The following is a 115343-nucleotide window of genomic DNA, read 5'->3' on the forward strand; positions in this document are numbered from 1 at the left end:
CCCCAATCTTGATCATCACTTCTACACTCCAAATCTTTATCTAGTATAGAAATGATTATCTGTTATTATTGGGGAATTTGAAACCGTTGTTATTAGGGATTTTAGCACCGTTGCTTACATGGTTTATACATTCAAGAAACCTAGGTGTGGAAAGGCACTAATGCACACCTCTTTTCCTGATAGTTCTTTTATTAGTTTTTGTTAGAAGTAAAGAATGTATAACTTTTCGACAATACTACAGCCCTTGATGATGTGGTATTGTACTTGTATGGAGACGAATATTTTTACGATGAATTTTCTTTGATGAACATCAACATTGGGAAGCCTTTAAGAACAAATATGGAGCTAAGATCCGGCCAGTCGTGCAAAAGAAAGTGGAGAAGTTTCGAGATTGTGGAAATTTTAAAAAGGGTTTTAAGCTTTTAGTACATGAATAGATACACTCAACATACTGTAATACGAATTGAGGTGACCGAGTGGAGCGTACAGAGGACTTGATTGAGTTATGTTTATTAATGGGGAAGATCATGCAACAAAATGGAGCGGAAACCTATCGTGTGGAAGATACGATGACGCGGATTGCCCAATCTTTCGGACGGGATGAATCCCAAAGTTATGTAACACCTACTGGGATTATGTTTACGATTAGCCCTGGTGCCCATGCAAAATTAGTAAGAGTTTCGGCACGAGAGACAAATCTCGAGAAAGTGAACCTTGCGAATAATGTCTCCAGAAAGATTGCAAGTGGGGAAATGTCTACTCACGTAGCGTATAAAGAGCTCAGAAAGATTGAAACCAGTCCTACAGACTATTCCATGCTCATGCAAATCATCTCTGCCACGTTAGCGAGTGGTTTCTTTACTATCATGTTTCAGGGGAGCTGGTACGATTTCCTGCCAGCCTGCTTAGCAGGAGGACTGGGGTTTATTGCATTGATTAACTTTATTCGATTATTTGAAATTAAATTCGTTGCTGAATTCGTTGCTTCGTTGTTGATCGGTTTTACAGCCTTCTCCCTTTTTTCATTCGGTATTGGGAAGGAAGTTGATAAGATCGTTGTCGGTTCAATCATGCCGTTGGTCCCTGGTCTGCTCATCACCAACGCTGTAAGAGATTTGATGGCAGGTCATCTTATCTCAGGACTCGCCAAGGGGGCGGAGGCTTTTTTAACGGCTTTTGCAATTGGGGCAGGTATTGCTGTTATGTTTGCACTATTTTAGAGATCGTGAGGAATGACTATGTGGATTGAATATGCCATAGCAAGCTTTTTTGCATCAGCTGCCTTTGGAATCATCTATCAGGCGCCAAGAAATACGCTCGTCAAATGTGGTCTCGTCGGCATGGTTGGTTGGATGATTTACGCATTCTTAGTATGGAAAGAAGTCGACAGTGTCCCGGCTACACTCACCGCCTCCTTTGTTATTGCCCTGGTCAGCCAGACGCTGGCAAGGATATACAAAACGCCTATGATTATATTTAGCGTACCAGGGATTATTCCTCTCGTACCAGGAAGTCTCGCTTATGACGCGATGCGGAACTTTGTACAAAATGACTACAGCGCCGCTATCTCTATTGCAGCGAAAGCTTTTATGATATCCGGTGCCATTGCATTTGGGCTGGTGTTCTCGGAAGTGCTTAACCAGATTATAAAAAAGGTGAAACAGACAAAAGCGCAAGTGAGGTAATGGGTGACTCTCACTTGCGCTTTTGTTTGTCTTTATAATCCACATGGATTATGACTGGATACAGTTCAGAAAGTATTTAAAGTTATTGTATTTTATAAATTAACTTTGCGATGGAAACCATAGTATAATTAGGATTTGTAGGTCTTATTATTGTCCTATTAAATAGCAGAGTGAATGGGCGGCATGATGTAATCATTCCCCCTTCCTAGTAAGGAGATGGCGAGCATTTGCTCGCCATCTTTTTTTATTTAAAAGCTCAGGAGTATGAAACAGACCTGACGTGCAGCGTTTTATATATAGTATACTCTCAGCTCTTCTTGGTCAGGAAAGTTGACTATCGGTACATAACTTGTCTGGATCGTTGGTTTGTCAGAGAAATATAGAAAAACTGACACGAGCCTTTCACAACCTATTTATGTTGTCTGATTAAGGTATAGGAACCTATCAATTTATTATGTGAAAAGTTTCTGACCTTCACTACGGGAATACTATAGCGACCTGGGGGTCAGGCACTTTCATAAATAGAAAAGGAAATGTGGTAGACGCTGTACGTTGGAATAAAATTCTCTATCCATTTTTTGTTTAAATTGTAAAAAGAAAGGGGAAAAATTTCTGAGAATCAGCTAAGAGGTGGTGGGGTGTTTTTATGAAAAAAAGAACGGAAATACCAACAATTGCAATTATCGGTCTGCTGGCCTTAACGATTATTTTCGGATGGTTTCGGTACGGCTATGGCCTTTTGTTCAGTGAATTTAAAAAAGAATTCGGTCTTTCTACATCCTTGTTAGGGACGATCTCGAGTCTTACGTTCGTCACCTTTTTGATAGGGGCGGTGACGGTTGTCCTCTTTGTGGTTAAGTTCGGGCCACGGTATGTCATTTTGACAGGAATTATGACCGTTTCAACGGGTTTGTTGATTGCATCTCTAACTGGTAGCTGGATTGTCTTTGCCGCAGCTTGTTTACTTGCTGGATTAAGCCCTGGGCTGACATGGTCTTCTTTTTCTCAAAGTGTTCACGAGAATCTGCCGGAAAGCATTCAGAAGAGGTCGCTGGCAATCATCAGTACTGGATCTACGATAGGATTAATCCTCATCTCCCTAATTTACATGTTCGTTGATGGAAATTGGAGATTGATTTGGGGAGGTGGAGCTGTGGTTGGGTACCTCATTTATTGGTGGGCGTATAAGGAGGTACCTTTTCAAAAACAGGCTCCTAGTACGACGCGACTCAGGATTACTGACCTGAAGCCTTTACTTACGAATGATAAGAAGCCGTTCTATGTTGCGGCGTTCCTATTCGGATTCACCGAATCGACATATTGGACATATTCGGCGGACTTTGTGCAGACTAATTTCTCAATCACTAATTCGAATGCGATTTTCTTCTTAATAACAGGTATAGGAGGCCTGGCAGGGTTGCTGGGTGGAGAATTAATCAGTAGGTGGGGGATGAGATTGACTTTTACCTTCACGATTGTTCTTTATTCCTTGAGCATGTCTGTCTTGTTCTTTTCTCAAGCGTGGCTGCTTGTATGTTTCTCAGGATTGACATTTGGTATCTCTTTCATGCTGTATGCAGCGTATTTACCGATTTGGAGTGCGAAAGTCTTCCCTAAATTCCCGGCCGAAGGGTTCGGCATCTGTATCATCGTGTTGAACATCGGGGCGATTCTCGGCCCGGCGGTATTTGGTTGGATTTTGAATTACTCCGCTTATAGTTTAATCTTTTTATTGTTAGGAATTTTCGGCTTGTTGAAAATGTTAGCCTTGCCTGTCTTGGAGGAAGAGTTTTAAGAAGTTGAGAGTGTGAACAGGATTTGGATATGGAAAGGTGTTGTTCTTAAGATTTTTTCACCGATTCATATTTTAATAAAAGCTGTTATCAACTATGATAAAGTATGGAGAAATCTTTCTAAAAAACTAGAAGGTTTAAGGCATTTGCCTTAAACCTTCTAGTTTTTATAGCGGATAAGGAGGTTAACATTGACACACTTAATATTGGATGTAGATGATACACTATATGATCAATTAATACCTTTTGAACGAGCGTACCGAGAACTCTTTAATCATTTGGATGTGCCGGTTGATCAATTGTTTATTAAAAGCAGGTACTATAGTGAAGAGGTTTTCGATTTAGTGAGCGAAGGCAAAATGGATAAACACGAGATGCATATTTACCGAATCAGCAAAGCCTTTGCTTTCTTTGGTGTTGAAATTTCTCGAGAAGAAGCTGTAGAGTTTCAATCCTATTATGCACAAAATCAAAGAGAAATAGAGTTGGATCCCGAGATGGAAGAACTACTCAACGAAGCCAAAGCTCAAGGAATAGTGCTGGGCATCATCACAAATGGGCCGGGGGAGCATCAAGCGAATAAAATTAAGCAATTGCAAGTGAAAGATTGGATAGACGAGAACAATATTTTTATATCTGGAAAACTAGGTATCGCTAAGCCGAGCATTGATATTTTTCGGGTTGTCGAGGAACAGATGGGGATTGAGCCCGGGAATTCCTACTATATTGGAGACTCGTATCAAAATGATGTGATAGGTGCTAAAAGGGCTGGGTGGAATTCGGTTTGGGTAAATAGGAGAAAGCATCCCATACCTTCAGATATGGAGTACTTACCGGATTATATAATAGAAGGTCATTCGAGTCCAAAGTCTGTGTTAAGTCGAATCCTGTCTGATAGATAGGTTTATAAAGTGTCCATAAAGTGAAAACGTTGGCTTCCCCTAAAGGCAGGAGGCCAACGTTTTAGTTTCTTTACTTCCTTCTTCCATTCACCAAGCTCTATGAAAGTGCCTGACCCCGCATCGGTAAAGAGGTGACAAGCATTTGCTCGTCATCTTTTCCTTTGCTTTCTATATGTTCGTGACCTGACTCCTATAGGCACTTTCTCTATTTATCTAATCACTACATAAGGCCTCATCATCTCATAGTCTTCATGCTCTAAAATGTGGCAGTGCCACACGAACAATCCAGGGTAGGGTCCGAATGGAATGATGATCCGCGTTATTTCTCCTGGGTTAGCCCTGACCGTATCCTTCCATCCTCTTTCGTTTAACGTTGGAGGGACACGTGGTCCTGTAGGAACGATCCGCCCTTCTTTTTCAAAAAGGTCACGGTCGAAGGGTTGACGGTCGAGAATTTGGAAGCGGACTAGATGAAGATGGATCGGATGCGTCGCTTGTGTCTCATTAATCAGATTCCATATTTCGGTTTGACCCAGCCTTGGTGTCTCAGAAACGGGATCCGACCACAACCGGTCATCTAACAAGTGGATGCTGCGATCGTAAGAATCTTTTCGCATGTTGAGGCGTAAAGTCCGGGTTTGCTGATAATGTGTAAGTTTAGCGACTGGTGCCAGATGAGCTGGTATGGAACTATCGTCAGGACAGGTAAGAGATTGGACCACACGGAATTGCATGACAGTCCCCGTTGTCTCAGGATCCGGTTTTTCTCCTTGTGTTTCGAACTCGTTACGAAGGACGATTGATTCACCGTAACAAGTAGAAAAATCGACGATCACATCTGCTCTTTCTGCTGGTGCTAGTATAAGAGATTGGACGCGGATCGGGATTTCTAACAACCCTTGATCTGATCCGACTTGGATGAAAGGTGCTCCGTTGGAAAGGGAAAAACGGTAGAAGCGGGTGTTCGATCCGTTCAGGATGCGGAACCGGTATCTTCTTGGCTCTACATTAAAGTACGGCCAAACTTTTCCATTCACCAAGATCGTATCCCCGAAGAATTCTGGTACAACGGAAGGGCGGGGAGCTGTTAACGGTTTGTCTGGTTCAGATGGATAGAGAAGACGGCCATCTACATGAAACGACCGATCCTGGACGATTAACGGGATGTCGAAGACTCCGTTTGGCAGGTTCAAGCGAGCCTCTTCCTGGTCATGGATGATGTACATGCCGGCAAGTCCGGCGTAAATATTAAGACGCGTGATGCCCATGGCATGGTCGTGATACCACAAGTTGGTCGAGGGCTGGTGATTGGGGTAAGTGTACAGTCTATTGGTAAAATGAGGTCCTGTTTTTTGAAAATCACGGGTAAACCACGCCTCTGGATAGCCGTCACTTGTATCTGGCGTCACCCCACCATGGAGGTGTACCACGGTCCGTACTTCCGGGTTGTTTTTCTCGGCACCGTGAACGGTTGTATCAATGGGAAGGATATGTCGGTCAGGGAGTTCATTTTTCCATAATACATGGATCGGCTGGTGTCTCAGCACTTGAAAAGTCGGACCAGGATACTGCCCATTATAGCCCCAGACTCTCGTTGGAGGGAGGTCTCGATGCAGCTTTTGAATGGTTTCCTGCATCGTAACTTCATAGAATGGTACATTCTGAATATAACTCGTCGGGCGAATGGTCTTCATGATGGGAAGTGGGTCCGTAAACTTCTTCAGCATACCTATCTCTCCTCTTGAACATTAGGACTTAATTTATCTTATTTACAGGGGAGGGGGGTTACGCTTTTTTTCATTGTTCAATTCACATATGGAAGATTAATCTCTTTAATTAACGATTAGTAAGCAAAACAAAAATTGAACACCAAGTGGGGTATAATGACATCACTGAAGTATATGCATAGATAATTATTTTCATAGTTTATTTTAAGAGCGGTACCTCCGAGAAGAGGTACCGCTCTTCTTTGAATAATTAACTTAAACGACGTTTTGTTTCCATACGGTCCGTGGTATGGGTATATAAAAGATGAAAGGGTGATTTAAGATGAATGGCATGATGAATGGTAGCGGTATGGGAGGCGGATTCTTCGGTTTTGGACTAGTCATTTTAATTGTTGTGGTGGCGATTATCTCAATAGTCGTATGGATGATGAAGCCAAATAAAAACGAAAGGTCATCACAGCAGGATTCTATAGAAAGGTTGAATCACCGGTTGGCAAATGGGGATATTTCCGAAGAAGAATATGACCGATTAAAAAAGAAAATAGAACATTGAACAGTCTGGAGGAGTGAAACGAATGAATAGAAAGATTATTGGATCAATCCTTATAGCTGCCTTATTAGGTGTTGGAGTGTGGATGTTTTTCCAGTCTCCATTTTCAAGCTCTACTCAGCAAGCTTTACCAGCCGGGGTTCAACAAGATGGAATAAGCATCACGAATCTGGAGAAACCAAAAGCTGGGGACAGACCTGTTAAAACATTTGATCTTACGGCTAAAGAAATGACATGGAAAATAAATGAAAGTAAAGAAGTAGAAGCGTGGACGTATAATGGAAAGGTTCCGGGTGAGGCCATTCATGTCACTGAAGGGGATTATGTGAAGGTGCGATTAAAAAATGAACTGGATGTCCCTGTGACGATTCACTGGCATGGAATGATTTTACCTAACCAAATGGATGGTGTTCCAGGTTTAACTCAAGATGCTGTTCAGCCCGGCGATACGTTTACTTATGAATTTATAGCTAACGACGCAGGTACCTATTGGTATCATTCACATCAACATAGCTCAAAGCAAGTAGATAAAGGGCTGTATGGCCCATTCATAATTGAAGAAAAAGAAAAGAAATTTGAGAAAGATCAAACGTATATACTGGATGAGTGGGCCGTGAACCAAGAAAAGCAAAGCCTGGCAAATATGGGCGGCATGATGATGGGCTCAATGTCAGGAGACGGAGAAGCTGACACAAAACAGATGTACGATACACTGACGGTGAATGGTAAATCGGGCTCATCCATTCAGCCGTTAGAGTTGGAGGTAGGAGAAACCACACGTTTGCGCTTTGTTAATGCAGGTTATCGACAGCATCGATTAGTTTTTCCAAAAGGTTCAATGAAGATATTAGCTACGGATGCGGAAGATGTGAAACAAGTTGGAGAATCAATAAATACATTAGAAATTGCTCCAGGTGAACGTATTGATGTGGCCTTTACAAAGGAAAAGAAAGGTCAAGAGGTTATTGGAGAAGATCCTCAATTGCAAAATGCCAATCAAATGAAAATTCCAGTTGTTTCTAAACAAAAAGAGAGCAATTCTGATATTAATGATTTGAATGTAGCGAATGCAACCTCCGTAGGAAGCAGCACATCTAAAGGAAGTGAACAATTATTATTCGATAAGGTGCCGGAAACCGATGTTTCTTACCAAATGGATTTGAGCATGGGAATGAATATGGGAGAAGGAATGGTCTTTCAAATTAATGAAGAAGTATTCCCTGGATACCCCTATGATTCCTGTGAAAGAAGGGGACATCGTTAAAGTGGAGATCAGTAACTCTGGTATGCTGAACCACCCGATGCATTTACATGGCCATCGTTTTCAAGTGCAATCAAAAAATGGGGAACCTTATGATGCGCCGATCGTCAAAGACTTGATTCATGTGAAGCCTGGTGAAACATATACGGTTTACTTTAAAGCTGAAAACAAGGGGGAGTGGCTGTTCCACTGTCATGATAATAATCATGCTGATCGTGGAATGGTGACTATCGTTGATTATGAAGGTGTTTATTCCCCATTTGAGTTAGGTGGAAAGAATAATAACCAGCCTTAAAGCAAAAATAAAGACGCTCCAAAAAGGGAGCGTCTTTATTTTTTGTTGGGGAAGAGGGTGAGTCTTTTCATAATCGAAGACATGAGTCGTTCTTGTTGAATAACGATTAAACCAGCCGCTTCAATATTATCCATCGTTTTCCTGTTTATGTTTGCTCCTATCATCTTCAGACCAATAGGGTTTAAAAAATCCATGATCTTCCCTATCCCTTCCACATCACTCCTCATATGTTCAAGCATAATAATTTGTCCGGTAGGTTTTGTAACCCTTTTGATTTGTTTTAAACCTTGAATAGGATCTGGGACGGAGCAAAAAACTCAAGTGGATACTACTGTATCAAATGTATCATCGTTAAATTCAAGATTTTGGGCGTCCATTTCCAATAATTTATAGTGACTGGGAAGTATCTCAGCTTTTTTCTTAGCTTTTTGGAGCATTTTAAGACTGAAGTCGATGCCGGTTACGTTAACATTAGAGTTGTAATACTTCAGGTTAGCCCCGGTTCCAACACCAACTTCCAGTGTTTGGCCAAATGCTTCTTGAATGAGATTCTTTCTCCACTGATCACGTATCATGTAATCCATAAGGTCAAACACACTGGAAATTCGATTATAACGTTGTTTGATTCTTTCGGTTTGATTCTTGTCCATGAAAGTGCCCCCACTTAATGAAAAGTCAGGTTTACATTTCTTCTTTGATTCCTTTGCGGACAAGCAGCCAGTTAGCTGGATAACTTGTAAGGAAACCAAGGATCATGGCAATCTGCATCATGAACCAATACGTAATTTCATTCGGTTTGGGTGGTTCTGTGAACAATACGTAGTGGACGATAGCCATCCATCCAAACATTCCAATTTCAAAGGCAATTAAAGAAAATGAATCTGCTTTAACCGCTGCTTTAATAGAACCCATTACTCCCTTACTTTTATCCATTGGGTAAATCGCGTAAAATTGAAAGATAATTCCAAAGATATACGCTAAGATAAATTCAACCGTGTAGTGAGCAAATAAGGTTGAACCGGCAATCGTTAATCCAGTCAAAGCTACAATAGGAACCCCTACGGCGTCTCCAAGAGTACAGCCTGCGGAACAGTGGCTGGTGGAAACGAATACTTTTGCCGGGCGACCGCGGTTATCTTCGGTATCCAGGTTCTTTGCCTTTAACCGGCCCCACTTAAAGTATGTCCAAAGAGCGAAGGGGCCGAAAAACCAACCGTTGATTGGCCATACAACATTCATAACCTTCATCATTTGTGGGTGCCTGATGATATCAACTATGATGATAAGAGAAGAAAGAAGGCCAATCGCAAGTGCAATCCATGAAACAGCTACTAACATAAAAAATCACCTCTCCAATTATTACGGTACAGACTCAATACCCGGTAATGGTATTTGAATAAACGTAGATTTTTTCTGACTAATCGTTGAACCGAAAAAGTTGACTCACAATACCATATAGGGGTATATTGAAAATGAATAGGGGGAATGGAAGTATGGCAGATGAATACTTTCCTGAAACGAGTAATAAAAAGCCTGTTAAACCTAGAACTGTCCAGGAAAAAGAAGCGGTTATGAACCGGTTGAAAAGAATAGAAGGCCAAGTAAGAGGGATACAGAAAATGGTGGAAGATGATCGGTATTGTGTCGATATCCTTATACAAATTTCAGCAATAGATAAAGCTTTAAATAAAGTAGGTCATTCATTACTTGAACGTCACACTCATCACTGCGTAGCGGATGCTATTAAAAATGGTGACGGCGAGAAAGCCATTGATGAATTAATGAAGGTAGTCCAGCAATTCTCCAAATAGGAGGGGTGTTTCTATGAGTGAGCAAAAAGATATGAATATAGGAATTACCGGGATGACGTGCTCTGCCTGTTCAACACGTATTGAGAAAGTATTGAACAAAATGGATGGCGTTGAGGCGAATGTGAATTTAACGATGGAAAAAGCGAGTATCCATTACGATGAGGAGCGCATTCAACCTTCTGATATTACAGCAAAGATTGAAAAGCTGGGCTATGGTGTTCAGAAGGAACAGGTAGAGCTGGACATTCATGGAATGACGTGCTCGGCTTGTTCTGCGCGTATTCAGAAGGTATTGAACAAAATGGATGGTGTTGATCAAGCCACGATTAACCTGGCTACTGAGGCAGGTTTTGTTGAATACGAGCCAAATCGGGTATCCGTGGATGATATCATCGCCAAAGTGAAGAAACTTGGCTATGATGCGGTGATTAAACAAGATCACGAGGAGCAGAAAGATTATAAGGAAGAAGAAATCAAGAAGAAGAAGCGCCAATTATGGTTCTCTGCTATTCTTTCCTTTCCATTGCTGTATACGATGATCGCTCATTTACCATGGGAGATTGGATTACCAGTTCCTGATATTCTAATGAATCCTTGGTTTCAATTTCTTCTTGCCACTCCCGTTCAGTTTTATATTGGTGCCAGGTTCTATATAGGAGCGTACCGGTCTTTAAGGAATAAAAGTGCGAATATGGATGTACTCGTTGCATTAGGGACATCTGCTGCTTATTTTTATAGTTTGGTTGAGGCTGTCCGCTGGCAGATCAATCCGCAGATAATGCCTGAGCTTTATTTCGAAACAAGTGCAGTTCTCATTACTTTGATTCTTGTAGGGAAACTATTTGAATCCCTTGCAAAAGGGCGGACGACAGCAGCCTTAACAAAGCTTTTGAACCTTCAAGCGAAAGAGGCAACGATTCTCAAAGAGGGAGAAGAACAAAAGATTCCGGTCGATCAGGTAGAAGTCGGGGACATTTTGGTAGTTAAGCCAGGAGAAAAGATACCCGTGGATGGAAGTTTAGTTCGAGGGTCATCGTCTGTAGATGAGTCTATGATTACTGGGGAGTCCATTCCGGTGGAGAAAAATGAGGGCGACGCTGTCATTGGATCGACTATCAATAAAAACGGTACGGTTCAAATGAAAGCTGAGCGGGTAGGAAAAGACACGGCGCTTGCCGGCATCGTCAAAATTGTCGAGGAAGCTCAAGGCTCAAAAGCCCCTATTCAAAGAACAGCAGACATTATATCCGGGATTTTTGTTCCAATTGTCGTGGGAATCGCTGTTCTTACGTTTATCATTTGGTATGCCTTTATCAATCCTGGGGAGCTGCCCGCAGCCCTTGAAGCTGCGATTGCTGTACTCGTCATTGCCTGCCCATGTGCACTGGGTCTTGCCACTCCTACATCCATCATGGTCGGAACCGGCAAAGGTGCCGAACAGGGGATTCTTTTTAAAGGTGGAGAATACTTAGAAGGAACCCAGAGTATTACCACTGTGCTATTAGATAAGACAGGGACAGTAACGAAAGGAAAGCCTGAGGTTACAGATGTTGTTGCTTTTTCAGACGATGAAGAAGAGTGGCTGGCAGATCTAATTGCTGCAGAGAAAGCGTCGGAACACCCCCTGGCCGAGGCTATAGTCACCTACGGGAAAGAACAGAACGCCGCACTTAAGGAAGCGGATCATTTTGAAGCTATACCTGGTTATGGTATTTATGCAGAGGTGGAAGGCAGACAAGTCTTTGTGGGGACTAGGAAATTGATGGAACGTGAAGGTTTTTCTTATCAAACGTATGAAGAGGCGTTTTCAAAGTTGGAGCATGAGGGAAAAACCGTTATGTTTATAGCTGTCGAGCAGGAAATTAAGGGGTATATTGCGGTCGCTGACACCGTTAAAGCTACCTCTAAGCAGGCTGTTTCCGACCTGAAAAAATTAGGGATTCAAGTATTTATGGTTACAGGAGATAACGAGCGTACGGCTAAAGCGATTGCTGAACAAGTTGGGATTGACGGTGTTTTTGCCGAAGTCTTACCAGAAGAAAAAGCAGAGAAAGTAAAAGAACTACAAAAGCAGGGGCAGAAAGTTGCGATGGTCGGCGATGGAATCAATGATGCTCCTTCTCTAGCTACGGCTGACATTGGGATTGCCATTGGGACTGGGACGGATGTTGCTATTGAAACAGCAGACATTACGCTGATCGGTGGAGATCTTGAACATCTGAGCAAAGCCATCCAACTAAGTCGAAAGACAATGAAGAATATCCGCCAAAACTTGTTTTGGGCACTCGCCTACAATACTGCCGGAATCCCGGTAGCTGCAATTGGATTGTTAGCCCCATGGGTGGCTGGTGCAGCTATGGCATTTAGTTCTGTAAGTGTTGTCAGCAATTCCCTTCGGTTGAAACGGGTGAAAATATAAAGAAACGAGAAAGGATGAAACGATATGCAAACATCGATTAAGGTTGAAGGAATGACGTGCGGACATTGTGAAAAAGCGGTTAAAGGTGCTCTAAAGGAGATCGATGGAGTACAAGAGGTTCACGTAAACTTGGAGACAGGGAATGTCGATATTTCTGCAGATGAGAAAGTCAGCGAACAAGAAATGGCTGAAGCTATCGAAGAACAGGGATATGATGTCGTTTCATAAATTGCATTAAAAAACTAAAAGCCTGAAGCTGCGACAAAGGTTGTACCTTCAGGCTTTTTTATATTTAGATGTAGGTTTAAGAAATAACAAAATGCTTCCTGCTTTCTCAAATATTTTTTGAGGATTCGATGAGATTCTTAAAGGAGTGTAGGGTATGAAAGTGAAATTCATGTTAATAGCAATGGCTGCTCTTGCCACTATGGCGGGGTGCAGTGGTCAATCAGAAGGAACGGAAAGTAACTCAAAGGATACAGGAGAGGAATCATTACAGGCAGTTACAGAGTCATTCAATGGTTCGTTAGAGCATGTTCATGGGATAGGATATATCGATGAAGAGACGATTGCATATGCTGCGCATTCAGGGATCAAGCTTTACCAGGATGGGGAGTGGCTGGAATCTACCTATCACAAAAATGACTATATGGGCTTTAATGTAGTAGATAACGGCTTTTATACATCCGGTCATCCGGGCGGTGAAAGCGATCTGCCTAATCCAATAGGACTTCAAAAAGGAGAGATCACAGAAGAAAGATTGTCAGCTCTTGCTTTTGAAGGGGAAAGTGATTTCCATGTGATGGGTGTAGGAGCAAGGAATCATACGGTTTATGTATTGAACGAGCACCCTAATTCTGAGATGGAAAAGGGCCTTTATAAAACCACCAATGACGGCAAGGATTGGGAGGAAATTGCAGCAGAGAACTTAGGGGGGAAAATTTATCAAGTGGCTGTGCACCCGGATGACGAGAATGTCTTGGCAGCAGCAGGTTCGAAAGGGATTTACTTAAGTGAAGACGGAGGAGAAACCTTCACGATGATTTCTGAGCAGGGACAAGGAAGCGGTTTGTACTTCACCAAGGATCGATTATATTACGGTCTTTATACAGGAGAGCCCTCGTTGAATGTGTATAATTGGAAGGATCAATCAAAAGAAGAGATAAAGCTCCCTGAGTTAAAGGATGATGCTGTCCTGTATTTCTCCAAGAACCCGGATGCGGGTGATGAACTTGTCTTATTCACAATAAAGGGAAGCAGCTATGTAACTTCAGACTCTGGAGAAACATGGGAGCAAATTATCGACCAAGGTAAAATTAAATAAAAAAGTTTGAGCAACAGTCAGCCTGTTGATATGGGATCCTTTATTTCTCCCATAGAAGATTTTTACGTAGGGGAATCTTTGATTGTAATAAAAAAAGGTCTGCCATTTCAATTCCTGGACAAATCATACCAAGGTACTCTATGGATGATAACCTAATAAAGAGAAAATGTAATATTTTTTCCATTTATGTTTAATTATACCGGTATAGGGTTACCATACCTATGTATTTAAATTTAAAAGGAGGAGATTAGTTATGTCCCATGAACAGTACCAGTCTGCTATTCAATCTCTACATGAGTGTATGGAGGCTTGTAATCACTGCTATGATGCCTGTCTGCAAGAAGAAGACATCAAAATGATGGCTCAATGCATTCGTCTGGATAGAGAATGTGCAGATATTTGTGCTTATCTTGAACAGTCCTTAGTTAGAGGAACTCCTTTTGCAGCGGAACTGGCTGGTGTTTGTGCTCAAATTTGTGAAGCTTGTGGAAATGAATGCAAGAAACATGATCATGACCATTGTCAAAAGTGTGCAGATGCATGTTTCAAGTGCGCGGATGCATGTAAGAGCATTGCATAAGATACTTACGAATAGAGGAATAACTAGGACTAGCACTTGTGCTGGTCTTTTTTTCTTGAGAAATTGGTGTTTATATATACCCCTACGAGGTAAAGGTATTATATAAAAAGATTTTACTTATAAAAAAGATTGGAGGATTTACAGTGATAGATGACCACCATAATCATGAAAAACAAAATGAAGGCCATGATGAACATGGAAATAAGGAACATGACCATGAACACCATGGGCATGAAGGTGACGACCATCATGGTCATGAGGGGCACGATCATGGGGCGATGGTTGAGAATTTTAAGAAGAGGTTTTATATATCTTTAATCGTAACCTTACCTATATTGATTTTGTCTCCAATGATTCAGGATTTTATTGGTCTGGATATATCTTTTCCTTATGACCAATATGTTTTATTTGGCTTGGCAACTTTTGTGTTTTTCTATGGTGGCTGGCCTTTTATTACAGGGGCAATAGATGAATTGAAACAAAAGAATCCTGGCATGATGACTCTGATAGGGCTGGCGATTGTTGTGGCTTATGTATATAGTTCTCTCGTGGTTTTTGGATGGTCAGGCAGGAATTTCTTTTGGGAGCTTGCGACATTAATCGATATTATGTTGCTGGGCCACTGGATTGAAATGAAGTCTGTTATGGGAGCTTCAAATGCTTTACAGGAATTAGTCAAACTAATGCCCAATGAAGCTCATCGATTAACAGAAAATGGGGAAACAGAAGATGTCCCATTAAGTGAACTTCAATCGGAGGACCTTGTTCTCGTAAAACCGGGTGAGAAGATCCCGGTAGATGGAGAAATTACAGATGGTAAGTCTGCTATTGATGAATCAATGCTTACTGGAGAATCTGTACCTGTAGAAAAAGAAGCGGAAGATGAGGTTATCGGTGGATCAATAAACAAAGAAGGCAGCCTTACGATTCAAGTGAAAAAAACTGGGGATGATACGTATTTATCTCAAGTCATTGAGTTAGTACAAGAAGCTCAGAACTCAAAATCCAGAGCTCAGGACTTCGCCAATCGCGCAGCGAAGTGGCTCTTTTATTTAGCGCTGGGGGCAGGTATAGCGACATTTATCATTTGGATAGCTTTAGGGTATTCTTTTGATGTAGCTTTAGAACGTATGGTAACCGTTATGGTAATAACCTGCCCGCATGCTCTAGGTCTTGCAGCACCACTGGTAGTGGCCGTTTCTACTTCGTTGTCAGCTAAGCAGGGGCTTTTAATAAGAAATCGAACTCAATTCGAAAATGCAAGAAATATAGACGCCGTCATATTTGATAAGACAGGTACGTTAACCAAAGGTGAATTTGGTGTCACGAATATCATTTCGAATGAATATGAGGAAAATGATGTGTTGTATTGGGCAGCAAGTGTCGAGCAAAACTCTGAACACCCTCTAGCTAGGGGGATACTCGAAAAAGCCCGGGAACAAGAGATATCCCTTGGGAAGGTAGAGGATTTTGAATCCATAACTGGTAAAGGATTAAGAGGGTCTGTTGACGGAAGAGAAGTAAAAGTCATGAGTCCTGGTTACATGAAAGATGAAGGGTATTCGTATGATACAGATTCCCTCAATGAATTATCGGAAGAAGGCAAAACAGTGGTCTTTGTTTTGCTGGATGACCAATTCATTGGTATGGCCGCGCTGGCAGATATGGTACGGGACTCTGCAAAAGAAGCGATAGCAGAACTAAAATCAAACAACATTCATTCCGTCATGCTTACGGGAGATAACCAAAAAGTGGCGAACTGGGTCGCCAAACAGCTGGATATTGACGAAGTTTATGCTGAAGTTTTACCGGATTATAAAGCTGATAAAGTGAAGGAAGTTCAGTCCAAAGGAAGAAAAGTTGCAATGACTGGAGATGGAATTAATGATGCGCCAGCCTTGGCGACAGCAGATGTAGGCATAGCCATTGGAAGTGGGACGGATGTGGCCGTTGAAACGGCAGATATTGTCCTTGTAAAAAGTAATCCCAAAGACATTGTTTCCATTGTAAGCTTATCTAAAAATACGTATAAGAAGATGGTGCAGAACCTCTGGTGGGCAGCAGGTTACAACATTTTTGCAATCCCTTTAGCAGCAGGAGTTTTAGCTCCAATTGGCATTGTACTCAGCCCTGCAGTGGGAGCCGTTTTAATGAGTTTAAGTACAGTTGTTGTTGCCATTAATGCGAAACTGTTAAAGGCAGACTAATGAAGCGAGGCAAAGAAGATTCTTTGCCTCGTCTTTATGATGAATGATGATTGTGAGGGCCTTGGTCATATATAGGCTTATCGACAATCCAACTTCCACCTAATAAAAAACCAACCACCAACAAGAAAACAAGAAATGGTCTGAGTAACCATTTTTTTGATTGAATAGATTGCTCAGTACAAGAAGTGGCTGCGAACATTGGATACAAAATCAAAGAACACACAGCTATTGTAATAAATATCTTAATTAGAATAATGGATTCGGGAATTGAGATCATCTCTCCCAGCATTGCCCCCATCATCCCACCCATTAAACCGGCTGAAAGTCCCTCAATAAAGGAAACTATACCTAACTTCCAGTTGCAGATCCCTCCAATAAAAGCTCCTGATGATATTCCTAATATTGTAGAAAAGAATAAATCCCCTTGAAAAATTGAACCAAGCAATAATCCTGCTACAAGGCCACTACTTGTCCCAGAAACCATCGAGATGGCCATCCGCTGGCTGTGGTGAAGATTGGTCTGAAATCTTCCCGTCAATAGGGGGGAGAGTATTACAACGATTAGTAATGACAAAGCTGTAAAAATATAAAAATTGATCATCCCTATTCTCCTCTAACTCATGAGTCTCTTAATTAACTTTATGATGAATGGATTGGAATTATTTTTTTATAGCTGATAATTTATGGAACATCACTGTGAGTGCGTTGGAGTTAAAAAAGAAAATATTAATACAAGTGTGCTTTTTTTACAATTATCAGTTCTCTCTAGTCGCCACACTACAGAATCTTTTTGCGCTATGTAATACTTTCTAATTACCTTCCTAAGTATTTATTAGGAAAATATTCGGGGTTTTGTTATATAATTTTATAAGTATCTTAATTTCTAATATTGCAATCAAAGGAACCCACCTCTTGTGGTTAAGGATCAAATGAATACAAGTAAGCATCACTAAAATAAGAAGGTGAATGGCATGTTTGACCATTTATTTTTATCGTTTATCTGGCTGCTTATTGCTTATCATGTTGTTACTTTCATTGCTATCGGACACATGTACATTTTCCATAGGGTCTTCCATGTCCCTAACGCGAAAGAGGCAGGTACCACACCTATGAAATCGCCCGCCTATCAAAAAACACTTCCTTATCAAGCTTTATACAATGTTATTGTCTTTCCAATCTTTTTGTGGCTGTACGTTAGAGGAATCGAAACGGATAATCTGAAACAATTGATGTTTCATACCGTCATTCAATGGACCGCAATATCTATCATCCTGGATTATATCTTCTGGGTGCTGATTCCGCACAAATACAGATTTACACATCGGGAGTTCTATATCGGTTACCAACCATGGATCACGCTGATTTATCTGGCGATTTTCATCAGTCATTACATTGTAGGTGTTTTTCTCTGATAAAGGGGGTAGGGACATGAATCAAAGGAATCGCACGGATCGCGCGTTTTATGAGATGGTTGTCATCGCAGGATTAATGCTTTTATCTGTTCTTTTTGTACCATCCGCTCTGGGTCTTCTCTCTATTCTGCCTATCATTTATGTGTTTGTTGAACGCCGGGTGAGACATAGGACCAAAGAAAGTATCGGTTTCAAAAGAAAACGATTGTACCAGGATCTTTTATCTGTCCTGCCGACCTTTCTTCTCGTGAGCTTTGCGCTTCCTGTTGCCTATTTCTTTATCTTCACTTATTCCTCACCTGCCCTGCTTGAACACATCGAAAAGAGAGTGGATATACTGAGTGCCTTTAACGGTGCCTGGCCCTTGGCCATTCTGCTTTTTGCCCTTGGCGAGGAAATCGTTTTTCGTGGTCTGATTCAAGCGCGATTGAACTGGAAAATGCGTCCGGCATACGCGATTGTTCTTAGTTCCATCCTTTTCTCCGTCATGCATTTGACTGAAGGGAGTTCTGTTGTTGTAACTGTAGATTTAGCGACGATATTTTTGGACAGTATCCTTTTTGGCTGCTTATTTTTTCGAACGAACAATCTTTATATTTCATGGCTCGCTCATGCACTGGCCAACCTTACGGGCGCCTTTCTGCTTTTTTTCTTCCTATAAATTGAAATGCCCCTTTTCTTGTCGATGACCATTTAGGCATGGCAGGGGAGATGTCTATGTATATTTTGGTATCTCTAATAAACAAAAGAAGCCGGCCTCCCGCATAAAGGAGAGACCAACTTCTTTGTTTTTTTATATGTCTTTATTTTACCCACTCATCAATTACATCTTGATTCTCATCCACCCACTTCTGAGCGCCTTCAGCAGGATCTTCAGAGCCTTCTACATACTCAATAAGCTTACCGATTTGTTGATCGGTCATCTTCCAGTTTTTAAACCATTCGCTTACTTCTGGGTAATCTTCTCCAAAGCCTTCTCTGGTCGCATGGTGGATCTTTTCTACCCCGCCAAATGTTTTTTGCGGATCTTTCAAGAATTTTAAGTCATATTTCGAGAAGATCCAGTGCGGGCTCCAAAGCGGGGCTACGATTGGTTCTTCTTCTTCTACTGCATTACCGATTTCCGCCAGCATAGCAGATTCAGAGCTTGGAAGTAGTTCATATTCGAGATTATAGTCCTCAATTAACTGCTCTGTTACTTCCATCGTACCTGCACCAGGGTCAAAACCAACAATTTCACTGTTAAACAGTTCTTTGTTTTCATTTAAATCTTCTACGCTGTTAATATCTTCCAGGTAGGTTGGAACAACAAGTCCTACTTTTGCATTGTCATACCAGGTCGCATCAGAGAAATTAATGGTATCTTGATACTTCTCTAAATAAGCAGCATCTTGAACGGGCAGCCAGATCTCTAAGCTGGCATCCAGGTCGCTGCTTTCTAAAGCTTTCATCGTACTTCCCATGTTCAAATTATTTAACTTAACATTATAACCATTGTCTTCGAGGATGACTTTCCACATATTAGTGACAGCAATGTTTTCTGCCCAGTTAATTTGACCAATCTTTAACTCTTCTTTCTCAGTACCTTCTTGGTCACTACTTGATGCCCCGCTTGTGTTTCCACATGCTGTGAGGACAGCAATCATGAGAACCGCTAAAATGATACCCAGGTCTTTTTTCCACTTGTTCATGTTAAAAACTCCCCTTTGTTAGTATGTATATTATTTTAAATACATTCTTTATATTAAATGTATTAAATATTTTTTTAACGAAAAAGCAAAATGAAGTCCCTCTTTACAATGAAAGAGGGGAGGTAAGGTAGTCTGTAGCAGCTACAGACTACCTGATCACTTCTTTTTAATCTTGTTCATCTTTCGGTAAGAATTCAAATATCTCACCATTTCTTATACTTTCTACTAAGTCATTCAACCAGTGGTAGTATGTCTTGGATTCTTCTAACTGGTCATAGTACTTTTTTGCTGTCGCAACGATTTCTGGTGTGCTGGTGGAATCTTTGATCACATCTATGAAATCTTCTTGTGCTTCCTCAATGGCTTCCAGGTTCATGTTAACTTCCCGTTCCCACATCTGGCAGTAAAATGCCATAAAGGAACGGAAGAAATCTTTCTCAGCTACATACGTATGTTTTCTGGAGCCGCGTGTAAATGTCTTTTTCACCATTTTTATTTCCTGCAGCCTGCGGACGCTGGTGCTCATACTTGGCTTACTCATTTCGAGTTCCGAACGCATTTCATCCAGCGTCATCTGATCTTTAAAGTACATGGTCGCATATAAATTCGCAGCAGCGGGTGTTACCCCGTATGAATCCATCGTTTCTGCAATGGCGCCGATAACTTTATTCTTGGCTTCTTCTATCTTAGCGCGGGATCTTTCTGTAGATTCACTCATAAGGTCGCTCCTTCAATTAAAGTAAACCGTGTTAAAAATTTACTAAATCTTCTTCACAAACATCATGTTAACGTGTTCAGAAAAAATGTCAAATACCGAAGAGTTATTTTTCCCTCTAGTAACCGCTCATTCCTTTACTAATCCTAACCATTCCAGTACTATCCCATTCTTTTTATCTGGACAAATTCATTTTGACAGTCTTAAGGGGACATGTTAATGTTAAAAACGTTAAATAAATTTTTAATAAACTTAACTAACTTCACGAATGGAGTTGATAGATATGAATCTTAAACTACAACAATACATGAACGGCAAATGGGTAGACGCGAACTCAGGTAACACGCGTACGATTATTAATCCATATAATCAAGAAATCATCGCCACAGTTCCAGAAGGTGATGAATCTGATACAAAAGCAGCCATCGCTGCAGCAAGAGAAGCTTTTGATCACGGAGAATGGGCTTCTACTCCAGCTACAGAGCGTGGGGCTGTTGTAAGAAAAATAGCTGAATTGATAGAAAGAGATAAAGAAGAACTCGCGTACTTAGAATCATTAGATACTGGTAAAACGCTAGAAGAAAGCCGCGGAGACATGGATGATATCGCTGGTGTTTTCCGTTATTACGCAGAACTTGCAGATAAGGATGGCGGAGAGATGATTGATTCTCCAGTGCCGAATTCTATCAGTAAAGTGGTGCACGAACCGGTTGGGGTTTGCGGACAGATTACACCTTGGAATTATCCTTTACTTCAAGCGTCCTGGAAACTCGCTCCAGCACTGGTTACTGGAAATACGTTAATTATGAAGCCGAGCGAAATCACACCGCTTACGACTATTAAAGTATTTGAGCTGATGGAAGAAGCGGAAGTTCCTGCTGGTGTCGTTAACCTTGTTCTTGGTGCAGGTGCTACGGTTGGCGCAGAGCTTTCGACGAACGAAGATGTAGACCTTATTTCCTTCACTGGCGGCATTGCGACCGGTAAGAAGATTATGCAGTCAGCAAGCTCCAACGTGAAGAAGCTTGCTCTTGAGCTTGGCGGGAAGAATCCGAATGTGATCTTTGCTGATGCTGATTTTGACCTGGCTGTAGACCAAGCATTGAATGGAGTATTCTTCCACGCCGGACAAATCTGTTCAGCTGGTACAAGACTAATCGTGGAAGAAAGCATTCACGATGAATTTGTTCAAGCGCTGGTAGAGCGAGTGAAAAAATTCAAGCTTGGAAGCGGGTTTAATGAAGAGACACAGATGGGTCCACTGATTTCAGCTGAACATCTTGCGAAAGTAGAACAATATGTAGAAGCAGGGATCAAAGAAGGGGCTGCCTTAGCTGTTGGTGGCAGACGACCGGAGGATCCTGAACTGCAGAACGGATTCTTCTTCCTGCCGACGATCTTCACAGACTGCACAACAGATATGAGTGTTGTCCAGGATGAAGGGTTCGGTCCTGTAATTACGGTAGAGAAATTCAATACTGAAAAAGAAGCCGTAAAGCTTGCGAATGACTCCATTTATGGTCTTGCTGGTGGCGTTTTTACAAATGACATTGCAAAAGCGGAACGCTGTGCAGCGAAGATGCGCATGGGAACGGTTTGGATCAATGAATTCAACCTTTATTTCCCACACGCACCATGGGGTGGATTTAAGCAGTCTGGTATTGGCCGCGAACTTGGCCGTTTAGGGATGGAAGAGTATACAGAAACCAAACATATCTTCCAAAACCTTAAACCAGAGACAATCAACTGGTTTTAAGCAGCCATCATGGAGTCGTTAGAGAGGGAAGTTTAAACTCCCTCTAAAGTGAGAGCTGTGGAATCAACTTAGAAAACTCAATCACACCATTTCAATAAATGAAGAAAGATTTTGAGCAGACTATTTCTATTGCTTGGATCCCTTTCTTCCAATGGCAACATCGAAGGAGGAACAGATTATGATTGAATCATATGATTATGTAATCGTTGGGGGCGGAAGTGCAGGATCTGTGCTCGGAAACCGTCTAAGTGAAGATGGAAAAAAAAGTGTCCTGGTTTTAGAGGCGGGACGTAGTGACTATTCATGGGATTTACTCATTCAAATGCCGGCAGCGCTGCCGTTCCCTTCAGGTAAGGACCTTTATGACTGGCAGTATGAATCAGATCCTGAGCCTTATATGAATGGCCGCCGGATCGCTCATGCCCGCGGTAAAGTTCTTGGGGGTTCGAGCTCTATTAACGGTATGATCTATCAACGCGGAAACCCGAAAGATTATCAACGCTGGGGAGCCGACGAAGGAATGGACAGCTGGGACTGGAAGCACTGCCTTCCGTATTTCAAACGTCTTGAGAATGCGCTGGGATCACCGGATGATGAACTGCGCGGTCATGATGGTCCAATTAAATTGGAACGCGGCCCTGCCAAAAATCCTTTGTTCCAGGCCTTCTTTGATTCAGGTGTACAAGCGGGTTATAACAGAACCCCTGATGTAAACGGATTTCGTCAGGAAGGTTTTGGTCCGTTTGATAAGCATGTATACAAAGGGCAGCGTCTGTCCGCTTCCCGTGCTTATCTGCACCCGGTTATGGACCGTGAAAACCTAACAATTAAAACACGTGCCTTCGTTACAAGCATCGACTTCGATGGCACAAAAGCAAAAGGATTAACCTATAAGCGAAACGGAAAAATGCATCAAGTACAAGCAGGGGAAGTTATTCTCTCAGGCGGTGCCATCAATACGCCACAGCTGCTTCAACTATCTGGTGTTGGCGATGCGAAGCACCTTCGCTCCCTTGGCATTGATCCAGTTGTTGACCTTCCAGGTGTAGGGGAAAATCTTCAAGATCACCTTGAAGTCTATGTTCAACACGCGTGCCCGGTTCCGGTTTCTGAACAGCCGAACCTTAAGAAGTGGCGGATGCCTTGGATCGGCCTTCAGTGGATGTTTGGACGTACAGGTCCAGCAGCAACAAACCATTTTGAAGGTGGCGGATTTGTCCGTTCCAACGAAGATGTCGACTATCCAAACTTGATGTTCCACTTCCTCCCGGTAGCGGTTCGTTACGATGGGCAAGTAGCACCGACCGATCACGGATTCCAAGTCCACATCGGACCTATGTACTCCGATGCCCGCGGTTCCTTGAAGATTAAGTCTAAAGATCCGAAAGAGCACCCGAGCATGGTGTACAACTACCTTTCAACAGAACAAGACAAACGTGAGTGGGTGGAAGCGATTCGAATCACACGTGAAATCATGTCTCAACCTGCAATGAAACCTTACAATGCAGGGGAAATTTCACCTGGTCCTACGGTTCAAACAGAAGAAGAGATTTTGGATTGGGTAAGAGAAGATGCGGAGACAGCCCTTCACCCGTCCTGCACAGCGAAAATGGGACCTGAATCAGACCCAATGTCAGTCGTAGATCCTCACACGATGAAGGTTCACGGACTAGACAATGTACGAGTGGTCGATGCTTCTGCAATGCCGTATGTAACAAACGGAAACATTCATGCACCTGTATTAATGCTGGCAGAAAAAGCAGCGGATCTGATCCTTGGGCGTAAACCGCTGGATCCGATCGATGCGGATTACTACAAGCACGGTGTTCACCCGGCTGATGCAGGCACGGTTTCTGGAGCTAAACCCAAAGCAGTCACGAAATAACATGACTTATAGAAGAGCTCAATAATAATCGCTGACCTGTAACTCACGTATATAATTGTTACTTCAGGTATAGTGTTAAGGCACTAAACGAAAGAGACTACATCCTTGGCAGGGTGTAGTCTCTTTTTATTACACCAATAATGTATTTAATAGCCTTGTCTATAGGATTGGTAGAGTTATATAATGGAAGCAGATCTTGTACATAAAGGAGGGAAAGTCATGCATACGTTCACATTAGGCATCAACACCGAGAGCGAACATCTCCTTTTTTTGATGTCTATTTTTGGAATTTCAGTGGTCCATGGGACAAGTGTGTCCATTTTTAGCTGAAATTTCATAGATGTGAATGTACGTATGATTTCCTTAGAATAGCGAAAGCAGCCACACGGGAATGATCACGTGTGGTTTTTTATGTATAAGAGAGGACGAGGTTTAGTGATTAAATCAAAACGTAGTATTTATATGTTGTATATCTATATCTTTTTTGCCCAGTTGTTTTTTGACCGGGCTTTGTGGGTCATCTACCTTGGTGACAGAGATATGTCGCTTGGTCAAATTGGTTTATTGGAGGCCTTTCTCCACCTGGCCATTGTTCTATTTGAAGTTCCTACAGGGATGATTGCAGATTTGTATGGGAGAAAAGCGAGTCTGCTGTTCGGAAATGTATTTAGTCTCCTTTATGGGTGGTTTATGTTAATCAGTGACACATTCTCGATTTTTACACTCGCCTTTTTATCTATGGGACTGATGGTCACTTTGCATTCCGGCGCCGAGCAGGCGTTTGCTTATGATACATTGAAAAATGAAAACCGTGAGAAGGATTATACGAAGGTTATTGGAAGCATGACGGCTCTTGCGCTGTTGTCGTTAAGCCTGGCTAAATTCCTTGGTGGTTTTATGGCAGATATCAGCTGGGAATGGGTGTACGGATCAACGATCTTCACACACGTTCTCGCACTGATTCCTCTGTTTTTATTAAAGGAACCGGAACGTGAAAAGTCGGAAGACATTGGCGGACGATGGTATAACCAGTGGGTACACCAATTTAAATTAGGTTTAAATGTTTGGAGGAAGAACCCGGTCATTCATCAGCCTATTGTACTTTTTACTTTAGCTGGCGCAGTTATGGTCATTATCGTTTTTTATGGGCAGGAGTACTTTATTCAGTTAGGATATTCTTCTGTTGTTGTGGGAGCTGTTTTTACGGTTGAAGGTCTTCTGGGAGTTGTGATGGCGAAAATCGCCTATAAAGTCGAGGAGCGGTTTGAATTCTTTAACCTCTTGTACTATGGTTCAGGGCTTTTCGTTTTATTTTTCCTTTTATTTATCTTTGCCACTGAGTGGGCGATCCTGTTATCTTTCCTTTTCCTGGCCCAGCTGTTGAGTCTATTCGAGCCGATCTTCAGCTCATTTGTGCAGAACAGACTGAAAAGTAACGTCAGGTCCACTTTCTTTTCGCTGGTAGGTTTAATGGAAAGCTTTCTGATCATGATCACCTTCCCGTTATTCGGATTTGCGGTTGAGCGTACGGGTTTTACCAACGGGTTTACGGGTCTGCTCATTATCTTCGTTATGGCGGCGGGGGGATATCTACTGATTCAAAAGCTGATAAAGAGTTAATTTTAGGAGCTTCTCCCTTATGTGGGAAGCTCTTTTCTTACGTCCGTTTTACCCTGGGCTTACGGTAGTTTATAATGAGGGGCAAATAAGTAAAGACAGGAAGTGCCTATGAGTAAGCGAAAGAAACAAGGATATAAAAAATCGAAAAAGAACACAAACCGCTCTGAGAAGTCAGTTGTAAAACAGCCGCCTCAACATAGACCACCAAAAGGCAAGCCGCCCCGTGGTCAGAAAGCTGTAACCGCCGAGGTTACATGCACAGGCTTAACCGACGAAGGCAAAGGGGTTGCCGAGTGGAAGGGAAGACAGCTGGAAGTGCCTCTTCTTCTGCCTGGTGAAAAGGCTAAAGTGAGCGTCATTCAAAAAGGACGATTTTTGGACGCAGAATTGAAAGAAGTGATCCATTCTGCTGAGGAACGGGTGGATCCACCGTGTCCGTATTATTACGAGTGCGGAGGGTGTCAGCTCCAGCATATGAGTAATGAGGCGCAGACAGGTTTCAAGCAAAAGGCGATTGATACTCTGATGAAGCCCTTCGGAAAGCCGGAACCAATTTTCACTATGGATCATCCATATGATTACCGGAACAAGAGCCATACGACATTTGGTCTGAATCACAAGCGTCAGGTCATTGGTGGATTGTACGCTCAAAACACACATGAAATCATCCCGATGGATCGTTGTCTCATTCATGACCCGAAAGCAGACGAAATTGTGGAGTCCATCAAGGATTATATGAGGAACTCGAAAATGCAGCCATATAACGAAGACACCGGACGGGGGTTTTTGCGGCACGTACTGATTAAGGTCGGCAAAGTCAGCGGTGAAATCATGGTAGTGCTCGTGGCAGCCTCCTCTGAATTTAAGGGTAAAAACAATTTTGTGAAATCTTTAAGAAAAGCTCACCCTGATATTACGACCATGCTGTTAAATGTGAACAAACGGGATACAAGCGTCGTTCTCGGCGATCAGGAGCAGGTGATTTTCGGCAAGGGAACAATTACAGACACGTTGTGCGGTCTGGAATTTGAGATTTCTGCAAAGTCCTTTTATCAGATTAATCCGGTCCAGACGGAGAAGTTGTATGGAAAAGCGATTGAAATGGCCGGGCTGACAGGAAACGAAACCGTGATTGATGCCTACTGCGGGATTGGTACAATCGGTCTCGTTGCAAGCAAGAGTGCAGGAAAAGTCATTGGCGTAGAGGTAAATAAGGATGCGGTGCGTGATGCCATTCGCAATTCGAAGCGGAATGGTGTGAAGAATGCACGGTTCTACCAGGGTGACGCTGGAGAATTCATGGTGGACATGGCGGCACGTGGAGAGAAAGCGGATGTGGTGATTATGGATCCGCCGAGAAGTGGGAGCGACGAAGCGTTTTTATCAAGTGTCGTGAAGCTAAAACCGAAGCGGGTCGTGTACGTGTCCTGTAACCCTGAAACACAGGCGCGGGACTTAAAGTATCTGGTGAAGAATGGATATAAAGTTGATGGGATTCAGCCGGTGGATATGTTTCCGCAGACCTATCATGTCGAATCTGTAGCTAAGTTGGTGCTGGACGTATGAACAGTGTAAAAGCGCCTCATAACTTTTGCCTTAGAACACCTTTTTCAACATGTATCCGCTCGTGAAGCTTCCATGTGTGTGAGGGAGTAGAGTTTGCCTTCTCGCCTGGATCAAAATAAATCTAAAAAGCCTCTCAAAAGTTTCACTTATGAGAGGCTTTTTAGATTTATTTTATGGTGGACGTATGTTTTTATAGTAGTGCTATATTTTTTTGCCATCTCGATTGTTCCACTTAATCCCTCTTATTTGTTCTTCGTAAAATCATTGAAAAACTTCTCATTATACAGAACTTTAGGGTCATTCGGACGGTATTTTTTGGCCATATTATTATGCTCAATTGATTTTTGTACATTTCCTAACTCCCAATGACAAACGCAGAGCTGGAGGTGAGGGTACCAAGTAGAAAAAACCTCATGCTGAAATCCTCCAGTATCTTTTTTTATAGAGAATGCTAGATTATACCAGAAAACAGCGGTTTGATATGACCGATATGATAAAAAATGATCTCCAATCCGACAGCAAGGTTCAGGGCGTGGTGCATCATAACGGAGGGTTTTTAAGAGGGCTTCTATCTCTTTGTCTTTTTCTCCAAGCTTTTCGTGACAATCAGCTGAATATATACAGGCTGATATATTATCTTCCACCCACCCTTTCTTCCCTAAAAGAAATTCATTGTAATAATTGACTGCCTTATGATACTGCCCATGGTCCCTTAATTCATTAGCATAATAAAATAAATCTCTTGGAGTAAAATCCTCTCCATTCATCATTCGGCTTTCATAAATCCTTAGGTTTCTTCCAATAGTACTTGTTGATGTTTTTTTAGAATCTTTTTTATGTTCGATAGATATATCTGAGGATAAAATATTTCCTCTTACTTCAAGATATTCATGAACGGCACCTATCCATTTGAAATGATTGCTTCTTTTCACGATCCGGTTTCTTCTGTAATGAAAGGAAGTGTTGCCATATTCATCCCTTGAAACAATATATTTCATTGATACGGCATCGACCGAATCATCAAGGGAAACCTTGAGATTCTTGAATTTTTTTTGTTCATCAGGGTGTAAAATATCATCTGCGTCCAACCATAGGATAAAATCCATAGTAGCTTGACTGAATGAATAATTTCGAGCAGCTGAAAAGTCATCAATCCATTCAAAGTCGAGAATCTTTTCTGTAAACTTACTGGCAATTTTTTTGGTATTATCGGTCGATCCTGTGTCCACGATGATAATTTCATCACAAATTTCTTTAACACTCTTGAGGCACTCCGCTAATACTTCCTCTTCATTTTTTACAATCATGCAGAGACTGATGGTGGGCATTTAATATCCTCCCATAAAGTTTTTACATCACATCTTATGTACTGGGACAGAAATTTGAAACATCCTCATTTAGCTGTCTCTGTTAAATAATTTATACTGATTTCATGTAAGCGTTAATCCAGGAGACTAAAATCAGAGATACTCTTCTCCTTTTTACTTGGTTTCTTCTACTCTATGTGAAAAGCGAGCATAAAAAAGAAGGTTCCAAAAAGAAACCTTCTTTAAATAACAGCTCATTAATCTTCCTTGTCACCTACATTCATATCCTTTATGACCTGGAAGATTCCAACCTTTCCATCAGTGGTTCCAGGTTAGGGTCATTGATATAGTTTTCTATGGTGATAATTTCTTTATCGTTATGAGCGATTTTTGCTCGTTCTAATAGATCTTTATGCACCACAATGACATCGGAATCCTGAGGGGCATCTTCGATTCTATAGTGTTTTACTTCAATGCCTTCAATACCTTTCTTTTTCAATTTCTTTCTAAAGGTTGTGGCGCCTAATGCACTGCTTCCGGCACCGGCATCACAGGCAAAAGAAATTTTATCGATGCTTTTATCTTTCTTGCTGCTGGTGTAAATTTGTTTACCTTCCTGCTTCATAGATTTGGATTTCTCTATGGATTCAGAAAGCTCCTCATCTTCCTCTGAGTTTTTACCCATTTTCAGAATAAGTGCTGTAACAAAGAATGTTACAACAGCAGAAACCAGAACTCCGGCAAGGATGCCGACAAAACTTCCTTTAGGAGTCAAGCCAAGATAGGCAAAAATAGATCCTGGACTTGGACCTGCGACAAGTCCTGCATCAAACAGACTGAAAACAGCAATACCGGACATGCCACCGGCAATCATCCCCAGAATTGTAAGGGGTTTCATTAAAACGTAAGGGAAATACAGCTCATGAATTCCACCGAAGAAGTGGATGATTGATGCACCTGGTGCAGTTCGTCTAGCTGTTTTTCCACCGAAGAAAGTAAACGCCATCAATAGTCCAAGACCTGGTCCAGGGTTTGAAGCAACTGTAAAGTAAATGGATTTTCCTGTTTCAGCAGCCGCCTGCATACCTAGAGGGTAATAAATTCCCTGGTCAATCACATTGTTTAAGAATAATACCTTAGCAGGCTCGTTGATGAGAGACAGCAAAGGAAGTAACCCGGTAGCCACCAACGCCTCGATTGAAGCTGTTACAAAGTTATTGGCAGATTCGATAACGGGACCGATAAAATAGAAAGATAAGATCATTAACAAGAATCCCAATATTCCGAGAGAGAAATTATTGACGATCATTTCAAACCCTGCAGGAATTCTATTTTCCATGGCGTTGTCAAATTTCTTTATCACCCAGCCTCCCAGAGGACCAATAACCATTGCCCCTAAGAACATCGGGATATCTGAACCAACGATTAATCCAATAGCCCCGATTGCACCCATGACGGCTCCTCTTTGTCCGGCTACCATGCGTCCGCCTGTAATCGCTAATAGCAGGGGAAGCAAATATACAATAGCTGGTTCGACGATCTGGGCAAGTTCTTCATTGGGTATCCAGCCTGTAGGAATAAATAAAGCTGTCAACAGTCCCCAGGCGATAAAGGCTCCGATATTTGGTAATACCATGTTGGTTAGGAAGCCTCCAAAAGCCTGAACTTTCGCCCGTGTCGAAGGAGTGTTCTGATTCATCTCTACAACATTTGTTTCTCTAGCTGAATTTTCCATATAACCATCCCTTCTGATTATTCAGAGATATAAAAGTAAGACAGAATAGAGGGGAGGTAGAATAAAAATCTATTCTACCGTTTCAAGCAAATCTAAAATCTCCTGTTCACTCGTTGAGTTTTCAAGTTTTTCCTTTACTTCATCTTCAATAAGTACAGATGACAAGTCAGAAATTAAATCTAAATGTCCATCGCTGTCTTCAGCAGCCAGGACAAAAAGAATATTGACCTCTTTGTCTTCAGGGAATTGGACGGATTGTTCCAATTTCAACAAGGAAACATCTGTTTTTACGACGTTGTTTTCATTTTTTGCATGAGGCATGGCGATGCCTGGAACAATGACTATATAAGGACCATTCGTGTGTACATTGTTGATCATGGCATCAATATATTCAGGAGTGATCGATCCTTTATACAGCAAAGGGGAAGCCGCTTCCTTTATCGCATCCTCCCATGTGTTTACAGATTCTAAAAAACGTACATTTCCTTCTAAATGCTCGGCTAACATATCATCATCGCCTTTCATTCCTAGTTTTGTGAAGTTACCATTTTAAAGGTAAAATAATGATCATTTATCTTCGTTACAATTGCGGGCTCTTTGATTCGAGTGAAATGTTCAATCGCCTGTTCGATCCCATGTTCTTCAATATAATTTTGCAGCATGACAGCTTCTTCATCTTCGGGGTTGTGAAATAAAAAGCCTGCAGCAGCGGCAGCTGTTAGGTTATCGATCGGTAATCCTAATTCAAAAAGGGTCCGGATTGGTTTGATCAACCTTTCCTCGGAGCCAAGTTTTCGGATAGGCGCGCGGCCGACACGGAAGATATCATCACTGATATGCTCATTTTTGAAGCGGTCAATCGTCTTTTCTATAAACTCGCTCATTTCCTGAGTCTCAAAACTATAGGCATGAGTGAAGTAACGGGCAGATTCATGAAGAGTTGATCTTAAAAACTCTTCCATTTCTGCATTTCTCAATGCTCTTTGAATGGTTGGATACCCCTCTACAAATGCGAAGTAAGCTGTAGCCGCATGGCCCATATTCACCATATACAATTTCCGTTCAATATACGGTTTTAAATCCTCCACATAAGTGGCGTCTTGTATACGGGGCAGGTCCTCATTCTTCATTTCTGATCGATTAATCATCCATTCATAATAGGGTTCGACAAGAGAGATCTGCTCTCCATTTCTATCCTCTGACAGTGAAAGTCGATCAATAGCTGAATTCGGAAAGCCGGCAGATGAACGGATGGAATCCATTTCAGATTTAGTAAGAATACTCTCTATCTCACTTTTTAATTGGGATGAAGCATTGATTGAATTTTCGTTTGCAATGATATCGATTTTAGGCTTATCCAGATGAATTCTCTTTAACAGGCCTTCGGATAGAACGGGAGCAATCTTTGATAAATTATTTACACCTACAGATGTTGTGATGACGTCAGCCTCCACAATGGCGTTAAGCACATCTTCTTGTGAACGGCTGTGCAGAGCCCGCGCAGGAGAAATGGTTTCTAATGTGCGGTTTTCATCTAAGATTTCGAATCTATATTCCCCGCGCTGGTTTATGCTTTCGACCAGTTGAAGGTCGGCATCCACAAAGCAGACGTCAAATCCAGTTTTGTTGAGTAAATTCCCGATTAAGCCTCTTCCGATATTACCCGCACCAAAATGCAGCGCTTTCATATTTAGACCTCCTTTACGCACTTTTAATGAATACTTTTAGGACCCATTATTCTAGATTCGCATGATACTGCCATAGAGACTGGATTTCAATATCCTTTTTCTCAACCATCATCAGTGCAATCGTGTCACCTAGCAAAAGTAGACTTTGTTCGAATAGACTCTTCATTGGCTGTTCAGACTGGACGTCTTCAGAATTCTGATCTTTTGAACCGATCGGTATTCTAATGAATAGATCCGAGTATTGACTCATTGAGCTGTCCGGATTGGCGCCAATATGAGCAACCTTCGCATTATATTGTTTTGCTTTGTTTGCAATGATTAAAGGGAACTGCGTTTCACCGCTTCCTGACCCTACGATAAGTAAGTCCTTATCCGTTATGGCTGGTTCAGTGATTTGGCCGACTACGTAGGTGTCAACGCCAAGATGTGCTAATCTTTTCGCTATGGCCTGCAAAGATAAGAGAACTCTGCCAACCCCTACAAAAAATACTTTTTCTGCCTTGTTTATTTCTTCAATTAGTTCCTCAACATCGTTGCCTTCAATATTTGTTAAAGTAGCTGTAATTTCCTGCGCAATTTTTTTTGTAGCCTCATCGTAATTAACCATTGAATGCAGCCTCCTTATTCAATCCTTTAAGAATAGATTCTTCCATGATTTCTTTGTTATCTGCCAGACTATTGTTTGATTTAAATAAACTTGTACTACCAGCGACTAATATATCTGCACCGGCACTTACCAATTCTTCTATAGTATCTAAAGAGACACGCCCATCAACTTCAATTCTCGTATCCAATCCTTTAGATTTAATCAACTTCGATAAGTCATTTACTTTTTTCGTGGCATAAGACACTTGTTTTTCACCTTTATCTGTTGCAAAACCTGGGTTGATTAACATGAGCAGAACGGTATCGCACTGCGGCAGCACATAATCCAATACAGATAATGGAGTTGCCGGGTTAAGCGCAACACCTACTTTGGTGTCATGTTTCTTAATTAAATTGATGTAGCGGTCAATGTGTGAACTGGTCTCTAAATGGAACGTGATTTGTTCCACACCGATTCGCAGCATCTCTTGTATGAAAAACTCATTATCATTGGACATGATATGAACATCAAAATTCATATCTGTTATTTTTCTTAATTGCTCAATCGTTGAGATCCCTAAGGGCATGCTTGGACTAAAAGAACCGTCGATAATATCTATGTGTAATGTATCTAATCCAGCGTTTTCAATTTCTTTTACACTTTTCTCCAAGTTGCAGAGATCTGCACACATGATGGATGGGGCGATTGTAATTCTTTCTTGCATGTTTGTGCCTCCTTGTGTTGTTTTATTACCTTTTTTTTCATAATAATGCATGTTAATCATTGTGTAAAGCGTTTTCTTTATATTTTTTGCGCTTCTTTGCGTGTTTGTGTAGTTTTGATTATAATGGGGGTACATGTTAAGAAAACATAAGAGGAGTAATGTGTTTATGCTTAAACAAGAACGCCAGCAGAGAATTGTCGACATACTAAATGAAGAGCACAAAGTAATTGCAAGCGACTTAAGTAAGCGGCTGTCTGTTTCAGAAGATACAATTAGAAGAGACTTAAAAGAGCTGGATAATCAAGGTATCATTAAACGGGTGCATAGCGGGGCGCTGCGTGCAGGACCTCCAGTTGAAGACTTTTCAACGAGGCAGGGGATGGATAATGAGAATAAATCAAATCTGGCGACAAAGGCATTAAACCTTATTAAAGACGGTATGGTCGTTTTAATTGATGGGGGAACGACGAACTTACAATTGGTTCATCAACTGCCTTTGTCTCTAAAATGCACAGTGATTACAAACAGTCCCCCCATTGCTATGGCCCTTACGAATCATGAAGATGTGGAAGTAATTATGATAGGGGGCACTTTGTTTAAGCAGTCGATGGTTAACCTGGGAATCGACACATTTGAAGCGTTGGATAAAATGAGAGCCGATTTGTATATTATGGGGACCTATAAGATTGACCCTCAATTGGGAGTCAGTGTTCCAAGCTTGTCAGAAGCTTTAGTGAAACGAAAAATGACTTCTATATCTACCGAGATATTAGCTATGGTAACGGATGATAAGTTAGATACCATATCCAATCACATTGTCTGTCCGACAGATCAGTTGACCTATCTTATTACAGAACGGGTAAATGCTGATATAAAAAGTTTATACGAGCGACAAGGGATTACAGTAATTGATTAAAAAATCTTATCTTATACAAAAACGACCACCTCAATTGAGGTGGTCGTTTTTGTGGGTGGGTTATTGTTTCTCTTTTAAAAACTCTTCTACTATTTTATTAAACTTCTCACTATGCTCCCAAAACATGAGGTGGCCTCCAAGAGACTTTACTGATGCACCCGGGGTCAGCTTGTTCAGGTAAGGAACTGCGGTTTCTGCCCAATGCTCAGCGACAATAAAAAGAGTTGGGACAGATTCACTGCTTAAGTTTGCTTCGTTACGATAGTCAGAAAAGAGTCCGGAAGAAAACAAATTTGCGGCTATATAGTAAGGTGTCTTCAGGGACTGCTCTACAATCCACGTCAGTTCTGCTTCCTTCAGTTCCCGCTGGACCATGACTCCGGCTGCATAAGCGGAGATGAAATCCCGCTGGCCTTGCGGATGACGTAAATAGTTCGTATAGGCTGCAGCAAGGTCATCGAGAGGTCCTTCTACCCAATCCTGATCCTGCTTCACGGATAAAGACTTTGGAGGCATATCAATTAAAATAAGTGACTTGAGATCTTCGGTTCCGAATTGGCGGACGAATTCCCATACCGTTAAGCATCCGAATGACCAGCCGACAAGCGTTGGGTTTTCAACGTTTAGTGCTTTCAGTACTTGTTGTAGATCCGTACCATGGGTCACATAGTCATTGCCATGAACCGTCAGGGTGGATCGGCCATGACTTCTAGGGTCGATGACAATGGTGCGGTGAGTTTTTGAGAAATGGCGGACCTGTTCAGAGAAGACTTCAGTAGTAAATGTAAAGCCTGGAATAAATACAAGAGGGTCACCCTTTCCTGTATCCTGCACAAATAATTCGATCCCCGGTTCCACTTCAATATAAGATCCAGTCGTTTTCATGATCTGCCTCCTATTTTTTGTAAGATCCCAAGATTATTACCCGGGATCATCCTATTCAAAACAGCTTTATTCAATTAAGATAATTGTAAAAAATGAACCACCTCTATAGCCGGGGTGGCTTATTAGTCTGTTCTTCTTATTGGATAGGGGAAGATGGGTAATAACATTAATAATAGGATATTAATTCAAAAGGGGTTTCTGCGTTAACTTTCACCGTGTTTTCTGTTCTTTCTTCGTTTTTCATCCAAATATAGCTGATGATTTCGTCTTCCATTGTCACAAAGGTGACTTTATCATGTGTCAGTCTTTCCTGCGGGATAAACAGGCAGGTTAAATCGTTTACGCGGATGGAATAGACATCAGAGAATGTTCCTTTTTTTAGATCTCCTGTCTCTTTATCAATGAGCTCAACCCTGCCTCGGCCGTGAATGAGTAGTAGACAGTAGTCTTCGTCAAGCTGAAAGGTGTTGTTCGGTTGCCTATATTCGATTCCCAGTTTTTGAGCAATCATGGGTAAGCTGTTAAATAAAACCTCATTATGGCTTCCTTTCACCACATGCTTCTCTCCGTTTATAGCAAACACACTTGCTAAGGTTGCATTGCCGTCTCCAGCCTCTGTTTTTATCGCATTTATTACCTTTCCATCAATCCAGGCTTTTTTGGAGTGAGAGGGGATAACCTCAAAATACTTGATGGTTTCTTTTCCAATTCCGGCAATTAAGGTGAGGTTGATCTTTCGTTTGGATCGCTTGTTTTGTTTTTCATTCAGGTCATCTATGAGAGGATTTTTTGTATTCATTGATTCATAAGAAAGGAACGTATAACTATTAATAATGCTGCTTTTGTGTAACAAATAATCCCCATATGCTTTACCAGGCACGATATCATGAAGCCCGCTGAAATGTTCATGAATGGTTGTGATGTCATCTGTGCGATATAGTTTTGAAAGAATCCATAAATAAGCCTCCATGTAAAGACGTACCAAGTTGAACTTTTCGCCTGTATGAATAGGGAGGGATCCCCCGGTCCAATAGCTGAAATTAGGAGCGGAACCTGCATTTGGCGTACACATCATGATGACTTCATTCACATCCTTCTTATAGTAGGAGCTTTCTACATAAGCCCTGCTGACCAGCCCACCCATGCTGTGACAGATGATATTTACCTTCTTCTGCTTCGTGATTTTCTTTGCCTGTTGTATCGTTTCATATAAATAGTGCCTGGCAGAATGGTCAATCGGCTTCCGCCAATCGTAATAGGCAGTGAAAAGGTTCTCACCTTTAATTAATCCGAGTTCTCTTTCCAACAGATCAATAAATGGCTGATAAACAATGCCTGCAATCCCGAAATGCCAATCACCTGTTCCGGGAATAATGACATCACTCATAGAGCCGAATAATCCGGGTACAAAAACTACCGGGGGGTTCTCTTTTCTTAGCGGACGTTTAAACACCATTTATGCCTCCTTTAGAAAGGTACTGAGTGGAAAATATCAACATCCTGCCTACCTTAAAATGCACGGTTGTTTGTGAATGCCTGTGTTTTGATAATTATCGATTCCTATTACGGTCTTCCGGCTACTTCGAAAATGGACGGCTGCTGTGGGGTCTATTAGAAGAGGGTACATTCTTTGTTTTCTTACTTAACTATATGTTTCAGGAATGATTTTATTTGCAGGGTAATCGAGAGAAATTTCGTTTAATAGAATAGGGGTTTTTAGTAGAGGAGATCTGTTTAAACCGTTCATAACGGCCCACCCACAAATAAAACCTGCCCCTTAAGTGCATGTAATCACTCACGGGGCAGGTGATCTGAAAAAGGGATATTCTTTATAAGAAAAACAAAACAAACAGCTGCAGGTAAATCTGCACCATTACATAAAAGGCAAGGGCATATTTGTAGTTGAACAGCAGGCCGTTCTTAATAATGCTGAGCCTATTTACTGAACTTAAAATAATTGAAGGTAAAATAAGCGGCGACAGCATGATTGAAATAACGCTTCCTGATGTTATCCCGAGGACAACAATTTCTGGTGGATAGGGCAGCTCCACGCCTTGTAATATACCTGAAACGAGAACGATGACTGTGAGTGGCCCAAGTCCAATAAATCCTAAGATAATAACGACAAAAGGCAGGACCCATAAAAAGTTTAAAAATGGTACGGCATCGGTTACATAAAAAAGACCGTCGATAATGTATTCTCCATATCCCGACTGATTCACAGCATTAATTAAAAAGCCGGCTGCCAGCAGAATGGAGAACTGCTGGGCTTTACCCGGGATGCTTTTGGTTACGTACGTTCTGCCATTCTCTATAATGGCACTGCTTCTTCTACGAATGATGAAGTAGAAAATCACCCAGGCAACAATTACGATGGGGATTATATTCAATAGTTTTACATCTATGATGGCGTTGATAAGAAAAATGGAACCAAATAACGTAACGAATAAAAAGGCGAATTCCACTACGTCTCGATTTCCTTTTGTCTCCTGTTTCTTTTCTTCAGCAATTTTAGCGAGCTGCTCCTGGATGCCCTCTGTAAGGTCGATTCCGTAATGCCGCTCCTGGAAGTGCGAGAAGAGAACAGATAAGAAAATCCCGGCTAACGAGATGATAAACCCCTGAAGGATGGACAAGCCGAGCGATGCACCAAGCGCGTCGACGGCAAAAATGAAACTGGGAATGCTGACAACCCACATCGTCGTTAAGGAAAACGCACGAAGTAAGGCCGTTCCTTTATAATTCTCCCAAGCTTCTCCTTTTTGATTGCTTAAGAAGTCATTAATCATTCCGTAAACCATAGGGATCGAACCAAATAGTAAAAAGTAGGAGATAATCTGCGTAATTACCATCATCCCAAAATAAAATTTGCGGCTTGTATTGAGCAGTTTTTGGGCGAAATTGATGACTGATTTAATGTATGGCTTTTCTTCTAACACCCAGCTGATTGTCGGAACAATAAGCAAAAGAGCAATCAGTCCGCTCATCACTGTAAATCCAGATACGCTGCCTTCGATGAGCGAAGTGCCTGCTGAAAAGTGGACAATTAAGGCGATTATGAAAAGGAAGAGTGATACCCCTGCCTGTTTTAAGGGCAGAAAGAAATATCCAAGTAAAAAGGAAGCCAGCCCAAATAAAGAAAGCGTAGCTGATAGCACTTCTCCTCCTATGAAATAAACAATAAAATGCATGAGGACATATAAACTAATACATAAGGTATAGCCTATTTTGGCCAGTTGTACCATTGCTGATGCTCCAATCCTGGATCAATGTCTTGACCTTACACATCTTACCATAAGGAAGATCATTTATCTCAAGTCGTGCATGGGACCTTTCAGGACGCTTACTTTATTACTTATCAATCCTATGGCTGTTCTATAGCTCGGCCATAGGATTGAACATTGCGGGAACGTAGGACCGGGTACATGATTTAAAAAAGGATGCTGCGCAGCATCCTTTTTTAAATAGCATCTGTTTACACGCGATGTTGATTTTATATTCAGGTGGGCATGAACCCTTAACTAGAGCTGAGGACAGGCACCATGACCTTACTTATACAATCTGCGCAGCCCATGCAAATCCAAAATGCTGAATCCCACTTTTGAAAAAATCGGTAAAATAATAAAAGCTGCCACATCGACCATATCCTGGGTAAGTCCTACCCCGGAAGGACCGAGCAGCCATGCTGTCGGATAAAGAACCCAAAAGCATGTGAGGTAAGCGGCGCACCTTCGATAATGTACAGAGAGTTTATGGCCGAAGGTATCTGCTATCCGTCGTAATGGGAACCAAACGATGTACAAAATCAACAGGAGTGCGATAACCCCGAGAGTGTACCAAATATATTTAATAAAGCCTGTGGAAAAATCGGCGATTAAACCAGTCAGAATCATAAAAACATCCAAAGATACTAAAGTTACAAGCAATGTTTTGTTCTTTTTATCTACATAAATCATAGCTGTAAGGCCTAAAGCGAGTAATAAAAGCGGAGTGGTTACGACCCAATCAAGATACCTCGCAAAATAAACAGTGCGCTCAGATTGTTTAAGCACGCCCTGGCCGAAAGCGATCGCTAAATAGGCTGCACCTGACCATAATGGAATGGTAATGGCGAGGAAGTATTCATAGGTCGGCACCCCTTTTGGGCGTCGGCTTAAATAATAGAAATACAAAGCACCAGCCAGCATGATAAGAGAGTACAAGTAATGCAGAGTTGAAAAGTTTTCCACGAGCTGTCACCTCCGTTTTTTAGCTTCTACTAGTGTGTCCAAAAACTGGTAAATGTAAAAGGAGAGACGAGGTCATGGGCTGGAAAGAGTTATTGATATAGGTGCAATCCTGCATGTCATTGATTACTTCTCCTGTTTAAGAGGGGAGATATTTATATGTTCCTAATTGAGAGGGGTTTGCAGAGGTCTTCCCCAATAAAGAGGTCTGATCTCAATTGTGAACAATATTGTAATTTTTATGAAAAATAAAGAAAAAACAGGATGAAGGTGATAAACTATTAGATAAATCCTGTTGTTTTCTCATAAGGATATACAGATGTTTTGAAAGCGGTTTATTAAATTAGAAAAGGTTGATGAAAAGTGACCATGCAAGTAAAAGAGGCTTCTATTTTTGATCACACAGGCAGCAAGATTATAACGGAAGATCGTGAAATATCGGTGATCGCTAAAATGGAAGATCCAAAGATTGCTGTATTGGGGAACGTAGTTAGTGAGGCAGAGTGTAAAGAGCTTATTCGACTTTCTAAAGATCGGATGAACCGATCAAAAATTGGGTCGAAACACGAAGTGAGCGATATAAGAACAAGCAGCAGTACCTTCCTGCCGGAGGATGACATTACCACCAGAGTCGAAAGAAGAATCGCTCAAGTGATGAACGTCCCTGTAGAACATGGAGAAGGTCTTCACATCCTAAATTATAAACCAGGCCAGGAATATAAAGCCCACTACGATTATTTCCGATCCAAGGTGAAAGCAGCCAATAACCCCAGGATCAGCACGCTTGTCCTATATTTAAATGATGTAGAAGAGGGTGGGGAAACCTACTTTCCACATATGAACCTATCAATCTGCCCTCATCAAGGCATGGCTGTCTATTTTGAGTATTTTTATTCCGACCCGGTCGTTAATGAACGGACACTACATGGTGGTTCCCCTGTTATATCCGGGGAAAAGTGGGCAGCGACGATGTGGGTGCGTAGAAAACAGTATCGTTAAGAGGAAATAATAAAAGGTAGTAAGGCAAACCTGTTCATAGTAAATACATTCATAAAAAATAAAACACCCCGATCATCCATAACTGGGAGATTGGGGTGTAACTAAGATAAATAGGTGAAAGGCTGACGATAGATGCTGGATTGAGGTGAAGCATCACCTATCAATCCTTGTGCTTCTTATCTTCAGCTTTTTCTTTTTTCTTGTCCTTTTCATCTCGCTTTTTCTTCTTGTCTTTCTTCTTTTTATCCTCTTTCTGCTTTTTTCTTTCTTTCTTCTTTGATTTTTCAGCTTTTTCTTCTTCTTCCTTTTTCCGTTCTTCTTTCTTATCCTTATCCTTATCCAATTTAGCGGCCAATGGTAAGTCCAATGTCTTTTTTTTTAGTTGAGATGTGGACTTCGATAGGATCGCCGCAAATACTTTCGTCGCTGTCTTACTGCTGGAGGAGGACAAGTAATGCTCTTCATCTGTTTGGTCATAACCAAGCCATACAGCTCCTGTGAGTCCGGCGGTATATCCAACGAACCAATGGTCTTTTCCTCGATTTCCAGTAGAAAGAGGTACTTCCGTTGTGCCGGTTTTCCCTGCAACTTCAAACCCATTGACTTGTGCGCCTGTCCCGGTTCCTTCCTCAACCACACCTTTTAACATATAGGTGATTTTCTGAGCGGTTTCCGGCTCCATAACTTGAGTGGCATTGTCTTTCCACTCCCCTAAGATTTCTCCGTTAGAGTCTTCAATCTTAACAATGGAATGTGCTTCTACCATCTGCCCATTGTTTGGGAATGTGGAGTAAGCCTGTGCCATAGTGAGTGGAGAAGTCCCTTTTGTCATTCCGCCAAGGGCTATGCCGGGGTGATGATCTTCTTCTTCCAAGGGGATGTCGAAGCGTTCTAAAGCATCGATCCCATATTGAACGCCCATTTGATTTAGTAACCAGACGGCAGGGACATTATAGGAGTGAATAAGAGCTTCATACATCGTCGTCTGTCCGCGGTATTGATGGTCATAATTTTGAGGTTGATACCCATCAATATTGATCGGTTGATCTTTTAAAGGATCGAAAATATCATAGCCTTGTTCCAGAGCCGGAGTATATACGGCTAAAGGCTTCATAGTAGAACCTGGCTGACGTATTAATTGTGTGGCACGATTGAATCCCCGATAGGTATGCTCACCTCTGCCGCCAACAAGGGCATTAACTCCACCTGTAGAAGGGTTGATGAAAACACCGCCGCTTTGAACCATCTGATCCGGCTGGCTTTCTGGGAACATGCTGTCGTCTTTGAATACTTCTTCCATGGATTGTTGAATCGTCGGGTTTAACTCCGTATAAATTTTAAGACCACCAGATAAAACTTCATTTTCAGTTAAGTCATACTTGTTAATAGCTTCATCAATGACGTGATCTACATAATAAGGATAGTTCCCTTTATAGGTATCCTTCGAATCTGTACGATCAAGTACGACCCGCTCATTTTTCGCATGTTTGAACTCATCCTCGGTAATGTAGCCTTCCTCTACCATTAAAGAGAGGACCAGGTTTCTACGTTCAATTGATTGATCCATATTCTTAACAGGGGAAAGGACAGAAGGGGCTTTAATTAACCCTGCTAATAGGGCGGACTCATTTAAAGTCAATTCACTAACATCTTTCCCAAAGTAGGTTTTTGAAGCTTTTTGGATCCCCCAGGCACCTTCCCCGTAATAAATGTGATTTAAATAACGCTCTAGAATTTCATCTTTTGAATAGGATCGTTCGATTTTCTTAGTAATTGTCATTTCTCTAAACTTCCGCGATAGTGTCCGATCCTGTGTTAAAAATACATTTTTGGCCAGCTGTTGTGTAATGGTACTGCCACCGGCGACTACTTCACCACTTGCGATATTTTGAAACAAAGCACGGCCAATGCCGAAGTAGTTCAGTCCGTTATGCTTATAAAAATTCTGATCTTCTGTAGAAATTACAGCTTGTATCGTGTGATCTGGTATTTTCTCCAAACTCACTCCTTCGATCGATGACTGAGCTATTTTGGAGGCCATTTCACCATTTTGACCATAGATAATCGTTGGTTTAGGAGCTGGTGTTCTTAATTGACTGACGTCGCTTTTCCAAATCAATACGTTCATGATAAGAATCCCGGCGGAAGCCAGGAGAAGCCCCAACAATAATAATTTTTTTACCCAGCTATTATAGGAAACAGCATGCCGAAACCCCTGGGTTGAATTCTTCTGATGTCTTTTCTTGTTTCTTTTCACATTTCCCCGCCTCAATCTTCAAGTATAACTAGTGAAGTGTATATTGTTCTATAGGCTCAAGGATAAGTCAATACGACATTAGGTGGGCTTCTTCGTTAAGGACTTCTTGTTTATAGGAGACCTTTGCGTATATTTTAATATGTTATGCCTTACAAAAGTATAAGAAATAGAATAAGCTCTGGATTAATATCATAAATACTGGTAATTTAATAGATAAGGCATTCTCGTTATATCTACCTATTTCAAAAGAAATTCACTTCATACCATTTACTCAATTATTTAATTGTACCGGCCTTTATGTCTAGACATATAAAGGAGGAGAAGTATGGGGATATCTAATTCAACGAGAGCGTTCCAGCAGGAAAAGTGGGCTTCTGTTTTAATGAGCCTGGAAGATGATCAGTTTGTTGGTCGTCAAAAAGAATTAGAATTCTTTCGGGATTTTCTTTATGGAAATAAGAAGATATTACATTTCTATGGTACAGGAGGAATAGGGAAAACTTATTTGCTTCATGCTTTTCAGAGGGTAACAGAAGACATGAATGGCTTTGTTTACTTAATGGTCGATAGCGAAGATTTCGCGGGGAGTCCGGCTCATTTTGTTGAGCAGATTCTCTATGTACTGCACTCAAAATTGGATATCGATCTAATTGGAGATGCTTCTAATACAAGCCTCAATCAATGCATTCATGCCTTGGGAAAAGCCTCTCAGCAGTATCATCTTGTTCTGGCGATAGATACGTTTGAAAAAATGGGACCTTTGGAGCGTTGGTTCCGAGAATTCTTTCTTAGAAATCTGCCTCACTCCACCTCAGTCCTATTAGCAGGCCGTTACCCACTTACTTCAGGATGGATGGATTCTCCAGCGTGGAGATCCCTGTTGACTCAAAAGTTACTTAAAGGCTTTAATTACGAACAAACGCGTTCGTACCTATATAAGTCTGGAATTAGAAATGAATCAGCACTTCAAGAATATTGGCAGTTTACAATGGGGCATCCACTTACTGTTTATCTCTCTACCATGACAGGGAATCAAGACGGGGAAGAGGATCTACCAGAAGATAAACATCAAATTCTCTCGTACCTTACCACTAAATGGTTAAAGGAAGTAACGGATCCGCAGCTTCAAGAATTAGTAGAAGCCGCAGCCATCCAACGTCATTTCAACCAGGGAACATTGGCTTATGTCTTGAATCGGGACATTAGTACAACATTATTTACACAACTTACTTCTCTTTCATTTGTGAATCAGTCGACGAATGGATGGGGCATGCATGACCTTATCAGATCCGCCATCCTCGTGAATTTACAACAACGAACTCCTGACCACTATCAGTCTTTAAAACAGAGATGCGCCTCTTACTACCTTCATAAAATCAATACCAATCAGACGACAGCAAAAGATATTGCGGAATATTTTTACCATATTGGTGAAGATGTAATTCAATCCTCGTTTTTTCAAGGTCATTTGGATACAAAAAAATATATAGAACACGTGGGGCCACACAATTTTCATGAAGTGGAGGCGTATTTTGAAAAAAGAAGGAAGCAGACAGAAGAAAGCATTGCTCATTATTATCATCGCCAGTCAGACCAAACGTACAAATATTTTGTATCGGCAGAACACAATCAAAGAGAAAATGAACTGATTGACGCCGGTTATGTAGAAAAGCTTGGTTATAACGTGTGTAAACTAGTGAAAAATCATGATGGAGACACCATCGGAATTTCAATCATTGTCCCTATTCACTCGTTTACGTTGGAGCATTTAAAAAAAGAGCCCGTTTCCAGAGCTTATTTCAGTCAATTGACTGAAAAAGAGGAGAAAACGTACCGGGCTCCAAGAGATACTTGTTCTGGTTTTTTTATAAGGATGCTGGACTGCCTGGATGCTGAAGATTCCCACACAAGGTCTTTTTTATTGTACAACTTATTTCCTCTGCTTTTGTCTGGAGGGCGGATCATTACTTCCACCCCTATCCCTTTTTTTCGTAAATTGATCCTGGCCTTTGGATTTGAAGAGGTCCCTGAAGCTACTCATTATGACTTTGGAGCGAATCGTCCTTCTCCTACGTACCTTCTCGATGTAAGGGGCTCACGGTTAACGGAATACTTAAAACAATTTTCACCACAAGATGGATATATTCGTCGAGTGGCCGCCCGGCATGGACTGACGAAGCGTGAACAAGAAATTCTCCAATACATCCATGATGAGTACTCGAATAAAGCCATATCAAAAGAACTCTACATTACCGAAGTCACAGTTAAGAAGCACGTAAGCAAAATCTTAAAGAAATTTGATGTGAGAAATCGTACACAATTAATGAAGCGAATATCCGGGATTTCCTCTTAAATCAATTGGATTCAGGAAGTTTTATAATGGTGTATTTTCCTATGAGCGGAAGAGGTTTCATCTCGCCTTTTGAACTGTTGATCAATCCGATGATGAAAAGCGCTAATAACAGCAGGTTTCCTACCGGTAAAACAATCAACCAGCCAAGAATAGGGACAATTGTACCGATGGCATTGATGGCTATGGCGAGTAAAAGCAAAAGCAGCCCTTGATTTGCATGATACATGGCAAACTTAGATTCCTTTGCAATTAAAAGAGGGAGAAAGAAAATAATGTACGATAAGATTCCAACCACCTTATTCTGCTCGATGTCCGCGGATTTTTCTTTTTCTTTTACTTGTGAATCCATAGGAACACTCCTTGTAAGAATGATTTTTATTGAACCTAATGATACGGACTCCTGCTGATTGTTTAAATTATACCTAGGTATAGTCTTCAAAAAGATAGGAAGTCCAATTGTCCACTTGAAAAAACTATACCCGGGTATAGTTTTTTCCTTTTCGAACAGTTGATACGATTGATACGAAAGGGTACCCATAAGGCAACGAAACCACCTAAGGGAGGAAATGCTTTGAAGGGTTCAATAGGCAGGAAGTTATTCTTATACGTGATGGTTTTGCTCTGGATTTCGACAGGCTGCAGCAGCCAGGATGCCGGCAGCACAGAAAGTGAAAAAGAAACAGACGTTGAACAAGTGATTGAGGAAGAAAATCTTAAAGGAAAAAATGAGTCTGAAGTTAGTGAAAGCGCAGAACCTGGGGAAGAAAAGAGCACGATGGAAGAGGAATGGGATGTCAGTCAGTTACAGGTGATTCAGGGTTTTTCTGATATGGTCGATCATTTCTCCGTTCTTTCTTACTCCTTTGGTGTGAGTGGCGAAACAACCATCATTACTATGGAGTGGATGGGGGAAGAGCAGATAAATGGAAAGCAAACGGACCACGTCAAAATGAATATGAAAGATAGCGGAGAGCCTGGTGAAAATATTGAGTTGTGGATTAATCAAGATGGAGAAGCGGAACAGTTAATTTCAAATGGTGAGAAAATGGAAAACGAACTAGTGAAAGCACCAGGTCAATCATATGTTATGATGCTTCTCATGCCTTTCAACTTTATGGAGAGTAGAGACGTTACGAGTATATTAATGGAAGAACAATCGTTTCCTAATGTGGATGTTACGAAAAAGGGGGAAGGGCGGAAGAAGATCGGGGATGTGGAAGTAGAAACATACACTTATGACGTGGAGACCGAAGGGGAACCGTCTACTTGGGAGGTTGGCAATTTTGGAAACTTCCAACTATTAACGAGCTGGACGGTTCAAACGGATGGAGTGGAATCAACTTTCGAAGTGCTTGATTTAAAGCTGAGAGACTAACTATGCTGTATGGTCTGGATAAATATCATGGTTCCAGCACCTCCATGTGGCGCGCTTCCGCCACATGGAGGTGTTTTACTTATCTATATTTGGGGGTTTTAGAAGCAGGCTTACGTTCCTTTAGGTGTTTATATCTCTCTATGAATTCCCTCCCAAAACCCTTGCTTTCCTTTTCATCCCATAGTAATCTTGGGATTCAATGAAGGGAGTGGGGAGACCATGAAGAAAGTGGTCATCTTAGCCGAAAAACCCTCTCAGGCAAAAGCATATGCAGAGGCTTTTACGATTCAGGAAAAAACGAAAACTCACATACTATTAAAACCGGATGACACATTCCCAAATGGTGCGACCATTACGTGGGGAGTCGGACACCTGGTGGAATTAAAAGAACCTCATGACTATAAACCGGAGTGGAAGCGGTGGAAGCTTGATCAACTGCCGATTGTTCCTGAAAGGTTCCTTGAGAAAGTTTCAAAAGGAAAGTGGGAGCAGTTTCAGGCGGTGAAACGGCTGTTTCAGCAGGCGGATGTGATCGTGAATGCAGCCGATGTCGACCGGGAAGGTTCGAATATCTTTTACAGCATTTTGCGCTTAACCGGCGTAAAGGGAAAGCCGGTCCGGCGGTTATGGATTAATTCTCTTGAGAAAGATGAAGTGCGTAAAGGGTTTAAGCATTTACAAGATAACGAAAAAGACCTGCGTTTATTTGACGAAGCAAAAGCACGGCAGATTAGTGACTGGCTGGTAGGAATCAATGCCAGTCGTCTGTTTACACTTCTTTTGCAGAAGAAAGGTTTCTCAAGCCACCTGTCCATTGGTCGCGTACAGTCGCCGACAGTGTACTTGATTTATCAAAGGCATAAAGAAATTGAGAACTTTGTATCTGAACCTTTCTATCAAATCGAGGGACTGTTTCAATCAGAACAAGGCACGTATAAAGGATTAGCGAAGATAAAAGAAAAGGACAAATCTAAAGTGCAGACGCTTATGGACCAGTATGGGCTGAAGGAAAACGAAGCTCATAAAGGGGTGGTTCAGAAGGTCGACAAAAAGACAAGGTATCAAAAGTCACCAAAGCTGCACTCGCTGTCTACCTTGCAAAGTGTTGCGAACAGACGATGGAAATATACCCCATCGCAGGTGCTGAAGACGATGCAGAAACTTTATGAGAAGCGTCTCGTCACCTACCCTCGAACAGACTGTAACTTTATTACTGATAATGAATTTGCTTATTTAGTGAAGAATTTGAATGCTTATCAGGAAGCGATGAACGTCTCGTTCACACCAATATCATTGAAGCCTAATAAACGTTATGTCGATAGTCGTAAAGTTCAGGAACACTATGCCATCATTCCAACAAAATCGGTTCCCAGTCAAAAGAAACTGAGTGGCTTAAGCCGGGATGAACAAAATATTTATCGTGAGGTTCTGGCCACAACTCTGGCGATGTTCCATACGGACTACATTTATGAAGAGACGACGATTTTCACACACGTCCAGGACTTACCGTTTAAATCAACGGGAAAACGTGAGGTGAGCAGAGGCTGGAAAGAGCTGTTCCCGAAGCCGTCTAAGGCTGGTGGAGAGAAAGAACCTTTACTTCCCGATGTTCAAAAAGGGGAAGAGGTAGGAGCGAAGCTTCATATTAAAGAAAGCATGACACAGCCGCCAAAGCCATATACGGAAGGGCAGCTGATTAATATGATGAAGACATGCGGGAAGCTCATGGATGATGAAGAAGACGTGGAAATCTTGAAAGAGGTCGAAGGCCTCGGGACAGAGGCCACCCGTTCCAGTATTATTGAAACGATTAAAGCACAGAAATATATTGAAGTGAAAAAGAACAACGTGTCTGTGACCGATAAAGGCATTATGCTTTGTGAAGCTATTGAAGGTACGCTCTTATCAAGTCCCTCCCTTACGGCGAAATGGGAAGCGTATTTAAAGAAAATTGGAAATGGCGAAGGCTCTAAACAGGTGTTTCTCAAGCAGACCGGTCAATTTATTGAAAAGCTGATTCAAGAAACCCCGGGCTCGATTGAACAAGTCCACGTGAAAAGCACCGGCGAGAAGAAGAAGTGGAATGAACCGATTGCTAAATGTCCGGCTTGTGCTGCGGGGGAAATTATTGATCGATACAAGTTTTATGCGTGTTCTGCCTACAAAGACGGGTGCAGCGTAACATTTCCGAAAAGACTGGCCGGGAAGACGTTAACGCAGAATATGATTAAAACTTTGTGTGAAAAGAAGCGGACGAAGGTGCTGAAAGGATTTAAAGGAAAGAAAACGTTCAGTACCGCTTTAACACTGGATGAAGATTATAAAATTAAGTTCGATTTTAAAAAGAAAGCTTAAAGTGAAAATGTATGGTTTACATGAGTCCCCGGCCGGCGTGTTATAAAATGAGCACGACGGGTCCGGGTATTTTTAATATTATTACATCACACCCCCTTCTCTAAAAATGGTTAAAAAGAAGCTTACCTGCACAAAGGTGACACTCACAGGTGAACTTTCCTCAAGTACACTCTTTCCCTTCAATACATAGGATAATTCAAACAATAGGAAGGGATTTGAGAAAATGTACGTCAGGCCCTATGTTCAATATCCTTATTATGTAAATATGCCGATGTACGGCTATAGAAATCCTGCTGGTTACTGGCCTAATCTGAATCAGCAAAATGGATTTAATGATTATTACAGGATGATGGTAAAGGATTACGGATCCAATCCATTTGTTATAGATATTAATCAAGCGACGAAGCAGAACGATACGTATCGGACGGCTTTATGGACAGGATCAAACTTACAAGTTACCTTAATGAGTATTAATGTTGGCGAAGATATTGGTTTGGAAGTACATCCAGATGTCGATCAGTTTTTACGTATTGAACAGGGGCAGGGAATTGTTCAAATGGGAGAGAGTAAAAATAACTTAAATTTCGAAAGAGATGTATATGATGATTACGCCATCATGATACCTGCTGGAACATGGCATAATGTAACCAATACAGGAAATACACCGCTTAAGCTGTATTCGATCTACGCTCCTCCCAATCATCCATTCGGAACTGTTCATGTTACCAAAGCCGATGCAGTGACTGCCGAGGAAGGCGGCGGGAAGGGAAATGGAAACAACCTTGTTTTCGGTAAGACACCAGACGAATGGGTGCAGTACACGGAATTTCTGGTTAACGAAGGGTTGGAAGATGTGAAAAGAGGGATAAATGCGACGCATATCCTCCAAGAATTTATCCTGATGGGATTGCTTGTAGGGAAAGGATATACTCCTGAAAAGGCATATGAAACAGTAGAAGAATGGGAACGTACAGGGAAATCAAAACTCCTTCAACAAAGTAAAAATATGTAATGGTTTAAAACAAATGGTGAAGACTCTGTAGAAGTTAAGTGCCTGACCTACACCTATTCATCCGGTGGGACTCAGGCACTTTGGTTACTTTTCTATATAGAAGAAACAGGGAGTATCCTTCCTTTAATCAAAACATGTTACGATAGCTCTAGGAAAATAAAGGAGGAAACTCATAACCATGAGAAAGCTGTACTACATAGATCCATATAAAATGGAGTTTGAGTCCCAAGTAATGAGAGTAGATCAAGATGAACGTGGTTATTATGTCATTCTTAAAGAAACCGCGTTTTATCCCACGGGTGGCGGGCAGCCACACGATACAGGAACATTGAATGAAATCGAAGTGATTGATGTCGAAGAAGTAGACGGTGAAGTACGTCATTATACGGAAGAAAAGCTGGATTCCGACACAGAATATGTACAAGGAAGCATTAATCAAGATCGTCGGATCGATCATATGCAGCAGCACTGCGGCCAGCATATCATATCAGCTGTTTTTGACGACCAGTTCAATATTCCGACTACCAGCTTTCATTTAGGAAAAAAGACGGTAACGATTGATTTAAATGCAGAAGCACTCGATGACGACTTATTACAGCAAGTTGAACAGCAGGTGAACCAGATTATTCGAAGGAATCACCCTGTCGAAACAAAATGGATGTCGGTGGAAGAGGCGGCAGAGTATCCGCTTCGTAAACCGCTGGCTGTTAATGGTGAGGTACGCCTTGTGATCATTCCGAATGTTGATTACAACGGATGTGGAGGCACGCATCCTTCCTCTACAGGTGAAGTCATGGCTGTTAAGTTCCTGGGTTGGACAAAAAACAAGAAGCAAGTACGCTTAGAGTTCGCCTGCGGTTACCGGGTGTTGGATATGCTTGGACAGAAGCATCGAATACTAACCGAAATGAAACAGATCGTTCCTAAGCCAGAAGGGGAGCTGGTAGAGGAAGTGAACGAGCTGATCCGCTCCAGCAGGAAAAAAGATAAGAAAATGGCGGATCTTGAAGAACAACTCCTACAGTATGAGGCGCGTGATATCGTTTCTGAGTCACAGGATAATCGTGTCATTCAACGCATTTATGAAGGCCGTTCCATCAAAATGCTCCAATCGCTGGGTAAATCCATTATGGAGGAAGCACCTCATGCTTATCTCATTCTTATTAGTGAACAGAAAGATCAACTGCAGTTCGTACTCGCTCATGGATCAGACATTGATCGTAATATGAATGAAGTGGCTAAACAAGTCCTTCCTCTTATTGAAGGAAAAGGGGGCGGCAAACCGAACTTTGTCCAAGGGGGCGGCAAAAAAAACATCCATGCAGATGTTTTTGCTGATCGAGTAAAGAACGTCCTGTGAGTATTTCATAGGGCGTCAACCTTGTTAAAACAGCCTAATGGACGAGTCTGCCTGCTTGAGGAAGTCAAGGGCTGCCTATAGAATACAAACAGTAGAAGAAAGTGAGTGATCATGATGCATAGAATTGGTGTTTTAACGAGTGGAAAAGATGCACCGGGGATGAATGCAGCCATACGCTCAGTCGTACGGTCTGGCATCTATGAGGGCATTGAAGTGATTGGAATCAAGTACGGGTTCCATGGCCTATTAAATGAAACAATGGAGAAAATGGATGCCGCATCCGTTGGTTCTATTCTCCAAAAAGGAGGAACGATTCTTCAAGCCTACACATCTGAAGAAATTGTTACCGAAGCTGGACAGGAGAAAGCCATCGAAAATCTGCAGAAACATGGAATCGATTCCCTTGTTGTCATTGGAGGGAAAGAGGCCTTAAGAGTCACAGCATCCCTTGCGGAGAAGGGTTTGCCGTGTATCGGCATTCCTGCCACCATTGATAATGATATCCCGGGCGTGGATGAGGCGGTCGGTTTCGATACGGCTTTAAATACGGTTATGGATTACATCGATCGAATTCGCGATACTGCATCCTCCCATGAAAAATCATCAATTATTGAAGTTATGGGGAAAGATACTGGAAACCTGGCATTATCCTCTGGTCTTGCAGGGGGCGCTGAAAATATTTTAATTCCAGAAAAGAAAGAAGATATTGAGGACATCGTCGATAAGATGAAAAAGGGACCTTCGGGCGCTATGAGGTACAGCATGATTGTGGTAGCAGAAGGGAGTGTAAGTGGGAACGATCTCAACGTCAGACTTAAAGAAGAAGCAGGGATTGAATCTCGCCTAACCGTGTTGGGACATACACAGCGTGGCGGCGCTCCTACAGCAAGAGACCGTATTCTTGCCAGTCGTTTAGGTGCTTACGCGGTTGAGCTGCTGTTGAATGACGAGTCAGGGAAACTGGTGAAGGTTGAAAATCAACAGCCAGTCAGTCAGCCTTTCAATGAGCTTTTCTCACAAAAATCTCAAATTGATGAAAACCTGTACGACTTGTCTGGCAGACTTTCGATTTAAGAGCAAAGTACCTTTCATATAGAAGCACAAAGGGATCAGCTGAATGAAAAGCTGATCCTTTTTTGTTGTTGGAAACATCGTGGAAAGATTTACAGGTTAAAAATGATGGAAAAATCCCGCCGGATAAAGTTACGATGGTAGTAGAGTGTTTAATGGATATGGGAATAAATGAAAAAACTATGCGTTAGGGAGTTTACTCATGGAACAAGTAAAGCGAATACTGTTAATCGTAATTGGAAGTGTATCTTTAGGTCTCGGTGTGTTGGGAATTGTACTTCCTCTTATTCCGACGACACCTTTTCTACTGTTAACAGCTGCGTGTTACGTGCGAAGTTCTGATCGTTTGTATAACTGGCTGATGACAAATAAATGGTTTGGAACCTACATTCAAAATTATAAAGCAGGTCGGGGCATCCCGTTTAAAGCGAAAATATCGATGCTCGTTATGATCTGGGGATCTTTTTTATTTTCGGCGTTTTATATCGCCCCCAACTGGTTTATGAAATTCGGCTTTATCTTTGGCGGATGCTTTTTTACTGTGGTAATCTTTCTCTCCAAAACTTATAAACCTGATAAGGAAGAGGCATAATCCTGGCTTCAGGCGTTGTTAAACGTTGGTGCTGTTTTTTCATAGAATGTCATTTATGGATAAGGGAGCTTATATGAAATCGGTATCTAACTAATTCCAAATAAAAGGGTTCACTTGGAATTTTTCGGTTGAGTGAGGGATAACCTGTATCTAATCGTGTTATGATTAAGGGTAGAGTGTTTTGTTATAATGATATGTTCACACCTCGCGGACTGCTCTTTACATTCTGGCTGTGTGAACAGGTAATACCATTGGAGGATTAGAAATGGATAATAATGATATATTGATTCGATTAAGATATGCGCTTGATATTAAAGATCAAGATATGGTCAAAATCTTTGAACTGGGCGGCGTTGATCTGACTAAAGAAGAAGTACAAAAAGTGCTGACAAAATCAGAGGACAGTTATGATGAATATGACGATGAAGACTTCGAAGATGAGGAACATATTAAATGCACAAACAGCATGTTAGAGTCTTTCTTGAATGGCTTGATTACTTTCGAGCGGGGACCGCAGGAAACGAAACCCGGTCAGCCTGATAAACCTGACCGTTCCATCAAGAATTACTCAAGCGTAAATAACGTCATGTTAAAAAAGGTTAAAATAGCACTGAAGCTGAAGAACGAAGATGTCATTGATATTTTAGATGCAGCAGGTGTCACAATAACCAAAGGGGAATTAAGCGCGATCTTAAGAAAAGAAGGGCACAAAAATTATAAAGAGTGCGGAGATAAGTATGCGAGAAATTTCTTAAAGGGACTGACAATTAAATATAGAGGATAGTAAGGCCGATGCCTGACTTCCAATGCTCTTTTTGAGTGTTGAGGGTCAGGCTTTTTTTGGTTCATGACAGGAATGGGGATTTGGAACACATGGATTTCCAGGGATATATAGAAACCTATGGAAATAGACTTATTGAGAAAAGAAGGATATATACAAAAAGACCTGGTATTTGTAGCATAAGCACTTTTTTTGATGCAGAGAAACCAATAAATAGGAGGTTCTTTATGTCAGTTATCCTGGAAAACGCGACGGATGATGAACTGATCAGAGCCAATCAAAGGAATTTAATGGATTATTTCAAGTTAACAAGTGAGCACAGTGAAGACATTCATTACTACAAGGAGGAAGGTGTTGAAGGCCTTTATTGTCCGGAGTTACCAGCAGGTGTTGTAAACCGTATCATAAAAACAGAGGAAAGGAAGGACAACCTGGCTCAAATGATTAAACGGGGATGCCGATTTTACCAAGGTAAAAAGAGCGCCTTGTTTTGGGAGGTATGGCCATCCATCTCACCATCCAATATGGAGGATATATTGAAGGGGGAGGGCTTTCGTTATTCCTCTGATTATCCAGCTATGGCCATTCCACTTGATCAAGTTCAGCAGGAAGATTTGAATAATCTTAAGATTAAGGAAGTGGAATCAAAAGTGGAAGCGCGGTTGTTTGCAGATTTATTTCAGGAAATTTATCAACTGCCTGACATAGCTGGTAACAGTTTTTACGAGTTAGTAATCCATGCTGGTTTTAATGAAGACTTAGTATCTTATATTGGATATGAGTATGGAAAGCCTGTTTGTATTTCAGTGGTTTATTACAGCGCCGGAGTCGCCGGGATATATAATGTTGGGACCAGGTCTGATCACTGCAGAAAGGGTTATGGCAGGCTTATTACTGCTTATCCGCTTATGGATGCAAAAAAACGGGGCTATCAATATGCAGTTCTACAATCGTCTGATCAGGGAGAAAAGGTTTATCAGCGAATGGGATTCCGTGAGCAGTGCCGTGTTCTTCGTCTGGAAGGCGGAGGAAAGGCTTAGGCATAAAAAACTAATACTTAAGAATAATTAAAACCACCTTCATAGGTTTAGTACTGCACCTATGAAGGTGGTCTTTTATAAAAAGTCTTCACATTAACTTATGACTTGATGTTCTGTTTGGTATAACTGATGAATTGAGTTTCTATTAAAAATAATATACAACCGATCTCTTTTCTTAGGCCGTCGTTTGTGGGGTGAATTCTATAGCGAACCTAAAAGTAAACTCGTCAATTCATCTTCATGAACTTGACGGGTAATCCTATTATTTATATTCTACTAAACTTTTTGATTGGTTCTCGAAATTCCACGCATCGCGGCACATATCAATGACGTCACGTTTGGCTGTCCAGCCAAATTCTCTCTTGGCTTTTGACGCATCAGCATAGCAGATTGCAATATCTCCAGGCCTACGACTAACAAATTCATATGGAACTTTGATTCCATTAGCTTTTTCAAAAGCTTTCACTAGCTCCAGTACACTGGTTCCCCGGCCTGTTCCTAAGTTATAAACATGAGCTCCTTTTTGGATGTGGTCGATTGCTGAAACATGCCCTTCTGCTAGATCAACGACATGGATATAATCTCTTACTCCTGTAGCATCTTTAGTTGGATAGTCATTTCCGAAAATTTTTAATTTCTCAAGCTTTCCTTTAACAACTTGAGTAATATATGGCATTAGGTTATTGGGAACACCGTCAGGTTTTTCACCAATTAAACCACTCTCATGAGCGCCAACGGGATTAAAGTATCTAAGTAGAGCAACGGAAAGTTTGGGGTTTGCTCTTGAAAAATCAAGAAGAATCCTCTCACACATAGCTTTAGTTTCTCCGTAAGGATTGGTTGTTGGTAAAGGATTCATGGTTTCTACAAAAGGAACTTCATTGTCACCATAAACGGTTGCCGATGAACTGAAAACAAACCGATTTACATCATACTTTCTAGATGCTTTTGCAAGAACAAGTGTGCTGATAATGTTATTCCAATAGTAAGTTAAAGGGACTTCTAATGATTCTCCAACTGCTTTATAACCAGCGAAATGAATAACGCCATCTATTTGATGCTCGCTAAATATTTTGTTTACAGCTGATTGGTTAGTCACATCAACCTGATAAAGCGGTATTTCTTTACTAGTGATTTGTCTTAATAATTTTACCGTCGATTTTCTACTATTGTAAAAGTTATCAGCAATTATTACCTTATGTCCTTTATCAAGCAAAGATACGCATGTATGAGAGCCTATATATCCTGCCCCTCCGGTTACTAGAATGTTCATAAAAGAGATCCTCCCCGAATAAATAAGATTCTTCTCCTACCTATCCAATTCGTGAAATCAATTAAAATAAATGATTACCATTTATTTTGTTGAGATTTGAATTTTATTCAACCATCTAATTGCTTTTTGCAATCTCTTCCTTTCTTTAAATGGCATGGTTCCTTGTCCTAGGAATGCATGGAATTCTATATTTTGTAAATAGCGTATTAAAGTGACGGCAGTATATATGAAAGAAATGGCGGACCCGATAGCAAAGCTGATCCCGTAAGCCTTATAATTATATGGGAGCAACAATAGTGTTGTAGATCCGTTAACCGCGAAGAAAAAAAGTGTACAGTACATAGCTCCTTTTCTATTTTCAAAATAAAGAAGCATCAATAAAAAAATCATGAACATCACGGTAGAAAAAGCACCTAGAGTAGTGAACCTGAAGATAGATAAAATTCGTTGATTGATGCCCATTAAGTTAAATAAGTATCCAGACATAATGAGGATTAGAATAGTGAAAATGGCTTGAGATTTAATCAAGTTTTCTATGTCCTTACTCAATGTTTGGAACATCTTTTTTTTCTGATTATTGATTTCTGTTAATGTCCCTCCTTTATTTATATAGTCATAAAAAGAAAGGTATTGTTTGTAAAATTTTGTTTCTAACGATACTACAAATAGGACGATGGCAGGGATGATGGTCAGGAAGCTCCAAAACAATGCTGTATCATACTCTGGATGAATGAGGAAAGATTGTTCTATAACCCTGGATCCTGCACCGAACCAGATAATAAAGCTGGAAATCCAAATTCCTAAATTGTAAAATAAACCAACAATAAACATAGAGGGGTGGTGTCCAAAGTAAGAGAGATAGTTAAATTGATGGGTAATGGATGTTGTTGGGAACGTTTGGATAAGTGTATGAAAAAGAATAAAAAGGGTAATAACCATTCCCAAGGTAAAGCCGATCAGTAAGATCAAAGCGTAAGAGTTAGGATTATAGAAGTTCTCAAAAATAGGCGTGCTTGAAATGTAATTGAAGACAAAGGCTGAAACTCCACCCGCCAGATAGGCAGTACTTATGATTTTATAGTTCTTTGCAGCTGTTAAGAAAAGGGAAAGCACCCAGATTAGATTAATCGATCCAAACAATATGAATAAAGTCCCTTTAAATAGAAGTGATAAGGGAGAAATGATGCAAAACACGAACCACATCATAAAGCTAATGATGGTTATAGTTTTACTAACACCTAAGAAGGCAGGGAAAATATCCTCTCGCTCTTCTTTATAAATCAAATCAGCTACATACCTGGTGACAACAAATTGGTGGGTACCAAAACTAATTTGCGAGAAAATAAAGCAATAGGAAACAGCAAAGGTGAAAAGTTCTATTTGACCAGGGGTATATGACTGCATGTACCCAGCCAGCCAATGAATCAAAAAAATTGTAGTTGTGACAATCAGCCATGGCCCTGATGTAACAAGACAAGCAAAACTGTACGCTTGAATTTTTGACGAAAGGTAATCCTCTTCTAAAAGTTTCTTAAGGTGAAACCCTATCCCCGCCATACATAGCACTCCTTTCTTGGTACAAAGTGGAATAGTGTTGGATGACTTGTGTTAATTGATAAAATTCTTTCACACGTTTCTTTCCATTTGAGCCCATTTCCTTTCTTTTTGTAGGATGTTCATATAGCCATTTGCACTTAAGAGCCATGGCTTCTGGATTTACTGGAGGGATAACAAAACCAGCGTCCCCAAGTGAATCACCTATCCCTCCTTTAATTAATTCAGAACAAGCACCCACGTTGGTAGTCACCCAGGGAATTCCGGCGGCCATCCCTTCTAATATAGCTAAAGGCTGTCCTTCTGATATACTACTTAATACACAAACATCAAAGCGAGGTAGATACTCAAGAACATTTACTTCTCCTGATAGAAGAACTTCCTGCGTAAGGTTCAACGATTTTATCAACTCATCACATTCCTTTGCATACTTTGGATCCTCGCTTACAGGACCCATAATGGTTAGTTCAAAAGGAACTCCATATTTCTTTAAATAGTAAGCAGCGTGGATCATAGTCTTAATATCTTTGATAGGAACAACTCTAACGATTGCACCTATTTTAAACTTTTCGTTTACCTTGTTTAACATTGGGGCGTTTGTGAATTTTTCAAGTTCTATCCCATTTGGAATAACCCTTAATCTTTCCTTTGGCGCCCCTGACCTTTTTTGAAAGTTGCTATTGCTTTGAAATAATGTAATAATATCATCTGCCTGCTGGTAAGCCTGATTAGAAACATGATAGAAGAAATTAATCCATTTCTGTTTAAATTGACTCGGTATTCCCTTGGTTTGTATAATTTCTTCCTCTCGTTCACGAGCGTACATGCCATGTTCTGTTATGATGAAAGGAATGTTTTGTGTTTCTTTCATGTACGCTCCCACTTGTCCCGCGTACCCGGTAGAAATTGAATGAACTAAGTCAACATTCGGAAATTGGTTTTGAAGCAAGGTCAGGACAGGCATTAAAATAGATTGCCACATCATAAGGTAATCAATAAATGAATCTTGATTATCTTCTTGTTGATAATGGTCAACGACAAAGTTCCAAAAAGCAGAGCTTCTAAAAAACGTTTTAGCAGATCCGATTTTCCTTCGATCCGCAAATAGATGAAGTGCTTTATTGTATGGATCATTAAATTCACTCCAATGAAACAACTCTCTTTTTTCTTTGTCGGATAACTTAACCTTTTCATATAATTTAGGTTTTTGAAGACCGTTTAATGGAATATTTGTAATTCCTTTAACGTTAGCAGGAAGTTCATATTTATAAGTGTCTGAGCTGGATTTCCCTGCGGATATTGCTATGATTTCAAATTCTACATCAGGCATGTTTTTCATCAACATTTGTACCCAGCTAGAAACTCCCCCTTTTATATAGGGATAACTTCCTTCTGCTATAATGCCTATTCTCATTTTTTAACCCTCCATTTCAATGGTAATTTCTGCTTGAGGATCAGTTAAAGTGAGCACATAAACCGTTGATGAGTTTGTCAGTTTGTCTATACGTCCAAATTGGTATGAACCAACATTGATTTTTCTTCCTTCTTCTAGATGTATCAGTAAAATGGATGGATCTAGGATATTCTCCCCGGATATATTGATAGAACTGCTTGTATAAGTGATGTCAAAGGCAGAGTTCATGTAGATATCCATTTTTTTAGATGCTTGAGAAGCGGTTAGTGATTCCAGGTAAGGATAATGTTGAGTTGTTTTATCAAGCATATTAGAAAATCCCTCTTTCATTTCAGGCCATCCATTATTATCGGATCTGTCTGGGTCCAAAACATCATCAGGATGGATAAAGTGAGAGACAACTCCAAAGTTTGCAATTGTGTCATTCATTTCAAACTCCCTTACATTCCCGAAAGAATAATCACTGGTAACACGAGGGAAATGATGTAAGTCTGGATCTTCTTCGTCTATTCCAAATTCCTGAACGTAGTCTCCATGGGTGGCATTTCCTGAATACAAGGAGGAAATGGTTGTTAAATTCCCTAAATGATTGGTTAATGCTTTTTCGCCCGTTTTATTTAATATATTTGATGGAGGAACATAGGTAGCTATACTTTTATTAGGGAAGTAGTGTTTAAACATTTGTTTTGCTTTTACTATGGCATTTTCCATGGATTCTTGATCCGCCCAAGGATGGTAGCCCAGCGATGGGTTTGAAGGTTCTTGTTCTGTAACCAGAGATTGGTGATTGTATCCGTGCAGCCCGATTTCACCTCCAGTCTCCAATAATTCTCTCCCATAATAGGTCATTTCCTCACGATATTTTTTAACTAACTGATTAGAGGTCAATTTATTGTCATCTCTATACGTTCCAATAAACACCCCGGTATAATTTAAATCATACCTTCTAGAAAACTCCTTCATGTCTTCCCACCAAATTTCCTTGTAAAATTCTGAAATATCTAAGTTGTACTCTTTGGTAATAGAGGGATAAGATCCAGAAGGTACTGGCGATGGGAAGTCATCAATAAATATGACTTTTGCTGCTAATTGAGCACTGACAAAAGCAGGTGTTGATAAAGAAAGTGAATGAAGCAGTAAACCTCTTGTGGTCTTAACTTCCATAGCGGTTGTATTCCAATAAACCACCTTTCCTTCCTTAAAATTGTGTGTCCATAATAAAGGATGGTTTTCAGCGGTTACGTAAGTTTCTGTTTGTGAATTTAATTCAACATTAAGAACACTATTTTCAAACAACGAATCCTTTTCATCCGTGTTTGTATAACCCGGGAATATATCCTTCTCAAAATTCATTCCATAAACGCTGGACTTTTCAAAACCATAATTTTTTTTAATTCCTACTAAATCGTCCCATTTTTCATTTAAGAATCGATTAGGGATAAACAGTCTTCCTCCATTCTCGACAAACCATTGAACCTCTTCAAAAGGCCATTGTTTTGAATTCTCACCAGTTAGTACAAGCACACTGTAAGGAGAAGGGGGCAAATCCTTTATCTCTTCTGAAGAAATCGTTTGGTAATCTACTTTTGCATAATGAAGAGAATGGGTGATGTTGTTATATATTTTTTGTGATAAGTCACTTTCATCTCTGAAAATGTAGATATTCAGTCTTTCACCTTGCGGTTCACCTTCGCTTGTCATTGTATTAAATACTTGACTATAAGAGGTCGCTGGAGGAATTAAGTTGTTAATGTTCCCGATTCGACCATACTGTAATAGTCCTAAAATGAAAATGGTTAACAGAAATACTAGTCCAACTTTAAAGAGTGATTTTTTCACCATTATAGATTACCACCTATCCTTATAAGGATTTGACGATAGGAATTTGGAATACTTTCCTTTTTGACGTACTTATTTACCTTCATGATAAGCTGTTTAAGGTTATCCCAATCTCCATTTATATAATAGTGATTTATCAACCCACAGTAGCCACCATAATAATTTGGATAGTTTTTAATTAATTTCACAAAAACTTCATGTGCATCCTCTCTTTTCTTAAGTTCCTGTAAAGCCCACCCAAGTTTATTTAACAATTGAGGTTGTTCCTGCTGTTGAGTAAGGGTCTTTTCTAAGTAATCGGTGTACTCTTTAAGTATGTGAGATTTAAGGGTGCTTTCTAAAAGACCGCTCTTTAAGTAATTCTCGTAAGCCGCAATGGATTGTTCGTAATTGCTTAAATCCTCATGGCATTCGTCTTTGGTATGAGCATTAATGGTTTCTCTAAATCTTCGGTGCAATGTGTTGATTGTAGTAGCAGCGTAATGAACAATCTCTGGATCATCATCATCTAATAGCTTCTCAAGATATCGGTTCACGTTTGGAATGTTATGATCCAGTAAGACCATAATAATTTCCCGCTTGGCTACATTGTCGTCTTTTTCTAACATTAATTCTATTGACTCTGTTGGAATATCAGCTGTCCTCATGGATGGAGGTGGATGAAAAGTATCGGTAGAAGTACTATCCTCTCCACTAGAATCGAAATGATTTATAGAATTATGGGAAAGGAACCAGAACGTAAGGTAACCAAATTCACCTATTAATGGAAGGAAGATAGATATCCAACCTAACCAAATGATGACTCCATTCCACTTGTCATCTTGTTTTTTTAGCCGTTTTTTCACCAAAATCAAGACAATTAATGTGTGTAGGATAAAGAAGACGACCGTAAGAAAGACGTACATAGCACTCACCCCTCTTTTAAGAAATCATTTAATGTTTGGTCGAGGTCCATCCCATTATATTTTTCAATACAGTAAGATGCCCAATGTAACAAGTGCTCAAGCAATTGGAGTTCGTAATCATTTACTCTTTCGAGATCAAACTGCTGTAACACTAGTACGAAGTTCCAATTATTTTCTAAAGGTATGATACCGGCAAGTAAGGGAGCCTCCTCTTCATCGTTGATATTTCTGAAAACGACAGGTTCATTCATAAGCCTTTGATAAAAGGAGGGAGCTTCAGAGTAGTAAAGTACATCTTCGTGCTGTCCTACATTCTCAATGTCACCATCCAGTTGAAGCAATCCTCTGGAAGTATCTACTTTGTAAACGGCAGCAGCACTTGATTTAAAGTAATTAATAGTAACTTTTATCAGGGATGCTAATACCTTTTCTGTGTCGGATTGATTGATTTCTGTAAACATATGGTATATTGTTTTTGGTGTATTATGGTAAGTCAATACTTTATTAGTCAAGGATTTATTAGAAGTTTTTAGTTCATGAATTTTGAGATTTTGTTTGCGTAATTTGATCTGAATCTCTTTTCTCTGGGAAGTTACTTGTTCATAACGTCTCTGGTAAATATGGTAAAAGGAAGTACAAATTAAAGTGACTATGAGGTAAAAGCCTAACCACTTTACTTTATCGATATCAAAAAAAAGTAAAAGTATATCTTTTCCCCTCAATAGTGAAACAACTATCAAATATAAGAGTGTGAGTCCATAAGTGAATAACCCTATTGATCTTCCGTACATTAAAGAAAACAGAATTAAGGCAAATAGGATTGGACTTGGTTTTAAATCGAATAGGAACCAGTTGGATAATGCATCTATTAGGAAGAATATAGTGAAAACAAGAAGCACTTCAAAAACTTTTTTTGTATCATTCTTTTTCTTCATGACCTCTCTCCTTCATTAGATAATTGTTTTTTAACAAAGTGAAAATATGCTCTATATCTTTTCTGCTTTCATGGAGGTGCGTACTGTCAAATCTAAAGTTATTTATTTGATCGTGTTAGTCCTTAGTGTATTGTTAGGAGGGTTCTACTCAATTAAGTACTATGAAAATCCGTTAAATCAAAACGAATCTTTTGACTACAAAATTTACTACAATACCCCCACCAAAGAACTTATTAATAAAATGCAAAAGCTTGATGCCATTATTCTTGAACCACACTTTTATACGGTAGACCAAATAAGAGAGATTAAAGAAAAAGGGACGACAGTCTATGGATATATAAATACTATGGAGATAGATTCTTGGAATAAGAGTATTGTAAATAAAGTTAAACCTGCAGATTACTTTTATAGAAATAATGAAAAAGTATACTTTGATCAATGGGATTCATATTTAGCTGATTTCACCTCCAATCATTATCGAGAGCTCTTGTTGAATGAAATTGCTAACGAAATTATTTCTAAACAAATCGATGGTATTTTCTTAGACACAGTAGGTGATATAGACGACCAACATTCGAGATCACCTGGAATTTATGAGGAACAGCAATTAGCTATGTTTAATTTTGTGAAAGATATTCATTCCAAGTATCCAGATAAAAAGTTGATACAAAACTGGGGGTTTCAAACCCTAGAGAATTACACGGCCCCTTATATAGACGGTGTAATGTGGGAAGACTTTGATTACACTAAAATTACATCTGATTCATGGTCTCAACAACAGATAGAAACTCTTCAAAACTTAAAAGAAAAGTATGATTTACAGATATATACGGTTTCATTTAAAGAACCAGATGAAAGTAAGAGATATGCTGTAGAAAATGGTTTCTACCACCTTCATACAACAAGCGACTTTGAAAAGTGGTGAGGTCAATAGCTTTTTATAAATTCCGATTGACAACAAATTATATAAAAAGACCAAATCATACTTCCATCCATTAACCCCCGCAAATAGTCTCGTTGTTGTTCTTTTTAGAGTAATAACATTCTAAATAAAGAACATAATGGTATTATACTACTAGTTAATTAGAAGTAAAATGTCAAAAGAGGTGATTAATTTCCTATAATATGACAAAAGCTTCGCTTTCCTGCTTTTAACTCTTTTTTGCTCTTTTTATCTCTATTCCTGTAGCTGCTTGTTCTTTTTGGAGAACAAATAGGTTTCGCTGTAAATGGTGCGCCCTCTATCTTTATTTCAAATATATAGTATAAAAATAATTTTACGTTGACGAATCAATTTCCGCTTGACTCTTCCACAATGAGGCGTTTTTTTAATACAAAAGAAATTTGTCACATTAAATAGTTTCTGTTGAGATGATTTTGGTTAAATATAGGATAGTAACAATAATAGAAAGGGTGGAGAATATGAAGGTCCTTGTGGTAGGTGCAAATGGTCAAGTTGGAAAACATTTAGTCAAGATGATACAGGACAGTGAACATATGGAAGCAAAAGCGATGATTCGTAAAGAGGAACAAGCTTCTTACTTTAACGAGTTAGGTGCAGAAACTGTAGTGGTTGATCTTGAAGATGATATTGAAACGATATCGCAAGCCTATGAAGGCGTGGATGCGGTTGTATTTACGGCTGGTTCCGGCCCCAATACAGGACCAGACAAAACGGTCCTTATTGATTTAGATGGTGCTGTGAAGACGATTGAGGCGGCGAAACAGTCAGGTGTCAATCGTTATATCATGATCAGCTCTTTTGATACGACCCGGGAAGCAATTCAAGGTGCTCCTTCATCATTTGCTCCTTATGTAGTGGCTAAGCACTATGCGGATGACTTGTTGAGAAGGACAAACTTGAACTATACAATTATCCATCCGGGCATGCTTACCAATGATGAAGGAAGCGGTCAGGTCGAGGCTTCTGAAAAAGTGGAAAGAGGAGAAATTGCCCGGGAAGATGTTGCAGGCGTAATTTTGTCCACTCTAGAAAATGAATCCACGATCGGAAAAGAGTTCCAGGTTGTCGGAGGAACACAGTCCATTAAAGAGGCCATCGATTCTCTATAAAAATAAGTGGAATATAAAGAAGACCATCTGCTTCTCAGGCAGATGGTCTTTTCGTATCTTCAATTAAGTAGTACCCACAGGCTTGATGTTCATATTTTTACTGAAAAAGTTATGAGGATCGTATTTGCTTTTAATTTCCTTCAGACGATTAAAGTTTTCTCCAAAGGCTGCCTTGATGCGTTCTTCCTCATCATGGGAAAGATAATTGGAGTACACGCCTCCTGTGGAGTAGGGGGTCATTTTGTTATGAATTTCCCTCGTCCATCTAATGCAAGTCTCGTCATCCCCTTGTTCCATCCATCCTGCACAAATGCCTAAGTTATAAGAGGCATCACGATGAGGGTAGGCGGTTTCTGTTTTTCCTATACGGTTGATGGCGCCGCCCATAGGTTCTAAGAAAATGGCCGTGAATGGACCAGGGGCTTCAACAGAGTTGTCTAATAATGTATCAAGGGCGTCATCTGGTATTGACTTTAAGTACTGGGATTTCCAGTAATAGCGCCCGCCGTCCGGGTTTGCGGCATCGAAGCTTGATTGTAAAAGCTTGTAAGGCATTGGTTGGACCATTTTTAACATCGGTTGGCCAAAGTTGTCTAATGGCTCCATTAATCTCCTGCCGGTTTCGATGCCACCGGTATAACAGCCTACTAAAGCTAAAGCTGGTTTTCCGTGATACTTTTCAGGAAAAGGTGCTGCGGGAGGGGTTTTGATGATCATGGCATTGATGGTGAGTTGATCCGGTGCCTCATCCATCACTTTACGGTACATCTGCAGGGTTTCTTTTCCTTGTTCAATTGGGTAAAACAACTGCGCGGTCATCACTTCCGGACCAACCTCATGCAGTTTAAATTCAAAGGAAGTCACAATGCCGAAGTTTCCGCCACCACCACGAAGTGCCCATAATAAGTCAGAGTTCTCTGTTTCACTTGCTTGTATTACTTTGCCATCGGCTGTGACTACATCTGCGCCCATCAAGTTATCGCATCCTAATCCGTAGGAGCGCCCAAGATACCCAATTCCTCCGCCGAGGGTCAATCCGGCGACACCTGTAACGGAAACCATGCCTGAGGTCGTTGCTAATCCAAATGCTTGAGTTTCATGGTCCATGTCAGCTAATTTTGCCCCGCCTTCCACACGGACACGTTTGGATTCTGAGTCCACTCTTACAGCATTCATATGGGAGAGATCAATTACCAATCCACTGCAGATTGATTTTCCGGCGACCCCGTGTCCGCCTCCTCTTACAGAGACTTCCAACCCTTCTTCACGTGCGAAATTCACGGAACTGATAACATCCGCCGTTCCTTTGCATTGAGCAATCAAAGTAGGTTTACGATCAATGACTCCATTCCAAATCGAACGAACTTCATCGTAATTCGAATCTTCAGGAAGTACCAAATGGCCCCGCATACGGTTGGCGTAAGATTCCAGTTTGGATTGATCTAACATACTTCTCCTCCTTATATTTTATGGGCTGAAAGACTCCTGACACCTACTAGCTTATCCAACATTTTACTCATATTCAAATAACTATAAGTTATATAAACGGGAATAATTATGATGTTTCTGCATAGGAAGTGTAAGGTTTTGTCCTTTTTGTTAAGCGGTCATTCATATTTCTATGTCTAAAGTTGCAGGATATAGATAGAACAATGGTTCATGGCTTTCGTATGTGGAAGGGAAGTATTTAAGAAATGTTTCGTTTTTTTAATACATATCATCTACGTACGATAAAATCATATTAAAACGCACTCTTTCTTATGATTTTTCAGGTGTAATTCTAACAAAAACCTAAATGTTATGACATTTGTCTGTCATAACATTAAAAATATATAACGGATAGGTGATATTTGTTATTTTAACTGCGATCTATGTTACTATAATTTTCATTGATATACTCCATTGCCTTATTCGCAGGGAGCTCGAAAAAAGATGAATTAAAATCATAAAACATATATAACGGAGGTTTTGCTATGTTTTCAAAGTTTAAAATGAAAATGAAAGACCCCGCGTTTAAGAAAAAATTCATGATATATGCTGCTGTTATAGCAATTTTTTGGGTGAAGATGACGATCATCCAAGGTGGTATCTTCACACTTGATATAGAAAATGCCAATGAAGCAGCTATTTTGGCTTTTAATCCATTAAGTAGTATTTTTCTCTTATTCGGAGTGGGAATTCTGCTGGCTGGACGAAGAGGTCTGCTGGGCATGTATATTGTCGGATCGATCTTACTATATGTGAACGTCTTGTTCTATAGGGAATACCATGACTTCCTGACCATACCTATGCTGGGGCAGGCGGCAAATCTGGCAGGGTTAGGTGGAAGCATTACTAAAATTTTATCACTAACGGACTTTTTTCTTTTTATAGATGTATTCGTTGCCGCATTTTTACTGTTTTATTTGAAACCGGATCGCTTACAAAGCTTTCTACTCAAACGTAAAGAAGGATTGATTTTAGCTGTGATTGCCGTTCCTCTATTTTTAGTGAACCTTGGCTGGGCACAGACGGAGCGTACAGAGTTGCTACAACGGGCCTTCGACAGGAACATGCTTGTAAAATATATCGGTGTGCTCAACTTCCATGCGTATGATATCGTTCTGCAGGGACAGACAGAAGCAAAGAAAACGTTCGCCGACAGCAATGCGCTCGTTCCTGTTTTGAACTACATTAATGAAAATAATACAGAACCGAACAAGGACATGACAGGGCTGGCGGAAGGTAAAAACGTAATTCTCCTGTCCCTTGAGAGTACGCAGACTTTTGTCGTTGATAACACCGTTCATGGGAAAGAACTGACCCCTTACTTCAATGACCTGAAAGAAGAAGGAGCCTACTTCAGCAACTTTTATCATCAGGTTAAACAAGGGCGGACATCAGATTCTGAATTTCTACTCGATAATTCGTTGTTTGGACTAAATCGTGGCGCGGCTTTCTTTACACACTCAGGAAATGAATACGAAGCGACTCCTGAGGTGTTAGGAGAAGAAGGATACACCACTTCCACCATGCATGCGAATGATGAAACATTCTGGAACAGAAATGTGATGTATGATTCGCTCGGATATGATGAGTATTACTCGAAAAAAGATTTCAATGTGACCGAAGAGAAGTCCTATGGATGGGGGTATCTGGATGAATACTTCTTTAGTGAATCATTAGAGAAGATGGAACAGATGGAGCAGCCGTTCTATAATAAGATGATTACGCTGACCAATCACCATCCGTTTGCCCTTCCGGAAGACAAAAAGTTCATTGAAGAAGGAAATACTTCCAGCGAAACATTGAACCGATACTTCCAAACCATACGTTATCAGGATGAAGCATTGAAACAGTTTGTGGAGGAGTTCAAAAAGTCTGATCTGTATGACGATACCATCCTTGTGATTTATGGTGACCACTTCGGAATTTCAGAAAATCACCAGAAAGCCATGGGAGAGTATCTGGATAAAGATATTAATGAATTTGAACAGTTTCAACTCCAGCGTGTTCCACTTCTCATGATCGGAGAAGGCATTGAACCGCAGGAACATGATACGGTAGGAGGACAGATTGATTTACGTCCTACCCTTATGAACCTGCTTGGTGTTGAAGATGAAAACCCGGTACAGTTCGGACAGGATTTATTTAGCAAAGATCGTCGCGAAATGATGATTACGCGCGATGGAAACTTCGCCAATGAAGACTATGTAGGAGTTAATGAAAGCTGTTACGATCGAGAAAGTGGTGAAAAAGTAGAAGGTGACGCTTGTGCATCTGGATTTCAGCAAGCAGAAGAAGAGCTTGCCTTATCGGACTCTGTTGTATATGGAGACCTGCTTCGATACCTTGAGGATACGAAAATGATTGAGGAAGAAGATTCATCCGAATAAAAAGAATAAAGAAAAAAGCCTGCCAAAAGGATTATCTTTTGGCAGGCTTTTTTACGAATAGAGAGCAGTGGAGGAAAGAAGGTAAAAAAAGAAGGAGAAAAATCAAACGGCTTGAATATATACAAAGTGAAGTAAGTGGAGTTAACAAAAATGAATAATAGGAGGAAGCTATGGGAAGAGTTGTTCATTTTGAAATTCATGTCGATGATATGGAGCGGGCCAGGGAGTTTTATGGAAATGTGTTTGGGTGGACGTTTGAAGATTGGAGTGAGTTTGCCGGAATGCCTTATCTTGGAGCGGTCACCGGTGATGAGAAAGAACCTGGAATTAATGGAGCTTTAATGCAGCGGCAGAGTGCTCCCCCTGAATTAAATCAGGCTTTGGTTGGCTATGCCTGTACAATGGGGGTGGAAGATTACGATTCCATTGAAGCGAAAATCATTGAAAATGGAGGAAAAGTGGCTATGCCGAAATATGCACTTCCTGGGATGGCCTGGCAGGGCTATTACACAGATACGGAAGGAAACATCTTCGGCATCCATCAACCAGATGAGAACGCGAAATAAACTTTGTAGGGGACTCTTTTATAGAGTTCTTTTTTATTTCAAACGTAAAGGACGTATTTTAATCAAAGAATGGCTTCAGTGAGATGAGAGTATATGGCATTTTTCATAGAGTATGCCTGTTTGTGCTTGGGGAGTGTAGATAAGGGTATCGTACTATGATAGGACAAAAGTTGATGTATAAGAAGGTAAGGGGAAGCGTTTTTCAAAATCGCACAGGGTAAACATCATATGAGGTTCAACTGGGCTGATGTTCCGGTACCAGGGACGATTGACCAGGTGAGAAAGGAGCTTTACGTATGACTTCGGTTGTTGAAACAGATGTACTAATTATAGGGGCTGGTCCGGCGGGGCTTATGGCAGCAAATGAGTTGCAGAAAAGAGAGGTGGATTTTATCTGTTTAGAGAAGAGAGCCCAGCCATCCCACCTCTCTAAAGCGCTCGGCATTCAAGCAAGGACGCTTGAAATGTTTGAACTCTTAGGCATTAACAAACCCTTTATGGAAAAAGGGTACCCGGGGCCTGGATCCAAGCTTCATTTAGGTGGTGAAAAACCTTCTCTTGTCGAGTTGTATTATATCCAAAGCCGGTATCCCTATCTCTTAATTCTTCCTCAAAGTGAAACAGAAGAGCTGTTAGAAGAGCACTTATCTTCCTTAGGTGGAGAGGTGAACAGGGAACATGATGTTGTCGAAGTAACCCAGTCAGAGGAAGGGGTTTATGTTAAAGCAGTGCACAACGGGGAAACCAAAACGTATTTCTCCAAATATTTGCTGGCGTGTGACGGCGCCCATAGTAAGGTCCGCCAAGCGCTGGAGGTGGAATTTGAAGGTGAGGATGAGGGATATACGTTTTTCTTAGGTGATGTTGATGTTCCTGAATTAAACGAAATTTATATTAATATGCACCTGAACGACCGGGGAGCTGTTGCCTTCTTTCCTTATAAAGACGGCAGTTATCGTGTCGTAGGACTAGATAGGGCCAAGCAGGGACTGCCACATAAGGATGAACTGCCACTGGAGGATTTGCAGGAAAGTCTGAACACCATTTTGGAAAGACCCTATCAAGTCGAAAACCCTAAATGGCTCTCTTACTTTGGTACAGCCCATCGTCAAGTCCCCTCCTACCGGAAAGATTCCGTTTTCTTCATTGGCGACGCTGCGCACATTCATAATCCGATCGGTGGGCAGGGGATGAATTTAGGACTTCAAGATGCAGCGAACATAGGATGGAAGCTGGATGTCGTTTTGAATGGACATGCAAGTGACGCTTTTCTCGACAGTTATCACGATGAAAGGTCCCCCATTGGCAAGGATGTCTTAAAGGAAACCTCCAGGATGCTTAAGGTCATAAACTTAGAAGGGGCTCAAGGAAAAATACGAAACTGGACAGGAAAAGCAGCGCTGACCCAAAACTGGGTGCAAAAGAGGGTTGCGAACCACTTATCTCATATTTATAACGAATATGAAGACACTTCCCGCAACAAGGAACTTCAGAATTCCTCGCTTCCGAAAGATGCTGTGCAGGCAGGAGAACGGGTACCGGATCATCTTCTGTTTTTTGATGGAACAAACGATGAAAGCCTGTATCCATTAATTCGAAGGCACGGTCACATCTGTCTGGTCTATATTGATGCTCAGGAGGAAGATGTGATTAATTATGCTTATGCATTGTCGAAAGAAATTAACAAAACTTACCCGAACCTCCTAAATATCTTTCTCGTTGCTAAAGGCGGGACGGTTCAAACAGATGATGATAACCTTCCCATCATATACGACGTACACAGACATTTGGGAAATAAACTTGGTATGAAGAAAGGGCATACACTCCTTATTCGTCCTGATGGTCACGTTGCCTTTCATGAAACATCTACAGATCCCGAACAAACTGTAGAGAAAGTGAAACGCTTTTTTAGTTAAGTTTTATATACCACCACGCTTACTGACAGGCGTGGTGTTTTTTTGTGCTTAATTAAACAGAGCTTCAAGGTCCTTTATAAACCATCATAGAAGGAGTTCTCCCGTCCATTTGAAGGTGGTCTGTGAAAGGGATTGCAATTTTTTGATTTTTTATTATTATTTTTATTGTAATGAAACTAGTTTATATGTAATAATAGTCCATAACGGTGAAAGCCCTTACTAAACATTCAGAACAGGAGCGATGAATATGGTCGTGAGCTCTTTATCTCGCATAGAAAAAAAGGATAGTACAGGAACGGAATATCCAAGACCTCAAATGAAAAGAGGAGAATGGTATGACTTAAATGGAGAGTGGGAATTTGCTTTTGACGACGATCACGTTGGAGAGAGTGCTGGATGGCAGGCAATGTCTCAGGAATTCTCTCAACAGATTCAAGTCCCCTACGTATACCAAAGTGAAAAGTCCGGTATTCATTCTCAAGAAGTTCATGACGTTGTCTGGTATAAACGGTCATTTCAGTGGGAGAAAAATGAAGAGAAGGAATTGCTTCTTCACTTTGAAGCTGTTGATTATTTAACAAAAGTCTGGGTGAATGGTCAGCTGGTTGGCGAACATGCGGGTGGTCACACACCGTTTAGTTTTTCAATTGGAGCAGCTATTCAGACGGGTGCAAATACGATTGCTATTCGAGTAGAAGATCGAAACAGTGTCGAGCAGCCGATTGGAAAGCAGTCATGGAAATCTTCTAACTTCTTATGCTGGTATACACGTACGACTGGTATCTGGCAGCCGGTGTGGATGGAGGAAGTATCCCCTCTTTATATAAAAGATGTCAAAATGACACCGGACATTTCGAAGTCTAGTCTTCAGATGGAAATCCAGCTGCCTGAGCATAAGCAGACGGCCTACTTTGAAGCGAACGTCTATTTTGACGGGGAATGGATCAATACAGCAGCTGCCTTGGTGAAACCTAATCAACAGCATCTTGAAATGATGATAAATGTGGAATCGGATGCAGCAGACTTTCGTGTTTTTCAATGGAGCCCGAGCCAGCCGAACCTGTATGACATCTCGTTCACATTAAAGACAGAAGAAAAGGTTGCAGACCAAATAGAGAGCTACTTCGGTATGCGCAGCATTGAGACGAAAGAAGACAAAATTCTTCTCAACCGCGAGGAATTTTATCAGAAGCTGATTCTTGATCAAGGCTACTATAAAGGTTCCTTGATGACGGCTGATTACGACCAAATGAAAGCGGATTTAACGAAAGTGAAGGAAATGGGATTTAACGGGGTAAGGCGGCACCAAACCATTGGCGATCGACGTTACATGTATTTATGCGATCAGCTGGGACTCGTGATGTGGGCCGAGATGCCGAGTTTCTTTCGATTCACGGATCGATCTATGGAATCCATGATGAGGGAAACAAGAGAAATGGTAATTAAACACCGCAATCATCCTTCTGTGATCATCTACACGGTTATGAATGAATCGTGGGGAGTCAATGAGATATATTATCGTAGGGATCAACAGAACTTTGTAAACGCTCTCTATTATCAAACGAAGGCGTTGGACCCTTCCCGGCTAGTCGTGGGAAATGACGGGTGGGAGCATACATTGACGGATATTCTCACGATTCACGACTACAATTCAAATGCAGAAGATTTGGCTTCAAGTTATCAATCCAAAGAAGAATATGTAAATGGAAGTCCTTCGAAAACAAGTAGAAAGCAAAACTTTGCAGGAGGTTACCAATATAGCGGACAGCCGATTGTGATGAGTGAGTTTGGGGGAATTGCCTACAGTTCTGAAGGAACGGATAACGATTGGGGTTATGGTACAAGACCACAAACAGAAGAAGAAGCATTGGACCGGTTTGAACAGCTCATGAAAGCGATTATGAAATCGCCTTCTATTCAAGGCTTTTGTTATACACAGCTTACCGATGTAGAACAAGAAGTGAATGGTCTCTTAGACCATGATCATGAAGAGAAATTTGATACGAAACGAATTTACAATATTGTTGCCGGGACGAAGACGGATGGCTTTGTATTTGAATAATATTAAAGGGGGAGAATGAAGTGGATCCAGTTAAACAGCAACAGGCACCAGATGCAGGAGAACTTAAGGAAGATATTCGTACCAAGGAGATTGCTTCTTATTTTGGATACGGGTTTGCTCAATGTATAAGCTTTGGACTAATTGGTACGTATATTTTATTTTTCTACACGGATATCTTGGGAATTTCAGCAGCGGCAGCGAGTATCATTTTTCTCATTGCCAGAACATGGGATGCCATCAACGATCCTTTGATGGCTTCGCTAATGGATACGTTAAAATCCAAGCACGGAAAGTTCCGGCCCTATCTTAAATACATGCCGTTCTTTATCGTTCTTTCTACGATTGCATGTTTCCTGCCGTTGGATGGCTTAAGTATGACAGCGAAACTTATTTACGCTGGTGGGACGTATATTCTATGGGGAATGGTTTATACCGCCTCTGACGTACCGTTTTGGTCTTTATCTTCTGTTATGAGTCAAGACACACAGCAGAGGACAAAATTGATTACGTTTGCAAATATGGGCGTATTTACAGGAATCGCTTTGTCGCCTACGGTTTTCATTCCTCTTACAAACCTTCTCGGAGGAGGAGACACTGGACAGGGGTATCTTTTAGCGACAATCGTTTTAATGGTGTTTGCTTTACCAATTATGTTAAACGGTTTCAAAAATACGAAAGAGCGTGTGAAACCTCCTAAATCTAAAGTGAAATTCTCAGATGGCGTCCGGGCCATTCGAGCGAATAAACCGATGTTTGCTATTCTTGTTGTGTTCTTCTGTAATGTCTTTATGAATATCACACAAGCGTTAATTATTTACTTTTTCACGTACAACCTTGGAAGCGCTTCACTCATGACGATGTTTGGAATTATCAGCTTTGCGAGCTGTATCGGATTTTTCGTTATTCCAAAGCTGACCAAACAGTTTAAGAAAAAGCATATTCTTATGGTCATTGTAGCAGCAGATATTCTTGTTCGAATTGTCTGGTTCTCTATCGGATATTCAAGCGTAGTTCTGTCTCTTATTTTCATTGGAATTACGATGCTCCTTTATACAAGTACAGGACCATTAATTTCTGGTATGCTGGCAGAAACAATTGAGTATACCGAGTGGAAAACAGGAAAAAGAAATGAAGCAGTGGTTTTCTCGGGCCAGACGTTTACAGGGAAATTGTCTGTGGCCGTTTCTGGCGGTGCGACCGGTTTGATCCTGACGGCTATTAATTATCAATCGAATCAGACACAAAGTGATTTCACATTGGACATGCTGTTCTTCGTCATTGCTCTGCTGCCTGCACTTGGTTCCCTTATTCGCTTGATTATTATGTATTTCTATTCCTATACAGAAACGGAATACAAAGATATCGTTCAAAAGCTAACTCTGAGAAGAAAGAATCCAGAGGCTTCTGCCCAGAGGTAACCTGTTTTAAGACGATATTTATGAGGGGGGAGCATTTATTCTAAGTATTGGAATTTTGTTATACTGAGTAAGACTATTTGTACACGGAGGCATCTCTTGTGAAGAAATTACCATTAAACTTTGAAACCATGCTCCCTATCAATAAAGCGTTATCAAACGCGACGCGTATAAAAATATTGAATTTATTAAGTGAAAAACCGCATAATGTGAACGAATTAGCTGAAAAGCTTGACCTCCCTTTTTCTACGACCGCTTCTCACGTCAACAAGTTAGAGGAAGTTGACTTAATCATAACGGAGCTGGTACCTGGGAGGGGAACTCAAAAAGTAAGCGCCATAAATTATGATCGAATTGTAATTGACTTGTTCACAAATGAAGGGCAGTCAGACGAATATGAACTTACAGTTGATATGAATATAGGAGACTATCTTGACTGTTATGTCCAGCCACATTGTGGAGTTGTCGGGGAGTATGAGTATATCGGTGTTCAAGACGATCCGAGATCTTTTTATGAACCCATGCGAAAACAAGCTCAGCTTCTTTATTTCAGAGATGGCTATGTGGAATACAAGCTCCCAAATCGTATTCCACATGGGCATACTGTTAAAGAAATCATGTTCAGCGTGGAACTGTGTTCAGAGGCTCCCAACTACAAACTGGATTGGCCATCTGATATCACGGCATTGGTTAATCATAAAGAGATTGGAACATGGACATCTCCTGGAGATTTCGGCGGGAAAAGAGGGAAACTCACCCCTGAGTGGTGGCGGACCAATTTAACGCAATATGGAATGCTGAAGCATTGGAAAATTAATGAGGAAGGTAGTTTCATAGATAACCAAAAAGTATCCGACGTAACAATCAACGAACTACAACTCAATGATCTTCCTTATATAGCTTTCAAACTAGAGACAAAAGAAGATGCAGTAAATAAAGGCGGCATGAATATTTTCGGAGAGAAATTTGGGAACCACGAACAAGGCCTCCGGTTGAATATTAAATATGTCTAACAGGAAATGGATTGAAATAGACAGGTAAAGATTAAGGAGGGGCTCCTAATGAAAATAACAGAACAGAAACATTCAGGGGATTGGAAAGAGGTCACGCTGACCAATGATAAAGGGATGTCGTTCAGCGTCTTAAATTACGGCGGGTATATTACGGAAATAAACGTACCCGACCGAAACGGCCGTATGGAAAATGTTGTACTGGCTTATGAAGATAAGAACGATTACATTCAAGATCCCAACTATTTAGGGGCTCTCATCGGAAGAGTTGCTGGAAGAGTGGACGGCGCATCTTTTTCTTTAAATGGAAAAGAGTACGATTTACACGCAAATGAAGGTGTGAATTCCCTGCACGGTGGAGAAGAAGGATTTCATAACAAATTGTGGGATTTCGCTCCTTACGAAGAGGAAGATAAAGCAGGGGTGGTCCTTACATATGACAGTCCTCATCTAGAAGGCGGATACCCCGGTAACCTTTCTGTTCAGGTAACGTATGAGTTGAACAATGAAAATCAGTTAGCGGTTTATTACCGGGCAAAGAGTGATCAGGATACGGTTCTTACGCTGACGAACCATAGTTATTTTAATTTAAGCGGGAATGCTAAACGCACCATTCAGGATCATAAAGTTCAATTTGACAGTCATCAGTTTGTAGAATTAGATTCCAATCTTATTCCGACTGGAAAGATCGAATCGGTAGAGGGAACACCTTTTGATTTAAGAGAAAAAGTTTCTTTGAGAGAGAAACTCAACTCTAATCATCCGCAGGTTCAATTGGCGAATTACGGAATTGACCATATGTTCCTCTTCGATCATGACAAGAAAGAAAGTGTTGTGGTTCATGATGAGGAAAGCGGCAGGGTGATGAAGCTTTCTACCAATCAACCGGCGATCGTGTTCTATACAGGAAACAATCTTACAGATGAACACAAATTGGTCAGCGGTCCTTCTCGGAAACACGAAGGTATGTGCTTAGAGACTCAGTCGTCTCCTGCATCGCTTCACCACACAGGGTTTCCGGATATTTCGCTGAAAGCAGGCGAGTCTTATGAGAAGTATACAGTCTTTTCTTTTGACGTCCACTAAAAAGAAAAACCGGGAAAGTAATTCTCTAAAACCAAGGGATTAAAAGAAAAAGAAAAGCAAAACCCCCTTAAAAACAATAATTGAGGGGGTTTTTGTTTGTCGTTTACCGATAGAAATGTCCGTTGTTATTAACCATATCAACACTCCCTTCCTCGGACATAAGTTTTCTCCACTCTTATCCTTCAGCCTCACACATTAATTCGAAAACGATTCCATGCTATAATGGTAACTAGAAAATACAGATTCCAATAGAAGCGCCTGCTGTGCTTTTCTATTTAATAGGCTGTTGCAAAAAGGACGAGCAAATATGGAGCACGTTCCTTATCATTTTTTAGTACAGGAGAGATCGATATGAGTTCAAAATCTGAGATGAAGCTGTTTACCTTAAATTCCAACGAACCTCTGGCAGAGGAGATTTCCGATATTCTGGATGTCCCTATTGGAGAGAGCTCAGTTGTTCGTTTTAGTGATGGTGAAGTTCAAATTAACATTGAAGAAAGCGTGCGCGGCGATGATATTTACTTAATCCAATCAACCTCCCAGCCCGTTAATGAACACTTGATGGAGCTGTTGATTATGGTAGATGCGTTAAAGAGAGCCTCAGCCAAGACAATCAATGTGGTCATTCCTTACTTTGGATACGCCCGTCAGGATCGAAAGGCCCGGCCGCGTGAACCAATCACAGCGAAGTTAATCGCCAACCTGCTGGAGAAAGCCGGGATTTCCAGAGTCATTACGCTGGATCTCCATGCCCCGCAAATCCAAGGTTTCTTTAATACTCCTGTCGATCAGCTGCTCGGGGTCCCAATTCTCGCGCAGTATTATAAAGAGAAGGACATCAAGGATCTTGTGGTTGTAGCTCCAGATACCAGCGGTTTGAGACGAGCGCGGAGAATGGCGAATATCTTAGATGCACCGATTGCGTTTGTTGATAAACGCAGGCCGGCCCCTAATACAGCTGAAGTGATGAATGTAGTCGGGGAAATTGAAGGAAAGAATGCCATTATTGTGGACGATATGATTGATACTGCCGGTACGGTTACCCAGGCGGCTGAAGCACTTATGGCAAACGGGATCCGTGATATTTATGCGTGTGGGACTCATGCGGTGTTATCAGACCCTGCTGTCAGCAAAATTGATGAATCACCAATTAAAGAACTAGTCGTAACAAACTCTATTTTCATGCCGGAAGAAAAGAAAATAGAGAAGATCAAGTCCCTCTCTGTAGCTCCTTTATTAGCGGATGCACTGTTACGCGTCCAAACAGAGCATTCCGTCAGTGTTCTGTTTGACTGAAAATGAAGACACATCCTGCGCAAGGATAAAGAAGCCTCCCTTTACCGGGGGGCTTCTTTACATTTTTGGTAACCAGATTAGTTCTTTATGTAAGTTATTCCTTATCGCCCTCATCCTGGAAGCTTGCTTCTATCCTTTAGTTTTGACTCCATCCTGACTAAGAAAAGGGGGAAGGAAATGGATAAATTACTTGTAATGAAAAAGGGTGGTGAAGCACATGATTTATAACTTTCTTCTTATACTACCACCAGGAGGGGTTGTGCATGAAAATCGCCATTATATATTTGTGCTTATTCACTGCGCTGCCTACTGTGCAGCAGGATCACTTTTCTGTCACGGATGGTAAAAAAGAAATCCTTCAAGTGAATAGAAAAGAATTTGAAGTCGACTACATAGGCAGTCCTTTTGTTGATTCGTCTAAAACGAATAATCTTCTTCAAAAGCTGGACCAGCAAATAAGTGAGAAACCGGTTCAGGCGAAGATAGGTCAATCGAATGAAATCATTCCTGGTCAAGCAGGGTACAAGTTGAATCGTAAAGAGTTCATGGAACAGTTTTATCGGTACTTTTACGATAGCGGTGCAGAAGAATTGGAGGTTCCGAAACTTCCTGTTCATCCTAAGGTGGATAGTGAGCTGCTTGCGAACATCCGAACTCAACAGATTGGTCATTATGTCACTTATTTTAATTCAAACAATAAAGAACGGTCGCACAACATTCGTCTGGCATCCGAAGCCATTGACAGTCATGTTGTATTCCCTGGTGAAGTCTTTTCGTTTAACAAAGTGGTGGGGAAAAGAACAAAAGAAAAGGGCTACCAAAATGCACCCGTTATTGTAAGGGGGGAAGTGGAGGAAGGGATAGGCGGAGGAATTTGTCAGGTTTCTTCTACACTGTTTAATTCTGTCGACAAAGCCGGAGTGAAAGTTTTAGAACGGTACTCGCATAGCAGGCAGGTCCCATACGTTCCACCAGGCCGTGATGCAACGGTTAGTTGGTATGGACCTGATTTCACATTTAAAAATCCGTATAATCAGCCCTTATTAATTCGGACAAGGGTTAGTGGGGGGCAAATGAGCGTGACGGTGTATTCTTCAGATGTCATTAATATTAAGTCCAAAAATGTTCTGCATGAGAGAAAAAACCTTTCTATTCATTAGGGTAGAAGCGGCGTGTCGATCATTCCTTGCATTAGTAATCACGCGGGAGAAACCTGCCAATCACCCGTTTCGAATGAAAACCGGCCAAAAGCCAGCAGCTTTTGACCGGTTTTTTTACATGGATAGGAAGACGTAATACATCATACTGCCGATATAATTGCCAATAATATATCCAAGTGTTCCAACAAGCATAATCGGAACAATCAGCTTCGTCCACCCTTTAGCGATGGCAAAAGCGGCCGCTGTTGTAGGTCCACCAACGTTTGCATTGCTGGCAACGATCATTTCTTCAAGACTGAACTTGAAAAAACGTCCGATTCCAAAGGTGACAATCATATTAAAGAAAACGATAATCCCAACAAAAACGACAAGCAGGGGAGCATTGTTAATGAGTAATGGAATAGAAGCAGGTACACCGATAACAACAAAAAAGATATAGATTAAGTAGGTGCCCAGTTCCTGAGCTCCGTGAATCTTTTCAAAGAAGCGGCTGAAGGTTGTGACAGCGAATACCGTAATGGTAGTCAGCATCAAGTATCCGTCCCCGAGTAATCCATTTAAGAAGTTGAGGAAGAAAGAAGCTTGTTCACCAGAAGGGATCAAGCCATCCATCCACTCCGCAAGTTTAAATGATAAACCGACGAGGACAAACGCACTTCCACTGGCAAGTGCAAGGTCTTTTAGGGAAATATCTTTTCTTTTCCAGTAATCAGCAGCTGTATTTTCAGCAGGATTTGACGTCTGTTCACGCTCATCTATGTAAGGGGTGCGGAATTGCTTTCTGAAGAAGGATAGCGTCGGCATAAGTATAAGAACGAAAAAGTAGAGGGCCATCAGTAAATTATCAGCAACGATAGCAGAAGCAGCTAGTTCTCCCGGTGGGTTCAGTTTTCCTGACAAGGCTGCAAAGTTTACCCCGCCACCGATGTATGAGCCTGTTTCCATTGCCCCAATTTTTTCAAGCTCGGGGATCGTGTCCTTCAATAAAAAGAAAGCAAGATACGCACCAATGACTGTACCTACGGCGCTGATTAAGAAAATAAACAACATCCGTCCACTTTCATTCAGCACTTTTTTTAAGTTCGCCTGAAACAACAACAGCGGAATAGCCAGAGGGATGACGTAAGTCCATACGGCATCATAAGCGGGTGCGTCAGTTGGGATAATCTTTAAATTAGCAAGAATTAAAGCACCGGCAAGCGCAATAATGGCACCTGTGACTTTGGATGCCCACTCGTATTTCTGCTCCAAGTAAATACTGACTGCTGCCCAGCCAGCTAGAAAAGCCCACAGCAGCCAAGTATCATCGGCTTGAATCAAGGTTTGTTCCATGAGAATACCTCCCTAAATGATTACTTTTCTCCATTTTAACTTATTATAAGGTATTTTTTTACATTATAAAGAAAATTTTGATAATTTAACTTAAAATCAAACTCTATAGAATATGAGGGCTGCGACTCACGGGGATGACCATTCAAAGAAAGCCAATTAGAAGGAAAGGTTAAAGAAGTATGAATGAAGAGAAGGTACTTATAACCGTTAATCAAACCAAAAAAGAGGGCGTTTACGTAATGTGAACGCCCTCTACATTTATTTATTTTTTGTTGACCGAAGCATCATAAATCGACTCTACCGCATTCTTCAGTGCCGCGTTAAACTCTTCATCCGATTGATTGGCATTCAGGTCACCAATCAAGGCGCGTGAGAAGCTGGCGATCAGTCCTTTATTTGATTTCAGCTTTTCGTTGGCTTCCTCGCGGGAATAGCCGCCAGAAAGGGCAACCACCCGAACAACGCGAGGATGTTCAATAAGTTCTTTATAGGTGTCGGCTATTGTTGGAATGGTCAGTTTCAGCATGACGTTTTCATCTTCAGGTAACTCATTCAGGTGTTTTATGATTTCATTACGAAGAATTTGTTCACACTCTACCTTATCTTCTGAGTGAATGTTTACTTCCGGTTCGATAATAGGTACAAGATCGGACGCAATGATGCGTCTGCCAATGTCGAACTGCTGCTCGACAAGCGTCTCAATCCCGCTCGTATTGGGTTCATGGATGACAGAGCGCATCTTAGTCCCGAAAATTTGACGGTCATTCGCTCTTCGAAGCGTTTCGTCTAAATCATGAATTGGTTTCATGAGCTGGACGCCGTCTTCCTTGTCAGCCAGACCTTTATCAACTTTAAGGAAGGGAACGATGTCGTTGTCTGCCAGATAATCCGGTGTATACTTGCCTTCCACTTCACGATCCATTGTTTGTTCAAATAGGATCGTCCCTAGAATCCGATCAGAATCAAAAGCAGGAGAAGTGATGATTCTCGTACGCATCTGATGGACGCGGTCGAACATTTCTTCATCATTGCTGTAAGCATCTTCCGGAACACCATAATCGGCCAGCGCTTTAGGTGTACTTCCACCGCTTTGGTCAAGCGCAGCAATAAAACCATTTCCGTTCTTAATTTTATCAAATTGACGAGTATTCATGTTTACCACTCCTTTTTAAGTCTTATGAATCTTCCATCCATACTCTTCCCTGAATGAAGAGTTTTTTAACATAGATTAAAAGGAAGAGGTATCATATTAAAAACAGACCCTGAGCATATTATACGATGATAAAAGCGTGATTCTTACCTGTTGTAGTGTTTTGTTGTGGGTTGAAGGTACATTAGCTACACTAATAAATAAGATGTAATTTAACTTATGAAGTGCTCGGGATTTAGTGGAGAAGCTTGTGAGGGCCTATTACTTAAAGGAGGAGATTAAATGAGAGTAGTGATTGCTCCGGATTCATTTAAAGGATCTATGACCAGTGCAGACGTTTGTGAAGCAATAAATGTTGGTCTCCATAAATATAAATCTTCAATTAGTGTTCACTCTATGCCAATAGCTGATGGTGGAGAAGGAACGGTGGATGCAATTGTAAGAGTTATGGGGGGGGATAAGATTTATGAAGAAGTGAATGATCCCCTTGGAAGAAAAATATCATCTGCTTATGGATGGGTGCCGGACAGCAAGACTGCGATTATTGAAACAGCTGCAGCGTCGGGTCTCCCTAGGCTCATGTGTAATGAATTAAATCCTTTGAAGGCATCTACAATTGGAACAGGTGAACTAATAAAGTTTGCATTAGATAGAGGGGCTGAGCGTATCATCCTCGGATTGGGTGGGAGTGCTACCGTTGACGCAGGGGCCGGTTGTTTCCAAGCTCTTGGTGTGAAGTTTTACAACTCAATAGGAGAAGAGCTTAATATGAACGGGAAGGCTCTATCTCAAGTTGCTGATATAGATGCCACAACCTTTAGACAAATAAGTGATGGAGTAGAGTGGATAATTGCTTCGGATGTTTCCAACCCTCTTCTTGGAGAACGTGGAGCTGTTCATGTATTTGGTCCCCAAAAAGGCGTAACTTCTTCTCAGTTAAAGATATTTGAAAGAGGTATGGAAAATTATGCTAATGTTATGAAGAATTACACAAATAAGGAAGTTATGGACAATAGAGGAAGTGGCGCCGCAGGTGGATTTGGTTTTTCTCTGTTCAGTTTAATAGAAGATTATTATGTGGAAAGTGGTTTTGACCTTATTGCAAGTCTTGGAAATCTAGAGAAACAGATTAAGGAAGCGAATCTAGTTATTACTGGCGAGGGAAGAGTGGATTCTCAAACTTTGTATGGTAAAGGTCCGATAGGGGTGGCTCGTTTAGCAAAAAAACATGGAGTTCCTTGCATCGCTTTTGCAGGAGTTATTGAAGGTGAATTAAGTGGTGCAAAAGATGAGGGAATGCTTGTCATTTTTCCTATCGTTAATCGTCCTATGACATTGGATGAAGCGATTGCTCGAGGTCCCCAGCTTTTACAAGAAGCAGCTCAGCGCTTTATGGAAGTTTATAATTTAAATCATAAAGATGTCTAGGGAACGAGGGTGGTTATACAACCATTCCTTACATATTAAGTATACATTAAAATACTATTAAATATGGTTTGAGTGTCAGGACAGATCCCTCTCATTGGTAATTCTATGATTCTCATTATTGGAGCGTAACAAAAGATAGTGCCGACCTGAGGATAATAAGAAATCTACCACAGCCACATGTTCTTTTGAAAAGTTTGGTATTGCTCTCTTAAGTTAAGAAGGTAACAGCCAAATCGTGTCTTTCGCTTATACTATACGGCATCCTCTTTCATATAGTGAAGGGAGACGTATTAATGTCTTAAAAAATGTTTCCAGCCTTTGCATGCTAGATTATGTGTTGATGCTGTATAGTAGCTGGAAATAATGGAGGTCATGGAATAGTGTTCGACACTGATCCTTATGTTTCAGTTTTAGATTTTCCAGGCACGGATACAGAAAAAGTTCAGAAAGCCATCCAATTTGCATCTTTAAAGGAAAACCCCAGTACGGTGTATGTTCCGAAGGGAGACTATGTTATCACTTCCACTATTGTTCTAGAGGAAGGGGTGCATCTAATCTTTGCCTATGATGCGAGATTTGTTATCTATGGAAACAAAGATGTTATACAGGTTGAAAGAAATGCAAGTATTACAGGTGCGTACATTGCCATTGATGATAGCAGCTTTAACAGTAGTGTACTTGTATTCAATGGAAAGTATCACTACTATAATTCTTGGAATAGATCCGTTTTTAAACAGATAAATATTGTAAATTGGTCAAATAGTCATAAGGGGAAAGGTATATACCTGTATGCAGGTGGACCAGGGCATGAAATTTCTTTCCTTCAATTTGATGACGTGAAATTGGTTGGGTTGCACACAGCTTTGGAAATTAGAGTGAACAAGCCTTCAAATGGGTACAGCTGGGTAAATGCCAACACCTTTAATGGGATGACAATCGATGATTGTGTGCGGGGAATTTGGATGAACTCTTCAAAAACTATTCCTAACGAAGCCAGCGGAAATAACTTTACCAACCTGCAGATTCAGCTCACTCCTTCTAGTCAGAGTGCAGTACGGGTCGCTGGTGAATATAATGCCTTTAATGGAGTTGTCTGGGATCCACAAGTTGTTTCAAATCCCACGCCCCTACTCAATCTTACTCCGAACAGTCAGAAAACAGATTTTTATATTAGAAGCAATCAAGATGTAAAGGATGATGGGACAGCAAATCGATATTATTAGGGTCTCTATGCCTCACTAGTGACTGCTGTTCATATACAGCGGTCACAAATTTTTATATTTATCGATTGAACTAACTCTATGTTCATTCTGATGTTTTATTCACAGGTGCTAAGGAATAATATGTATCAAGGTCATCTTAGAAAAGGAGTGGAGAGATGGGCAGATTTCTTCTGAACTTACTCGCTTATATTCTCGTTGTAACGGTAAACGTGCTGGCGAATGCGCTCCCCTTAAACGGGCAGACAACTGGTGAAATTTCCAATAGGCTGGATGTTTTGTTTACACCGGCTGGATATGTGTTCAGTATATGGGGACTCATTTACATACTGCTGGGGATATGGGTGATCCGTCAATTCCCCGCCAGTCGTAGGGATTTGCCGTTATATCAAGAGACGAGCGGCTTGTTTGTACTAAGCTCCATTTTGAACGCCCTTTGGGTCTTCATGTGGCATTATGAGTTTTTCGGTCTTTCTGTAATCGTAATGCTTTTATTACTGCTGACCCTCATTCGGTTGTATGTGACAGCGAAGGAAGCTGGTGCTTCTTTCTTTGATCTGCTTCCATTCTCTGTTTATCTTGGTTGGATCAGTGTTGCCACCATCGCTAATATTAGTTACTACCTAACTTATATTGGCTGGGATGGATTCGGTATTCCTGCCTCGGTTTGGACATTTGTCCTGCTGGCTGTCGCTACATTATTAGCCCTCTATTTCTTGAAGAAGGAAGACGACTGGGTGTACCCGCTCGTATTTGTCTGGGCGTTTATCGGAATTGCTGTGAAGAATCAGGATGCCGGCGTACCGCTGGTTGTTTATTCAGCCTATATTTTTGCAGCTATTCTGCTCATTGCAAGTTTAAGCTATGTCTTTAGAAGAGAGTAAGTCATTGATTTATAAAGGGAGAACTCCTTCATAACAGGAGTTCTCTTTTTTTGTCCTTCTTCCGAATCTTACACAGGTTTTTTTAACGCTACAGGAAGACTGTTCAGCCCTCGCAGGAGAAAAACTGGACGCCACTCAGGTGGTTCTGCATCAAGATCTATATGAATATCAGGAAATGAATTCAATAATTTTTCCAGCGCAATGCTTCCCTCTAAACGGGCGAGCGGTGCGCCGAGGCAGAAATGGATGCCATAACCAAAAGCGACATGAGCATTTCTTCTCCTGGATACATCAAACTGGTCAGCATGGTCGAATTTCTCTTCATCCCGGTTGGCTGAACTAATCGAAGCTAATACAAAATCCCCTCGTTGAATGGTCTTTCCGTGAAAGTCCATGTCCTCATCGGCCCACCTGGCTGTTGAAAAATCGACAGGGCTGTAGTAACGCAGTCCTTCCTCAACAGCTCCAGGAATTAATGCGGGGTTCTCTTTTACTTTTTTCAGCTGGTTTGGATGTTCAAATAGGGCGAACATTGTGTTGCCGATAAGATTTACAGTCGTTTCGTGACCGGCGATGATCAGAAGCACGACCATTGAATACAATTCGTCTCGGTTCAGCTGTTCTCCATCTTCTTCGTTTTGGAGGAGACGGGAGATTAAATCTTCTTCGGGACATGCACGTTTTTGTTCAAAAAGCTGGGTTAAATAGGAGGTGAAGGCCTGCACGTCCTCTGTAAAATCAGCCGTCATGTTGTCGGAAGCGGCAACGATGGTATGGGACCATTTTCGGAACTTATCCCGGTCCTCAGAAGGGACACCGAGCAGCTCGCTGATAACGATAATCGGAAGAGGAAATGCAAAATCATCGATTAAATCAACAGGACTGCTTTTCTCCTTCATCTGAATTAATAAATCGTCAGCGATCTGGCTGATTCTCGGCTCTAATTGTTTAATTGTTTTCGGATTAAAGTAAGGCTGCACCAGTTTACGAAGTCTGGTATGATCGGGCGGATCAACATCCAGCATCATATTTTCAAAGATATTGAGATTGACGTTTTCTGTTTCTCCGTTGGAAGAAGAGAACAACTTGCTTTGATCTTTTATGAAGCTGGTAGATTTGAGTAATTCTTTAACGTGATCATATTTCGTAATCAGCCAGGAATGAGGGGGGCGTGTATCGGACATCGGAAAAATGGGGTTGTGAAGGCGCTGCTGCTCATAAAAATCATAGGCCCCTGTTTTAAAATTTGATTTATAAAGGGTCTCCATTTGGTTCATTGAATGGTCCTCCTTTAGTTCTTACAGCTTATAGTTGGAGTATAAAGGAAGGAACATGTGGTGACAAACAATTTATGGAAAATAGATTGATTATGAAAGTGACGTTACCTATCATACATGGAAGGAGTAATATCCGTGATATCTTCTCCGTCCCAAAGCATTGTATTAACAAGTGGAGGCGCCTGTATCAACCGCAATATATTTGCCGCCACGATCTACGAACGCCTGAACATTTTCTTAAAAAGACAGGTACTGGCTTCTGAAATGAGAGCTATGATAACGGGACTTTCTGCGCATAGAGAGACTCTTAAGAACAACAAATGGTGCTAATGGGGTGTAACTTCAAAAGGTGAAATGAGCAAAAAGTCACGGTTCGGGGTATGGAACATAATTCCTGGCTGTTTCGTATGGAGGAAGAGAGCAAAGATATTAGAGGGGGGACCATGGATGAGGAAAACTTTTTTTATTACGGCTGTGTTATTGACGGCATTGTTAGCGGCCGGTTGTTCAAACTCTACAGATGAAGAGGGAGCGCCGGTACCTTCACAGGAAAATGAAACAACTCCCACAGGGGAAAGTGAAACCACTTCCACACTTTCAGATAAGGAGGCAGATATAGAAACCATAGAAACTTATTTAGAAAACGAATTTACAGGACCGGGAGACGCGTTAAGCGAGGCCCTTGATGAGTACTCAAGAGACCGGTCAAAACTAGATGCCTTTTTAAAAGAAAATTATCAGCCAATTTTAGCAGAAAGGTTTTATGAGGAGTTTGTGAATTCTAATTATGCGATTAATTGGTTAACTACTGCTTATGGAAATGGCTATCAACTGCAGCCGAAAGATATGACGATAGAAAAAACGGATTCAGAAAAGGGGAATGCCTACACTTATGAAGTGGAAGTCCAATACAGCAAAGACGGCGCGTCAGAAAGTGAGATGGTTACAGGCGTCATCAACTTAAACGATGAAGGGAACATTTCAGCTGTCCGGTTCATGGACGATGGCGGTTTGAAGGAGTCCTTGGAGGACGACAGTGCTCAATGAGGTTTTAAAAAGGGAGAAAAAGGATACATTCTCTGCATGTTCATCATTTTTTCACTATGAATAAAGGAGACTTGTAACGTGAGAAATTATTTAAAACATTACATTAATGGCGAATGGGTCGAATCCACAGGTTCTGAAACAGAAGAAGTGATCAATCCAGCCACGGAAGAAGTCATTGGAAAAATCAGCTTAGGAACGAAAGAAGATTTGGATAAAGCCGTTCAAGCTGCCCGCGATGCTTTTCCGTCCTTTTCTCAAACCTCAAAAGAAGAGCGGATTAAGATGCTCGAGGATATTGCGAAAGAATATGAAAATCGTAAAGACGAAATTATAGAGACGATTACAGATGAATTAGGATCACCGCTGAAAATATCTGAAAAAGTTCATTATATGATGGGCTACAACCACTTTTCCCAGGCGGCGGAGTCCCTGAAGGACTTCTCATTTATGGAGCATCATGACGGCCATACCCGGGTGAAAGAGACAATTGGTGTCAGTGGTTTAATTACTCCTTGGAATTTCCCGACAAACCAAACGTCTACGAAGATTGCGAGTGCCTTCGCAGCAGGGAGTCCTGTTGTATTAAAACCGTCTGAACTAACGCCATTTGCTGCGATCATTTTAACGGAGATTTTTGATAAGGTGGGTGTCCCGAAAGGTGCCTTTAATCTTGTCAATGGTTCTGGGTCTGTCATTGGTGATGGCATCAGTTCCCACCCGGATATTGATTTTGTTTCGTTCACAGGCTCTGGTGCAACCGGTGAGAAGATTATGAAGAATGCAGCAGAAACGATTAAACGGGTAGCCTTGGAACTTGGAGGTAAATCTCCACTTGTCATCCTGGATGATGCCAATGTTGAAGAAGCGGCAAAAGCAGCAGTCAATCATATTGCTACAAACTCTGGTCAAGTATGCTCAGCAGCTACGCGGACGCTCATTCCTTCTTCTATGAAAGAGGAATTTGAAAAAGCGATGGTCGATGCCTTATCAGAATTCCCTGTCGGTGATCCGCGTGAGGGCAATTACGTAGGTCCGCTCGTTTCGAAAAAACAGTGGGACACCGTTCAGTCCTACATTGAAAAAGGAATGGATGAAGGCGCAACCCTCATTGCAGGTGGAACAGGTAAGCCGGAAGGCCTGGATACAGGATACTACGTTAAGCCGACCATCTTCACCGATGTGAAAAATGATATGGTCATTGCTCAGGAAGAAATCTTCGGTCCGGTTATGTCCGTGCTTACCTATGACACGATTGAAGAAGCCATTGAGATTTCCAATGATGTCGTCTATGGTCTTGCCGGATATGTTTATGGTAAAGATCCGGAGACGCTTAGAAGAACTGCTTCCGGTATTCGTGCCGGACGCATTAAAGTGAATGATACAAAAGCAGACTTTTCTGCTCCATTCGGCGGGTACAAGCAATCCGGTATCGGCCGGGAGTGGGGCGATTACGGAATCGATGAGTATTTGGAAGTGAAAACGATTCTTGGATATCCAGGTAAATAAGAAGATAATGTTAAAAGCCCTCCCGACTCATAGTTGGGAGGGCTTACATTTTTTAAAAAAGGTGTTTGATTGATGCTGTACAAAGTTACTTCATCTGCGGCTTGCGCGTCGTGTTGAATTCGTCCTCATAATCTTTTAAGTATGGATCGGTTTGAAATGGATGAGACTCTTCATTTCTTGGCAATTCAGCTCTTTGCAATTCAGCTGGATTTGGTTTTCCGGATGACTTATAGCGAATATGAAACTCTTCTTCATACTCAGAGGATTGTTTAGCGGAAGAAGGATCTCTCATTCCTGTAATCCATGTTTCGAAGGAATACATGCCACGGTCAATAATGACACAAAGGTCTTCCAGAGACTGAGTGAGCTCATTCAAGCAGTCCAGTCCATTCCTTAAGATGATTCCTTTTTCCTTCGCTTTATTTACAGAGTGCTCCAGACGGTAACACTCCCCTTGATACGAGAATTCAATAAAGCAGCTGTTCCGATCCCAATTGAAATTAAAATCTTCAATTTTCAATCGCTTAATCACCTTCACGAGTCTTCTTTCGCAAACATTCTGCTCTTTATGAGGCATCCATTTGAATAGAACATTCTTGAATATACGATTCTTGAACATACCATCCACCATCCTTTTTTATCTGCCTAATCACGAGGGTTACGGCAATTTCCATCAATACTTATATAATTCTACATAAGGGAGGAATTTCCTTTCTATTTTGAAAAATAACTGGAATTTTAAAGGAGGATATTCTATTAAAGTCCTTTAATCAACTGTTGGTTCTCTTCACGAACTCTATCATAGGCATGTAAGAGGTGTTCTGGAACCAACTTTCTCCCATATTCCCAGGCATTCGTCTCTATAATTTCCTTCAATTCAGCTATTTCAGCGTCTTCTCCATACATCAGCGTACGCAGGTCATGCCTGTGTTTCTGGAAAGTTAGATAATAGCCGATTTCATGATAAAGAATAATACGAACAAAATCCTCTTTGGACTCTCTTATCTTCACTTTACTCATATAACCGTTAATTTGCAGATAGTTAAAGGCGATGGTGTTGGTAGAGACGTTATAACTCATCGGCGCCGGCAGGTCATTGTTGCTCTGGAAATTAATCGCCAGCTTATGCTCCTGCAATGTATGGGTAATGATCTTTTCTATATTCCATATGTATAACATCTTTTTCACATACCTTTCGTTCACGATTACATTCAGTATAAGACAATAGAAGCCCCTTACCAAGATAAAACTTCTAAATGACGGGCTATTATTTTTCCACAGGAAGTTTCATAGGGAAAAGTACCAGAACAGGAAGTGTACGACTATTGAGTTCTCATTCTTCTTTTGATTCTGAAAGGTCTGCAAAAAAATTAAGAGTTCATTGGAAAAAGAGCCAGTCCTTATGTGGAGTGGCTCTTTTCTCTATTTGTTTATTTTAAAGTGGACGATCGTCAAACTCATAATGAACCGGCCCCGGGGCTACTCTGGAATTCTCCAGTGCCGGTGTTTCCGGTCGGGCCAGCTGATAGACGGCGGCCCCGACAATTTCTGTCGTTTCTTTTAATTTCTCTTTACTAATTTTATCTAACGTATCTTGTGGGGAATGGTACCATGGCTCAAGTGGCGCATGAATGAATAAGGCTGCTGGAATGCCGCGCTCAAAGAATGGGACATGATCACTGCGGCCAAGCTGCCCGTATTCAACGACTTCCGCTACACGGGCGCCGGCAGACGCTCCTAGATCTGTAACCAAATTCTTTTCTCCATCAGGGGTAAACATAATGAGGTCGCCTGAGTCGCGGCTCCCGATCATATCCATTTGAAAGTGGGCCACAGTTCGGCTGACCTCGTCCTCCGTAAGCGTACTTGCATAATGATAAGAGCCGACCAGCCCTTTTTCTTCTGCTCCAAATGTCATGAAGCGTAATTCCGTATCTGTAGGGGTTTTAGCCATAATTTTTGCAAGCTCTAACACACCTGAAACACCAGAAGCATCATCGTTGGCACCTGGTCCGTCAGCGACTGAGTCATGATGGGCGCCGACGGTAATGATCTGCCCATTATCTTTATTTTTGTGAGGCTTCGTCGTTGCGATCACATTATATGAAGTTTTATCGATTGGTCCAGCGTCTTGTACAGATACTTCTGCTATAACTTCCTTGGATTGGAGTTGATCGACGAGGGAAAGTCCTGCTTCACGGTCAATCGCTACAGCCGGAATGTCCTGTCCACTGTATGTATAACCGAAATCATTGCCTTCTGCTCCTTCTCTATTGAACATAATGACACCAACTGCACCCTTATCTAATACATTTTGGACCTTGTCATAAAAGCTTATTTCGCCTCTCTCAATCAGTGCAATCTTTCCATCAACTGCGTCTGTTACATCCTCTGAAGATGCCAAGCCGACGTACTCGAGAGGGGCTTCCACTGTTGCATTAACAGATCTAGTAAACGTATGAACGTTACCTGAGAAGTCGATGTTATTAATCGTAATAGAGGGGTTGCCTCCATCCCAGGCTTGAAAAGTAAATGGCTGCAATTCTGTTTCATATCCATAGCTCTCAAATTCAGCTTTAATGTAATCAACAGCGTCATATTCTCCTTGTGTACCTGCTTCGCGCGGGCTCTTAGAAAGCAAGTCTACTCGGTTGAACAGTCGATCGGCACTAATCTTTTTAATAAATTTGTTGTCAAAGGCGTGATCAGCCATCTCATTAGGAGCTGGCGGATCGGCAAAAGTGGCGGTGGGTGCAGAGCTGAGCACTAATCCGGCGGCTAACATCATAGTTACTGCTTTTTTAGGCAATTGTCATTCCTCCTTGGATAAAAGTCTACTTGCATTCTATCAAAATATGTAAAAAAATGTATTTGTATAGGGCGCCGGATATTTATGAATAAGGTATACATCCTTCCTATTAGTAAGTGTTTAGATTTCATGGATTTTGTCGAAAGGGTAGGGAAAAGTGTGTATAGGAACACATGTTCAAGAGGACGGGACCATAAAGATGTTACTTCTGATTCATTTTTTTATCGGAAGTCATTTGTGATCATTTCTTTCATACGTAGGCAGGTATAACAACTCTTTCTTTCATTAAACAGATGACCAGCCGCTGTTATTCTTTAAATCCAATACTTTTTCGCTTTAGGCTTAGGCGCACACATCAAACAAATAAATCTTCTCAACGTATAATACTTTGAGCGAACCAATAAGGAGTGAAAAAGTATGTACGAAAAAGGTTACGATTATGACTATGAGAGCTCTAACTATGATTGGAGTAGTGATCGTAAAGATAAATGCTGCGGCGGTAAGAAGAACAGAAAAGCAAAACACTACAAAAATTGTGTGAAGGATGTATTAGAAGCGATCCTTTATGCCCAGAACAAGGCGGAGGACGGATGCTGTAAATCATCGTGTAAGCAGTCGATTGATGATTTATTAGGGGAGAAAAAGGTATGTAAAAACACCATTCCATTCCTTCTGTATTGCGGATGTGACCCATTTAAAGGTACAGGTGTGACGACGTATTCCTGCCATCCAAAGAAAGAGAAGCTGAAATGTATCCACACACATGTCTTTAAAATTAAAGAATTGGAGAAGGATTGTGCCGTTCTTGAATTGCTATTCTTTAAATCTGATTTAAAAGATGCCGGCAAGCGTAAGCATGGATATAGCAAGAACGACGCCTGCAGCCAGGTAGATGATAAAGACCTGGATGACTTGGTCGGTACAGGAATCTGCATGACGGTTGACCTCTCATGCTTCTGTGGCATCACCTGTCTGCCTGCTGTACGTCTCCATTAAGTCCTTCATTAGAAAAGAAGGTAGGCACAAGGCTTACCTTCTCTACATATAGGATTATCCTCCAAATGCTTCTAAAACATCTTCAATTTCTTTCATGCTCACTCGATGTGAATGGCTCGATTGGGTTTGCCTTTTGGAAGAGTGTGAGATTTTCATTGGAATGTCTGCACTCAACATTCTTTTAATTTCCAGCAGTTCATTGAGAAGGTCGTTATTCTCTTTATTCCGGACAGGGGATTTATGAAAGTAATCATTCAGTGCGGATAGGATGAAATGTTGAAGGGTATTATTCTCTGAATGGTATTGGATTTCTTCCAGGACTTTAGATGAAACTACCTGCGATTCCCCTGTTTTCACATCAATAAATCGATCAGGAATAGTCAGCACCGTTTGATTGAAATAATCTCTGTATGTTTTTGACATTTCATTCACCCTCTAGCCTTTTGTCAGCGCATACTCATCCTTGGATTTTTGTTTCTTGCTGAGCAGGTGCATTTTCGCAAGGATCATAAGCCCCTGCACATTTAACTTAGACATCTCCTCAGGAAACATCAGTTCAATAGGACGGCCTCTTTCACTCCATTTGACGGCTGCTTCTTTGATTTGCTTCTCGGCAATTTGTGCAGCCCCGCCCACTGCAATATATCGGGCAGCTCCTTTAATCTCGTTTGAGCTGCTTCTGACACGGTCAAAGTGCTCTAAATATTTGATAGCCATGAGTCGGAGCTGCGGGGTAATATATTTGCTGATGTCCTTTTTCACCCCTGCGAAAGGTTCTACATACCATTCGGACTGCCCGGCCGCTAATTTCTCTTCGAGTTCTGACCTTGAATTGAAGGTGTATAGTTCATTTTTGCTGACTTTCTGTATGATGTTATCAAGAAACTGATTGATTCCGAATGGTTCACCCTCCACGGATGCTACGGGCTTGTTGTTTTTGATGCCGACAAAATCGACAGAATCCCCGCCTAAGTCTCCGATAATAATTCCCTTTGCAGAATCTTTAACAAGGGATTCATCTGAGATGAGTAAAGAGTCTGGCTCTCGTGTTAAAGCTAAATAAGCAAGAGCTCCCTCTGCGCCAACAATGACCTCTTTAATATGGATTTTGACAGCCACTTCCTTGGGCTCTTTGACACCAGGGACCTTGTGAAAAATAACCGTATGGTCTCCTGTTAAACGCTCCTTAAATAATTCTTTCTTCTCTTTATATTGGGTAGTAGGAAGGGAGACAGCTAATTGATCGATCGTATAATTCAAGTCCCCTTCTGAAGATTCGGTCAGCAGGGCATGGTAGGCAGCGGATGCAAATAGAAGAATATATGTGCGGTCCTCGTCAATCTTCTGATTGTTGAAAGAAGTGAGGCTGACATTACGCTGCTTCATCGCTGATTTCCCGATATAAAAGATTTCGCGTCTGTCCAGGACAGCGGGACTCTTAATTTCAACGATTAAATTTTCTTCAAAATCCATGTCCTCTTCATCGTAAGGCTTCTCATAAAACTCTTCATCAAATAAAGCAATGGCGTTAGGGATCTGATAATCCACCAGCTCACCATCGTCTGAAGCAAGGATTTTGTACCAACTGTTTCCAATGTCTACAGAAAAAATACGGTCTCTTTTCATATTCAACCTCCTGACGATAAATCATATGCAGGGCTTGAAAAACTGTGCGAGTACCCATATTGCCTGCTATTAAAGATAGATACCCATGCAGTGCCTATGAACAGTCTAGTAAAGTTCCGCGTTTATACTGATTCATCTGACTATGCTTAGTAGACTCCATTGCATAGAATACAGTGAGGTTAATATAAAAGGAGGAAAAAATTGATGAGTAATGAAAATCATCAACGTAACTGTGTAAACCTTAACCAATCTGCTTCTATTGAGCAGTGTATGAACTCTGGCGCTTCTACTCCAATCACACCATCTGGACAGCGTATTTTGAGAATTCCAGTTGAGTTGGGAGCTTATAATGTCACAACGAACCTTGTGGCCAATATCTCGTTCCCACACCCAGTGCTGGAAATCAAGGACATTAAGAAAAGGGTCGTCATCACTCAATGCCGTCTTATGACACCTACTGCCGTAACTGCCGGAACGCAGTTCGGAAACGGGCCATACCCGCTGTTTATCAAAGGATATGTGCGTAAAAACATTCAATATGCGACACCGTGCCACCGTAGTGGGAAGTGTGTATCTTCTGAGTTGAAGTCTTTGACAGTAAATGTACCATTTGAATGTACAACTTCTGTGACACTTTTATCACCTGCTCAGCTGCCTGTTGCAAATACTAGAAGAGAGTTTGATTACTTCAGAGCTCAGGAACTAGGTTCTGGATACCCTGAAAAAGATAAATTCTTGTCAAGCGACCTTTCCCAATTCCACCAAGAAAGCTCACAAGCATACAACCAACTTCCTTTCTGCGAACTTGTAGCTAGTGAAATTCTGGAATGGGACGAAGCGACAGATCGTACGTCAAACGGACCTACAGATGAAGGAACGTTCGAGCACATTCTTGAAAAAATGCAAGTAACGTTTACTGTAAAAGTTCTGCAAAAACAGCAGGTACGTGTAGACGCTCAGTAAATCATAAAGCATGACCCCTTAAGGGAGGTCGTGCTTTATTTTATTCCAAAGTTTTTTTAAAGTTCATCCTTCCATACATAGCAAGCCGACGAATTATTCAGACGTGAAGGGGTAATTATCTCAGTCTCGAAATAAGAGCCCAGACATAGTCATTTATCCCACATACGATGATGTTATATTTCGTTTAGGAGGCAGACAAATGACTGATGCATTCAAGAACTTAAAGGGTTGTGACTATAGAGGGGATTCGGAGGTTCATCACTGCGAAACAAAGCCTCATGTAAGTATTGGTAAAATCATAACTAAGGTTCCGGTCGTATTGGCTGAGCTTAATTTACAAGTGAATATTAGTGAAACCATCACTTTACCTGAACCTGTATTAGAAATTAAGGACATTAAAAAACGTGTCATTTTAACGCAGTGCCGCTTGTTACTTCCGGCCAAGAAATTATTTGTCAAAGGATTTGTACGTAAGAATATTCAATATGCAAGCCCTTGTAATGAAATTGAAATGAGCACAGATCTTACCGTAGCTTCTGACCTGCACTCCTTTACCGTGGATATCCCTTTTGATTTTGTTACAGAGATTGAAGAGTTTTTGTCGATGCCGGTCATGCCGAAAATTAACAGCCGTGAAGAGTTTGATTTTGCTGTATCCAAACCGCTTCCATCAGGGTATCCAGAAAAAGATCAGCTGCTTTCCAGTGACCTTTCGCAATATCATCAGGAGAGCAGGCAATTCTATAATGCCCTGCCTTATTGTGAACTCGTATCAAGTAAAATCATCGAATGGGATGAGGCTTTAGATCGAGCACCTCTGCCTGGGTCTGCTTCTTTTAACGAAGGTTACTTTACACAGCTGGAAGAAAAAATGGTGGTAGATATCGGTCTTAAGGTTCTTCAAGAGCAGCAAGTTCGTGTAGCTTCCACATCAAATGATTCTTGTGAATATTAAATAATCGAGGAAAAAGATAGCAAGGAGGGAGGAAGGATGCGCGCGAATCGGCACCTTTCATGGCGGCATGAATAGAGATGAAATCAAATTTAATCAAACGCATTGGAACAATCGAAAAAAGCCCCGTCCTGTTAAAAATCAACATCTTGAAAAAGACTATCTCCTTAAAAATGACTATGCTAATCAATCCATGAAAGATCAAGATCATAACCATGGAGATACCATTTTTACTTCCTTGAACAAAGGGGAATCTCAAAGCAGGCCGGTTATATCTCCACCGCCGGAAATAGCGGGGGAAAATAGAATAGAAAATGAGATAGAAGCAGGCGGGGGGCATTGGAATAAGAAACATCCAGAATCAAAGATGAAGAAGGTTGATAACATGGATGAAAAAAGAAAACGTATGGCTTCTTTCCGGAAAGAATTTTCTTCCATGCTTGAAGAATCAGCAATGGAATCAGAAGATGGTGAATCTGGCAGATATAAAGGAGATCATTTAAAGATAGATAATCCCATCCTGCCCCAGATTCTTTCAATGTTGGAGGAGTCCTCAAGCGAAGAAGAATTTATGGGAGAAAGTCCGTTCGATTTTTTTGAGAACGAGAGTGATGGGAAGGAAGAGGAACACCCCTATGATAAAGAGGAATACTCCATTTTAAAAGACATCGTCTCTTCCATTGGAGAGTCTGCGAGCAGCTTTAAAGAACATTATGAGTCTCAAAGTGATATGAGCAGAACCATTCAGGATAAAGACTCCCCGCCTATGGTAGAGGAAGTCTATGCGATGCTTGAGGAATCATCTTCTCTGTTTAAGGATGAAGATTGGGAAGAAACCTATTCAACGGAGCGAAGTGAATCTTCTTCTTTAACTATAAAAGACCAGGAAGATTGTGAAGAAAGTCTCTTTCCTTCAAAAGATGAATTGGAAGATTTAATGGAATGCAGTTCCTCTTATGATGTAGAATCCTCGAGCAGCTCTGAATTCGAAATTAATGATTATGAGAGTTCCTCTGAATCAAGTAGTCATGTGGAAGAAACAAGTGGTCATCCCTCCTGTATCATTAAAGCTCCTATATTACTTTCCAGTGTCGTTATTGATGTGGACGTTATGGAGGCGCTCTATTCAATAAGCAGTCCCTTTCAAGTTATAGATATTAAATGGTCATTGAGCTCGCTTGAATCGACATGTCTTCTTCCATCTTCCACAGTATTTACTCAAGGTGTTCTGGCAGTTGATATTCATTATGTATGTGATGGGGATGTCCAATCGATAAAAGTCCCCGTAAAGTGGGAGAAGGTAGTACACGTACGCTGGAATGTAAAACCAGAAGTTCCTTGCAGCACGCAAAGAGAGTATGCGCTTGATGTACATCAACAAGAGGTAGGAAGTATTCACTATGAATGCGAGCATAAATATGCGAACCCTGTAGAACATCAAGTCAGGCAGATTCACTTCATTACGGATCATGACGTTGTTGGAGGCGAAACGATAGCCGTTCAAGGAAATGTAAGGATAGGAATCGATTTATTCCAAGATCAATACGTTTCCATTCATAAAAAATAAAAAAAGAGGGGATCCAGAAGGATGCCCTCTTTTTATTGTTTGTTACAGACCAAGGTTTTTCTTGAATAGGTCATAAGCCGTTTCTGCACTGTTCGAAGCTTGCGACTCAGGCTCATCTCCGCCATTGCCATTATCCACACCGAATGTCTGCTGCTTTTGAGTCAACTTAATGAGTAGGTTCAAGTCCATTTTCTCTGTAATCTTGTTAAAGCGTCCCCAGTTATCGAAGTGGTGAGCGATATCCAATTGGTTGATCGCAGAAGCAAGAAGTTTACACTTAATTGGCTCATTGTTGATTTCAAATGTTAAAGAACCAAACTCACAGCGGTCGGCTCCCATGCCATCTTTAGCAAGTTCTCTGTATTGAAGAATGTTGTCTTTGACGCTGTAGAAAGTCGGGAATGTTCCACCAACCTGAACTTTGTCATAAGCTTTGAATGGAATGTTCACGCTGTAATCTTTCACATAACCATAGTCATGTTCAACATACTGAATGTTTTTATGAACATATCCTTCTACAAATAGTTTTACATAGTCTGAACCGACAACAGGGATTGCTTTACATTGAGTCAAGTAGACATTTTTCTCAATGTTTTTGATTGCACGAGCGTAAGAAGGCAGTTCAATATCTGCTTCCACTAGTGACTGGATGAAGACATCACCCAATACTCTTGTAATCTCTTCTGTTCCCTGGAAGAACGATGCTGTCTCCGCTGTCACGCTTTTCGATTTTGCTCTGTCGCTGTCCGGCATTGGTGGACATTTTTTATGTCCTTGTCCGCACCCCGTATTTTTTCTCATAATTTTTCCTCCTTAGTAGATTTTGCCAATAGTTTATTATCTTTCTATTAAGATATTATTTTTGGCTCAGTACTACTATATGTCTCTAAAGATAGAATGGAGTGGACGTGTGTCGCTAGATTTTATAATTAATAGCCCGGCAGGCGAAAATAGGTGTTTCTCTAGTTTTAATACATTTTAACAGGTACTGTTACAAATTTAGGCTGCTTCCTTATAGGCTTTCTTAAATGAAAGGGGAGAAATAGTTGAGTGGTTGAAGGGATGAAAAAACGGACCCAGGGCTGTATGGGTCCGTTAGCTCGTCATTTCTGCTCTATATAATCAGGATAATCCGTTATAATTCCATCTACTCCAGCATCTAGCAGTGCTTGAGCAGATTGTCTATCTCTCACAGTCCATGGATGTGTATCCAATCCAAATGCGTGAATGCGATTGACAAGATTTTCATCAATCATTGCTTTACTAGGATTAACATAATCAGCATAAGAAGAAAACTCCCTAAGAATTTGATCAGAAAGTCCATTTGAGCTATACCCCACTAATACTCCAGTTGGAACTAGAGGGAGAATAGAGTGAAAAGTTTGAACTGATTCATGATTAAAGGATTGGACGATAATTTTGTTATTATTTGGCTTATCCATATTACGTTCCTGAAGAGCTTCTGCCACTTTCTGTTCTATTCCAGGATAGAGGGAAGGGGATTTAATTTCTATTAATATCCCTATTTTTCCTCTGTATTTATCCAAAACTTCCCCCAGGGTAGGAATCTTCTCACCGTCAAATTCTTTACTAAAGAAACTGCCTGCGTCAAGTTCACGTAATTCCTCCAACGTCAGGTTCTTCACTTGTCCCGTTCCGTTTGTTGTTCGATCTACAGTGGTGTCATGAATGACGACCAGCTCGCCATCTTTACTCAATTGAACATCAAGTTCAAACATGTCAGCTTTCATAGTAAAAGCTCTCTCAAAGGCTGCCATTGTGTTCTCTGGAGCATAGCCGGAAGCTCCCCGGTGTGCAATAGTAAGAACTTTGTCTTTAGAGTCCTTTTCGTCTGCGAATACTGTTGTGTGTACTCCTGTCCAAGCGATAAACAAAATTAAAGACATCATAAAAATAGAAGCTGATTTTTTCATCTTTTCACTCTCCTTCAGTAATTTCGCCTTTTACTCTACAGAAGGAATATTATGGTAGTTTAAAGAGAGTGTTGTAGATATATATAGAATGATTACGAAAAGGGAGGCGATTATCCTATAAATCTTTATAAACTATTTCTTAATAATAAAAGGAAGTCTTTTTCCTTATGTTTGAACATATATTAAGAAGATAATATACCGCTTGGGAGTGGCTTGTTATGGAATGGAATGCTTGGGTGATGATGTTATCTGCTTTGGCAACAGGCTTGGGTGCTCTCCCTGTAGTCTTTATTCGTAAAGTTTCACACCGGCGGATGGACAGCATTCTTGCCTACACAGCAGGAATTATGGTGGCTGCTTCTACATATGGACTCATTCCTGCTTCTTTGAAGCTGACGAACTTATATGTCTTGTGTTTCGGGGTTTTGGCCGGTGCTCTTCTCTTAAACCTCTTAGAGTATGTAATCCCTCATATTGACATCAATCATGAACGGAATGATATTGTACTGCCGCAGCAATCCCTTATGCTCGTAGCTGCGATGACCCTTCATAATATTCCAGAAGGATTATCAGTGGGGGCAAGCTTAGCAAGTGAAGTGGAGAATTTAGGACTGGTTGTTGCGTTTTCAATGGGCATCCAGAATGCTCCGGAAGGGTTTTTGGTCGCTTTATTTTTAATTAATCAAAATGTCCGGAAAGATCTCTCTATTGCGATGGCTTTTTTTACGGGAATGATTGAATGGTTTTCAAGTTTAATGGGCTTTTATGTCGTGAACGTCGCTTTATTTTTAGTTCCTTATGGACTGGCTTTCGCTGCTGGAGCGATGCTTTTTATTGTGTATAAAGAGCTGATCCCTGAAACACATGGACATGGGTACGAGCGGTTGGCGACCTTTTCTTTTTTACTTGGACTGTTAAGCATGATCGGAGTGGTGGAGTGGTTTCGTTAAACCTCATACCACTCTTTTTTGTGCGTCTGAAAAAAGGATGAATATACTTCTTATGAAGAATACATAGTACCTGTAGGACCTTTCAGGTTGCGTTCATTTCGCACGATGCTGATTTTCATGGTTTTACCTTAAAAGAATAGATTAAGAGCCGATCCGTGTGGAGGAAGGTAGATTAAGAAAACCGATTGACTTACACTAGAGAGGACTGCATGTTACATAAAAAGGGGGAGAAGGTTCATGTACGAAGGAATTCATCACGTATCCTTAATCGTGACAGATCTTGAAACGTCCAAAAAGTTTTATGGAGAAGTCCTAGGTTTTGAGGAAAGTGACCAGCGTCCAGATTTTGGTTTTCCTGGAGCGTGGTATCAGATCGGGGCGACGCAGATCCATCTCATTCAGTATGAAGATGGACAAACGCTGCGTGGAACAACAAAAATTGATTCACGCGATGGTCATTTTGCAGTAAGAGTAAGTGACATGGATGCATTTATCGATCGTTTGGAAACGCATGAGGTCGAAATGTTGAATAAACCTCATAATAAGACGGAATGGCATCAAGTTTATATTAGTGACCCGGATGGGAATGTTATTGAATTTAATTGTTAGTAAAATCCTCAAGTCTGAAAAAGGCTTGAGGATTTTTATTTCTCTTTGAAAAGGTTCTTACTATTAAAACATGCCCCCTCTCAAATCTGGTGGTAAGCATGTTTTGTTTCTAGTAAAAAGGTAATGAAGTGGTAGTTTACATGACTTTTACTTTAAATGTAGTTTTTGTGACTATTAGCCCGGCTGTTAAATATTTATATAGACCCCGTATTTTCCTTCAATTACAAATAGAATTAAATAAAAAAATAAATATTTTTAAGTTATCTGAAAATACAGACACATCAACTTTGGTATCGCTTACACAATAATGATTAATGTTAGGTTTCCTTACATGTAATGTTGAATATATTCCAAATTATGCTATATTATTCACCATACTAAAAAAACGGAGGATTTCTATGCTGCCATCTTACGTTGGTTACTCTTTGTTACTTGTTTTCGGGATGTTCTTTACTCTTGTTACTTATGTCATGCAGCGAAGAAGAAAACAGAAAATGACGGCAGAGCAGTTTAGTACGGCAGGAAGAAGTGTGGGAGTGGGGCTTGCCAGTGCCTCGATTATAGCAGCCTGGACCTGGGCGGCTACGTTAATGATGTCTTCTTCCACTGGTTATCAATACGGAATTAGTGGCCCTTATTGGTATGCAGCAGGCGCATGTATACAGGTTCTATTATTTGCGATCGTTGCCATTCACCTGAAAAAACGTGCACCGAACGCTCACACATTCTTAGAGTTTATCGCCCAGCGGTTTGATAAGAAAAACCATCGCTTAATTCTTGTTTTTGCTTTAATGACAAACATTCTTGTTACTTCCATGGTTGTTCTGGGGGGAGCCATTGCCTTGAATTCTCTCACCGGCATGAATATCTATGTAGCAGCCTTTCTTATTCCTCTTACTTTCACGATTTACACCATGATCGGTGGACTGAAAGCTTCTTTTGTCGCTGACTATTTCAATACAGTGATGATCTTCGCTATTCTTGCCATTTTTGCTACAGCTATTTACTTCAAGTTTGGTATTGATCCTATTTATGAAGGATTAAATAATCTGCCTGAATCCACGCAGATGCTGACTATGGCTTCCATACCAGGGCTGTTTTTTGGAATGATTAATATTATCGGGAATTTTGGCGCTGTTTTTGTTGATCAGGCTTATTGGCAGCGAGCGATTGCCAGTAAGGATAGTGCTGCATCGAGGGCCTACATATATGGAGGGATCGCCTGGTTTTCCATCCCTTTTGCTATAGCTACCTTTTTAGGTGTAAGTGCCGCCGGCCTGGGTATTCAAGTAGCCACTCCTGATGCGGTCGCCCCTGAGATGGCCGCGTATCTTTTAGGTGGGGTAGGATCTATTCTGTTTTTAGCGATGTTGTTCATGGCAGTTATGTCCACTGGTGCAGCTGAGTTAACGGCGATTACGAACATTATTGTTACGGATATCTACCGAGCTTCTATCAATCCAGAGGCCTCTAGTGAAAAATTATTAAATATGTCCCGCAAGGTTACATTAGGTTTTGGTTTAATGATGGGAGTTCTCTCCATTCTGCTCTTTAAGGTTGGCATTAGTTTAGGGTTTGTTTACATGGCTATGGGGATCTTTGTAAGTGGAGCGGTTATTCCAGTCACTCTCGGTCTGATGTGGAAGAAAGCAACCAACACAGGGACTTTCTTCGGTGCATCTTCCGGGTTGATTTTTGGAGTCACGGTGTGGCTTACATCTGCTTACCTTTTTTACGGACAAATCAGCGTGCAATCGCTGGGTGAGTTAGAGCCGATGTTCTTTGGAAATATTACAGTGTTCCTTGTGAGTGGTGTTATATCTGTAGGTCATGCTCTGATAGCAAATCAGGAATTTGATTTTGATTCACTGAAAGATAAATTTAGAAGCTTTGATGAAGAAGTTCAAAACACGGAGGAGGAAGCAGCTTATGGAAGAAAACGAGCATCAGCTGAATAAAGATGCCAAACTTTGTACAAGGTGGGCATTGGGTCTCACTGTTTTATTTATCGTCATTTTTCCAGGGGTTATGTTTCTGACAGGTTACAACTATAGTCTATCGTTCTTCAAAGGGTGGACTTACTTATCGTTTGGATGGCTCATTATCGCTGGTTTATTTATTGCTAGTCGTCCTATTGTGGAGTTTGTGAAAGGTGAAAATAACGAGGGATAAAATGGAGTGAAGGGGGAAAGAAAGTGAAGCTGACATCAAGAGAAATGGAGAAATTAATGATTGTCACCGCCGCGGATTTAGCGCGGCGGCGCCAAGGGAGAGGGTTGAAGCTGAACTATCCGGAGGCTGTAGCAATTATTACATATGAAGTGGTTGAAGGAGCGAGGGATGGAAAGTCAGTAGCTGAACTCATGCAGTATGGAGCTGCCATCCTTGATCGGGGTGATGTTATGGAAGGGATTCCTGAGATGATTCCAGACATTCAAGTTGAGGCAACATTCCCAGATGGAGTCAAGCTCGTAACCATTCACGAACCCATCCGCTAGGATGTTTGTGAAGTGAGGTAAAAGAAGTGCTCTTAAAAGGAGGTCGTACAGATGATTCCTGGTGAATACAAGCTTAGAAAAGATGTGGTTGTCTGTAACAAAGACAAAGAAATCGTGAAGGTAAACGTATTGAACCGTGGTGACCGGCCCGTGCAGATCGGTTCCCATTTTCATTTTTATGAAGTCAATCCATACTTGATTTTTGAGCGGGAAGAGGCGCGGGGCAGACATTTGAATATACCGGCAGGCACAGCGGTGCGCTTTGAGCCGGGAGATGAGAAGGAAATTGAGTTAGTAGTCTTCTCTGGAGAAAGGGAGATCTACGGCTTGAATAATCAGGTGAATGGGAGAGTCGATCCATGAGTTTTGAAATGTCCCGGAGGCAGTATGCTGAAATGTTCGGACCGACCACGGGTGATGCCATACGCCTGGCGGATACGGAATTGTTTATAGAGATTGAAAAGGACTATACCACATATGGTGATGAAGTGAAGTTTGGTGGAGGAAAGGTCATCCGTGACGGAATGGGGCAGCATCCTTTAGCGGGAAGGGAAATCTCTGTTGACTTAGTCATTACCAATGCTGTAATTCTCGATCATTCTGGTATCTACAAAGCGGATATTGGTGTGAAAGATGGCTGGATCACTAAGATTGGTAAGGCTGGTAACCCTTTATTGATGGACGATATTGATATTGTGATTGGAGCTTCAACGGAAGTGGTGGCAGCGGAAGGGATGATTGTCACAGCTGGAGGAATAGATGCGCATATTCATTTTGTTTCTCCACAGCAAATTGAAACTGCCCTTTCATCTGGTGTAACAACGATGCTTGGTGGAGGGACGGGGCCTGCAACAGGAACAAAGGCTACGACCTGTACGCCCGGCCCCTGGAATATTCAAAAAATGCTCGAAGCTGCTGAGGAATATCCTATGAATCTAGGGTTTTTAGGGAAAGGCAACACATCAAGTGAAGAAGCTGTCAAGGAGCAGATTGAAGCGGGAGCGGTAGGTTTGAAGCTGCATGAAGACTGGGGAACAACGGCTTCTACCATCGATACTTGTTTAAAGGTAGCGGACCAGTACGATGTACAGGTTGCTATTCACACGGACACGTTAAATGAAGGGGGATTTGTTGAACATACTCTCGAGGCAATAAACGATCGTGTTATTCATACTTACCATACAGAAGGTGCAGGAGGCGGCCATGCGCCTGATATTATTGAAGCCGCCAGCTATCCTAATATTCTTCCTTCTTCTACAAACCCGACACGCCCTTATACAGTCAATACGCTGGAGGAGCATTTAGATATGCTTATGGTTTGTCACCATTTAGACCCAAGTGTTCCGGAGGATATTGCTTTTGCTGATTCGCGTATACGAAAGGAAACCATTGCAGCTGAGGATATCCTCCATGATCTTGGAGTATTCAGTATGATTTCATCTGATTCCCAGGCTATGGGACGGGTCGGAGAAGTAATTCTCCGCACATGGCAGACGGCAGATAAAATGAAAAAACAACGCGGTCCTCTGGAAAATGATCACGAACAAAAAGACAATTTCAGAGCGAAGCGGTACGTGGCGAAATATACGATTAACCCTGCCATTACACACGGAATTTCTGATTATGTTGGATCGGTGGAAGAAGGAAAGTACGCAGATTTAGTTTTATGGAATCCTGCCTTTTTCGGGGTGAAACCGGAGCTTGTCATCAAAGGCGGGATGATTGCTCACAGCCTGATGGGTGATCCGAATGCAAGTATCCCTACTCCACAGCCTGTTTTTTACAGGGAAATGTTTGGTTCCCACGGGCATGCGAAAAAGCGTACGTCCATGACATTCTTATCCCAGGCCGCCTTTGATTCAGGGGTTCATAAACAGCTTGGTTTGGAAAAACAGGTGAAACCTATTTCAGGTGTACGCACGTTAACAAAACAATCGATGATCCATAACGGAGAGACCCCTAAGATTGAGGTGGATCCGCAGACGTATGTCGTAAAAGTGGATGGGGAGGCTGTCCATTGTGAACCGGCTGAAACGGTCCCGATGGCTCAGCGTTATTTCTTATTTTGAGGTGAAACTAAATGATTATTGAGAGAATTGTAGGCAATGTAGCAACATTAGAAAATCGTCCTCCTCATATGGAATACATCTATATGGATAGTGATCAGCTTGTAAAGAGAATTCAGAGATTGACGACGGACCACGGGAATGAAATTGGTGTCAGATTAGGAAAAAACGAGGAGCTCTCTGATGGTGATATTTTATATATGGATGAAAAAAATATGATGGTTGTCTCCGTTAAAAAGGATGATGTGCTCGTCATTCGTCCTGGAAATATCCAACAGATGGGGGAGATTGCCCACCAGATTGGGAACCGTCACATTCCGGCCCAGTTTGATGGGGAAGAAATGTTCGTTCAATATGATTATCTGATTGAGGAAATGCTGGAAGGTTTATCGATTCCACATCAGCGGGAGAATAGAAAACTTAAAGAGCCCTTCCGTTACATAGGGCATAGTCATGACTAATGAATTGATGCCTTTATTACAACTGAGCGATTCACAGTTTCCCTCGGGCGCTTTTGCTCATTCGTTCGGGTTTGAAACGTATATTCAGGAAGATGTTGTGACGGATGCTGACAGCTTCAAACAGGCGCTGGTTGTCTTCCTGAAAAAACAGCTCGTCTATAATGACGGGCTTGCGTTCAAACTGGCGATGGATTGTCTGGAACAAGGAGATCGTGATTATCTTATGGAACTCGACCACTTGTTGTTTGCTTCGTGTGTCTCTCATGAAACACGAGAAGGGAACCGCCGGGTGGGAGCGAGAATGGCGAAGTTGTGTCAGGAGCTCTATGAATCTTTAGAACTTCGGGATTACTTGAATCAGATTAAAGAGAAAACAGCTTACGGTCACGCTGCGCTTGTATTTGCCTGTGTGTATCAATCGTTGAAGATATCAAAGGAAGCGGCGCTTGAGACCTTCCTATTTACGAATCTATCTTCTCTTGTACAGAATGCTGTAAGGGGAATTCCGATTGGGCAGACAGATGGACAGAAAATTTTAGTGGATGTCCATCCAGTGATAAAAGAAGCGGTCCACTCAATTATGAATCTTAGTATTGAGGATCTAGGCGCTGGTAGTCCAGGCTTGGAGATTGCTCAAATGCATCACGAGCGCCTGTATGTCCGCTTATTTATGTCTTAATTGTGCAATTAGTATTTTGATAGAAGAGAAAACGGCAGGACTGGCTGGAGATGAGAAGGTGCGAGGAGAATATTGAAATAAAGGAGTGGGGAAAATGGAACCCATCTGTATTGGAGTAGGAGGCCCTGTCGGGGCAGGGAAAACGATGCTTGTTGAACGGTTGACGCGCGAACTGAAAGATGAACTCAGTATGGCTGTTATTACCAACGACATTTATACAAAAGAAGACGCTAAGTTTCTAATGAAAAATGGAGTGCTTGAAGAGGAACGGGTCATTGGGGTGGAGACCGGTGGGTGTCCTCATACAGCAATTCGGGAAGACGCTTCTATGAACTTTTCTGCAATCGAAGAACTAAATGAAAAGCACCCAGACCTTGATTTGATCTTTGTGGAAAGTGGCGGCGACAATCTTGCGGCAACGTTCAGTCCGGAACTCGTAGATTTCTCTATCTATATTATTGATGTCGCTCAAGGAGAGAAAATACCGAGAAAGAGCGGACAGGGGATGATTAAGTCAGACCTTTTCATTATCAATAAGACAGATCTTGCTCCCTTCGTCGGTGCTGATTTAGATGTGATGAGAGAAGACACGATCGTTGCCCGCGGAAACAAACCATTTGTATTTACGAATTTAAAAACGAAAGACGGTTTAACTGAGGTGATTGACTGGATCAAATCTCAAGCCTTTCTTGATGGGATCCAGGCATGAGTCATACAGGGTTTCTCAGTCTCCAGGCAACAAAGCGGGATTCACGAACAGTGGTACACGGCTTTTATGAAGGGGCGTTTAAGTTTACACGCCCTGTAAAACTGGAAGATGATTCGGTTTCCATTTATTTGATTCATGTCGGGGGAGGGTATGTCGAAGGCGATACGTACTTTACTTCCATTCATTTAGAGGAAGGAGCTGAATTGTCTGTGACGAGTCAGGCCTCGACAAAAGTGTATAAGACATTGGAGAACCCGGTGGAGCAGAAGACTACGATCCGTTTAGCGCCCTCAAGTATACTAGAGTATTGTTTAGACCCTTTAATCATGTATGAAGGAGCAAAATTCTTACAGGAGACAACGGTTGAAATGGCAGGAGACTCCTGTTTTTTCTATAGTGATATTGTCACGCCGGGATGGTCAGAAGCAGGTGAAAACTTTCGATATCAATGGTATCGAAATAAATTAAAAGTGATACGCGATGAAAAGCTGGTTCTCTTTGATCACCTTCTATTAGAGCCGGATGAGGATCTTGAAGGTGTGCTTCAACTGGAAGGATATACGCATGTAGGCTCATTTGTTATCTTTCACCCGGAAGCTTCCCGGACATTTGGTGATCGTCTTTATGAAGAGGTGGCATCCTTTGACTTATCCGTTCGTTTAGGGATTTCCAATATGGAAAGCGGTGGTATTGTTGTCCGGCTGCTTGGGAATAAAACACAGACTTTGGAGAGTGTGATGGATCGCATCCATACTTTTGCAAGGAAAGAACTGCTGAAAAAAGAGAAAATTACATGGAGAAAGTACTAAGAACAAGAGGGGGAAGATTATGGGCGACGTCGGTCTGCTGTCTGTATTAGGACTTGGTCTGCTTCTAGGAATTAAACATGCCATAGAACCGGATCACGTCATTGCCGTATCGACCATTGCATCAAGAAGTAAGAGACTTATGCACTCAACGATGACAGGTGTTTTCTGGGGCATCGGGCATACGTTTACGATGTTCCTGCTGGGGATGGTTGTCATTTTAATGAAAGAAGAGATTCCTCCGGTTTGGGCGGAATCTTTGGAAGCACTTGTCGGTGGTATGCTGATTTACTTTGGGATATCGACCTTTTTTTCGTATAGAAAAATAGACCGGAGGCAGGACAGTTCTAAAGAAGGAAACCCCCGTTCTCATTGGACATCTGCTTTTATGGGGTTCATCCATGGACTCGCCGGGAGTGCAGCTTTGGTGTTACTGACGATGAGCTCCGTTGACCATGTTGGTCAGGGAGCGTTGTTTATCCTTATTTTTGGTGTTGGAACGATAGTAGGGATGCTGTTATTTACAACTTTGATTGGTTTGCCGTTCGTCATGACGAGAAAGAAATTTCGTATGAACAAAGTCTTTGCACAGGCAGCCGGAATTATTAGTATGGTGTACGGAATCTATTACATATCCAGTATCTATACAGGTTAAAAATAAATATATGTAGAAGCCGCCTTTTTTAAGGCGGTCTTTTTATTGGTACTGTCGTTTTTTGGTATAATAAATAAATAGCGTGAATTTTTTGTCTAATGATTATTATAAAGGAGAGAGTTTATGAAGCGTTGGAAAGGGCTCCTGTGTATCTTTGTTTTCGCTGTGCTCGCAGCCTGTTCTGAACAGCCTCGTCCAGAAGACACATTTACTTCTTATATGGACGCTTGGGAGAACGGGAATTATGAGGATATGTACAGCCTCCTTAGTGAACAGGCTAAGGGAGAGGTATCAAAGGAAGACTTTATCGCAATGTATACGGACAGCTATGAAGAAATAACTATGAAAGACTTATCCATTACATATGAATTGCCGGAGGAAGAACAGGAGTATGAAAAAGAGTCCACTCCATCTTTTAATTATACCGCCATGATGGATTCGCTCGGTGGAAAAATCGATTTCGGTCATGAAGCAGTTCTTGTTTATGAAGAAGGAGAAGACGAGGATCGCTGGGCATTACAGTGGACGCCTTCTATGATTTTCCCGGAAATGGAAGTGGGAGACGAGGTGAACGCTGTTTCGATCGCTCCTGAACGTGGTGAGATTTTTGATGTGAATGGGGAAGGGCTGGCAGTCAACGGAATCGTTAAACAGGTCGGACTCGTTCCAGAACGGATGGAAGATATTTCTGAAAAAGAAGTCAAGGAATTAAAAAACGGGCTGGCAGAGATCTTAAACATTTCTGTGGAATACATTGATGATCAACTAGGGAAATCCTGGGTAAAACCGGATTCTTTTGTCCCGTTGGTTTCTATTGCGAACGATAATAAAGAAGCGATTGATGCCATTAATGATTTACCTGACGGTCGGACATTTTTAGAAACCCAGGCCAGAGTATACCCTCTTGGGAAAGCAGCTGCTCACTTGACCGGATTTTATGACGACATTACAGCTGATAAATTAAAAGAACGTGAAGGTGAAGGCTATACATCTACTAGTAAAATTGGTTTTACAGGTTTAGAGGCTCAATGGGAAGAACAATTAAAGGGGACATCTGGTGGTAGAGTCACTGTCGCGAATTCTGAGGGCGAAGTGAAAAATGTTTTGGCTGAAGTAGCGGCGGTAGATGGAAAAGATTTTACGCTTACCGTTTCTTCGGAGGCTCAGCGGGCGCTATTTGAAGAAATGAAAGGTGAATCGGGGTCAGCTGCAGCCATTAACCCTTCAAGTGGTGAGGTGAAAGCGCTGGTTAGTATGCCTTCTTATGATCCAAATGAAAAGGTCTTAAATACTTATGAAGGAACGATTCCTTTGAACAAAATTAAAAGAACGTACTCTCCTGGTTCTACGTTTAAACCCATTACAGCTTCGGTTGGCTTAGAAACAGGTGCGATTACTCCAAGTGAAGAAATGGAAATTAACGGTGAGAAGTATGAAGCGGAGGCTGGGTACAATGTGACAAGGATTCAGAGTGCTGCAAATGATACCCAGGTAGACTTGCGTGATGCGCTCGTCCGTTCCGATAACATCTACTTCGCCCGTAAAATTGTAGAGATTGGTGCGGAATCATTTCTCGATCAGGTCGGACAATTTGGTTTTAATGAAGAAATTCCTTTCACTTATTTTATTGAGGGTTCGCAAGTAGCAAGTGAAGATACGATTACCAGTGAGTCCCTGCTTGCGGCTACTGGCTACGGACAGGGACAGGTGGAAGTGAGCGCTCTGCATCTAGGTGTCACCTATACACCTTTTGTTACTGGCGGTACATTATTAAAACCAACCTTGCTGGCAGAAGAGGCAACGGGGCAGGCATGGCATGAGAATGTCATCAGTGAAGAAACGGCTTCGCTGGTTACCGAGCGCCTGAAGGCTGTGGTGGATGATTCAGAAGGAACAGCTTATAAACCCGTGATAGAAGGCTTGAATCTGGCAGGAAAAACAGGTACAGCAGAACTGAAAAAGGCTGGTGAAGAAGACGGGCAAGAGAATGGATGGTTTATCGCTTGGGATACGGAAAATGAAGACCTGCTCGTATCTATGATGATTGAGGATACAGAAGTGGGCAGTCATGAGGTTGTACCAAAAGTGAAAAATGTATTTGAGAAGCTGAAATAAACGTTTTATTTTCTTTCTCTCCTGTATTTAAATGAAAAGCGTCGATTTGCATTTGCAGTCGGCGCTTTTTTATCTTTGGCTTCTGTACACGTTGGCAAAGGAAAAGCATTCCAGAAGATATGATTGGATATTCAAGATACGGCAGCTTATTTGAAGTTAACAGAGAGCCGGGCAGATACCAGTAATAAAACACTCGCTGTAGAGAGTTTGGTTGACATAAAGAGGGAAATGTCATATATTTATCTTGAAACTGAGATATTTATAATGTTGAGTATATAAAATTGGAGGGGATCAAGATGAACGAATTGAAAGGGATCCACCACGTGACGGCTATTACAAGCAGTGCGGAAAAAAATTATGAGTTTTTCACCTATGTTCTTGGTATGCGTCTTGTTAAGAAAACCGTGAATCAGGATGACATTGAAACGTATCACCTGTTTTTTGCTGACGACGAAGGGAACCCCGGCACGGACATGACGTTCTTTGATTTCCCCGGCATCCCTAAAGGGTCACATGGGACGAATGAAATCGCGAAAACTTCTTTCCGGGTACCCAGTGATGAAGCGTTGGATTATTGGATGAAACGCTTTGATCGACTGGATGTAAAACATAAAGGAATCGAAAAACGTTTTGGCAGAAAAGTTCTTCCTTTTGTCGATTTTGATGACCAGGCGTATGAATTGATTTCCGATGAAAAGGATGACGGGGTGGCAGCGGGTGTACCTTGGCAGAATGGGCCGATCCCTTTGAGGTACGCCATTACTGGACTTGGACCGATATACGTAAGGGTGGACAACGATAGCTATTTCAAAGAAATGCTTGAGAAAGTCATGCAGTTCCACCAGGTTGGAGAGGAAGGAGCATTTAAGCGGTTTGAAGTCGGAGAAGGTGGAAATGGGGCGGCTGTTATTGTTGAATATAACACGATTTTACCACCAGCCCGGCAAGGTTTCGGAACCGTTCACCATGCGGCATTCCGAGTGGAAGATCGCGATGCTCTTGAGGAATGGATCGAGCGACTGCCGAAGTTCGGTTTCCGCACTTCCGGATTTGTCGACCGCCACTACTTCGGTTCTCTCTATGCCAAAGTCGCCCCTCAAATTCTATTTGAGTTTGCTACAGATGGTCCGGGATTTATGGGAGATGAGCCTTATGAAACCCTTGGAGAAAAACTTTCTCTTCCACCAAAACTTGAACCGAAAAGAAAAGAAATCGAGAATTATGTTCGCCCTATTGATACAGTGAGAAGTACGAAAACCTTTATAAAAGAAGAAGAATAACGAGCAGCCGGGGCGGTATACCCCGGCCTTTTTTATTTTGTGTAGTTTTATATAAGAAGAGGAAGGTGGCTGTGCGTTGGTTGCTCATTCATGTTTCCTGCGCGGCTTCCTTGCACAATATAAATAATGCTCCAGCATGAATGCTGGAGCGCCCCGGCCACCTATACCTATACAAACCTTCGTCTCTTTGGTTTTATCTCTAATTAAGATGGCTCAAATTAAAGATAACATACGGGCAGGGGAATGTTAACTGGAATTTGCGGAAATATCGCATTTTTCTTAATCATTCGCTAAATTTCCCGGGAAATTTCTTAAGATGCTTCAAAACTGATTCGACAGGGATTTTTACATATCCTTAAGGGTTTCCGCCTTTGTTCAAAAAGTCGGGTTATAGTATAGTTGGAATGAGAGTGATAATTCTGAAAAATAGCATACCAGGAAGAAAGGGGTACACCAAATGACTCAACAAACATTCATATATCAACCAAAAGTATCGGACGTTCTTAAAAATATAAGAAAGGTCATGGTTGGCAAAGAAGAAGCAGCTTTATTAAGCGTTGTTGCTTTACTGGCAAAAGGGCACGTGCTTCTTGAGGATGTACCGGGTGTCGGGAAAACCATGTTAGTGAAGACACTCGCCAAATCTTTAGACTGTAACTTTAAGCGAATTCAATTTACTCCTGATCTACTGCCATCTGATGTAACAGGTGTATCCATATACAATCCGAAGAGTATGGAGTTTGAATTCCGTCCAGGTCCTATTCTTGGAAACATTGTACTGGCAGACGAAATAAACCGGACATCACCGAAGACCCAGTCTGCTTTATTAGAAGGAATGGAAGAAACCAGTATCACAGTGGATGGACAAACCGTCCCCCTTGGTGAGCCTTTCTTTGTTATGGCTACCCAGAACCCTATTGAATATGAAGGAACGTACCCGCTTCCGGAGGCTCAGCTCGACCGTTTTCTTTTGAAAATGGAAATGGGCTACCCTACTGCTAAACAAGAAATGGAGATGTTAACGAGAACATCGAACAGCCATCCGATTGACGAAATCTCTGCGGTTCTATCGCGTGAAGAACTCGTGGAGCTGCAGCAAGAGGTATCAAACGTATATGTAGATCGAACGGTAAATCGATATATTATCGATTTGGTTACAAGTACGAGAGAACATGAAGGGGTTTATCTAGGGGTCAGCCCCCGCGGTTCTATGGCACTTATGAAGGCGGCTAAGGCTTATGCTTTTATACATGATCGTGATTACGTCGTTCCTGATGATGTGCAGCACATGGCTCCTTATGTTTTATCCCACCGCATGATTCTTACGTCGGAAGCGCGGTTTGAAGGGAAGGACGCAAAATCAATCATAGAAGACCTGCTTTCATCTACGTCAATTCCTGTAAAGAGGAACAATAGTGAATGAGACAAACGATTGCGTTTATTGCTAAATTTTTCGTTGTAGCGCTCCTTTTTGCTGTGCTTTTTTCTTATGCGATGTTTCAAGGAGGATTTGTCAGTTGGTTTCTCTTTTATGCCTTCCTCCCATTTCTTCTCTATATGCTGGGAGTATTAATTTATCCGACTCACAATTGGAAAGTAGAGCGCCGGCTTTCTAAGCGGGTCGCTATGGGCGGTGAGACCGTTGATGTAGAAGTGACGATGAGACGGAAGGTCCCATTTCCGATCTACTATAGTGTGATAGAAGAATATGTTCCAGATTCGTTAAAAAAGGTTGATGAGCACTTGGAAAAATACAGGGATATGGCAAAGACTGACGATTTCCATGAAGCCAGAAAAGTAAAGAGGGTGGTTTTTCCGTGGTTTAGCAAAACCATCACTTACAAATACCAGCTTGAGAAGGTTCCGCGTGGAGAGCACACCTTAAAAGCCATCCGGTTGAAAACCGGAGACTTTTTCGGTTTCGTGAAAAAAGAACAGGTCTACCACACAGAAAATAAACTGCTGGTCTTTCCTTATCTGCGTCCTGTAAAAATGAAAGAACGCGTCTACAGTTTTGAACAGGGCGCAAGTCCATCGTTTAAATTGAATGAAAAGAATACCAACATCGTTACAGGAGTCAGGGAGTATATGCCCGGGGACCGCTTTGCCTGGGTGGATTGGAAAACGACAGCAAAGAAAAATGAAATGATGACCAAAGAATTTGAACAGGAAAAAAGCGTTGATATGATGTTGATTTTAAATGCGGTCTATCATCCCGGTGTGAGCACGCTAAGTTTTGAAGGGGCTGTAGAGTTTACGGCTTCTATCATGAATGAATTCCATAAGAAATCGTCCCCCCTCGCTTTTATGATCCTTGGGGATGAACAGCAATATTTCCCTTTCCGTCAGGACCATGCTCATCAGCAGCAAATGCAGGGGCAGTTAGCCAAAGTCCGTCCTGTTGGACGGATACCATTCGCTGAGCAGCTGGAACGTAAGAAATCCTTGATTCCAAGTGGTTTAATGGTAATGCTTGTCAGTCACCAATTGGATAAAGATATACAAGTGTCTCTTATTAAATTAGCGAAAAAAAGCAAGCGTGTGGTCTTTTTTTATGTGCGTCCCTACAACCAGGTCACACTCTTGGACCATCAAGCTGTGAAAGAATTAAAGGCGCATGGTGTCATTGTGAATGTGCTGTCGGAAGAGCAGATGACTCAACAAGAATTTGAGGTGAGCACATAATGCTGGACCGCGATTCACTTTTTTATCGTTTGATGTTGTATATTATTGGGTTTCTTCTATTCTGTGAATGGCTGAGACCTTTAGAGGTCATATCCAATACAGATGATGTTCGAATCTTTTTCATTTACGCTACGTTTTGTTTTTTTGTTTCTTTCCTGCAGGTGCCCTGGTATTTGTCCGTGCCGCTAAAGGGACTTAGTCTGGCTTTCATTATTGACGGTCTGTATATTGGAGAAAGGATTTTCTCAGGAGACTGGTTCTCGGTTCTTTACGGACAAATTCTGTTTAACATCCAAATG

General features: G+C 41.3%; 103 protein-coding genes and 1 pseudogene (1 of these 104 running past the window's edge). 68 read left to right on the forward strand and 36 right to left on the reverse strand.

Going from position 1 to position 115343, the window contains the following annotated elements; all coding sequences use genetic code 11:
- Positions 1-515: 515 nt before the first annotated feature.
- The 4 genes from LC036_RS14300 to LC036_RS14315 all read left to right on the forward strand — a co-directional run bounded on the left by LC036_RS14300 (position 516) and on the right by LC036_RS14315 (position 4380).
- Positions 516-1220: a threonine/serine exporter family protein gene (locus tag LC036_RS14300; RefSeq protein WP_115825041.1), complete on the forward strand. Its 705-nt coding sequence runs from the start codon at positions 516-518 to the stop codon at positions 1218-1220.
- A gap of 18 nt (positions 1221-1238) precedes the next feature.
- Complete coding sequence (locus tag LC036_RS14305; protein ID WP_226583993.1) at positions 1239-1685, forward strand: threonine/serine exporter family protein; 447 nt, start codon at positions 1239-1241, stop codon at positions 1683-1685.
- A 646-nt stretch (positions 1686-2331) separates the two neighbouring features.
- Complete coding sequence (locus LC036_RS14310) at positions 2332-3480, forward strand: MFS transporter (protein ID WP_226583995.1); 1149 nt, start codon at positions 2332-2334, stop codon at positions 3478-3480.
- Positions 3481-3669: 189 nt separating this feature from the next.
- The gene (locus LC036_RS14315) at positions 3670-4380 is read left to right on the forward strand and encodes an HAD family hydrolase (RefSeq protein ID WP_226583998.1); all 711 of its coding nucleotides are present in this window, start codon (positions 3670-3672) and stop codon (positions 4378-4380) included.
- Between the two features lie 209 nt (positions 4381-4589).
- Here LC036_RS14315 and LC036_RS14320 read toward each other — a convergent pair whose 3' ends face one another.
- Entirely contained in the window at positions 4590-6107 is a 1518-nt protein-coding gene (locus LC036_RS14320) for a multicopper oxidase family protein (protein ID WP_226584001.1), read from the reverse strand.
- Between the two features lie 322 nt (positions 6108-6429).
- On the opposite strand from LC036_RS14320, the gene LC036_RS14325 reads away from it, so the two are divergent.
- The 3 genes from LC036_RS14325 to LC036_RS14335 are packed head-to-tail and all read left to right on the forward strand — an operon-like array spanning position 6430 to position 8213.
- Complete coding sequence (locus LC036_RS14325; protein ID WP_226584002.1) at positions 6430-6660, forward strand: Vpu; 231 nt, start codon at positions 6430-6432, stop codon at positions 6658-6660.
- Between the two features lie 22 nt (positions 6661-6682).
- Complete coding sequence (locus tag LC036_RS14330) at positions 6683-7921, forward strand: multicopper oxidase family protein (RefSeq protein WP_226584005.1); 1239 nt, start codon at positions 6683-6685, stop codon at positions 7919-7921.
- Positions 7863-8213, forward strand: a complete 351-nt coding sequence (locus LC036_RS14335; protein ID WP_226584008.1) for a multicopper oxidase domain-containing protein — start codon at positions 7863-7865, stop codon at positions 8211-8213. The genes LC036_RS14330 and LC036_RS14335 overlap by 59 nt, the downstream gene beginning before the upstream one ends.
- 35 nt (positions 8214-8248) lie before the next feature.
- Here LC036_RS14335 and LC036_RS18580 read toward each other — a convergent pair whose 3' ends face one another.
- The 3 genes from LC036_RS18580 to LC036_RS14345 all read right to left on the reverse strand — a co-directional run bounded on the left by LC036_RS18580 (position 8249) and on the right by LC036_RS14345 (position 9551).
- Positions 8249-8452, reverse strand: a complete 204-nt coding sequence (locus LC036_RS18580) for a hypothetical protein (RefSeq protein ID WP_319004477.1) — start codon at positions 8450-8452, stop codon at positions 8249-8251.
- A 78-nt stretch (positions 8453-8530) separates the two neighbouring features.
- On the reverse strand, positions 8531-8863 hold the full coding sequence (locus LC036_RS18585) for a class I SAM-dependent methyltransferase (RefSeq protein WP_319004478.1): 333 nt from the start codon (positions 8861-8863) through the stop codon (positions 8531-8533).
- A 31-nt stretch (positions 8864-8894) separates the two neighbouring features.
- The gene (locus LC036_RS14345; protein WP_226584011.1) at positions 8895-9551 is read right to left on the reverse strand and encodes a DUF4396 domain-containing protein; all 657 of its coding nucleotides are present in this window, start codon (positions 9549-9551) and stop codon (positions 8895-8897) included.
- Between the two features lie 155 nt (positions 9552-9706).
- Here LC036_RS14345 and LC036_RS14350 point away from each other — a divergent pair, with 155 nt between their 5' ends.
- From LC036_RS14350 to LC036_RS14375, 6 genes are all read left to right on the forward strand, one after another.
- A complete protein-coding gene (locus tag LC036_RS14350; RefSeq protein ID WP_226584025.1) occupies positions 9707-10024 on the forward strand; it encodes a metal-sensing transcriptional repressor in 318 nt (105 codons plus the stop codon).
- 13 nt (positions 10025-10037) lie between these two features.
- Complete coding sequence (locus LC036_RS14355) at positions 10038-12443, forward strand: heavy metal translocating P-type ATPase (RefSeq protein ID WP_226584028.1); 2406 nt, start codon at positions 10038-10040, stop codon at positions 12441-12443.
- A gap of 24 nt (positions 12444-12467) precedes the next feature.
- Positions 12468-12671, forward strand: a complete 204-nt coding sequence (gene copZ / locus LC036_RS14360; RefSeq protein WP_226584031.1) for a copper chaperone CopZ — start codon at positions 12468-12470, stop codon at positions 12669-12671.
- A gap of 154 nt (positions 12672-12825) precedes the next feature.
- On the forward strand, positions 12826-13767 hold the full coding sequence (locus LC036_RS14365; RefSeq protein ID WP_226584033.1) for a F510_1955 family glycosylhydrolase: 942 nt from the start codon (positions 12826-12828) through the stop codon (positions 13765-13767).
- Between the two features lie 253 nt (positions 13768-14020).
- Complete coding sequence (locus tag LC036_RS14370) at positions 14021-14347, forward strand: four-helix bundle copper-binding protein (protein WP_226584036.1); 327 nt, start codon at positions 14021-14023, stop codon at positions 14345-14347.
- Positions 14348-14697: 350 nt separating this feature from the next.
- A complete protein-coding gene (locus LC036_RS14375) occupies positions 14698-16554 on the forward strand; it encodes a heavy metal translocating P-type ATPase (RefSeq protein WP_413229972.1) in 1857 nt (618 codons plus the stop codon).
- A gap of 34 nt (positions 16555-16588) precedes the next feature.
- On the opposite strand, the gene LC036_RS14380 is transcribed toward LC036_RS14375, so the two are convergent.
- Entirely contained in the window at positions 16589-17155 is a 567-nt protein-coding gene (locus LC036_RS14380) for a hypothetical protein (protein WP_226584038.1), read from the reverse strand.
- A 370-nt stretch (positions 17156-17525) separates the two neighbouring features.
- Here LC036_RS14380 and LC036_RS14385 point away from each other — a divergent pair, with 370 nt between their 5' ends.
- Positions 17526-17966, forward strand: coding sequence for a hypothetical protein (locus tag LC036_RS14385; protein WP_226584041.1), 441 nt, complete (start codon positions 17526-17528; stop codon positions 17964-17966).
- Positions 17967-17982: 16 nt separating this feature from the next.
- A complete protein-coding gene (locus LC036_RS14390) occupies positions 17983-18627 on the forward strand; it encodes a CPBP family intramembrane glutamic endopeptidase (RefSeq protein WP_226584044.1) in 645 nt (214 codons plus the stop codon).
- A 142-nt stretch (positions 18628-18769) separates the two neighbouring features.
- Here LC036_RS14390 and LC036_RS14395 read toward each other — a convergent pair whose 3' ends face one another.
- Positions 18770-19657 carry a glycine betaine ABC transporter substrate-binding protein gene (locus LC036_RS14395; protein ID WP_226584048.1) on the reverse strand — a complete coding sequence of 296 codons (888 nt, stop codon included), beginning with the start codon at positions 19655-19657 and terminating at the stop codon, positions 18770-18772.
- Between the two features lie 166 nt (positions 19658-19823).
- Positions 19824-20375 (reverse strand): choline uptake/conversion transcriptional regulator CudC, encoded by a 552-nt coding sequence (gene cudC, locus LC036_RS14400; protein ID WP_226584050.1) that lies wholly within the window; start codon positions 20373-20375, stop codon positions 19824-19826.
- Positions 20376-20655: 280 nt separating this feature from the next.
- Here cudC and betB point away from each other — a divergent pair, with 280 nt between their 5' ends.
- The 4 genes from betB (at position 20656) to rlmD (ending at position 27199) form a co-directional block, all read left to right on the forward strand.
- Positions 20656-22128 (forward strand): betaine-aldehyde dehydrogenase, encoded by a 1473-nt coding sequence (gene betB, locus LC036_RS14405; RefSeq protein ID WP_226584053.1) that lies wholly within the window; start codon positions 20656-20658, stop codon positions 22126-22128.
- A gap of 178 nt (positions 22129-22306) precedes the next feature.
- Entirely contained in the window at positions 22307-24013 is a 1707-nt protein-coding gene (gene betA / locus LC036_RS14410) for a choline dehydrogenase (RefSeq protein WP_226584056.1), read from the forward strand.
- A gap of 435 nt (positions 24014-24448) precedes the next feature.
- Positions 24449-25633 (forward strand): MFS transporter, encoded by a 1185-nt coding sequence (locus LC036_RS14415; protein WP_226584059.1) that lies wholly within the window; start codon positions 24449-24451, stop codon positions 25631-25633.
- Between the two features lie 108 nt (positions 25634-25741).
- Positions 25742-27199, forward strand: a complete 1458-nt coding sequence (gene rlmD / locus LC036_RS14420; RefSeq protein ID WP_226584062.1) for a 23S rRNA (uracil(1939)-C(5))-methyltransferase RlmD — start codon at positions 25742-25744, stop codon at positions 27197-27199.
- A 242-nt stretch (positions 27200-27441) separates the two neighbouring features.
- Here the strand turns inward: rlmD and LC036_RS14425 are convergent, their stop codons facing one another.
- The 6 genes from LC036_RS14425 to LC036_RS14450 all read right to left on the reverse strand — a co-directional run bounded on the left by LC036_RS14425 (position 27442) and on the right by LC036_RS14450 (position 33239).
- Positions 27442-28527, reverse strand: coding sequence for a glycosyltransferase (locus LC036_RS14425; protein ID WP_226584066.1), 1086 nt, complete (start codon positions 28525-28527; stop codon positions 27442-27444).
- A gap of 268 nt (positions 28528-28795) precedes the next feature.
- On the reverse strand, positions 28796-30241 hold the full coding sequence (locus LC036_RS14430; protein ID WP_319004479.1) for a PTS mannitol transporter subunit IICB: 1446 nt from the start codon (positions 30239-30241) through the stop codon (positions 28796-28798).
- A gap of 69 nt (positions 30242-30310) precedes the next feature.
- Positions 30311-30748 (reverse strand): PTS sugar transporter subunit IIA, encoded by a 438-nt coding sequence (locus LC036_RS14435; protein ID WP_226584068.1) that lies wholly within the window; start codon positions 30746-30748, stop codon positions 30311-30313.
- 20 nt (positions 30749-30768) lie between these two features.
- On the reverse strand, positions 30769-31929 hold the full coding sequence (locus tag LC036_RS14440; protein WP_226584070.1) for a mannitol-1-phosphate 5-dehydrogenase: 1161 nt from the start codon (positions 31927-31929) through the stop codon (positions 30769-30771).
- Positions 31930-31975: 46 nt separating this feature from the next.
- Positions 31976-32536 (reverse strand): 6-phospho-3-hexuloisomerase, encoded by a 561-nt coding sequence (gene hxlB / locus LC036_RS14445; protein WP_226584073.1) that lies wholly within the window; start codon positions 32534-32536, stop codon positions 31976-31978.
- On the reverse strand, positions 32529-33239 hold the full coding sequence (locus LC036_RS14450; protein ID WP_226584076.1) for a ribulose-phosphate 3-epimerase: 711 nt from the start codon (positions 33237-33239) through the stop codon (positions 32529-32531). Before LC036_RS14450 ends, hxlB begins: the two co-directional genes overlap by 8 nt.
- A 166-nt stretch (positions 33240-33405) precedes the next feature.
- Here LC036_RS14450 and LC036_RS14455 point away from each other — a divergent pair, with 166 nt between their 5' ends.
- Positions 33406-34155, forward strand: coding sequence for a DeoR/GlpR family DNA-binding transcription regulator (locus LC036_RS14455; RefSeq protein ID WP_226584079.1), 750 nt, complete (start codon positions 33406-33408; stop codon positions 34153-34155).
- A 60-nt stretch (positions 34156-34215) separates the two neighbouring features.
- Here LC036_RS14455 and LC036_RS14460 read toward each other — a convergent pair whose 3' ends face one another.
- From LC036_RS14460 to LC036_RS14475, 4 genes and pseudogenes are all read right to left on the reverse strand, one after another.
- Entirely contained in the window at positions 34216-35040 is an 825-nt protein-coding gene (locus LC036_RS14460; RefSeq protein ID WP_226584082.1) for an alpha/beta fold hydrolase, read from the reverse strand.
- Between the two features lie 493 nt (positions 35041-35533).
- A pseudogene (locus LC036_RS14465) lies at positions 35534-36496 on the reverse strand (esterase/lipase family protein); the annotation flags it as partial.
- Between the two features lie 373 nt (positions 36497-36869).
- Positions 36870-38198 carry a hypothetical protein gene (locus LC036_RS14470; protein WP_319004480.1) on the reverse strand — a complete coding sequence of 443 codons (1329 nt, stop codon included), beginning with the start codon at positions 38196-38198 and terminating at the stop codon, positions 36870-36872.
- Positions 38199-38588: 390 nt separating this feature from the next.
- Positions 38589-39269 (reverse strand): bacteriorhodopsin, encoded by a 681-nt coding sequence (locus LC036_RS14475; protein ID WP_226584087.1) that lies wholly within the window; start codon positions 39267-39269, stop codon positions 38589-38591.
- Positions 39270-39635: 366 nt separating this feature from the next.
- Here LC036_RS14475 and LC036_RS14480 point away from each other — a divergent pair, with 366 nt between their 5' ends.
- Complete coding sequence (locus LC036_RS14480) at positions 39636-40265, forward strand: 2OG-Fe(II) oxygenase (protein WP_226585200.1); 630 nt, start codon at positions 39636-39638, stop codon at positions 40263-40265.
- Between the two features lie 160 nt (positions 40266-40425).
- Here LC036_RS14480 and LC036_RS14485 read toward each other — a convergent pair whose 3' ends face one another.
- Entirely contained in the window at positions 40426-42522 is a 2097-nt protein-coding gene (locus tag LC036_RS14485; RefSeq protein WP_413229915.1) for a transglycosylase domain-containing protein, read from the reverse strand.
- Positions 42523-42847: 325 nt separating this feature from the next.
- Between LC036_RS14485 and LC036_RS18590 the strand changes: the two genes are divergently transcribed.
- Positions 42848-44875 (forward strand): LuxR C-terminal-related transcriptional regulator, encoded by a 2028-nt coding sequence (locus tag LC036_RS18590; protein ID WP_319004481.1) that lies wholly within the window; start codon positions 42848-42850, stop codon positions 44873-44875.
- A gap of 1 nt (position 44876) precedes the next feature.
- Here LC036_RS18590 and LC036_RS14495 read toward each other — a convergent pair whose 3' ends face one another.
- Positions 44877-45224 (reverse strand): hypothetical protein, encoded by a 348-nt coding sequence (locus LC036_RS14495; RefSeq protein ID WP_226584092.1) that lies wholly within the window; start codon positions 45222-45224, stop codon positions 44877-44879.
- Positions 45225-45446: 222 nt separating this feature from the next.
- Here LC036_RS14495 and LC036_RS14500 point away from each other — a divergent pair, with 222 nt between their 5' ends.
- From LC036_RS14500 to LC036_RS14535, 9 genes are all read left to right on the forward strand, one after another.
- Positions 45447-46250, forward strand: a complete 804-nt coding sequence (locus tag LC036_RS14500; protein ID WP_226584094.1) for a hypothetical protein — start codon at positions 45447-45449, stop codon at positions 46248-46250.
- A 219-nt stretch (positions 46251-46469) separates the two neighbouring features.
- Positions 46470-48605 (forward strand): type IA DNA topoisomerase, encoded by a 2136-nt coding sequence (locus tag LC036_RS14505; protein ID WP_226584111.1) that lies wholly within the window; start codon positions 46470-46472, stop codon positions 48603-48605.
- A gap of 346 nt (positions 48606-48951) precedes the next feature.
- On the forward strand, positions 48952-49617 hold the full coding sequence (locus LC036_RS14510) for a cupin domain-containing protein (protein WP_413229973.1): 666 nt from the start codon (positions 48952-48954) through the stop codon (positions 49615-49617).
- Between the two features lie 178 nt (positions 49618-49795).
- Positions 49796-50977 (forward strand): alanyl-tRNA editing protein, encoded by a 1182-nt coding sequence (locus tag LC036_RS14515; protein ID WP_226584116.1) that lies wholly within the window; start codon positions 49796-49798, stop codon positions 50975-50977.
- Between the two features lie 114 nt (positions 50978-51091).
- The gene (locus LC036_RS14520; protein WP_226585202.1) at positions 51092-52051 is read left to right on the forward strand and encodes an ATP-dependent 6-phosphofructokinase; all 960 of its coding nucleotides are present in this window, start codon (positions 51092-51094) and stop codon (positions 52049-52051) included.
- A gap of 65 nt (positions 52052-52116) precedes the next feature.
- Complete coding sequence (locus LC036_RS18510) at positions 52117-52239, forward strand: hypothetical protein (RefSeq protein ID WP_264188385.1); 123 nt, start codon at positions 52117-52119, stop codon at positions 52237-52239.
- An 11-nt stretch (positions 52240-52250) separates the two neighbouring features.
- Positions 52251-52640, forward strand: a complete 390-nt coding sequence (locus tag LC036_RS14525; protein WP_226584120.1) for a YbaN family protein — start codon at positions 52251-52253, stop codon at positions 52638-52640.
- Positions 52641-52905: 265 nt separating this feature from the next.
- Entirely contained in the window at positions 52906-53424 is a 519-nt protein-coding gene (locus tag LC036_RS14530; RefSeq protein WP_226584130.1) for a DUF1456 family protein, read from the forward strand.
- Between the two features lie 224 nt (positions 53425-53648).
- Complete coding sequence (locus tag LC036_RS14535) at positions 53649-54461, forward strand: GNAT family N-acetyltransferase (protein ID WP_226584133.1); 813 nt, start codon at positions 53649-53651, stop codon at positions 54459-54461.
- A 262-nt stretch (positions 54462-54723) separates the two neighbouring features.
- Here the strand turns inward: LC036_RS14535 and galE are convergent, their stop codons facing one another.
- The 6 genes from galE to LC036_RS14565 all read right to left on the reverse strand — a co-directional run bounded on the left by galE (position 54724) and on the right by LC036_RS14565 (position 62381).
- Positions 54724-55734, reverse strand: coding sequence for a UDP-glucose 4-epimerase GalE (galE, locus tag LC036_RS14540; protein WP_226584136.1), 1011 nt, complete (start codon positions 55732-55734; stop codon positions 54724-54726).
- 81 nt (positions 55735-55815) lie between these two features.
- A complete protein-coding gene (gene pelG, locus LC036_RS14545) occupies positions 55816-57291 on the reverse strand; it encodes an exopolysaccharide Pel transporter PelG (protein WP_226584139.1) in 1476 nt (491 codons plus the stop codon).
- Entirely contained in the window at positions 57266-58702 is a 1437-nt protein-coding gene (gene pelF / locus LC036_RS14550; RefSeq protein WP_226584142.1) for a GT4 family glycosyltransferase PelF, read from the reverse strand. The genes pelG and pelF overlap by 26 nt, the downstream gene beginning before the upstream one ends.
- Before the next feature lie 3 nt (positions 58703-58705).
- The gene (locus LC036_RS14555) at positions 58706-60544 is read right to left on the reverse strand and encodes a DUF2194 domain-containing protein (protein ID WP_226584144.1); all 1839 of its coding nucleotides are present in this window, start codon (positions 60542-60544) and stop codon (positions 58706-58708) included.
- Complete coding sequence (locus LC036_RS14560) at positions 60544-61446, reverse strand: tetratricopeptide repeat protein (protein ID WP_226584147.1); 903 nt, start codon at positions 61444-61446, stop codon at positions 60544-60546. The genes LC036_RS14555 and LC036_RS14560 overlap by 1 nt, the downstream gene beginning before the upstream one ends.
- 5 nt (positions 61447-61451) lie before the next feature.
- Positions 61452-62381, reverse strand: coding sequence for a hypothetical protein (locus LC036_RS14565; protein WP_226584150.1), 930 nt, complete (start codon positions 62379-62381; stop codon positions 61452-61454).
- Positions 62382-62451: 70 nt separating this feature from the next.
- Here LC036_RS14565 and LC036_RS14570 point away from each other — a divergent pair, with 70 nt between their 5' ends.
- Complete coding sequence (locus LC036_RS14570) at positions 62452-63306, forward strand: putative glycoside hydrolase (RefSeq protein ID WP_226584153.1); 855 nt, start codon at positions 62452-62454, stop codon at positions 63304-63306.
- Between the two features lie 497 nt (positions 63307-63803).
- A complete protein-coding gene (locus LC036_RS14575; protein ID WP_226584156.1) occupies positions 63804-64454 on the forward strand; it encodes an SDR family oxidoreductase in 651 nt (216 codons plus the stop codon).
- A 63-nt stretch (positions 64455-64517) separates the two neighbouring features.
- On the opposite strand, the gene LC036_RS14580 is transcribed toward LC036_RS14575, so the two are convergent.
- Positions 64518-65903 carry an FAD-binding oxidoreductase gene (locus LC036_RS14580; protein WP_226584159.1) on the reverse strand — a complete coding sequence of 462 codons (1386 nt, stop codon included), beginning with the start codon at positions 65901-65903 and terminating at the stop codon, positions 64518-64520.
- Between the two features lie 524 nt (positions 65904-66427).
- Here LC036_RS14580 and LC036_RS14585 point away from each other — a divergent pair.
- From LC036_RS14585 to LC036_RS14625, 9 genes are all read left to right on the forward strand, one after another.
- Positions 66428-68329: an LTA synthase family protein gene (locus LC036_RS14585; RefSeq protein WP_226584162.1), complete on the forward strand. Its 1902-nt coding sequence runs from the start codon at positions 66428-66430 to the stop codon at positions 68327-68329.
- A gap of 170 nt (positions 68330-68499) precedes the next feature.
- Positions 68500-68895: a VOC family protein gene (locus LC036_RS14590; protein ID WP_226584164.1), complete on the forward strand. Its 396-nt coding sequence runs from the start codon at positions 68500-68502 to the stop codon at positions 68893-68895.
- A gap of 296 nt (positions 68896-69191) precedes the next feature.
- Positions 69192-70811, forward strand: a complete 1620-nt coding sequence (locus LC036_RS14595; RefSeq protein ID WP_226584167.1) for an FAD-dependent monooxygenase — start codon at positions 69192-69194, stop codon at positions 70809-70811.
- Positions 70812-71127: 316 nt separating this feature from the next.
- On the forward strand, positions 71128-72873 hold the full coding sequence (locus tag LC036_RS14600) for a glycoside hydrolase family 2 protein (protein WP_226584170.1): 1746 nt from the start codon (positions 71128-71130) through the stop codon (positions 72871-72873).
- A gap of 20 nt (positions 72874-72893) precedes the next feature.
- Positions 72894-74291, forward strand: coding sequence for an MFS transporter (locus tag LC036_RS14605; RefSeq protein ID WP_226584172.1), 1398 nt, complete (start codon positions 72894-72896; stop codon positions 74289-74291).
- A gap of 98 nt (positions 74292-74389) precedes the next feature.
- Complete coding sequence (locus LC036_RS14610; RefSeq protein ID WP_226584175.1) at positions 74390-75301, forward strand: ArsR/SmtB family transcription factor; 912 nt, start codon at positions 74390-74392, stop codon at positions 75299-75301.
- 48 nt (positions 75302-75349) lie between these two features.
- A complete protein-coding gene (locus LC036_RS14615) occupies positions 75350-76384 on the forward strand; it encodes an aldose epimerase family protein (protein ID WP_226584178.1) in 1035 nt (344 codons plus the stop codon).
- A gap of 351 nt (positions 76385-76735) precedes the next feature.
- Positions 76736-77680, forward strand: a complete 945-nt coding sequence (locus LC036_RS14620; protein ID WP_226584180.1) for a ribose-phosphate diphosphokinase — start codon at positions 76736-76738, stop codon at positions 77678-77680.
- A gap of 263 nt (positions 77681-77943) precedes the next feature.
- Positions 77944-78840 (forward strand): VanW family protein, encoded by an 897-nt coding sequence (locus LC036_RS14625; RefSeq protein ID WP_226584182.1) that lies wholly within the window; start codon positions 77944-77946, stop codon positions 78838-78840.
- Positions 78841-78954: 114 nt separating this feature from the next.
- Here the strand turns inward: LC036_RS14625 and LC036_RS14630 are convergent, their stop codons facing one another.
- Positions 78955-80172: a DUF819 domain-containing protein gene (locus LC036_RS14630; RefSeq protein WP_226584185.1), complete on the reverse strand. Its 1218-nt coding sequence runs from the start codon at positions 80170-80172 to the stop codon at positions 78955-78957.
- A gap of 262 nt (positions 80173-80434) precedes the next feature.
- Positions 80435-81325 carry a fructose bisphosphate aldolase gene (locus LC036_RS14635; protein WP_226584188.1) on the reverse strand — a complete coding sequence of 297 codons (891 nt, stop codon included), beginning with the start codon at positions 81323-81325 and terminating at the stop codon, positions 80435-80437.
- Between the two features lie 279 nt (positions 81326-81604).
- Here LC036_RS14635 and LC036_RS14640 point away from each other — a divergent pair, with 279 nt between their 5' ends.
- The 3 genes from LC036_RS14640 to LC036_RS14650 all read left to right on the forward strand — a co-directional run bounded on the left by LC036_RS14640 (position 81605) and on the right by LC036_RS14650 (position 84854).
- Positions 81605-82750 (forward strand): glycerate kinase, encoded by a 1146-nt coding sequence (locus LC036_RS14640; RefSeq protein WP_226584190.1) that lies wholly within the window; start codon positions 81605-81607, stop codon positions 82748-82750.
- Between the two features lie 380 nt (positions 82751-83130).
- A complete protein-coding gene (locus LC036_RS14645) occupies positions 83131-83973 on the forward strand; it encodes a glycoside hydrolase family 55 protein (protein ID WP_226584193.1) in 843 nt (280 codons plus the stop codon).
- Positions 83974-84128: 155 nt separating this feature from the next.
- Positions 84129-84854, forward strand: a complete 726-nt coding sequence (locus tag LC036_RS14650; RefSeq protein WP_226584195.1) for a TspO/MBR family protein — start codon at positions 84129-84131, stop codon at positions 84852-84854.
- Between the two features lie 68 nt (positions 84855-84922).
- Here LC036_RS14650 and LC036_RS14655 read toward each other — a convergent pair whose 3' ends face one another.
- Positions 84923-86131, reverse strand: coding sequence for a cytochrome P450 family protein (locus LC036_RS14655; protein WP_226584198.1), 1209 nt, complete (start codon positions 86129-86131; stop codon positions 84923-84925).
- Between the two features lie 447 nt (positions 86132-86578).
- On the opposite strand from LC036_RS14655, the gene LC036_RS14660 reads away from it, so the two are divergent.
- Together LC036_RS14660 and LC036_RS14665 are read left to right on the forward strand one after the other, a co-directional pair.
- Positions 86579-87178: a hypothetical protein gene (locus tag LC036_RS14660; RefSeq protein WP_226584201.1), complete on the forward strand. Its 600-nt coding sequence runs from the start codon at positions 86579-86581 to the stop codon at positions 87176-87178.
- 78 nt (positions 87179-87256) lie between these two features.
- Positions 87257-88684, forward strand: a complete 1428-nt coding sequence (locus LC036_RS14665) for an aldehyde dehydrogenase family protein (RefSeq protein ID WP_226584204.1) — start codon at positions 87257-87259, stop codon at positions 88682-88684.
- An 85-nt stretch (positions 88685-88769) separates the two neighbouring features.
- Here the strand turns inward: LC036_RS14665 and LC036_RS14670 are convergent, their stop codons facing one another.
- The 3 genes from LC036_RS14670 to LC036_RS14680 form a co-directional block, all read right to left on the reverse strand.
- A complete protein-coding gene (locus LC036_RS14670) occupies positions 88770-89303 on the reverse strand; it encodes a hypothetical protein (RefSeq protein WP_226584207.1) in 534 nt (177 codons plus the stop codon).
- Between the two features lie 137 nt (positions 89304-89440).
- Entirely contained in the window at positions 89441-89863 is a 423-nt protein-coding gene (locus LC036_RS14675) for a hypothetical protein (RefSeq protein WP_226584209.1), read from the reverse strand.
- 256 nt (positions 89864-90119) lie between these two features.
- On the reverse strand, positions 90120-91493 hold the full coding sequence (locus tag LC036_RS14680; protein WP_226584227.1) for a M28 family peptidase: 1374 nt from the start codon (positions 91491-91493) through the stop codon (positions 90120-90122).
- 417 nt (positions 91494-91910) lie between these two features.
- Between LC036_RS14680 and LC036_RS14685 the strand changes: the two genes are divergently transcribed.
- Positions 91911-92489 (forward strand): CotY/CotZ family spore coat protein, encoded by a 579-nt coding sequence (locus tag LC036_RS14685; protein WP_226584254.1) that lies wholly within the window; start codon positions 91911-91913, stop codon positions 92487-92489.
- A gap of 54 nt (positions 92490-92543) precedes the next feature.
- Here LC036_RS14685 and LC036_RS14690 read toward each other — a convergent pair whose 3' ends face one another.
- Both LC036_RS14690 and LC036_RS14695 read right to left on the reverse strand, forming a co-directional pair.
- On the reverse strand, positions 92544-92912 hold the full coding sequence (locus tag LC036_RS14690; protein WP_226584256.1) for a hypothetical protein: 369 nt from the start codon (positions 92910-92912) through the stop codon (positions 92544-92546).
- A gap of 12 nt (positions 92913-92924) precedes the next feature.
- Positions 92925-94115: a ParM/StbA family protein gene (locus tag LC036_RS14695; protein ID WP_226584259.1), complete on the reverse strand. Its 1191-nt coding sequence runs from the start codon at positions 94113-94115 to the stop codon at positions 92925-92927.
- A 204-nt stretch (positions 94116-94319) separates the two neighbouring features.
- Here LC036_RS14695 and LC036_RS14700 point away from each other — a divergent pair, with 204 nt between their 5' ends.
- The 3 genes from LC036_RS14700 (at position 94320) to LC036_RS14710 (ending at position 97597) form a co-directional block, all read left to right on the forward strand.
- Positions 94320-95078, forward strand: a complete 759-nt coding sequence (locus LC036_RS14700; protein WP_226584262.1) for a CsxC family protein — start codon at positions 94320-94322, stop codon at positions 95076-95078.
- Between the two features lie 199 nt (positions 95079-95277).
- Positions 95278-96033 (forward strand): CsxC family protein, encoded by a 756-nt coding sequence (locus tag LC036_RS14705; protein WP_226584265.1) that lies wholly within the window; start codon positions 95278-95280, stop codon positions 96031-96033.
- A gap of 67 nt (positions 96034-96100) precedes the next feature.
- Positions 96101-97597: a hypothetical protein gene (locus tag LC036_RS14710; protein WP_226584268.1), complete on the forward strand. Its 1497-nt coding sequence runs from the start codon at positions 96101-96103 to the stop codon at positions 97595-97597.
- A 42-nt stretch (positions 97598-97639) separates the two neighbouring features.
- Here LC036_RS14710 and LC036_RS14715 read toward each other — a convergent pair whose 3' ends face one another.
- Both LC036_RS14715 and LC036_RS14720 read right to left on the reverse strand, forming a co-directional pair.
- The gene (locus LC036_RS14715) at positions 97640-98398 is read right to left on the reverse strand and encodes a CsxC family protein (RefSeq protein ID WP_226584271.1); all 759 of its coding nucleotides are present in this window, start codon (positions 98396-98398) and stop codon (positions 97640-97642) included.
- Between the two features lie 302 nt (positions 98399-98700).
- Positions 98701-99531, reverse strand: a complete 831-nt coding sequence (locus tag LC036_RS14720) for a glycerophosphodiester phosphodiesterase (protein WP_226584273.1) — start codon at positions 99529-99531, stop codon at positions 98701-98703.
- Between the two features lie 218 nt (positions 99532-99749).
- Here LC036_RS14720 and LC036_RS14725 point away from each other — a divergent pair, with 218 nt between their 5' ends.
- The 17 genes from LC036_RS14725 to LC036_RS14805 all read left to right on the forward strand — a co-directional run.
- Positions 99750-100481 carry a ZIP family metal transporter gene (locus LC036_RS14725; protein WP_226584276.1) on the forward strand — a complete coding sequence of 244 codons (732 nt, stop codon included), beginning with the start codon at positions 99750-99752 and terminating at the stop codon, positions 100479-100481.
- A 237-nt stretch (positions 100482-100718) separates the two neighbouring features.
- Positions 100719-101090 (forward strand): VOC family protein, encoded by a 372-nt coding sequence (locus LC036_RS14730; RefSeq protein WP_226584290.1) that lies wholly within the window; start codon positions 100719-100721, stop codon positions 101088-101090.
- A 398-nt stretch (positions 101091-101488) separates the two neighbouring features.
- Entirely contained in the window at positions 101489-103048 is a 1560-nt protein-coding gene (locus tag LC036_RS14735; protein WP_226584293.1) for a sodium:solute symporter family protein, read from the forward strand.
- A complete protein-coding gene (locus LC036_RS14740) occupies positions 103020-103262 on the forward strand; it encodes a hypothetical protein (protein WP_226584296.1) in 243 nt (80 codons plus the stop codon). Before LC036_RS14735 ends, LC036_RS14740 begins: the two co-directional genes overlap by 29 nt.
- Before the next feature lie 23 nt (positions 103263-103285).
- Positions 103286-103588, forward strand: coding sequence for an urease subunit gamma (locus tag LC036_RS14745; RefSeq protein ID WP_226584299.1), 303 nt, complete (start codon positions 103286-103288; stop codon positions 103586-103588).
- A 51-nt stretch (positions 103589-103639) separates the two neighbouring features.
- Positions 103640-103951, forward strand: a complete 312-nt coding sequence (locus LC036_RS14750; RefSeq protein ID WP_226584315.1) for an urease subunit beta — start codon at positions 103640-103642, stop codon at positions 103949-103951.
- Complete coding sequence (gene ureC / locus LC036_RS14755) at positions 103948-105657, forward strand: urease subunit alpha (protein ID WP_226584319.1); 1710 nt, start codon at positions 103948-103950, stop codon at positions 105655-105657. Before LC036_RS14750 ends, ureC begins: the two co-directional genes overlap by 4 nt.
- Positions 105658-105668: 11 nt before the next feature.
- Positions 105669-106115, forward strand: coding sequence for an urease accessory protein UreE (ureE, locus tag LC036_RS14760; protein ID WP_226584322.1), 447 nt, complete (start codon positions 105669-105671; stop codon positions 106113-106115).
- Positions 106108-106794: an urease accessory protein UreF gene (locus LC036_RS14765; RefSeq protein ID WP_226584325.1), complete on the forward strand. Its 687-nt coding sequence runs from the start codon at positions 106108-106110 to the stop codon at positions 106792-106794. Before ureE ends, LC036_RS14765 begins: the two co-directional genes overlap by 8 nt.
- A 94-nt stretch (positions 106795-106888) precedes the next feature.
- A complete protein-coding gene (ureG, locus tag LC036_RS14770) occupies positions 106889-107503 on the forward strand; it encodes an urease accessory protein UreG (RefSeq protein WP_226584328.1) in 615 nt (204 codons plus the stop codon).
- The gene (locus LC036_RS14775) at positions 107500-108312 is read left to right on the forward strand and encodes an urease accessory protein UreD (RefSeq protein ID WP_226584331.1); all 813 of its coding nucleotides are present in this window, start codon (positions 107500-107502) and stop codon (positions 108310-108312) included. Before ureG ends, LC036_RS14775 begins: the two co-directional genes overlap by 4 nt.
- A gap of 19 nt (positions 108313-108331) precedes the next feature.
- Entirely contained in the window at positions 108332-108964 is a 633-nt protein-coding gene (locus tag LC036_RS14780) for a sulfite exporter TauE/SafE family protein (protein WP_226584334.1), read from the forward strand.
- Between the two features lie 123 nt (positions 108965-109087).
- Complete coding sequence (locus LC036_RS14785) at positions 109088-111079, forward strand: penicillin-binding transpeptidase domain-containing protein (protein WP_226584337.1); 1992 nt, start codon at positions 109088-109090, stop codon at positions 111077-111079.
- A 296-nt stretch (positions 111080-111375) separates the two neighbouring features.
- Positions 111376-112359 carry a ring-cleaving dioxygenase gene (locus LC036_RS14790; protein WP_226584340.1) on the forward strand — a complete coding sequence of 328 codons (984 nt, stop codon included), beginning with the start codon at positions 111376-111378 and terminating at the stop codon, positions 112357-112359.
- A 457-nt stretch (positions 112360-112816) separates the two neighbouring features.
- The gene (locus LC036_RS14795) at positions 112817-113782 is read left to right on the forward strand and encodes an AAA family ATPase (protein WP_226584343.1); all 966 of its coding nucleotides are present in this window, start codon (positions 112817-112819) and stop codon (positions 113780-113782) included.
- Positions 113779-115044, forward strand: coding sequence for a DUF58 domain-containing protein (locus LC036_RS14800; RefSeq protein WP_226584346.1), 1266 nt, complete (start codon positions 113779-113781; stop codon positions 115042-115044). Before LC036_RS14795 ends, LC036_RS14800 begins: the two co-directional genes overlap by 4 nt.
- On the forward strand, positions 115044-115343 hold the 5' portion of the coding sequence (locus LC036_RS14805; protein ID WP_226584349.1) for a DUF4129 domain-containing transglutaminase family protein. The gene runs 1902 nt beyond the window's last position; only the first 300 of its 2202 coding nucleotides appear in the window; its start codon is at positions 115044-115046; its stop codon lies beyond the right edge, outside the window. The genes LC036_RS14800 and LC036_RS14805 overlap by 1 nt, the downstream gene beginning before the upstream one ends.

Source organism: Halobacillus litoralis, from assembly GCF_020524025.1.
GTDB classification, from domain to species: domain Bacteria; phylum Bacillota; class Bacilli; order Bacillales; family Halobacillaceae; genus Halobacillus; species Halobacillus litoralis_D.

Excerpts from the sequence above, each read along its gene's own strand:
- LC036_RS18585 (WP_319004478.1), bottom strand. The coding sequence starts at position 8,863 with ATGGACAAGAATCAAACCGAAAGAATCAAACAACGTTATAATCGAATT.
- LC036_RS14365 (WP_226584033.1), top strand. The coding sequence starts at position 12,826 with ATGAAAGTGAAATTCATGTTAATAGCAATGGCTGCTCTTGCCACTATG.
- LC036_RS14515 (WP_226584116.1), top strand. The coding sequence starts at position 49,796 with ATGAGAAAGCTGTACTACATAGATCCATATAAAATGGAGTTTGAGTCC.
- LC036_RS14505 (WP_226584111.1), top strand. The coding sequence starts at position 46,470 with ATGAAGAAAGTGGTCATCTTAGCCGAAAAACCCTCTCAGGCAAAAGCA.
- LC036_RS14390 (WP_226584044.1), top strand. The coding sequence starts at position 17,983 with ATGAATCAAAGGAATCGCACGGATCGCGCGTTTTATGAGATGGTTGTC.
- LC036_RS14705 (WP_226584265.1), top strand. The coding sequence starts at position 95,278 with ATGACTGATGCATTCAAGAACTTAAAGGGTTGTGACTATAGAGGGGAT.
- hxlB (WP_226584073.1), bottom strand. The coding sequence starts at position 32,536 with ATGGTTAATTACGATGAGGCTACAAAAAAAATTGCGCAGGAAATTACA.
- LC036_RS14730 (WP_226584290.1), top strand. The coding sequence starts at position 100,719 with ATGTACGAAGGAATTCATCACGTATCCTTAATCGTGACAGATCTTGAA.
- LC036_RS14750 (WP_226584315.1), top strand. The coding sequence starts at position 103,640 with ATGATTCCTGGTGAATACAAGCTTAGAAAAGATGTGGTTGTCTGTAAC.
- LC036_RS14615 (WP_226584178.1), top strand. The coding sequence starts at position 75,350 with ATGAAAATAACAGAACAGAAACATTCAGGGGATTGGAAAGAGGTCACG.
- LC036_RS14795 (WP_226584343.1), top strand. The coding sequence starts at position 112,817 with ATGACTCAACAAACATTCATATATCAACCAAAAGTATCGGACGTTCTT.
- LC036_RS14720 (WP_226584273.1), bottom strand. The coding sequence starts at position 99,531 with ATGAAAAAATCAGCTTCTATTTTTATGATGTCTTTAATTTTGTTTATC.
- LC036_RS14350 (WP_226584025.1), top strand. The coding sequence starts at position 9,707 with ATGGCAGATGAATACTTTCCTGAAACGAGTAATAAAAAGCCTGTTAAA.
- LC036_RS14435 (WP_226584068.1), bottom strand. The coding sequence starts at position 30,748 with ATGTTAGCCGAGCATTTAGAAGGAAATGTACGTTTTTTAGAATCTGTA.
- LC036_RS14395 (WP_226584048.1), bottom strand. The coding sequence starts at position 19,657 with ATGAACAAGTGGAAAAAAGACCTGGGTATCATTTTAGCGGTTCTCATG.
- LC036_RS14570 (WP_226584153.1), top strand. The coding sequence starts at position 62,452 with ATGGAGGTGCGTACTGTCAAATCTAAAGTTATTTATTTGATCGTGTTA.
- LC036_RS14370 (WP_226584036.1), top strand. The coding sequence starts at position 14,021 with ATGTCCCATGAACAGTACCAGTCTGCTATTCAATCTCTACATGAGTGT.
- LC036_RS14460 (WP_226584082.1), bottom strand. The coding sequence starts at position 35,040 with ATGAAAACGACTGGATCTTATATTGAAGTGGAACCGGGGATCGAATTA.
- LC036_RS14520 (WP_226585202.1), top strand. The coding sequence starts at position 51,092 with ATGCATAGAATTGGTGTTTTAACGAGTGGAAAAGATGCACCGGGGATG.
- LC036_RS14480 (WP_226585200.1), top strand. The coding sequence starts at position 39,636 with ATGCAAGTAAAAGAGGCTTCTATTTTTGATCACACAGGCAGCAAGATT.
- LC036_RS14690 (WP_226584256.1), bottom strand. The coding sequence starts at position 92,912 with ATGTCAAAAACATACAGAGATTATTTCAATCAAACGGTGCTGACTATT.
- betB (WP_226584053.1), top strand. The coding sequence starts at position 20,656 with ATGAATCTTAAACTACAACAATACATGAACGGCAAATGGGTAGACGCG.
- LC036_RS14635 (WP_226584188.1), bottom strand. The coding sequence starts at position 81,325 with ATGAATACTCGTCAATTTGATAAAATTAAGAACGGAAATGGTTTTATT.
- LC036_RS14785 (WP_226584337.1), top strand. The coding sequence starts at position 109,088 with ATGAAGCGTTGGAAAGGGCTCCTGTGTATCTTTGTTTTCGCTGTGCTC.
- LC036_RS14650 (WP_226584195.1), top strand. The coding sequence starts at position 84,129 with ATGGGCAGATTTCTTCTGAACTTACTCGCTTATATTCTCGTTGTAACG.
- LC036_RS14775 (WP_226584331.1), top strand. The coding sequence starts at position 107,500 with ATGAGTCATACAGGGTTTCTCAGTCTCCAGGCAACAAAGCGGGATTCA.
- LC036_RS14600 (WP_226584170.1), top strand. The coding sequence starts at position 71,128 with ATGAAAAGAGGAGAATGGTATGACTTAAATGGAGAGTGGGAATTTGCT.
- LC036_RS14630 (WP_226584185.1), bottom strand. The coding sequence starts at position 80,172 with ATGGAACAAACCTTGATTCAAGCCGATGATACTTGGCTGCTGTGGGCT.
- LC036_RS14375 (WP_413229972.1), top strand. The coding sequence starts at position 14,698 with ATGATTCAGGATTTTATTGGTCTGGATATATCTTTTCCTTATGACCAA.
- LC036_RS14385 (WP_226584041.1), top strand. The coding sequence starts at position 17,526 with ATGTTTGACCATTTATTTTTATCGTTTATCTGGCTGCTTATTGCTTAT.
- LC036_RS14715 (WP_226584271.1), bottom strand. The coding sequence starts at position 98,398 with ATGAGAAAAAATACGGGGTGCGGACAAGGACATAAAAAATGTCCACCA.
- LC036_RS14655 (WP_226584198.1), bottom strand. The coding sequence starts at position 86,131 with ATGAACCAAATGGAGACCCTTTATAAATCAAATTTTAAAACAGGGGCC.
- LC036_RS14495 (WP_226584092.1), bottom strand. The coding sequence starts at position 45,224 with ATGGATTCACAAGTAAAAGAAAAAGAAAAATCCGCGGACATCGAGCAG.
- LC036_RS14565 (WP_226584150.1), bottom strand. The coding sequence starts at position 62,381 with ATGAAGAAAAAGAATGATACAAAAAAAGTTTTTGAAGTGCTTCTTGTT.
- betA (WP_226584056.1), top strand. The coding sequence starts at position 22,307 with ATGATTGAATCATATGATTATGTAATCGTTGGGGGCGGAAGTGCAGGA.
- pelF (WP_226584142.1), bottom strand. The coding sequence starts at position 58,702 with ATGAGAATAGGCATTATAGCAGAAGGAAGTTATCCCTATATAAAAGGG.
- LC036_RS18590 (WP_319004481.1), top strand. The coding sequence starts at position 42,848 with ATGGGGATATCTAATTCAACGAGAGCGTTCCAGCAGGAAAAGTGGGCT.
- LC036_RS14425 (WP_226584066.1), bottom strand. The coding sequence starts at position 28,527 with ATGCCCACCATCAGTCTCTGCATGATTGTAAAAAATGAAGAGGAAGTA.
- LC036_RS14675 (WP_226584209.1), bottom strand. The coding sequence starts at position 89,863 with ATGTTATACATATGGAATATAGAAAAGATCATTACCCATACATTGCAG.
- LC036_RS14780 (WP_226584334.1), top strand. The coding sequence starts at position 108,332 with ATGGGCGACGTCGGTCTGCTGTCTGTATTAGGACTTGGTCTGCTTCTA.
- LC036_RS14695 (WP_226584259.1), bottom strand. The coding sequence starts at position 94,115 with ATGAAAAGAGACCGTATTTTTTCTGTAGACATTGGAAACAGTTGGTAC.
- LC036_RS14670 (WP_226584207.1), bottom strand. The coding sequence starts at position 89,303 with ATGTTCAAGAATCGTATATTCAAGAATGTTCTATTCAAATGGATGCCT.
- LC036_RS14430 (WP_319004479.1), bottom strand. The coding sequence starts at position 30,241 with ATGGAAAATTCAGCTAGAGAAACAAATGTTGTAGAGATGAATCAGAAC.
- LC036_RS18580 (WP_319004477.1), bottom strand. The coding sequence starts at position 8,452 with ATGCTTGAACATATGAGGAGTGATGTGGAAGGGATAGGGAAGATCATG.
- LC036_RS14325 (WP_226584002.1), top strand. The coding sequence starts at position 6,430 with ATGAATGGCATGATGAATGGTAGCGGTATGGGAGGCGGATTCTTCGGT.
- LC036_RS14440 (WP_226584070.1), bottom strand. The coding sequence starts at position 31,929 with ATGAAAGCGCTGCATTTTGGTGCGGGTAATATCGGAAGAGGCTTAATC.
- LC036_RS14640 (WP_226584190.1), top strand. The coding sequence starts at position 81,605 with ATGAGAGTAGTGATTGCTCCGGATTCATTTAAAGGATCTATGACCAGT.
- LC036_RS14685 (WP_226584254.1), top strand. The coding sequence starts at position 91,911 with ATGTACGAAAAAGGTTACGATTATGACTATGAGAGCTCTAACTATGAT.
- LC036_RS14580 (WP_226584159.1), bottom strand. The coding sequence starts at position 65,903 with ATGTTAGATCAATCCAAACTGGAATCTTACGCCAACCGTATGCGGGGC.
- LC036_RS14335 (WP_226584008.1), top strand. The coding sequence starts at position 7,863 with ATGAAGAAGTATTCCCTGGATACCCCTATGATTCCTGTGAAAGAAGGG.
- cudC (WP_226584050.1), bottom strand. The coding sequence starts at position 20,375 with ATGAGTGAATCTACAGAAAGATCCCGCGCTAAGATAGAAGAAGCCAAG.
- LC036_RS14555 (WP_226584144.1), bottom strand. The coding sequence starts at position 60,544 with ATGGTGAAAAAATCACTCTTTAAAGTTGGACTAGTATTTCTGTTAACC.
- pelG (WP_226584139.1), bottom strand. The coding sequence starts at position 57,291 with ATGGCGGGGATAGGGTTTCACCTTAAGAAACTTTTAGAAGAGGATTAC.
- LC036_RS14530 (WP_226584130.1), top strand. The coding sequence starts at position 52,906 with ATGGATAATAATGATATATTGATTCGATTAAGATATGCGCTTGATATT.
- LC036_RS14345 (WP_226584011.1), bottom strand. The coding sequence starts at position 9,551 with ATGTTAGTAGCTGTTTCATGGATTGCACTTGCGATTGGCCTTCTTTCT.
- LC036_RS14735 (WP_226584293.1), top strand. The coding sequence starts at position 101,489 with ATGCTGCCATCTTACGTTGGTTACTCTTTGTTACTTGTTTTCGGGATG.
- LC036_RS14725 (WP_226584276.1), top strand. The coding sequence starts at position 99,750 with ATGGAATGGAATGCTTGGGTGATGATGTTATCTGCTTTGGCAACAGGC.
- LC036_RS14585 (WP_226584162.1), top strand. The coding sequence starts at position 66,428 with ATGTTTTCAAAGTTTAAAATGAAAATGAAAGACCCCGCGTTTAAGAAA.
- LC036_RS14595 (WP_226584167.1), top strand. The coding sequence starts at position 69,192 with ATGACTTCGGTTGTTGAAACAGATGTACTAATTATAGGGGCTGGTCCG.
- LC036_RS14455 (WP_226584079.1), top strand. The coding sequence starts at position 33,406 with ATGCTTAAACAAGAACGCCAGCAGAGAATTGTCGACATACTAAATGAA.
- LC036_RS14625 (WP_226584182.1), top strand. The coding sequence starts at position 77,944 with ATGAAAATCGCCATTATATATTTGTGCTTATTCACTGCGCTGCCTACT.
- LC036_RS14620 (WP_226584180.1), top strand. The coding sequence starts at position 76,736 with ATGAGTTCAAAATCTGAGATGAAGCTGTTTACCTTAAATTCCAACGAA.
- copZ (WP_226584031.1), top strand. The coding sequence starts at position 12,468 with ATGCAAACATCGATTAAGGTTGAAGGAATGACGTGCGGACATTGTGAA.
- rlmD (WP_226584062.1), top strand. The coding sequence starts at position 25,742 with ATGAGTAAGCGAAAGAAACAAGGATATAAAAAATCGAAAAAGAACACA.
- LC036_RS14300 (WP_115825041.1), top strand. The coding sequence starts at position 516 with ATGGGGAAGATCATGCAACAAAATGGAGCGGAAACCTATCGTGTGGAA.
- LC036_RS14800 (WP_226584346.1), top strand. The coding sequence starts at position 113,779 with ATGAGACAAACGATTGCGTTTATTGCTAAATTTTTCGTTGTAGCGCTC.
- galE (WP_226584136.1), bottom strand. The coding sequence starts at position 55,734 with ATGAACATTCTAGTAACCGGAGGGGCAGGATATATAGGCTCTCATACA.
- LC036_RS14740 (WP_226584296.1), top strand. The coding sequence starts at position 103,020 with ATGGAAGAAAACGAGCATCAGCTGAATAAAGATGCCAAACTTTGTACA.
- LC036_RS14320 (WP_226584001.1), bottom strand. The coding sequence starts at position 6,107 with ATGCTGAAGAAGTTTACGGACCCACTTCCCATCATGAAGACCATTCGC.
- LC036_RS14560 (WP_226584147.1), bottom strand. The coding sequence starts at position 61,446 with ATGTACGTCTTTCTTACGGTCGTCTTCTTTATCCTACACACATTAATT.
- LC036_RS14790 (WP_226584340.1), top strand. The coding sequence starts at position 111,376 with ATGAACGAATTGAAAGGGATCCACCACGTGACGGCTATTACAAGCAGT.
- LC036_RS14510 (WP_413229973.1), top strand. The coding sequence starts at position 48,952 with ATGATGGTAAAGGATTACGGATCCAATCCATTTGTTATAGATATTAAT.
- ureG (WP_226584328.1), top strand. The coding sequence starts at position 106,889 with ATGGAACCCATCTGTATTGGAGTAGGAGGCCCTGTCGGGGCAGGGAAA.
- ureC (WP_226584319.1), top strand. The coding sequence starts at position 103,948 with ATGAGTTTTGAAATGTCCCGGAGGCAGTATGCTGAAATGTTCGGACCG.
- LC036_RS14305 (WP_226583993.1), top strand. The coding sequence starts at position 1,239 with ATGTGGATTGAATATGCCATAGCAAGCTTTTTTGCATCAGCTGCCTTT.
- LC036_RS14330 (WP_226584005.1), top strand. The coding sequence starts at position 6,683 with ATGAATAGAAAGATTATTGGATCAATCCTTATAGCTGCCTTATTAGGT.
- LC036_RS14660 (WP_226584201.1), top strand. The coding sequence starts at position 86,579 with ATGAGGAAAACTTTTTTTATTACGGCTGTGTTATTGACGGCATTGTTA.
- LC036_RS14590 (WP_226584164.1), top strand. The coding sequence starts at position 68,500 with ATGGGAAGAGTTGTTCATTTTGAAATTCATGTCGATGATATGGAGCGG.
- LC036_RS14575 (WP_226584156.1), top strand. The coding sequence starts at position 63,804 with ATGAAGGTCCTTGTGGTAGGTGCAAATGGTCAAGTTGGAAAACATTTA.
- LC036_RS14450 (WP_226584076.1), bottom strand. The coding sequence starts at position 33,239 with ATGCAAGAAAGAATTACAATCGCCCCATCCATCATGTGTGCAGATCTC.
- LC036_RS14710 (WP_226584268.1), top strand. The coding sequence starts at position 96,101 with ATGAATAGAGATGAAATCAAATTTAATCAAACGCATTGGAACAATCGA.
- LC036_RS14700 (WP_226584262.1), top strand. The coding sequence starts at position 94,320 with ATGAGTAATGAAAATCATCAACGTAACTGTGTAAACCTTAACCAATCT.
- LC036_RS14765 (WP_226584325.1), top strand. The coding sequence starts at position 106,108 with ATGACTAATGAATTGATGCCTTTATTACAACTGAGCGATTCACAGTTT.
- LC036_RS14535 (WP_226584133.1), top strand. The coding sequence starts at position 53,649 with ATGTCAGTTATCCTGGAAAACGCGACGGATGATGAACTGATCAGAGCC.
- LC036_RS14525 (WP_226584120.1), top strand. The coding sequence starts at position 52,251 with ATGGAACAAGTAAAGCGAATACTGTTAATCGTAATTGGAAGTGTATCT.
- LC036_RS14310 (WP_226583995.1), top strand. The coding sequence starts at position 2,332 with ATGAAAAAAAGAACGGAAATACCAACAATTGCAATTATCGGTCTGCTG.
- LC036_RS14355 (WP_226584028.1), top strand. The coding sequence starts at position 10,038 with ATGAGTGAGCAAAAAGATATGAATATAGGAATTACCGGGATGACGTGC.
- LC036_RS14380 (WP_226584038.1), bottom strand. The coding sequence starts at position 17,155 with ATGATCAATTTTTATATTTTTACAGCTTTGTCATTACTAATCGTTGTA.
- ureE (WP_226584322.1), top strand. The coding sequence starts at position 105,669 with ATGATTATTGAGAGAATTGTAGGCAATGTAGCAACATTAGAAAATCGT.